The 115,023-nt window shown below is 55.7% G+C and carries 108 protein-coding genes (2 of these 108 only partly in view); 50 read left to right on the top strand and 58 right to left on the bottom strand.

The features are described 5' to 3' along the window. The 3 genes from GOX61_RS13875 to GOX61_RS13885 all read right to left on the bottom strand — a co-directional run. A protein-coding gene (locus GOX61_RS13875; protein ID WP_302478295.1) for a ferredoxin reductase family protein crosses the window boundary here: on the bottom strand, positions 1 to 618 show its start. It extends 717 nt beyond the left edge of the window; 618 of the gene's 1,335 nt are visible here — the first part of the coding sequence; it begins with the start codon at positions 616 to 618; its stop codon lies beyond the left edge, outside the window. Positions 619 to 646: 28 nt separating this feature from the next. Further along, entirely contained in the window at positions 647 to 844 is a 198-nt protein-coding gene (locus GOX61_RS13880) for a hypothetical protein (protein WP_170334584.1), read from the bottom strand. A 432-nt stretch (positions 845 to 1,276) separates the two neighbouring features. After that, the gene (locus GOX61_RS13885; protein ID WP_170334586.1) at positions 1,277 to 2,560 is read right to left on the bottom strand and encodes a cytochrome-c peroxidase; all 1,284 of its coding nucleotides are present in this window, start codon (positions 2,558 to 2,560) and stop codon (positions 1,277 to 1,279) included. Positions 2,561 to 2,563: 3 nt separating this feature from the next. Here GOX61_RS13885 and GOX61_RS13890 point away from each other — a divergent pair, with 3 nt between their 5' ends. After that, positions 2,564 to 3,034, top strand: coding sequence for a tetratricopeptide repeat protein (locus GOX61_RS13890; protein WP_170334588.1), 471 nt, complete (start codon positions 2,564 to 2,566; stop codon positions 3,032 to 3,034). Between the two features lie 32 nt (positions 3,035 to 3,066). On the opposite strand, the gene GOX61_RS13895 is transcribed toward GOX61_RS13890, so the two are convergent. The 6 genes from GOX61_RS13895 to GOX61_RS13920 are packed head-to-tail and all read right to left on the bottom strand — an operon-like array spanning position 3,067 to position 8,644. Further along, positions 3,067 to 4,128: a TRAP transporter substrate-binding protein gene (locus tag GOX61_RS13895; protein WP_170334590.1), complete on the bottom strand. Its 1,062-nt coding sequence runs from the start codon at positions 4,126 to 4,128 to the stop codon at positions 3,067 to 3,069. A gap of 25 nt (positions 4,129 to 4,153) precedes the next feature. After that, a complete protein-coding gene (locus tag GOX61_RS13900; RefSeq protein WP_155149384.1) occupies positions 4,154 to 5,443 on the bottom strand; it encodes a TRAP transporter large permease in 1,290 nt (429 codons plus the stop codon). Next, the gene (locus tag GOX61_RS13905) at positions 5,444 to 6,031 is read right to left on the bottom strand and encodes a TRAP transporter small permease (RefSeq protein WP_170334592.1); all 588 of its coding nucleotides are present in this window, start codon (positions 6,029 to 6,031) and stop codon (positions 5,444 to 5,446) included. It abuts the gene before it with no gap. Positions 6,032 to 6,084: 53 nt separating this feature from the next. Further along, the gene (locus GOX61_RS13910; RefSeq protein WP_170334594.1) at positions 6,085 to 6,600 is read right to left on the bottom strand and encodes a flavin reductase family protein; all 516 of its coding nucleotides are present in this window, start codon (positions 6,598 to 6,600) and stop codon (positions 6,085 to 6,087) included. Continuing rightward, on the bottom strand, positions 6,600 to 7,490 hold the full coding sequence (locus tag GOX61_RS13915; RefSeq protein WP_170334596.1) for an aldo/keto reductase: 891 nt from the start codon (positions 7,488 to 7,490) through the stop codon (positions 6,600 to 6,602). The genes GOX61_RS13910 and GOX61_RS13915 overlap by 1 nt, the downstream gene beginning before the upstream one ends. Next, a complete protein-coding gene (locus GOX61_RS13920; protein WP_170334598.1) occupies positions 7,490 to 8,644 on the bottom strand; it encodes an LLM class flavin-dependent oxidoreductase in 1,155 nt (384 codons plus the stop codon). Before GOX61_RS13920 ends, GOX61_RS13915 begins: the two co-directional genes overlap by 1 nt. Positions 8,645 to 8,750: 106 nt before the next feature. Between GOX61_RS13920 and GOX61_RS13925 the strand changes: the two genes are divergently transcribed. From GOX61_RS13925 to GOX61_RS22620, 3 genes are all read left to right on the top strand, one after another. Next, complete coding sequence (locus GOX61_RS13925; RefSeq protein WP_170334600.1) at positions 8,751 to 9,461, top strand: GntR family transcriptional regulator; 711 nt, start codon at positions 8,751 to 8,753, stop codon at positions 9,459 to 9,461. Positions 9,462 to 9,473: 12 nt separating this feature from the next. Then, positions 9,474 to 10,571, top strand: a complete 1,098-nt coding sequence (locus tag GOX61_RS13930) for a Gfo/Idh/MocA family protein (protein ID WP_170334601.1) — start codon at positions 9,474 to 9,476, stop codon at positions 10,569 to 10,571. A 464-nt stretch (positions 10,572 to 11,035) separates the two neighbouring features. Next, positions 11,036 to 12,184: an adenylate/guanylate cyclase domain-containing protein gene (locus GOX61_RS22620; RefSeq protein ID WP_170334603.1), complete on the top strand. Its 1,149-nt coding sequence runs from the start codon at positions 11,036 to 11,038 to the stop codon at positions 12,182 to 12,184. 203 nt (positions 12,185 to 12,387) lie between these two features. Here GOX61_RS22620 and GOX61_RS13940 read toward each other — a convergent pair whose 3' ends face one another. Continuing rightward, positions 12,388 to 13,899 carry an ABC-F family ATP-binding cassette domain-containing protein gene (locus GOX61_RS13940; RefSeq protein WP_170334605.1) on the bottom strand — a complete coding sequence of 504 codons (1,512 nt, stop codon included), beginning with the start codon at positions 13,897 to 13,899 and terminating at the stop codon, positions 12,388 to 12,390. Between the two features lie 362 nt (positions 13,900 to 14,261). Here GOX61_RS13940 and GOX61_RS13945 point away from each other — a divergent pair, with 362 nt between their 5' ends. Genes GOX61_RS13945 through GOX61_RS13975 form a run of 7 tightly spaced genes read left to right on the top strand, consistent with a single transcriptional unit; the run spans position 14,262 to position 20,770 of the window. Next, positions 14,262 to 14,999, top strand: coding sequence for a GntR family transcriptional regulator (locus tag GOX61_RS13945; RefSeq protein ID WP_170334607.1), 738 nt, complete (start codon positions 14,262 to 14,264; stop codon positions 14,997 to 14,999). Positions 15,000 to 15,019: 20 nt separating this feature from the next. Next, positions 15,020 to 16,042: an ADP-ribosylglycohydrolase family protein gene (locus tag GOX61_RS13950; protein ID WP_302478296.1), complete on the top strand. Its 1,023-nt coding sequence runs from the start codon at positions 15,020 to 15,022 to the stop codon at positions 16,040 to 16,042. Continuing rightward, complete coding sequence (locus tag GOX61_RS13955) at positions 16,039 to 16,971, top strand: PfkB family carbohydrate kinase (RefSeq protein ID WP_170334609.1); 933 nt, start codon at positions 16,039 to 16,041, stop codon at positions 16,969 to 16,971. Before GOX61_RS13950 ends, GOX61_RS13955 begins: the two co-directional genes overlap by 4 nt. A gap of 41 nt (positions 16,972 to 17,012) precedes the next feature. Next, positions 17,013 to 18,053, top strand: a complete 1,041-nt coding sequence (locus tag GOX61_RS13960; protein ID WP_170334617.1) for an ABC transporter substrate-binding protein — start codon at positions 17,013 to 17,015, stop codon at positions 18,051 to 18,053. A gap of 28 nt (positions 18,054 to 18,081) precedes the next feature. Then, positions 18,082 to 18,945, top strand: a complete 864-nt coding sequence (locus tag GOX61_RS13965) for an ABC transporter permease (RefSeq protein ID WP_170334619.1) — start codon at positions 18,082 to 18,084, stop codon at positions 18,943 to 18,945. Then, on the top strand, positions 18,942 to 19,727 hold the full coding sequence (locus GOX61_RS13970) for an ABC transporter permease (RefSeq protein ID WP_170334621.1): 786 nt from the start codon (positions 18,942 to 18,944) through the stop codon (positions 19,725 to 19,727). The genes GOX61_RS13965 and GOX61_RS13970 overlap by 4 nt, the downstream gene beginning before the upstream one ends. Continuing rightward, positions 19,727 to 20,770, top strand: a complete 1,044-nt coding sequence (locus GOX61_RS13975; RefSeq protein ID WP_170334623.1) for an ABC transporter ATP-binding protein — start codon at positions 19,727 to 19,729, stop codon at positions 20,768 to 20,770. The genes GOX61_RS13970 and GOX61_RS13975 overlap by 1 nt, the downstream gene beginning before the upstream one ends. Before the next feature lie 108 nt (positions 20,771 to 20,878). On the opposite strand, the gene GOX61_RS13980 is transcribed toward GOX61_RS13975, so the two are convergent. The 8 genes from GOX61_RS13980 to GOX61_RS14015 form a co-directional block, all read right to left on the bottom strand. After that, on the bottom strand, positions 20,879 to 21,817 hold the full coding sequence (locus tag GOX61_RS13980) for a 3-hydroxyacyl-CoA dehydrogenase NAD-binding domain-containing protein (RefSeq protein WP_170334625.1): 939 nt from the start codon (positions 21,815 to 21,817) through the stop codon (positions 20,879 to 20,881). Then, complete coding sequence (locus GOX61_RS13985; RefSeq protein ID WP_170334627.1) at positions 21,817 to 22,557, bottom strand: SDR family NAD(P)-dependent oxidoreductase; 741 nt, start codon at positions 22,555 to 22,557, stop codon at positions 21,817 to 21,819. Before GOX61_RS13985 ends, GOX61_RS13980 begins: the two co-directional genes overlap by 1 nt. Beyond that, a complete protein-coding gene (locus GOX61_RS13990; RefSeq protein ID WP_170334629.1) occupies positions 22,557 to 23,975 on the bottom strand; it encodes a gamma-aminobutyraldehyde dehydrogenase in 1,419 nt (472 codons plus the stop codon). Before GOX61_RS13990 ends, GOX61_RS13985 begins: the two co-directional genes overlap by 1 nt. Before the next feature lie 11 nt (positions 23,976 to 23,986). Further along, a complete protein-coding gene (locus GOX61_RS13995) occupies positions 23,987 to 24,922 on the bottom strand; it encodes a 3-keto-5-aminohexanoate cleavage protein (RefSeq protein WP_170334631.1) in 936 nt (311 codons plus the stop codon). Between the two features lie 10 nt (positions 24,923 to 24,932). After that, entirely contained in the window at positions 24,933 to 25,733 is an 801-nt protein-coding gene (locus GOX61_RS14000; RefSeq protein WP_170334633.1) for an SDR family NAD(P)-dependent oxidoreductase, read from the bottom strand. Further along, entirely contained in the window at positions 25,717 to 27,258 is a 1,542-nt protein-coding gene (gene betC / locus GOX61_RS14005) for a choline-sulfatase (protein ID WP_170334635.1), read from the bottom strand. Before betC ends, GOX61_RS14000 begins: the two co-directional genes overlap by 17 nt. Continuing rightward, a complete protein-coding gene (locus tag GOX61_RS14010; protein ID WP_170334645.1) occupies positions 27,255 to 28,394 on the bottom strand; it encodes an aromatic ring-hydroxylating oxygenase subunit alpha in 1,140 nt (379 codons plus the stop codon). Before GOX61_RS14010 ends, betC begins: the two co-directional genes overlap by 4 nt. A gap of 90 nt (positions 28,395 to 28,484) precedes the next feature. Beyond that, complete coding sequence (locus tag GOX61_RS14015; RefSeq protein WP_170334647.1) at positions 28,485 to 29,513, bottom strand: GlxA family transcriptional regulator; 1,029 nt, start codon at positions 29,511 to 29,513, stop codon at positions 28,485 to 28,487. Between the two features lie 841 nt (positions 29,514 to 30,354). On the opposite strand from GOX61_RS14015, the gene GOX61_RS14020 reads away from it, so the two are divergent. Further along, positions 30,355 to 31,410, top strand: a complete 1,056-nt coding sequence (locus GOX61_RS14020; RefSeq protein WP_170334649.1) for a tyrosine-type recombinase/integrase — start codon at positions 30,355 to 30,357, stop codon at positions 31,408 to 31,410. Between the two features lie 69 nt (positions 31,411 to 31,479). Here GOX61_RS14020 and GOX61_RS14025 read toward each other — a convergent pair whose 3' ends face one another. Both GOX61_RS14025 and GOX61_RS14030 read right to left on the bottom strand, forming a co-directional pair. Then, a complete protein-coding gene (locus GOX61_RS14025) occupies positions 31,480 to 32,586 on the bottom strand; it encodes a ParB/RepB/Spo0J family partition protein (protein WP_170334651.1) in 1,107 nt (368 codons plus the stop codon). Next, the gene (locus GOX61_RS14030) at positions 32,583 to 33,890 is read right to left on the bottom strand and encodes an AAA family ATPase (protein WP_155149432.1); all 1,308 of its coding nucleotides are present in this window, start codon (positions 33,888 to 33,890) and stop codon (positions 32,583 to 32,585) included. The genes GOX61_RS14025 and GOX61_RS14030 overlap by 4 nt, the downstream gene beginning before the upstream one ends. Before the next feature lie 467 nt (positions 33,891 to 34,357). Here GOX61_RS14030 and GOX61_RS14035 point away from each other — a divergent pair, with 467 nt between their 5' ends. Further along, positions 34,358 to 35,044 (top strand): DnaA N-terminal domain-containing protein, encoded by a 687-nt coding sequence (locus GOX61_RS14035; RefSeq protein ID WP_170334653.1) that lies wholly within the window; start codon positions 34,358 to 34,360, stop codon positions 35,042 to 35,044. A 66-nt stretch (positions 35,045 to 35,110) separates the two neighbouring features. On the opposite strand, the gene GOX61_RS14040 is transcribed toward GOX61_RS14035, so the two are convergent. Continuing rightward, positions 35,111 to 36,382, bottom strand: coding sequence for an MFS transporter (locus tag GOX61_RS14040; RefSeq protein WP_170334655.1), 1,272 nt, complete (start codon positions 36,380 to 36,382; stop codon positions 35,111 to 35,113). Between the two features lie 198 nt (positions 36,383 to 36,580). On the opposite strand from GOX61_RS14040, the gene cyoA reads away from it, so the two are divergent. Genes cyoA through GOX61_RS14065 form a run of 5 tightly spaced genes read left to right on the top strand, consistent with a single transcriptional unit; the run spans position 36,581 to position 41,404 of the window. Continuing rightward, positions 36,581 to 37,642 carry a ubiquinol oxidase subunit II gene (gene cyoA / locus GOX61_RS14045; protein WP_170334657.1) on the top strand — a complete coding sequence of 354 codons (1,062 nt, stop codon included), beginning with the start codon at positions 36,581 to 36,583 and terminating at the stop codon, positions 37,640 to 37,642. Between the two features lie 33 nt (positions 37,643 to 37,675). Then, positions 37,676 to 39,709, top strand: coding sequence for a cytochrome o ubiquinol oxidase subunit I (gene cyoB, locus GOX61_RS14050; RefSeq protein WP_170334659.1), 2,034 nt, complete (start codon positions 37,676 to 37,678; stop codon positions 39,707 to 39,709). Continuing rightward, complete coding sequence (cyoC, locus tag GOX61_RS14055) at positions 39,709 to 40,347, top strand: cytochrome o ubiquinol oxidase subunit III (protein WP_170334661.1); 639 nt, start codon at positions 39,709 to 39,711, stop codon at positions 40,345 to 40,347. Before cyoB ends, cyoC begins: the two co-directional genes overlap by 1 nt. Continuing rightward, on the top strand, positions 40,344 to 40,700 hold the full coding sequence (cyoD, locus tag GOX61_RS14060; RefSeq protein ID WP_155149445.1) for a cytochrome o ubiquinol oxidase subunit IV: 357 nt from the start codon (positions 40,344 to 40,346) through the stop codon (positions 40,698 to 40,700). Before cyoC ends, cyoD begins: the two co-directional genes overlap by 4 nt. Further along, a complete protein-coding gene (locus tag GOX61_RS14065) occupies positions 40,697 to 41,404 on the top strand; it encodes an SURF1 family protein (protein WP_170334663.1) in 708 nt (235 codons plus the stop codon). The genes cyoD and GOX61_RS14065 overlap by 4 nt, the downstream gene beginning before the upstream one ends. Positions 41,405 to 41,411: 7 nt before the next feature. Here GOX61_RS14065 and GOX61_RS14070 read toward each other — a convergent pair whose 3' ends face one another. From GOX61_RS14070 to GOX61_RS14095, 6 genes are all read right to left on the bottom strand, one after another. Further along, positions 41,412 to 42,407, bottom strand: a complete 996-nt coding sequence (locus GOX61_RS14070) for an ABC transporter ATP-binding protein (RefSeq protein WP_170334665.1) — start codon at positions 42,405 to 42,407, stop codon at positions 41,412 to 41,414. Position 42,408: 1 nt separating this feature from the next. Beyond that, on the bottom strand, positions 42,409 to 43,437 hold the full coding sequence (locus GOX61_RS14075; RefSeq protein WP_170334667.1) for a Gfo/Idh/MocA family protein: 1,029 nt from the start codon (positions 43,435 to 43,437) through the stop codon (positions 42,409 to 42,411). After that, positions 43,434 to 44,273, bottom strand: a complete 840-nt coding sequence (locus GOX61_RS14080; protein WP_155149451.1) for a carbohydrate ABC transporter permease — start codon at positions 44,271 to 44,273, stop codon at positions 43,434 to 43,436. Before GOX61_RS14080 ends, GOX61_RS14075 begins: the two co-directional genes overlap by 4 nt. A gap of 13 nt (positions 44,274 to 44,286) precedes the next feature. Then, positions 44,287 to 45,201, bottom strand: a complete 915-nt coding sequence (locus GOX61_RS14085) for a carbohydrate ABC transporter permease (RefSeq protein WP_155149453.1) — start codon at positions 45,199 to 45,201, stop codon at positions 44,287 to 44,289. Positions 45,202 to 45,266: 65 nt separating this feature from the next. Next, entirely contained in the window at positions 45,267 to 46,517 is a 1,251-nt protein-coding gene (locus GOX61_RS14090) for an ABC transporter substrate-binding protein (protein WP_155149455.1), read from the bottom strand. A gap of 30 nt (positions 46,518 to 46,547) precedes the next feature. After that, positions 46,548 to 47,441 carry an N-acetylmuramic acid 6-phosphate etherase gene (locus GOX61_RS14095; RefSeq protein ID WP_254436867.1) on the bottom strand — a complete coding sequence of 298 codons (894 nt, stop codon included), beginning with the start codon at positions 47,439 to 47,441 and terminating at the stop codon, positions 46,548 to 46,550. Positions 47,442 to 47,598: 157 nt separating this feature from the next. Between GOX61_RS14095 and GOX61_RS14100 the strand changes: the two genes are divergently transcribed. The 5 genes from GOX61_RS14100 (at position 47,599) to GOX61_RS14120 (ending at position 52,909) form a co-directional block, all read left to right on the top strand. After that, positions 47,599 to 48,486: a BadF/BadG/BcrA/BcrD ATPase family protein gene (locus GOX61_RS14100; protein ID WP_170334669.1), complete on the top strand. Its 888-nt coding sequence runs from the start codon at positions 47,599 to 47,601 to the stop codon at positions 48,484 to 48,486. Beyond that, entirely contained in the window at positions 48,486 to 49,250 is a 765-nt protein-coding gene (locus GOX61_RS14105; RefSeq protein WP_170334671.1) for a GntR family transcriptional regulator, read from the top strand. Before GOX61_RS14100 ends, GOX61_RS14105 begins: the two co-directional genes overlap by 1 nt. A gap of 8 nt (positions 49,251 to 49,258) precedes the next feature. Further along, on the top strand, positions 49,259 to 50,290 hold the full coding sequence (locus GOX61_RS14110; RefSeq protein ID WP_170334673.1) for an SIS domain-containing protein: 1,032 nt from the start codon (positions 49,259 to 49,261) through the stop codon (positions 50,288 to 50,290). Next, on the top strand, positions 50,287 to 51,444 hold the full coding sequence (gene nagA / locus GOX61_RS14115) for an N-acetylglucosamine-6-phosphate deacetylase (RefSeq protein WP_170334676.1): 1,158 nt from the start codon (positions 50,287 to 50,289) through the stop codon (positions 51,442 to 51,444). The genes GOX61_RS14110 and nagA overlap by 4 nt, the downstream gene beginning before the upstream one ends. A 139-nt stretch (positions 51,445 to 51,583) precedes the next feature. Further along, a complete protein-coding gene (locus tag GOX61_RS14120) occupies positions 51,584 to 52,909 on the top strand; it encodes an NAD(P)/FAD-dependent oxidoreductase (RefSeq protein ID WP_367646967.1) in 1,326 nt (441 codons plus the stop codon). A 62-nt stretch (positions 52,910 to 52,971) separates the two neighbouring features. Here GOX61_RS14120 and GOX61_RS14125 read toward each other — a convergent pair whose 3' ends face one another. The 7 genes from GOX61_RS14125 to GOX61_RS14155 form a co-directional block, all read right to left on the bottom strand. Beyond that, the gene (locus GOX61_RS14125; protein WP_170334680.1) at positions 52,972 to 53,265 is read right to left on the bottom strand and encodes a hypothetical protein; all 294 of its coding nucleotides are present in this window, start codon (positions 53,263 to 53,265) and stop codon (positions 52,972 to 52,974) included. Then, positions 53,255 to 53,515, bottom strand: coding sequence for a ribbon-helix-helix domain-containing protein (locus tag GOX61_RS14130; protein WP_170334682.1), 261 nt, complete (start codon positions 53,513 to 53,515; stop codon positions 53,255 to 53,257). Before GOX61_RS14130 ends, GOX61_RS14125 begins: the two co-directional genes overlap by 11 nt. 74 nt (positions 53,516 to 53,589) lie before the next feature. Next, positions 53,590 to 54,618 carry an endonuclease/exonuclease/phosphatase family protein gene (locus GOX61_RS14135; RefSeq protein WP_217353863.1) on the bottom strand — a complete coding sequence of 343 codons (1,029 nt, stop codon included), beginning with the start codon at positions 54,616 to 54,618 and terminating at the stop codon, positions 53,590 to 53,592. Continuing rightward, entirely contained in the window at positions 54,615 to 55,661 is a 1,047-nt protein-coding gene (locus GOX61_RS14140) for an ABC transporter ATP-binding protein (protein WP_170334684.1), read from the bottom strand. The genes GOX61_RS14135 and GOX61_RS14140 overlap by 4 nt, the downstream gene beginning before the upstream one ends. Positions 55,662 to 55,672: 11 nt before the next feature. Further along, the gene (locus tag GOX61_RS14145; RefSeq protein WP_170334686.1) at positions 55,673 to 56,566 is read right to left on the bottom strand and encodes an ABC transporter permease subunit; all 894 of its coding nucleotides are present in this window, start codon (positions 56,564 to 56,566) and stop codon (positions 55,673 to 55,675) included. Positions 56,567 to 56,577: 11 nt separating this feature from the next. After that, positions 56,578 to 57,459, bottom strand: coding sequence for an ABC transporter permease subunit (locus GOX61_RS14150; RefSeq protein ID WP_170334688.1), 882 nt, complete (start codon positions 57,457 to 57,459; stop codon positions 56,578 to 56,580). Positions 57,460 to 57,530: 71 nt separating this feature from the next. Continuing rightward, positions 57,531 to 58,826, bottom strand: a complete 1,296-nt coding sequence (locus GOX61_RS14155) for an extracellular solute-binding protein (protein ID WP_170334690.1) — start codon at positions 58,824 to 58,826, stop codon at positions 57,531 to 57,533. Between the two features lie 247 nt (positions 58,827 to 59,073). Between GOX61_RS14155 and GOX61_RS14160 the strand changes: the two genes are divergently transcribed. The 9 genes from GOX61_RS14160 (at position 59,074) to GOX61_RS14200 (ending at position 67,599) form a co-directional block, all read left to right on the top strand. Continuing rightward, complete coding sequence (locus tag GOX61_RS14160; RefSeq protein WP_170334692.1) at positions 59,074 to 60,078, top strand: LacI family DNA-binding transcriptional regulator; 1,005 nt, start codon at positions 59,074 to 59,076, stop codon at positions 60,076 to 60,078. A gap of 572 nt (positions 60,079 to 60,650) precedes the next feature. Continuing rightward, positions 60,651 to 61,211 carry a dTDP-4-dehydrorhamnose 3,5-epimerase gene (rfbC, locus tag GOX61_RS14165; protein ID WP_170334694.1) on the top strand — a complete coding sequence of 187 codons (561 nt, stop codon included), beginning with the start codon at positions 60,651 to 60,653 and terminating at the stop codon, positions 61,209 to 61,211. 2 nt (positions 61,212 to 61,213) lie between these two features. Next, the gene (rfbB, locus tag GOX61_RS14170) at positions 61,214 to 62,251 is read left to right on the top strand and encodes a dTDP-glucose 4,6-dehydratase (protein WP_170334697.1); all 1,038 of its coding nucleotides are present in this window, start codon (positions 61,214 to 61,216) and stop codon (positions 62,249 to 62,251) included. After that, a complete protein-coding gene (gene rfbD / locus GOX61_RS14175) occupies positions 62,251 to 63,120 on the top strand; it encodes a dTDP-4-dehydrorhamnose reductase (protein WP_170334699.1) in 870 nt (289 codons plus the stop codon). The genes rfbB and rfbD overlap by 1 nt, the downstream gene beginning before the upstream one ends. A gap of 40 nt (positions 63,121 to 63,160) precedes the next feature. Then, positions 63,161 to 64,039 (top strand): glucose-1-phosphate thymidylyltransferase RfbA, encoded by an 879-nt coding sequence (gene rfbA / locus GOX61_RS14180; RefSeq protein ID WP_170334701.1) that lies wholly within the window; start codon positions 63,161 to 63,163, stop codon positions 64,037 to 64,039. A 410-nt stretch (positions 64,040 to 64,449) separates the two neighbouring features. Continuing rightward, positions 64,450 to 65,025: a TetR/AcrR family transcriptional regulator gene (locus tag GOX61_RS14185; protein WP_170334703.1), complete on the top strand. Its 576-nt coding sequence runs from the start codon at positions 64,450 to 64,452 to the stop codon at positions 65,023 to 65,025. A gap of 52 nt (positions 65,026 to 65,077) precedes the next feature. After that, positions 65,078 to 66,238 (top strand): aromatic ring-hydroxylating oxygenase subunit alpha, encoded by a 1,161-nt coding sequence (locus GOX61_RS14190; RefSeq protein ID WP_170334705.1) that lies wholly within the window; start codon positions 65,078 to 65,080, stop codon positions 66,236 to 66,238. 81 nt (positions 66,239 to 66,319) lie between these two features. Then, positions 66,320 to 66,547 (top strand): hypothetical protein, encoded by a 228-nt coding sequence (locus GOX61_RS14195; RefSeq protein ID WP_155149491.1) that lies wholly within the window; start codon positions 66,320 to 66,322, stop codon positions 66,545 to 66,547. Then, a complete protein-coding gene (locus GOX61_RS14200; protein ID WP_170334707.1) occupies positions 66,544 to 67,599 on the top strand; it encodes a ferredoxin--NADP reductase in 1,056 nt (351 codons plus the stop codon). Before GOX61_RS14195 ends, GOX61_RS14200 begins: the two co-directional genes overlap by 4 nt. 8 nt (positions 67,600 to 67,607) lie before the next feature. Here GOX61_RS14200 and GOX61_RS14205 read toward each other — a convergent pair whose 3' ends face one another. The 8 genes from GOX61_RS14205 to GOX61_RS14240 are packed head-to-tail and all read right to left on the bottom strand — an operon-like array spanning position 67,608 to position 75,522. After that, on the bottom strand, positions 67,608 to 68,339 hold the full coding sequence (locus tag GOX61_RS14205; protein WP_302478297.1) for a metallophosphoesterase family protein: 732 nt from the start codon (positions 68,337 to 68,339) through the stop codon (positions 67,608 to 67,610). 30 nt (positions 68,340 to 68,369) lie between these two features. Next, positions 68,370 to 69,425: an aldolase/citrate lyase family protein gene (locus GOX61_RS14210; protein ID WP_170334709.1), complete on the bottom strand. Its 1,056-nt coding sequence runs from the start codon at positions 69,423 to 69,425 to the stop codon at positions 68,370 to 68,372. 13 nt (positions 69,426 to 69,438) lie between these two features. Continuing rightward, positions 69,439 to 70,239 carry a 2-oxo-hept-4-ene-1,7-dioate hydratase gene (hpaH, locus tag GOX61_RS14215; RefSeq protein WP_170334711.1) on the bottom strand — a complete coding sequence of 267 codons (801 nt, stop codon included), beginning with the start codon at positions 70,237 to 70,239 and terminating at the stop codon, positions 69,439 to 69,441. Further along, positions 70,236 to 71,090, bottom strand: coding sequence for a fumarylacetoacetate hydrolase family protein (locus GOX61_RS14220; protein WP_170334713.1), 855 nt, complete (start codon positions 71,088 to 71,090; stop codon positions 70,236 to 70,238). Before GOX61_RS14220 ends, hpaH begins: the two co-directional genes overlap by 4 nt. Further along, positions 71,090 to 72,562, bottom strand: coding sequence for an NAD-dependent succinate-semialdehyde dehydrogenase (locus GOX61_RS14225; protein WP_217353865.1), 1,473 nt, complete (start codon positions 72,560 to 72,562; stop codon positions 71,090 to 71,092). Before GOX61_RS14225 ends, GOX61_RS14220 begins: the two co-directional genes overlap by 1 nt. Positions 72,563 to 72,571: 9 nt before the next feature. After that, the gene (gene hpaD / locus GOX61_RS14230) at positions 72,572 to 73,555 is read right to left on the bottom strand and encodes a 3,4-dihydroxyphenylacetate 2,3-dioxygenase (protein ID WP_170334715.1); all 984 of its coding nucleotides are present in this window, start codon (positions 73,553 to 73,555) and stop codon (positions 72,572 to 72,574) included. Positions 73,556 to 73,608: 53 nt separating this feature from the next. Further along, positions 73,609 to 75,120, bottom strand: coding sequence for a 5-carboxymethyl-2-hydroxymuconate semialdehyde dehydrogenase (hpaE, locus tag GOX61_RS14235; RefSeq protein ID WP_170334717.1), 1,512 nt, complete (start codon positions 75,118 to 75,120; stop codon positions 73,609 to 73,611). A 3-nt stretch (positions 75,121 to 75,123) separates the two neighbouring features. Further along, the gene (locus GOX61_RS14240) at positions 75,124 to 75,522 is read right to left on the bottom strand and encodes a 5-carboxymethyl-2-hydroxymuconate Delta-isomerase (RefSeq protein WP_170334719.1); all 399 of its coding nucleotides are present in this window, start codon (positions 75,520 to 75,522) and stop codon (positions 75,124 to 75,126) included. 107 nt (positions 75,523 to 75,629) lie between these two features. Here GOX61_RS14240 and hpaR point away from each other — a divergent pair, with 107 nt between their 5' ends. Then, positions 75,630 to 76,070 (top strand): homoprotocatechuate degradation operon regulator HpaR, encoded by a 441-nt coding sequence (hpaR, locus tag GOX61_RS14245; RefSeq protein WP_170334721.1) that lies wholly within the window; start codon positions 75,630 to 75,632, stop codon positions 76,068 to 76,070. A 294-nt stretch (positions 76,071 to 76,364) separates the two neighbouring features. On the opposite strand, the gene GOX61_RS14250 is transcribed toward hpaR, so the two are convergent. Genes GOX61_RS14250 through GOX61_RS14275 form a run of 6 tightly spaced genes read right to left on the bottom strand, consistent with a single transcriptional unit; the run spans position 76,365 to position 81,066 of the window. Beyond that, complete coding sequence (locus tag GOX61_RS14250) at positions 76,365 to 77,186, bottom strand: TonB family protein (RefSeq protein WP_170334723.1); 822 nt, start codon at positions 77,184 to 77,186, stop codon at positions 76,365 to 76,367. Then, positions 77,183 to 77,578, bottom strand: a complete 396-nt coding sequence (locus GOX61_RS14255) for an ExbD/TolR family protein (RefSeq protein WP_155149509.1) — start codon at positions 77,576 to 77,578, stop codon at positions 77,183 to 77,185. Before GOX61_RS14255 ends, GOX61_RS14250 begins: the two co-directional genes overlap by 4 nt. Then, positions 77,575 to 77,946: an ExbD/TolR family protein gene (locus GOX61_RS14260; RefSeq protein ID WP_170334724.1), complete on the bottom strand. Its 372-nt coding sequence runs from the start codon at positions 77,944 to 77,946 to the stop codon at positions 77,575 to 77,577. The genes GOX61_RS14255 and GOX61_RS14260 overlap by 4 nt, the downstream gene beginning before the upstream one ends. Next, positions 77,936 to 78,604: a MotA/TolQ/ExbB proton channel family protein gene (locus tag GOX61_RS14265; RefSeq protein ID WP_170334726.1), complete on the bottom strand. Its 669-nt coding sequence runs from the start codon at positions 78,602 to 78,604 to the stop codon at positions 77,936 to 77,938. Before GOX61_RS14265 ends, GOX61_RS14260 begins: the two co-directional genes overlap by 11 nt. Before the next feature lie 3 nt (positions 78,605 to 78,607). Continuing rightward, on the bottom strand, positions 78,608 to 79,045 hold the full coding sequence (locus tag GOX61_RS14270) for a hypothetical protein (protein WP_254436868.1): 438 nt from the start codon (positions 79,043 to 79,045) through the stop codon (positions 78,608 to 78,610). Positions 79,046 to 79,068: 23 nt separating this feature from the next. Then, complete coding sequence (locus GOX61_RS14275) at positions 79,069 to 81,066, bottom strand: TonB-dependent receptor domain-containing protein (RefSeq protein WP_170334728.1); 1,998 nt, start codon at positions 81,064 to 81,066, stop codon at positions 79,069 to 79,071. A 324-nt stretch (positions 81,067 to 81,390) separates the two neighbouring features. Here GOX61_RS14275 and GOX61_RS14280 point away from each other — a divergent pair, with 324 nt between their 5' ends. The 5 genes from GOX61_RS14280 to GOX61_RS14300 all read left to right on the top strand — a co-directional run bounded on the left by GOX61_RS14280 (position 81,391) and on the right by GOX61_RS14300 (position 89,061). Beyond that, positions 81,391 to 82,821: an NfeD family protein gene (locus tag GOX61_RS14280; protein WP_170334730.1), complete on the top strand. Its 1,431-nt coding sequence runs from the start codon at positions 81,391 to 81,393 to the stop codon at positions 82,819 to 82,821. Beyond that, positions 82,821 to 83,588: a slipin family protein gene (locus GOX61_RS14285; protein ID WP_217353866.1), complete on the top strand. Its 768-nt coding sequence runs from the start codon at positions 82,821 to 82,823 to the stop codon at positions 83,586 to 83,588. The genes GOX61_RS14280 and GOX61_RS14285 overlap by 1 nt, the downstream gene beginning before the upstream one ends. 36 nt (positions 83,589 to 83,624) lie before the next feature. Next, positions 83,625 to 84,533 (top strand): complex I NDUFA9 subunit family protein, encoded by a 909-nt coding sequence (locus GOX61_RS14290; RefSeq protein WP_254436869.1) that lies wholly within the window; start codon positions 83,625 to 83,627, stop codon positions 84,531 to 84,533. Between the two features lie 243 nt (positions 84,534 to 84,776). Next, the gene (locus GOX61_RS14295; RefSeq protein WP_170334732.1) at positions 84,777 to 85,916 is read left to right on the top strand and encodes an efflux RND transporter periplasmic adaptor subunit; all 1,140 of its coding nucleotides are present in this window, start codon (positions 84,777 to 84,779) and stop codon (positions 85,914 to 85,916) included. 4 nt (positions 85,917 to 85,920) lie between these two features. Then, positions 85,921 to 89,061 (top strand): efflux RND transporter permease subunit, encoded by a 3,141-nt coding sequence (locus GOX61_RS14300; RefSeq protein WP_170334735.1) that lies wholly within the window; start codon positions 85,921 to 85,923, stop codon positions 89,059 to 89,061. Between the two features lie 230 nt (positions 89,062 to 89,291). On the opposite strand, the gene bfr is transcribed toward GOX61_RS14300, so the two are convergent. Together bfr and GOX61_RS14310 are read right to left on the bottom strand one after the other, a co-directional pair. Then, on the bottom strand, positions 89,292 to 89,777 hold the full coding sequence (gene bfr / locus GOX61_RS14305) for a bacterioferritin (RefSeq protein ID WP_155149524.1): 486 nt from the start codon (positions 89,775 to 89,777) through the stop codon (positions 89,292 to 89,294). A 287-nt stretch (positions 89,778 to 90,064) separates the two neighbouring features. Then, positions 90,065 to 90,565 (bottom strand): hypothetical protein, encoded by a 501-nt coding sequence (locus tag GOX61_RS14310; RefSeq protein WP_170334737.1) that lies wholly within the window; start codon positions 90,563 to 90,565, stop codon positions 90,065 to 90,067. Between the two features lie 204 nt (positions 90,566 to 90,769). Between GOX61_RS14310 and GOX61_RS14315 the strand changes: the two genes are divergently transcribed. Next, a complete protein-coding gene (locus GOX61_RS14315; protein WP_170334739.1) occupies positions 90,770 to 92,437 on the top strand; it encodes a dipeptide ABC transporter ATP-binding protein in 1,668 nt (555 codons plus the stop codon). A gap of 34 nt (positions 92,438 to 92,471) precedes the next feature. Here GOX61_RS14315 and GOX61_RS14320 read toward each other — a convergent pair whose 3' ends face one another. Then, positions 92,472 to 92,948, bottom strand: a complete 477-nt coding sequence (locus tag GOX61_RS14320; protein ID WP_170334741.1) for an Lrp/AsnC family transcriptional regulator — start codon at positions 92,946 to 92,948, stop codon at positions 92,472 to 92,474. Here GOX61_RS14320 and GOX61_RS14325 point away from each other — a divergent pair. Next, positions 92,937 to 94,058 (top strand): pyridoxal-phosphate dependent enzyme, encoded by a 1,122-nt coding sequence (locus GOX61_RS14325; protein WP_254436870.1) that lies wholly within the window; start codon positions 92,937 to 92,939, stop codon positions 94,056 to 94,058. The genes GOX61_RS14320 and GOX61_RS14325 overlap by 12 nt on opposite strands. Before the next feature lie 117 nt (positions 94,059 to 94,175). Here GOX61_RS14325 and GOX61_RS14330 read toward each other — a convergent pair whose 3' ends face one another. From GOX61_RS14330 to GOX61_RS14340, 3 genes are all read right to left on the bottom strand, one after another. Beyond that, a complete protein-coding gene (locus GOX61_RS14330) occupies positions 94,176 to 95,948 on the bottom strand; it encodes an adenylate/guanylate cyclase domain-containing protein (protein ID WP_367646968.1) in 1,773 nt (590 codons plus the stop codon). Positions 95,949 to 96,040: 92 nt separating this feature from the next. Continuing rightward, complete coding sequence (locus tag GOX61_RS14335; protein WP_209016347.1) at positions 96,041 to 96,685, bottom strand: GNAT family N-acetyltransferase; 645 nt, start codon at positions 96,683 to 96,685, stop codon at positions 96,041 to 96,043. 296 nt (positions 96,686 to 96,981) lie between these two features. Then, positions 96,982 to 97,950 (bottom strand): TetR/AcrR family transcriptional regulator, encoded by a 969-nt coding sequence (locus GOX61_RS14340; protein ID WP_170334747.1) that lies wholly within the window; start codon positions 97,948 to 97,950, stop codon positions 96,982 to 96,984. 180 nt (positions 97,951 to 98,130) lie between these two features. On the opposite strand from GOX61_RS14340, the gene GOX61_RS14345 reads away from it, so the two are divergent. The 8 genes from GOX61_RS14345 to GOX61_RS14380 are packed head-to-tail and all read left to right on the top strand — an operon-like array spanning position 98,131 to position 108,755. Continuing rightward, on the top strand, positions 98,131 to 99,264 hold the full coding sequence (locus GOX61_RS14345; protein ID WP_170334749.1) for an LLM class flavin-dependent oxidoreductase: 1,134 nt from the start codon (positions 98,131 to 98,133) through the stop codon (positions 99,262 to 99,264). Positions 99,265 to 99,273: 9 nt separating this feature from the next. Next, positions 99,274 to 99,921 (top strand): 3,4-dihydroxy-2-butanone-4-phosphate synthase, encoded by a 648-nt coding sequence (ribB, locus tag GOX61_RS14350; RefSeq protein ID WP_170334752.1) that lies wholly within the window; start codon positions 99,274 to 99,276, stop codon positions 99,919 to 99,921. A gap of 48 nt (positions 99,922 to 99,969) precedes the next feature. Next, positions 99,970 to 100,347 carry a nuclear transport factor 2 family protein gene (locus GOX61_RS14355; RefSeq protein WP_170334754.1) on the top strand — a complete coding sequence of 126 codons (378 nt, stop codon included), beginning with the start codon at positions 99,970 to 99,972 and terminating at the stop codon, positions 100,345 to 100,347. Between the two features lie 33 nt (positions 100,348 to 100,380). Further along, positions 100,381 to 101,769 (top strand): amidase family protein, encoded by a 1,389-nt coding sequence (locus tag GOX61_RS14360; protein ID WP_170334756.1) that lies wholly within the window; start codon positions 100,381 to 100,383, stop codon positions 101,767 to 101,769. 51 nt (positions 101,770 to 101,820) lie between these two features. After that, positions 101,821 to 103,467 (top strand): long-chain-fatty-acid--CoA ligase, encoded by a 1,647-nt coding sequence (locus GOX61_RS14365; RefSeq protein ID WP_217353867.1) that lies wholly within the window; start codon positions 101,821 to 101,823, stop codon positions 103,465 to 103,467. A 23-nt stretch (positions 103,468 to 103,490) separates the two neighbouring features. Next, on the top strand, positions 103,491 to 104,672 hold the full coding sequence (locus GOX61_RS14370; RefSeq protein WP_170334760.1) for an acetyl-CoA C-acyltransferase: 1,182 nt from the start codon (positions 103,491 to 103,493) through the stop codon (positions 104,670 to 104,672). Beyond that, complete coding sequence (locus GOX61_RS14375) at positions 104,673 to 106,973, top strand: 3-hydroxyacyl-CoA dehydrogenase/enoyl-CoA hydratase family protein (protein ID WP_170334762.1); 2,301 nt, start codon at positions 104,673 to 104,675, stop codon at positions 106,971 to 106,973. Between the two features lie 12 nt (positions 106,974 to 106,985). Beyond that, complete coding sequence (locus GOX61_RS14380; RefSeq protein WP_170334766.1) at positions 106,986 to 108,755, top strand: acyl-CoA dehydrogenase; 1,770 nt, start codon at positions 106,986 to 106,988, stop codon at positions 108,753 to 108,755. An 85-nt stretch (positions 108,756 to 108,840) separates the two neighbouring features. Here GOX61_RS14380 and GOX61_RS14385 read toward each other — a convergent pair whose 3' ends face one another. Genes GOX61_RS14385 through GOX61_RS14400 form a run of 4 tightly spaced genes read right to left on the bottom strand, consistent with a single transcriptional unit; the run spans position 108,841 to position 113,900 of the window. Further along, positions 108,841 to 109,989: an acetyl-CoA acetyltransferase gene (locus GOX61_RS14385; protein WP_170334768.1), complete on the bottom strand. Its 1,149-nt coding sequence runs from the start codon at positions 109,987 to 109,989 to the stop codon at positions 108,841 to 108,843. A 12-nt stretch (positions 109,990 to 110,001) separates the two neighbouring features. Next, complete coding sequence (locus tag GOX61_RS14390; protein WP_170334778.1) at positions 110,002 to 110,415, bottom strand: Zn-ribbon domain-containing OB-fold protein; 414 nt, start codon at positions 110,413 to 110,415, stop codon at positions 110,002 to 110,004. 15 nt (positions 110,416 to 110,430) lie between these two features. Next, positions 110,431 to 112,059 (bottom strand): acyl-CoA dehydrogenase family protein, encoded by a 1,629-nt coding sequence (locus GOX61_RS14395; protein WP_170334780.1) that lies wholly within the window; start codon positions 112,057 to 112,059, stop codon positions 110,431 to 110,433. After that, complete coding sequence (locus tag GOX61_RS14400) at positions 112,056 to 113,900, bottom strand: feruloyl-CoA synthase (protein ID WP_170334782.1); 1,845 nt, start codon at positions 113,898 to 113,900, stop codon at positions 112,056 to 112,058. The genes GOX61_RS14395 and GOX61_RS14400 overlap by 4 nt, the downstream gene beginning before the upstream one ends. 208 nt (positions 113,901 to 114,108) lie before the next feature. Between GOX61_RS14400 and GOX61_RS14405 the strand changes: the two genes are divergently transcribed. Continuing rightward, positions 114,109 to 114,870 (top strand): SDR family NAD(P)-dependent oxidoreductase, encoded by a 762-nt coding sequence (locus GOX61_RS14405; protein ID WP_170334784.1) that lies wholly within the window; start codon positions 114,109 to 114,111, stop codon positions 114,868 to 114,870. Continuing rightward, positions 114,821 to 115,023, top strand: the 5' end (the start) of a protein-coding gene (locus tag GOX61_RS14410) for a crotonase/enoyl-CoA hydratase family protein (RefSeq protein ID WP_254436871.1). The gene runs 628 nt beyond the window's last position; 203 of the gene's 831 nt are visible here — the first part of the coding sequence; the start codon lies at positions 114,821 to 114,823; its stop codon lies off the right edge, out of view. The genes GOX61_RS14405 and GOX61_RS14410 overlap by 50 nt, the downstream gene beginning before the upstream one ends.

Genomic DNA, 115,023 nt, shown 5'->3' on the forward strand with positions numbered 1-115,023 from the left:
AAACGTTACATCCACACCACCCTCAAAGGGAGTTGCGTTTTCGACGGTCACTAGTCGCGTCAACTCAAACTTGCGTAACAGGGTTTGGCCCCAGGCAAGCAAGCCAACAACCGAAACCACAGCCATCAACGTCCAGGGCGCAACACCCACCGCCAGAGGGCTTGCAACAAAGAACGTGTGATACGCTGCCAACAGAAAAACCGGCCCCATCAGCATATGGCTGGCTTTCCACAGGTGATAGGGGATCGCCCGCACTATCGCCGCGCACGTCAGCAGAAGCAAACCCATGGCAGCATACCAACCCACGCTTTCACCGCTTTCTGCCAATAATGGCACCACCCCGGAACCAAAGGTCTCTGCAGTCGCCCAATGCCCGAGCGCACCGGCCAGTGCAAAGAAACCCAGCCATCTATGTGCGCCGTACGATTTGTCCGGCCCACCCATAACGCGATCAACGACCCGCCACCGCGCCGCCAAAATCAGCGACAGGGCCATTGAACTCATCGATAATGCTCCGAGACTGGCAGGAAAAAAATTTGCGAATGGCACAAATGGGCCAACAAGAACAAAGTGCGCCAATACGAACGTAGCAGCAAGGATCAGAGTTTTTGGGGACATTGGGAATACCGCTTTGATTTTTGGATATTCAGTTTGAAGGTTGAAGCACTTTGAGGTTTGCGTCTTCGACCTGCTTGCCAATCGCCATCAAAGCCCCAACCGAAATCAGAAATAGCCCAAGTGCAAAGACCGACATCATCAGCCCGGAGAATACAACGAATGGAGCGAGGAACATCGCACTGAGAATGCTGAAAACTCTGGGGTAGAGGGCTGTTAGGAAACTCATATCTTGTCCTTTCGTCTATCTGAAAGGAAGTGACCTTTGAGCCTTAAATCCAACTCACCGCTGATATACAGTTTTGTAAGAATTGCTCTGCCTGAGCGGCTGGCCCGGTAAAGTTACTCCGATGCCGTTCAAAGTATGCTGACCATTTCCCCTTCTGTACAATCGGTATCGAGCAACATTAGGCGTGCAAACAGACCGACGAATTGTAGACGTTTGTGCACTTTGCTCTGTCGGTTGCTTTGGGTGCAAATCCGCCGTTCTCTGCAGTGCGCTTTGACTGATACTTCGAGCCTTGAGCGGATTTTCGTCGATGGTCTGAGCATTGCAACTGCAGCAAATCGCGAACGGCCCAACGCCGCCATTCGAATTTGTTTCACAATGCTGCTGGTGTAGATCAGTTTTGTCCAACAGCACTAGGGATGTGCGGGAGGGTTAAGGAACAAACCCCTTGGGCACACCAAATTTCGGTGAATTCACGCTGAACCCCGTCAAGGTGTGCATGAAAGAAATTAGGTTTTGAACTTCCGGCTCTGTAAGTTGGATCGGATCAATGTCGATCTTACTGATCTGACGTTCCATCTCGAAACGGTCTTCCCAAACCAAAAAATCAGCTTTCTCTAACCATGGAACGCTTGGCAACGCGGCCATTTGAGGTTTCCAATTCTCTAGGCTCGAATGAGGATCTAAGTGATGGCGAATGATGCTTTCCAAATCGGGAAAGGCACCATTGTGACCGTAAGGTGCGGTCAGGGCCACGTTGCGCAGCATAGGCGTGCGGAACCTATAGGCATCTTCCAAGCGATCGCTTTCACCCATGCGTCCGACATCACGGGCATACGGGTCCCATTGCCGGGTTCGACCCGGACCGAAAGGTGGCACGCCCAAGGCGTGAAACCGCTGATCCGTCATCAACGGGCCTGAATGGCAGGAGGAGCATTGAGCCTTTCCATAAAACAGGTCCATGCCGCTTTTTTGGGCAGCTGTCAGGGCTTCGGTGTTACCAGCCAGATATTGATCAAACGGACTATCCGTGCTGCGCCATTCGATTGCCATGAAGGCTGCCAGCGCGTTTGCGATCTGGGTAATGGTGATCTCTTCAGCAGTCTCAACTTCATCGAAGGCAGCAACCATCGCAGGACCGTAGTATGGGCTGGTACGGACGCGTTTCGCCAAAATCGGCCAACCTTTGTCGATGCGATCATGCACAGCCCCAGTCACTTGGTTTTCGGCAACGTTGCCTGCCATTTCGAACTGTGAAGTCAGTGGAAACAAAGCCTGAGCAGCCAGCAGAGAGTTCAGCCCGTCGGGCAACCATTCCTGTGCAGGGGAATTAAAGCCGTTGCCGTAAACATCTGAGATACTGAGGCGACCGTCATGAAAGACAGTATGGATTTCCTTTGCCCCAAGGTTCCACAAACCCGGAGAATTGCGGGGTATGCGTTTGCGGATTTTGTCAGGTCCGGTTCCCGGTGTGCGGTCAGGCCCCAGACCTTCCCCACCTTCTCCGATCCCCAGCGATAACCCATCCGACGTGCCTAAATCCGGATGGTGGCAATGTGCACAAGATATGTTCTGATTGCCCGACAGGATCGGGTCATAAAACAGTTGATGACCGATCGCCGCCTGTTCCATATCAAAGGACAGGAAATCGTCATCAGTCAGCGGTCGTGGCAACTCCTGTGCCATTGCCGTTCCGGCCCAGAGGAAAGCAGCCATCCCATGCGCCAGTTTGTTTTTGCCCTTTGTCTTCTTGCGACGCCAGCGCTGGCCGAGCTGGAACAGGCCCGTGACATGATGGAGGCCGGCGAGTTCGAAGCTGCGCGTGAGGAACTTTTGCCAGCAGCACGCTCGGGCAACGCCGAAGCTGAAGAACTGATCGGTGTGATGTATGGCCTTGGTCTGGGTGTTGAGCAGGATTATGAACGGGCCTTTGAATGGTACCTGCGTGCCTCGATGAAGGGGCATCCCGGGGCGCAATCCGGCGTCGGCTGGTATTATGAACTGGGCCTTGGCATGCCCGCGCCTGATTTGGTGCGGGCCTACATGTGGTATACGCTCAGCGCTATCGGTGGCGACCCCGACGCGGCGATCAGCCTTGAGGAAGTGATCAAGAAAATGTCGCCGGAGCAAATCGAAAAGGCGCATGTTCTGGTCAACGACTACAAAGGGTGGATGTACCCGTTTCGGTGAGGACCGGGCCATCAGGCCCGACCCACAATCGATTAGTTCAGGTCTGCATCGCGCGACGCGTTGATCTCGCCTTCGGCGATGGACACGGCCTCGGTTAGTGCAGCAAAGATTTCATCACCCCGGGCCACGTTGGACTGGAACCACTCGTAAACGGGTGTGGCCGCATCTTTGAAGGCGGCTTTCTGCTCGGGTGTCGGAACGTACAGGTCACCACCGCCCGCAACGAAATCTTCATAAGCCTGGATCGACTTACGCTTGGGCGAGGCAAAAGTGGCCTGCTGCAGGGCATAGAAACCGTCGACGACCACGCGGCGCAGATCCTCGGGCATCTCCTGGAACTTGGCGTTATTCATCCACCACAGCGCACCCATATAGGCGTGGCCGTCCAACGTGACGTATTGCAGGCCCGCATCCGGGAATTTCATGCCCATGATATCGGTGATGCCGTTCTTGGATCCTTCAACAACGCCGGTTTGGAAGCTTGTGAACAGCTCGGGCCACGGGATCGGGGTCGGTGACGCGCCAAGAGCCTTGACCAGTTCCTGCGGCAGGTCGGCGACCACGGTGCGGATCTTCAATCCTTCCATGTCGGCGGGTTCGGCAATGCGGCGTTGCGTGTTCGCGAAGTTGCGCCAGCCGCCCGTGTTGCCGATGGTCATTAGGCGGATCGCACCGCCGGAATCCTCCAACGCCATCTCGCGCATTGTGCGCGTGAAATCGCCAGACAAAACACGCTCGGCCACACGGTCATCGGCCATCAGGTAAGGCAGGTCGAGGACCTGAACGTACGGGAAGATACCCGAAGCACCACCAGAGGTAGAGATGTAGATGTCGATAGTGCCATCAGCCACACCTTGCAGGCATTCCGCGCCGTTCGAACACAGTTGCGTGCCGATGAACAACTCGACTTCGATCGCACCGTTCGAGGCCGCTTCGACGTAATTTTTGAAGACGATCAGACCGTCATAGTCTTCATCGTTTTCATTCGAATTGGCCGTAGCGCGCAAAGTGTAATCAGCCGCTGTCGCCGCAATGGCGGATGCAGCCAGCAGCGACGTCGCCACCGCTGCGGTTCTGAAGAAATCTCTGAGCATGCGTTTCCTCCCTGTGATACTCAGTTCAGTTTGCAAATCCCGTTATTCTCGGGATCGTCATGGATAGTTCGGGAATATAGGTGATCAAAAAGATCACGATGATTTCGACCGCCAGAAACGGCAGGATTGCCTTGGCAATGGTTTCGACCCGTTCGCGCGACACGGCGGCGGCCACGAACAGCACCAGCCCCATCGGCGGTGTGGCCAGACCGACGGTCAGATTGACGCTCATGATAATGGCGAAATGGATCGGGTCGACGCCGAGGCTCGTAAAGATAGGGCCCAGGATCGGGCCAAGAATGATGATCGCGGGGCCTGCATCCAGGAACATGCCGACGATGAACAGCAGCAGGTTGATCAGGAACAGCAGGATCAGCGGGTTCTCCGACAGGCTGAGGATCAGCGAGGCGAGTTGTTCCGGCGCGTGGCTGAGGCTGACCACAGTCTTGAACGCCATCGCTGCACCAACCAGCAACAGCACGACGGCCGAGGTCATACCCGCATTGCTGAGAACCTCGGGCACTTCCTTCAGACTCAGAGTGCGCAGAACAAAGAAGCCGATGATGAAGGCATACCCCACGGCAACGGCGGCGGCTTCGGTCGGGGTGAAGATGCCGCCCAGAATGCCGCCCAGAATGATGACCGGGGTCATTAGCGGAAAGAACGCCTTGAGGCTGGCCTGACGACGCTCGGGCCAGGTGTATTTGCGGCTGGCAACCGGGAAATCATAACGGTCGGCCATGACCTTGATCATCAGCATCAGGCCGACACCAACCATCACTCCGGGAACGATACCGGCAAGGAACAAAGCAGCGACGCTTTCGCCCATTACGTAGGCATAGATGATCATGATGCCCGAAGGCGGAATGATCGGCCCGATCACGGAACTCGCCGCTGTAATCGCCGCCGCGAATTTGCGGGTATAGCCCTGTTTCTCCATTGCCGGGATCAGCATCGACCCAAGCGCCGAAGTGTCCGCAACGGCAGACCCCGAAAGGCCCGCGAACAAAATTGAGCTCAGAACATTCACATGCGCAAGCCCACCGCGCAAATGCCCCATCAAAGCCTGTGAAAACTCGACCAGACGGATAGTAATGCCGCCGCGATTCATCAACTCTCCGGCCAGCATGAAGAAAGGGATCGCCATCAGTGGGAAACTGTCCATGCCATTGTAGACATTGCGATAGAGCAGCGTGATGTCATTCGTCTGACCATTGAGCCAAAGCAGAATGCCGGGCGCGGCCAGCAGAGCGAAAAAGACCGGCAGGCCGATCAGCAGGAAAACAAGGAAAGTGGGCAGGAACCAGATCAGCATTTATTCGGCCCCCACCGCGGCATCCGGGATTTCCGGCAACAGGTGACCACCGCCAATAAGCGTGATGAAGGACCGCAGTATGAGTTCGATATTCACCGAGATCAGCAATACGATCCCAACAAGCAGCGACGCCATCATCCAACTGCGCGGAATGCGGAACCATTCGTCAAAACTGAAAGATGTCGGCAGGTACAAAGCAGCAGTTGCGAACTTTCCACCAAAGCCAGTGACTTCGGACCAGCCGATTTTCACAGCAACCAACAAAACAGCCAACGAGATGACGAACAGGGACAAGTTTAGCAGCTGACCAATGGTGCGAGGCAGCAGACGCTCCAGCATATCTATGGCCACAAACCCGCCGCGCCGGAACGCGGTCGGCGCCATCAAACCGGTCATCCACAGCATGCAGAATCGCGCGGCCTCATCCGGCCAGGGCAAAGCGTTGCCAAGCACGTATCGGAAGAAAACCTGAATCAGGATTGCGATCACCATGAGCACAATCGCGACGACGCCGACCGCGCGGCCCAATCGCAGCACGGTTTCGTTTACGAATGCAATCGGTGCCAGCACCGACGTCAATCCGCCCATGCGGATCCTCCCATTGTCAGCCGCGAGTTGGCCCCGCAGTCGTCATATTGCGCTTAGTGATGCGCAAATTGGCCGAGCTTTCCGGCGTAAAAGGTCAGCGCGTCTCCATCCGCCATGCTGACCTTCAGAACTTTGCCCACCACGATCACGTGATCGCCTGCATCGTGATAGGCATGCTGCTTGCATTCGAACCGGGCAAGGCTGCCCGGCAGTAAAGGGGTGCCGTTTTCACAGCGGTCATGTTCGATCTTGCGCAGTGCATGAGCGTCCTTTGAGCAACCAAAACACAGCTCGGCCTGTTGGGCTGACAGAACATGCACGCTGAAATGGCGTGCCGTGTGGAAATAACGAAACCGGCGCGAATTGCGGTCACCGGCCCACATGACCAACGGCGGATCGAGCGACAGGGACGAGAAACTGTTGGCGGTGATGCAGATCGGCCCATCTTCGCTGTCGCAGGTCACGACGGTGACGCCGGTGGCAAAACGGCCAAAGGCATCGCGCAGGGTTCGAGTGTCGTCCTTGTGCGGCACGAATGTGTGGGTCATGTCGCGTGAGATTGCGTTCATCATGGCACCTCATGTCCCAGCGCCGCCTCATACAGGCGGTACCAGCTTTCACGGTCCAGTTTGACTTTGAGCGCATCCGAGGCGCGTATGATCCGGTTCAGATTGTTTGTTCCCAGAACCGGCAGAATGTTGGCCGGATGGGCAAGCAGAAAGGCAATTGCAACGGCGGCTCGATCGACGCCGAATTCCTCCGCAATCTCATCCGCAACGACACCGACCGGCGGATTTCCGGCCATCAGCAAACCGCCGCCCAGTGGGGACCACGCCATCAGCGGATGGCCATGTTGTTGGTGAAAGGCCAGATCGCCATTGGTGAAAGGGCTAATCTCACCCAGCGAAATCTCGATCTGGTTCGTAACCAGTTGCGTTTTCATGGCCGATTGCAGCAGGGACCAATCCCAAGGACGGAAATTGGACACGCCAACCGCGCCGACCTTGCCACTGGCGACGACCTCGTCCAATGCCGCACCCGTTTCATGGTGGTCCATGAACGGATCAGGGCGGTGGATCAGCAGCAGATCGATATGGTCGATCGCCATTCCGGTCAGAGAGGCATCGACCGACTTCAGGATATGCGCCCGTGACGTGTCGTAGTACTTAACCTTTGCATGCGAATACCGCCCGCAAGGCGCCACGATATCGCATTTGGTGACTATCTCCATCTTCTGGCGCAGTGCAGGATTTTCGCGCAGGGCAGCACCCAAAACGGCCTCGGCATTGTAATCGCCGTAGATATCGGCCTGATCGAAGGTGGTGATGCCCTGATCCAGACAGGCCTGGATCTTTGCCTCGACATGGGCTGCCGAGGTATCGCTGTCGTCGCCCAGGCGCCACATGCCATAAACAAGGCGGCTCATTTCCAGCGTGTCAGACAGTTTCACACGTTGCATCAGCGGCGAACTCCGTTGCCCAGCGGAGTGGCTGGGGTGGTTGCAGGCACGCGCCCATAAGCTTCGGGCAGCGAGCAGGTATTCAGATTGGGCATCACTCGGACGCCGAAATGTTTTGCTTCGTCCATGTGGGGGTAGCCCGAGAAGATGAAGGCACGGATGCCCATCTTCTGATATTCTTCGATCTTGGACATAACCTGATCGGTCGACCCGACCAGCGCGGCGCCACAGCCCGAGCGGGCACGTCCAACGCCTGTCCACAAACCAGGTTCGACATAGCCATACTCGTCTGCCAGATCGCGGTTCTTGGCCTGATGCGCAACGCCCAGAGAGGTCGAATCCAACGCACGCTCGCGGATCGCGCGACCATATTCATCATCGAGTTTAGAGACGATGTAATCAGCGTATTCCTGCGCCTCGGCTTCCGTGTCGCGAACAATCATGTGCACGCGCAAACCGTAATCCAGCGTCCGGTTGTAGTTCTCGGCCACCGAGTGAACGGCCTTCATCCGCTCAGCCAGTTGATCCTTGGTCTCCGGCCACATCAGGTAGACGTCGCAATGCTCGCCACACAGGTCCAAAGCGGACGGGGAATAGCCGCCAAAGTACAGCAGCGGGCCGCCGGTCTGATAAGGTTTTGCCGGATCAGTCGTCAGACCCGAAAAGTTGTAGACCTCACCAGCATGGTTGATCTCATCCTGTGTCCACGCCTGTTTCAGAATCTCGACCACTTCGCGCGAACGTTGATAGCGATAAGCGCTGTCGGCTTTTTCTCCGGGGAAGTCGGACGAGATGATATTGACGGTTAGCCTGCCCTTCAGCATGTGGTCCAGCGTAGCAATGGTGCGGGCCAGCATAATGGGTTGCATCTCGCCACAACGCACGGCGGCCAACAGATTGATCTTTTCAGTGATTGGCGCACATCCCGCCACAAAGCTCAGCGTGTCCTGACCAACCTGATACGAAGACGGGCACAGTATGTTGCGAAATCCTTGCGCCTCGGCCTCTCTCACGATGCCGGAACAATGCTCCCAGCTCGACCGCAGGTCACCATCAGGCACACCCAGAAACTGATAATCATCTGAACACAGCGCCGCAAACCAAGACACCTCAACCTCTTCAAGATCGGGCGATGTGATTGGGACGATGGTCATCTGAGTCGCTCTCCACGTCGGTTTCGCTTTTCCTCTTGCGTAGCAATCGCTTTGATGTAGATCAATAGTGTATCAATTTTTCCTGCGACCGAGTGAAGCGCCCCACATGAACGCATCCGACAGAAATCCGAACGCACTGCCGGTTTACATCCAGATCGCAGAACTGCTGATCCGCGATATCGCAGCGGGCCGCCTGATTGATGGTGAACGATTATCGCCTGAACGTGAGATGGCAGCGGAATTGAAAGTCTCAGTTGGGACGTTGCGAAAATCGCTCGCTGAGCTGGAAAAAAAAGGGATGCTGGAGCGCATTCAAGGTTCGGGCAACTATATTCGCGAGACCGGAACACAAGACAGCGTCTACGCGATGTTCAGGCTTGAGTTACCTGAAGGGGGCGGGCTGCCGCGCGCAGATATCCTTTCAGTTGATCATCTGAAGAAGCCGGCCGATCTGCCTGATTTCGGAGCCTCCGATGCGGGCTCAAGGGTGCGCCGGATGCGCTACCTGAATGATACAATTATTGCGGTCGAGGAAATCTGGCTCGACGAATCAGCGGGATTGATCGACCGGAGCCTGCTTTCCGACTCTCTCTACCGCTACTATCAGCGCCAACTGGGTTTTTGGATCGCAAGGGCCGAAGACAGGGTTTCAGTCCAACCATTACCGGATTGGACGCCGCCCAATTTCACTAAACAGGCAGGCGAAGCAGCCGGCTATATCGAACGTTTCAGCTGGTCGGAAAGCGCCGAACCCGTTGAGTTCTCGAAAACATGGTTCGATCCGGATCGGGCCAACTACGTCCAACGTCTAAAGTAAAAGGAAGCACGCATGACCCGGACCATCAATTACGGGCTGATTGGATGCGGCATGATGGGGCAAGAGCACCTTCACAATATCGACTTGCTGGAAGGTACTCGTGTAACGGCAATATTTGAACCTGATCCAGAGATGGCCGCTGCGGCAGCGAAGATTGCGCCAACCGCAATCATGGTAGGTTCGGTGCAGGAGCTTCTGACGGTTAAAGAACTCGATTGTATCGTCATTGCCAGCCCGAACCATCTGCATGTGGATCAGATCTGCGAAGTTGCTGACACGCGCCCGCTGCCGTTGTTGGTAGAGAAACCTCTGTTTACAGATTCAAGGGATTTGGATCGGCTGGAGCAGGTAAGACGCGATTACCCGTGCCCAATCTGGGTTGCGATGGAATACCGGTATATGCCTCCCATTGCAGCTCTGATCGAAAAGGCTGAGGCGACGGGTGGTATAAAGATGCTATCAATCCGCGAACATCGTTTTCCATTTCTTGAAAAGGTCGGGCACTGGAATCGATTCAACCGCAATACGGGCGGCACTTTTGTTGAAAAATGCTGCCACTTCTTCGATCTCATGCGCTTGATATTGAAATCTGACCCGGTGCGTATCACCGCGAGCGGGGGGCAGGCCGTCAACCATCTGGACGAGAGTTACGACGGCGAAACTCCGGATATTCTCGACCACGGCTATGTAATGGCCGAGTTTGCTTCTGGCGCGCGCGCGATGCTGGAGCTTTGCATGTTCGCAGAAGGATCTCGCTTTCAAGAAGAAATATCGGCTGTTGGGCCGGACGCCAAAATCGAAGCGCTTGTACCCGGACCCGGACGCTTCTGGCCGGATCATCTGGGAGACGCACCAACACCAAAGGTAATCGTTAGTCCACGCAATCCTAAAGGGCCTGTGGCAGTAGACGTTCCAGTGGAGCCCGGCCTGCTGGCAGCCGGGGATCACAACGGGTCAACCTATTATCAGCATGAGGGTTTTCTGGCTTTGCTTCGTGGCGAAAAAGCCAAGCCGGACGTGAGTTTAGAAGACGGTCTCTGGGCCGTTAGAATGGGGCAAGCTGCGCAACAGGCGATAGGTACCGGTGAAACGGTATATCTGAACGATTGATTGGAATTGGAGCCCGGGGCGTTCTTAAACCACGAATGTCCCGGACATTTTTTTGTCAGAGCTGATCTCATACGGAACTCGTGCTTAGACTGCTGAAGCGGTGGTCAACGTTTGAGTTCAGTCAGATTTTTGGGCAAAGTCGCCGGGAAATCTCACCCCGTCTGCTTAGTGCAATAAGTCTGCGGTCAGTGGTTTGGACTGAGCAAGATCGCTGCGGCAAACACGGGCGGCTGCTTTTTTGGCAGTATCGCGACAATACCGTTTCCGCACATGCAGCAGCAATTGTACTACTTGGAAGCGCAAAACAAACCTCAGTGATCGGGATGGCTTGGTCGCTACCATCGGCGCAGCGCAGTGGTAAGCGAGGGCCTGCCTTTTCAACATCGCACCCTTCGGGCCAGCATAGGTGCTTTCACTGCCAACGGTGTATAGATTGTCTAAACGCCACACATTGCGAGAGAACCGTGTCCGAGATTGATCACCTGAACCATTGGTTGATTTCCAAAGGTCGATTGCTTGGCGACGAGGTAAAAATCGTCAAAAGTTATTGCGAAGGCCTAGAGAAGCTTGGCGTACCGTTGAGCCGTGCACGGATTGCTCAGAATTACTCCAACCCACTGCTGAGCGCATGGGGGATCATCTGGACGCCCGAGGAAACCCACCGCTACACCGTGCCGACTACAGTTCTGTCGACCAGCGCTTGGCACGGCAGTCCTTTTGAATATGTCGTCACTCAGCGGCGTCCTCTGCGCAAACGTCTGATTGATCTCGATCTTGCGGCTGAACACCCTGTTTATTCCGAGCTTACCCAAGCCGGTGCCACAGACTTTCTGGCCATCCCTCTGGAGCATGGCAATGGATCGGTTCAGGGTACCAGTTTCACTTCGAATGCGGAAACTGGGTTTTCGGACCAGCACATCAGATACATTGAAGACACGCGCTACGCTCTTGCCGCAGCTTTGGAACCCATCGCAATGCGCCATTCTCAGATGAGTCTTCTTCAAACCTATCTGGGTCGTGGCCCAGCTGAAGAAGTCGGTCAGGGGCACATAAAGCGAGGCGAACATAAGACGGTTTCCGCAGCAATCCTGTTCGCGGACCTCCGTGGCTTTACCGAGAAAGCCTCAACCTGGTCCGAAACCGATTTGCTGAACATGATGGGTGAGTATTTCGAGATGGTTGTATCACCCATTCAGGATGCAGATGGCGATGTTCTCAAATTCATGGGGGATGGCATACTTGCCGTATTTAACTCTGACGACGTACAAGCCTCTTGCAGGTCTGCTGTTCAAGCGGCGCATCAAGCTTTGGTAAATCTGCGCGGTTTTAACGACAAAGCCTCAGAGCAAGGTCGGGAAGCCATAGAATTTGTAATCGGTATTGATTTTGGGCAGGTGACCTTCGGCAACATCGGCAGCCCGGACCGATTGGATTTCACCGTCGTCGGTCAGGCAGTAAACGTGGCCAGTCGCGTTCAGGAACTGTGCAAATCGCTGGATGAAAAGATACTGATAACAAAGAGCGTCGCAAAACACCTGGCGCATAACGTGAAGTCGGTCGGATACCATTCCGTCCGCGGTTTGCGTGATGAGATCGAGATATTCAAAGCCTGAGCAAGTCCTTCAAGCCGGGGGTTGCCGTTGGTCTGGTTTTGGCGTCTCGCTTACATAGCCGTCACATAGTGCAGAAACCGGGCATTCCTTGTGTGGTTCGCAGTGGGCGGTAAAGCGGACAAATGAGCTTTCGCTGCAAAGACATCAATGCCCGCTTCACGATGGTCAACCTTCAGAAATTTACTGGAGCACGGGATACACGATCAGCCCATCTCTTTCGTCAGAAACGGCTCTGGGCTGTCCGTTTCTTCCAGTCCCTTCCCAGTGATCAGCCAAAACCGATTGCCGACATTGCGCAAGAAACTGCGATCGTGACTAACAAGCAGACAGGATGCATGATGTGTGATCAATTCATCCTCAAGAGCCTCTTGTCCCTCGATATCAAGATGGTTCGTCGGTTCATCGAGTAAGTAGAAATTCGGATTTTTCAGCCGTAATATCAGCATCGCCAAACGCGCCTTTTGTCCGCCGGACAGCGCTCCGATCCGGGTATCTTGCATTTGTATCTTCACGCCCGCACCCGCCAGCACGCCGCGTGCGCGTTGGTCACCTATGTCAAACTGCCCCGCCACAGCCGTCATCGGCGTCTCGCTATCCGAAAGTTGGCTCAGATGTTGATCAGAATACGCTGGCACAACCGAGGGAGCACAACTGACCGCTCCTCCGCTTCCAGAAAGTGCATCTTGTACCATCTCAATCAATCGGGTTTTCCCCGTGCCATTCGCCCCCAAAAGTACGATGCGGTCTCCGGGCAAAATCCATTTCCGCCCGGTCTTGTACAGCAGCCGACCGTCCGGGGTTTCAACCCGTGCGTCATCCAAAATGACCAGAGCTTTGGCATGAGTTCCACTGTTGGCCAGTTTGATACCACCTGCGCTGTGTTCCCGGTGGGCGGGTTTGGCACTCGCCTCAATCTGCGCCGCCCGATCATTTAGCTGTTTGGTCTTCGTGACCAAAAGGTCAGACCCGGAATTAATGCCGATATTCTTGAGCTTTGCCGCCTGTTTGCGCAACTGCTGCGCCTTGTTCAAATCATTGGCAAACCGCCGTTGGTCAGCGGCGTCTGCTTCATCAAGCGCTGTGCGTGCTGCCGAAAACGGGAGCGGAAAAGCGTGTGATCGCTCCTTGCGCAAAAACAGTGTTCGGTTAGTCGTCGCATTGAGAAATGCTCGATCATGCGATGACACAACAATTGCTACATCGCGCCGCAACCCGGACAACCAGTTTTGGAGCAGTCCAATACGACGCAGATCCAAATGGTTGGTCGGCTCATCCAGCAATAGGATATCTGGTTCCTGAATCCAGGCAGCGGCCAACAGTGCAGTCCTTTGCCAACCACCGCTCAACTCATTGAGTGGGCTATGCTGTAACTCGTACGGAACACTCAGGTCATCAAGCACCACATCCACCCGCCAGCTTTCATATTCCGCCTGCTCGGCAGGAAGGGCGTCCAACACCCAATTGTAGAGCGTTTTGGCAAAGGCATGATCTGGAACGTATTGGGTCACATATCCAACTCGCAAACCGCGCGCTCGGATGATTTGTCCGGTCGTCGGTTCGTTTTGGCCGGTCATACATTCCAAAAGTGTTGTCTTGCCGCGGCCATTAGCGGCAACCAATCCAATGCGATCACCTTTGGAAATTGCCAGGTTCAGATTATCAAAAAGAAGATCACCACGGATTACGCTTAATGCGTTGATATTCATAACAGTCATCGGAGTCTCTGCTCATACTAGGAGGTGCCGCGATGCGGCTTTGGGCAGACCGATTGAAATGTTGTTTCTCGGACCCGCCCTGCAAACGTATTTACAGGGCGAAACGGGGACCATGCTGAAGTCGGCGGATGATACGCATGTTCAGCTTGTGCCCTCCCGTTGTAGATTGTGACTGTGTTCGCAGACCTTAGAAAACAATGTCCATCTCAGCAAGTGCCTCGCTGCGGAAAGCACACCCTAGTTACATTTTTGTAGGTCAGCAGCAGAGAACCTGCTGCTGCCATTCTCAGCGACAATTTCCAGCTGGCGAATGAACCCTAAACCGTTGTTGACAGGTTTTTGAATCTGAATAAGGTACATGTATGAACAAGCTTGAACAAGAATCAACAAGTAGCGATCTGATCGGAGCCTCCAAATCGGTCAGAATAGCACATCAGCTGGAAGAAGAGATCAGGTCTGGCGGGCTTGGAAACGGGACACCGTTAGCCAGCGAAAATGAGCTTGTCAGACGGTTTTCGGTCAGTCGAAATACCGTGCGCAAAAGCCTCGAAATCCTCTGCCGCAAAGGCTTGATCACGACCCGGAGAGGGATCGGATCGTTTGTGACCTTTGGTGGTCAAACTATCGACGACCGCACCGGATGGAGTGTCGCGCTGTCCTCGGGTGACACCGAGCTCGCGACCCGTGTCCTGCGTCTTGCACGCGGGGGAATGGATCTGAATGACGTGCCGGATCTGACCGAAACAGACTTCCTGATCGTCGATCGCTTGCGGTTTCGCGTGAAAACCGGTCAGGGCGTTTCGCTCGAACGAAGCCGGGTTGCCTGGCGCCCCGGGTTTTCCGAAATCCTGGAGAACGGCCTTGAAAATGGGTCATTGACGGAAACGCTGCGGCTTCGCGGGCTGAGCGTCGACGGGGGAAAAGAATGGGCCCGAGTGCTGCCTGCCCTCAGCGCGGCGGATGCGGCCGTGATGGGGCGTGAGAAGGGCGAGCCAATGCTGCGGCTTTGCCGTCTGACGCGTTCAGCCGACGGGGCAACCCTGGAATACGTCGAGAGCATTCTCGATCCGGACCTGTTCGGTCTGCAAATGGAGTTTTGACAGCGTTGACGGACAGAGGCTTGGCATATGATCGCGCGTGTGGTGCCCTCGCCGGTATAGCGGTCGGGGATGCATTGGGCATGCCATCCCAAACCCTGTCGCGACGGCAGATCGCACACCACTATGGTGATATCACCACCTATGTCGCGCCTTACCCGGATCATCCCGTTTCGCACGGCCTTCGGGCGGCACAGGTGACGGATGACACCGAGCAGGCGTTCTTGTTGGCGAAACGCCTTGTCGAAGACTGCAATGGCTTTGACGAAGTGCTTTGGGCACAGGACTTGCTGGATTGGGAACGCGATGTCAGGGCGCGGGGTTTGCGCGATTTGCTGGGGCCGTCCTCCAAAGCAGCGCTCGCCGCGATGCTGGCCGGGGAGTCAGCACTAGAAACCGGACGCAACGGTACAACGAACGGGGCCGCGATGCGGATCGCCCCGGTTGGAATTGCCACCAAATACCAACCATCCGACACATTTCTGGACCGCATCGAACTGGCCTGCCGGATGACGCACAACACAGGCGAGGCAATCGCCGCTGCCGCGGCAGTTGCAGCCGTTGTCAGCAGCGGCGTGGACGGGCTTGATTACGACGCTGCGATCACAGCCGCTTTAGATGCTGCCGAGAAGGGGCAGGAACGCGGTTACCGGTCAGGTGAAGCCGATATGCGCAAGCGGATATCTTACGCATTGAACCTTGCGGACACAGGTATCGCTGCTGACGAATTTGCGCAGTTAGTGGGAACGTCTGTCGCATCATATGAATCTGTCCCGGCGGCATTCGGTGTAGTGCGAATGGCCTCAGGTGATGTTTGGGAAGCCGCTCGGATCGCGGCCAACATAGGAGACGATACAGACACCATCGGTGCGATTGCCGGCGCGATGGCAGGTGCCTGCGCTGGCATCCAGAGTATTGACCCTAATGTGCTTGCCCCTGTCCGCTCGGCAAATGACCTCGCAATCGAAGCGACGGCTGAACAACTGCTGACCCTGCGCGGCGTTTCAGCAGATGCTCTACGCGACACGACGGAGGCAACGAGATGACCAATCGCCTCTTGCAGATGTCCGGTGTCGTTGCCGACCTTCTCTACGAAGTCGAAGCCGTGCCCGCGCCGGGGGAAGAAGCCATTGTCAAAGGGTTCTCCATCACGCCGGGCGGAGGTTTCAACGCGATGGTCGCCGCGAAGCGCGCTGGCATGATGGTGTTCTACGGCGGCTCAATCGGGTCCGGTCCGTTTGCCAAAATTGTTCGCGAAGGCCTCAACACTGAGAGTATTCCTTTTCTGCGGACACAGGATCTCAGCCGCGATCAGGGTTGCTGCACCGTGATGATCGACCCGCAAGGCGAGCGAACGTTCGTGGCCAGCGACGGTGCCGAGGGGCATGTAACTGACGAAGATCTGACTCAGATCAGCTTTCATGAGTTCGGCTGGACGCTGCTGTCGGGTTATGCCTTGCACTACGCCGGATCGCGTCAGTCGTTACACCAATGGCTGACCGATGACGACAAAATACGCAACCTAGTTTTCGACCCGTCGCCCATAGTCGCCTCACTAAATCGCGAGGCTCTTCAGGCAGCGATGACCCGAGCAACGTGGATCAGCGCGAATATGCGGGAAGCAGCGGTTTTGACAGGACACGCTGATCCGGCCGAAGCCGCCAAAACACTCGCTGAAACACGCCCCAACGGAGGAGGTGTCGTAGTGCGTCTGGGCGAAGACGGCTGCATTCTGGCCCGGTCGAGCGCCCTTGAACACATCGCGCCTTTCCGCGTTCAGGCCGTGGACACAAATGGGGCGGGTGACACTCATATCGGCAGTTTCATTGCCCGAATGTCACGCGGCGAAACACCAAAACAAGCTGCCGTTTACGCAAATGTCGCAGCAGCTTTGTCGACCACACAAAAAGGACCGGCGACAGCCCCAACCGAAGCGGTCGTCGAAAACGCCCTGAGCAAGAAAGAGGCTGGTTGATCGAGAACCGAAGCTAAAGACCATCCAACTGGGAGACGACAATGAACAAACACATCTTTCTGGCAACCTCAGTTGCCCTCACAACCATGGGCACGGTCGTACTGGCTGATGAAATTCGCGTTCTGAATTGGCAGGGCTATGGCACCGATCAGGACTGGGCCATCGCTGCGTTTACGGAAGCCACCGGTCACACCGTTGTTCATGAATACTTCAACTCGGAACAGGAGATGCTGACAAAGCTGCGGACCAATCCGGGTGCCTATGACGTGGTTCTGATCAATGCGGCCTTCACCCCTCAGGCGCAGGCCGAAGGGTTGATTGGGCCAGTCGATAGCTCGCTTGTTGCCAACTTTAGCGATGTCTCAGAGAACATGGCCACCAATCAGGACCTGAATGCAGGTGGTGCGCTACATGGTGTGCCCTGGACCTGGGGCCTGACCTCGTTTGCAGTGAACACCAATGAGTTCAGCGAAATGCCAACCTCGATCGAGGTGTTCTGGGATCCAGCACATGAAGGCAAAGTGTCGATCCGCGACGATGCGCTGGAGGCGGTTCAGTTCGCGGCAATCGCCACCGGTCAGAACATCAACGACATTCAGGATCTGGATGCCATTGAGGCCAAGTTGGCGGCGTTGATGCCACAGATCAAAACCTACTGGGGTTCGGAGAACGACTGGAACCAGTTCATGGCCGCCGGTGATCTGGACGTGGCGACATTCTGGTCTGGTTCTGCAAGCAGATCGATGGCCTCTGGTCTGCCGGTTCAGTTCGTCGTCCCTGATGAAGGCGCAATCGGTTGGCTTGACGGGCTGTCCATCCCTGAAACCTCAACCAAGAAAGAGGCAGCACACGCCTTTATCAACTGGATGATTGACCCGGAATTCTATGTGAAATGGGCCGAAAGCGGTGCCCCGGCCTCGGCAAATGCCAAGGCCGCTGCTGCTCTGCCTGATGACGCATTCAACAAGCGCGTTCTGGGCGATCCTGCCGTTGTAGCCCGTGTGCAGTTCCAGCGTCCGGTCTCCGATGAAAACCGCGAGAAGTACCTGGAACTATGGCAAGGCCTGAAGGCCGCGCAATAATCAGGCCAAAGCAAGGGAGAAAGCAGACATGTCAACGGTTCTTGCCCGTCAGGACAGGCTCAAGATCGCCTCGTTGCTTTCCCCCGCATATATCTGGCTGACAGTGGCAATTTTTCTGCCGCTGTCGGCGATGCTCTATTTCAGCTTTCTGTCGGATGTGCCGTTTGGAGATGCCGAATGGCGTTACACCACGGACAACTATCAGGCGTTCTTTCAAACCTCGACCTATGCAACGCTGCTGTGGAAATCCATAAAGCTCGGCCTGACGGTGACCGCGGTTTCGGTGCTTGTAGGTTTTCCCTGCGCTTATGTGTTGGCCAAGGTGATCAAGGGAAAATCGCGCGAGGCACTGTTTCTGCTGGTTATCCTACCCTTCTGGTCAAACTCACTGGTTCGTATCTTTTCATGGGCGATCGTGCTGCGCGGGAACGGAGTGCTCGATCTGGGCCTGAATGCAATTCTGCCTTTTGAGGTGGATGTGAACCTGATGTTCTCAACTCCGGCCATCGTGATCGGACTGGTTCATTCCTACCTGCCTTATGTGATCCTGACGTCGTATCTGGCGCTGCAGGCAATAGATGACAGCTTGATTGATGCCGCCCGCTCAATGGGTGCTAACAAGTTGACCATCCTGTGGCGCCTCATTCTCCCTCTTTCGCTGCCGGGCTTGTTGGCGGGCGCCGTGCTGATATTTGTGCCCGTAGTCGGGTCATTCATGGAACCCCGCATCCTAGGCGGACGCGTTGGCACATATTTTGGCACCGTCATCGAGGACCAATTCGTTGCTGTCTTCAACTGGCCATTGGGAGCCGCATTGTCCTTTATCCTGCTGGCAGTTGTGTTGCTGATCCTGGCAACCGCCAGCCCGGTTCTGCGGAGGGCTCAGGCATGAAGGGGACATATCTCGCCTGGGTCGGAAAAGCCTGGCTTGGGCTGATCCTGTTCTTTCTCTACGCGCCAATCATCGTCATGGCGTTCATGTCCTTCAACGCCTCGCAGTATTATCAGTTGCCTTTCGAGTTTTCGCTGACCTGGTATGAAAAACTGGGCCAGAATACCGAGATTCTAAACGCCGCGACCCGGTCGGTTCTTATCGCGCTGACGACAACGGTGATTGCCACAACACTGGGGACAGCCGCATCTCTGGCGCTTTTCAGGTTCGAGTTTCGCGGAAAGCGATTTCTGCAGGTCATGCTGTTCCCGCCGATCGCAATCCCCTGGCTCATTACCGGCACGGCAATGTTGATCTTTTTCTACGGCGTCGGATTGGGGCGTGGCACACCTTCTGTTCTGATTGGCCATGTCGCTCTCGCTCTGCCTTACGTAATCGTGGTGGTAAGCGCTCGGCTGGCGACCTTTGACGTGACCTTGGAAGAGGCTGCCCGATCCATGGGCGCAGACAGCTGGACCGTGACCAGACGCGTGACCCTGCCATGGATTGCGTCGGGTATCATCGCGGGTGCCCTGTTCGCCTTCGCGGTCAGCTTTGATCAGTTCGTCGTCTCGTATTTCCTGTCCGAACCCGGTGACAGTACTTTGCCGGTGCTGATCTACACGTCGATCCGCAAAGGTTTCACGCCGGAAATCAACGCAATCTCGACAATCATAATCGTCATCTCAATGGCCGTGATGCTGTTTGCAGCCCGGTTTTCAAATTTCGGAGGAGAGCGCTGATGGCCGAAGTCTCTGTTCAGAACGTCACTAAATCCTTTGGATCGCTCAAGGCGCTGAACGATGTCACCATGGATTTCCCGAACGGCGGTTTTTTTGCCCTGCTCGGCCCGTCCGGCAGTGGCAAGACAACGTTGCTTCGCACCATCGCGGGTTTCATCTTTGCGGATAGCGGCTCGATCTATATCGGCGACCAATCTGTCGAGAACATTCCGGTCGAAAAGCGCGATATCGGGATGATGTTTCAGAACTATGCCCTGTTTCCCAACATGACGGTGGCAGACAATGTAGGCTTTGGACTGCGCGTGCGTAAAGTAGGCGCCGCAGAAGAGCGCCGCCGTGTGGGTGAGGCGTTAGAGCTCGTTCAGCTTGGCCAGTTAGGCGACCGAAAACCGCACCAGCTTTCCGGCGGGCAGCGACAGCGCGTGGCATTGGCGCGGGCAATCGTGACCAATCCCAAAGTGCTGTTGCTGGACGAACCTCTGTCAGCGCTGGACAAGTCGTTGCGTGTGGACATGCAGATCGAACTAAAGCGCATCCAGCGCGAGATTGGGATTACTACGATCTTTGTAACCCACGATCAGGAGGAGGCTCTGACCTTGTCCGACAAGATCGGCATCCTCAGACAAGGCGCTATGATTCAAGCCGGCCCACCACGGGAGGTGTACAATAACCCCGTCGATATCTTCACAGCCGAGTTTCTGGGTGAAGCAAACATTCTGACCGCACAGGGCGGCACAGCGCTGAGCTCCGCCAGGGCGGATATCAAACTGCCAAGCGGGGCGACAGAACAGTCTACTCTCGCTGTCCGGCCCGAGAACATGAGCATTTCAACCTCGGAACCCGGCGGGGATGCGATTTCCAAGATCCCCGCAACACTGGTCCGGCGCATCTTTGCTGGTGCAATGGCGACCTGTGTTTTGGAAAACGGCGGAAACACATTCAAGGTGATCGCGCGCGATCAGGACATCCCGGACCTACCAGAAGGCGGCGAAATCTGGCTGAGCTGGAAACCGGAACACACAATGGTTGTTCCCAACCCATAGTGGATTTCTTTGGTCCCAAGCGGTTCAGTCACAAATTCCCTTGAGTGCACAGCAAGCAGAATAGGTGGCAGCCCTGCTATTTCTGGGCTGCATTTTGCTTTTCGATAGTCACTTTCCCTCTTTCACTTCTGTTAAAGCCGCCTGCATCTTCACAATTCTAGCATCGCGCAAAGCGGCAAGTTCTTCGACTGATGTGTCGTTGTGCGATGCCGCCAGACCCTGTGCTAGCAATTCTGCAACTTCAGGAGTGAGTTGGGGTGTTCCAAGATCATCCCACCAGCCATTGAACGTGTCGGCGAAATGATCACAAAAAGCAGGAAGACCGCCTGATCCAGCACCAAGGCTGAAGAGTGTCGTCGGCCCCATGGCGGCCCATCGTAACCCAGGTCCAGCGGACATGGCCTTGTCGACGTCTCCGACGCTGGCGACACCGGTTTGCACCAAGTGAATGGCCTCGCGCCAGACAGCCGCCTGCAATCGGTTGGCGACATGGCCGGGGACTTCCTTGTTAACACGGATAGTGACCTTACCGATGTCCTTGTAGAATGCCTCGGCCGTGGACACCGCATCTGCGTCAGTCAGGTCGTTGCCCATCACTTCGACCAGCGGGATCAGGTGCGGCGGGTTGAAAGGATGGCCAAGAATAAAGCGACCCGGGTTTTGCCAACCTGCCTGCATCTGGCCAAGCGTCAGGCCGGAAGCCGAGCTTGCGATGACAGCATGCGGCGCAATACCCGGTTCGATCTCAGCAAAAATTGCGTGCTTGATCGGCAAGCGTTCGGGGACGTTCTCCTGTACGAAGTCCGCGCCCTCAACCGCTTCGCGCGCCGAACGAACGAAGGTGACCTGATCGTGGGAACCTCGCGTTGTCAGACCCAGTTCATCCATGGATTTCCAGGCTTGGTCGATATAGGCGCGTACGCCGCTTTCCACACCATCGGCGGGATCGTAGACCGTTACAGACCGGCCCGAGGCCAGAAACAGGGCGGTCCAGCTGGCGCCAATAGTGCCCGCGCCCAGAACAGCAGTATGTGAGATTTCTACCATCAGAATAGCCCTGTATTGATAGGTGATGCAGCAGTCATTCCACCGTCAATCGTGAACAACTGCCCTGTGGCGAACCCTGCCTCATCCGACGCCAGCCATACAGCCATGGCGGCAATGTCGGCAGGCTGGCCAAACCGGCGTGTGGCATGCCGGGACAGCGCGTCCTTTCGGGCCGCGTGCGGGTCATCGGACAGATCAAATCCAGCGTCCAACATGCCTGTCTCGATCCAGCCGGGACAGATCGCATTGCAGCGAATTTTTGGGCCATGATCCACCGCGATCGAGCGTGTCAGTCCATGAACAAAGGCCTTTGACGCGTTATAGAGCGCCATGGATGGGTCCGCGACCTTGCCGGAAATCGACCCGATATTGATGATCGAACCGCCCTGCGGCATGACCGGAATAAACGCCCGGCACATGTTAAATACGCCCCGACAATTAGCCCCAATGACCAGATCCCAATCGGCGTCGGTACTTTCGACAACAGTTTTTTCAACCTGCACGCCAGCATTGTTGACCAGAATATCGACGACACCGGCAGCTTGAGCCAGTTCTTCGACCTGCTCCACGTCAGATACGTCCGCACCGTACCAGGTTACCGCATCCGGCAGGCCCTTAGGCCGGTTGCCGCGCCCGCATGTGCTAACGGTTGCGCCCTCGGCTAAAAAAGCCTCAACAATCCCGCGCCCGATGCCTTGGCGGCCACCGGTGACCAGTGCTCTTTTCCCAGCCAACCGCATCAGTGTGCCACCATGACGTGACGGATCGAAGTATAGGCATCGAGGGCATAGACACTCATGTCACAGCCGGTTCCGGACCCTTTCATCGCGGCCCATGGCATTTCCGGGGTCCCTACCCCATGGGTGTTGACCCATGTAAAACCGTAACGCAGTCGGCTGGTCATCTCCATTGCGCGACCGACATTTGCGGTCCAGACCGAAGAGGCCAGCCCATAACGGCCAGAATTGGCAATGCGCAAGGCATCTTCGGCGTCACTGAAACGAGAGACTGAGACGACGGGGCCGAAGACTTCATGAGTGGCCACCTCAGCATCGTTGTCGACATTGGCCAAAACGGTCGGCTGGTAGAAGTAACCCGCACCGTCGCCTGAAGCGCCGCCGGTTACGACCTCGCAACTGGTGCGGGCGCGGTCCACGAAGCCCGCCACGCGGTCACGCTGGCCGGCTGAGATCACCGGGCCCATTTCCGTGCCTTCAGCTTTTTGACTGCCGATCTTGATTTGGCTGACCTGAGCCGCAATTGCCGCGACCAGCTTGTCATAGGCACCGTCTTGTACCAGCACGCGGCAAGGCTGAGCACAGTCCTGACCGGCGTTGAAAAAACTGCCAAACCTGATCGTTTCGGCAACGGCTTCGATATCCGCATCGTCAAAGACGATCACCGGGGCCTTGCCGCCCAGTTCCAGATGCACATGGCGGATCTGATTACCTGCAGCCCGCATCGCCGCCATGCCGGTGGCCGGGCTGCCGGTTACGGTAATGGCCTCCATCGCGGGGCTGTTGATCAGTTGGTCTCCGATAGTCGGACCGGCGCCATGGATCACATTCAGAACACCTTTAGGCAGAATATCGTTCAAAAGCTCAGCGGCTCGTAACGTGGATAACGGCGTGAGTTCCGAGGGTTTCAGGACAACGGTGCAACCTGCGGCAATGGGCGCGGCCAGCTTCCAGGCGGCCATCATAAGCGGATAGTTCCAGGGTGCGATGGCCGCGACTGGCCCAACCGGATCGCGACGGATCATACTGGTATGGCCCGCCACATACTCACCTGCGGCAGAACCAGACATCGTCCGCGCTGCGCCAGCGAAGAACCGGAACGTGTCGATTGTCAGCGGCATCTCATCGTCACGAGCCGAAGGCCAGGGTTTGCCAGCGTTCAAACTTTCTAGCTCGGCCAGTTCATCCTGACTTTCTTCAAGGCAATCCGCGATAGCCAGCAAAAGCGCGGACCGTTCCGCCGGGGTGCTGCGCGAGAAGCTCTCAAAGGCTTCCTCGGACGAACGCACCGCGGCCTCGACCTGTTCTGGGCTGGCCTCATTCACCTGCGCAATCTCGGACCCGGTGGCCGGGTCCACGATGGTCAGCGCGGCACCGTCCCCGGCAACCAGTTCGCCATTGATCTGCATTTTTGTTTGCATGCTCTCCCCCTTCAGAAGGCAACCTGATCGCCACCTTTAAGCCCAAGGCGCGCACGCGCCTCGGCAGGGGTGGCGACAGTCAGGCCGAGATTTTCGACGATGTCGCGAATTTTCCGGACCTGCTGGGCGCTGGATACGGCCTTTTCGCCCGGCCCGATATACAGGCTGTCCTCCATCCCGACGCGGACATTACCACCCAGCAATGCGCTTTGGGTCGTAAAAGGCATCTGAAAGCGACCGGCGGCCAGAACCGACCATTCATACTCATCCCCGAACAGCTTGTTGGCGATAGTGTGCATATGCATCAGGTTATCGAGGTCGGCGCCAACACCGCCCAGAATACCAAACACCATCTGCACAAAAATCGGACCGTCGATCCAACCCTGATCGCGAATCCACGCGAGGTTGTAGAGGTGGCCGAGGTCATAGCATTCGAATTCAAATCGGGTGCCGTGGCCCTGCCCCAGTTCCTTTATGCAGTATTCGATATCCGCGAAGGTATTTCGGAAAATGAAATCGCGGGTCATGTCCAGAAAATCGGGCTCCCACGCGTGTTTCCAGTTCGAATACTTATCCTTCATCGGGAAAATGCCGAAATTCATCGATCCGATATTCATGCTTGCCATCTCGGGCGAAGCTTTTACGGCAGCGCGCAGGCGTTCTTCGCGGGTCATGCCCAGACCACCTCCGGTCGAGACATTCATGACCGCGTCCGTGGCCTGTTTGATCCGTGGCAGGAAGTCCATGAATAGGTCGGGATTTGGATCGGGCTTTCCGGTTTCCGGGTCGCGCGCATGAAGGTGGATAATCGAAGCGCCTGCCTCAGCTGCTTCGATTGATGCGGCTGCAATCTCGCTAGGCGTGATCGGCAGATGCTCGGACATGGTGGGCGTGTGAATCCCCCCGGTCGGAGCGCAGGTGATGATGACAGACTTCTGCTTTGGCATGGCGCGATCCTCAGAGCTTCATCTGCTGCACCTGGGCTGACAGCCCGCCATCCAGCACCCACAGTTGACCTGAGGCATAGCGTGCTTCGTCCGAGGCCAGCCAGTTAACCAGATTGGCAATGTCCTCGGGTGTGCCATAGGTTCGCATCGGGTGAACATCGCGCACCGCCTGTTGCAGCTGATCAATGGTTTTCCCGCCAGCGCCGGAACCATCACCGGTGAAGAAACTTTGCAGCATTGGCGTATCGATATAGCCCGGACAAATGGCGTTGACGCGAATGCCTTCAGGACCATGGTCACAAGCCATCGCGCGGGTCAACGCGTGGACGGCCCCTTTGGTGGCACAATAGGCTGCGAGACCCGGATCAGCGATGAAACCGTCATAGGAACCGAAGTTGATGATGCTGGCACTGGTCCCTGACTGGGCCGCTTTGCGCATCAGCGGCAGTGCGTACTTCGAAGTCAGAAACGTGCCAGTGCAGTTTACAGCAAAGCTGCGGTTCCATTCTTCCAGCGAGGTGTCCTCGATGGTTTTTTCAATCTCGATCCCTGCGGCGTTGACCAGAATATCCAGCTTACCAGTACCGGATTGGACCCGCTCCATTGCCGCGACTGCGTCGGTCTCTTGCGTGACGTCCAGTTTGACAAAGACGCTGCCATCCTCGTCATGTTCAGACAGCGAGCCCTGCGGGGTAAGATCGGCGGCATAGACATGAGCACCTTCGCGGAGGAAGCGCGCAACAATTGCACGCCCAATGCCACCGCGCCCGCCAGTCACCAAAGCGGTTTTGCCTTCAAGTTTTCCTGTCATCGGGGGTCCTCGGGTTTAAACGATAGTGTTCGGCCGCCACGGTCCAATCCATGTGGTTGCGCACATATTGCTGGCTGGCGTCAGACGGCGGGTTGTAGTCCCAATGCTCTCCGGCCCCTGCCTCCATCGCAGCATGCAGCGCGCGCCGGGATTTCTGAGTGGCGATAATATTGCGACGCAGTTCTTCACTGTCCCATCGCTCGGTCACTTCTGCAGCGAAAGCTGCGGCAGCATCGCGATAAGTGGACCCATTAGCTATGTTTTTCGTTTCCAGCGGGTCCTGAGCCAGATCATAAAGCTGAGGCGGGTCTGCATCACAATGAATGTACTTCAAAGGCCCGCGCCGGATCATGAAAACGGGATAGGGCGTCATCTCGGCACAGTATTCGCCGATCGCTTCGTCCACCGGGTCGGCTTCGCCACGCGCAAGGGGCATCAGGGAACGGCCATCCACCGGTTCGCCCAAAGTCGCTGCACTGCCACCAGCAATGTCGATGAAGGTTGGCAACAGGTCCAGAAGCGAGCACGCATTTCCGGCTACGCCATGGGAAACACCCGCGCCCGCCATAATCAGCGGTACACGGGCAGAGTGTTCGAAGAAGTTCATCTTGTACCACAACCCACGCTCACCCAGCATATCGCCATGATCTGCTGTCACGATGATGATGGTGTTGTCGCTTTCACCGATATCTTCGATGGCTTTGACAATTTCACCGACCTTGCTGTCAAAATAGCTGACATTCGCCAGATAGGCGCGGCGGGCGCGGCGCACCTCTTCCTCGGACAGGGGCACCACGCTGGCTTCGATCCCATCCATCACCCGGCGCGAAAACGGATCCTGCTCATCCAGCGCTGGCACAAATTCGGGCATGGGAATCTCATCGTCATCATAGAGGTCCCACCATTCGGGTTTGGCGACGTAGGGATCATGCGGATGGATAAAGCTGGCCACCATGCAAAAGGGTGTATCCTGCCCCGCCGCGCGTTCGCGTCCCCGGTCAATCAGCCAGCGACGCGCAGCAAAACCGACCTCGTCATCGTAATCGGTCTGGAACGTTGCGACAGCTACACCGCTTTCCTTGACCGTCTGCATGTTGTGATACCACTTATCGATGCGCTCGTCCGGAGCTTCCCAATCTGGGGTCCACGCAAAATCGGCAGGGTAGATATCGGTGGTGACGCGATCCTGAAACCCGTGTTTCTGGTCGGGGCCTACGAAGTGCATCTTGCCGGACAGGCAGGTGCGATATCCCAACGCCTTAAGATAATGCGCAAAGGTTGGGACAGAAGCGCGGAATTCACTTGCGTTGTCATAGGCGGCGATGCGGCTGATTAACTGGCCCGACATGAAAGCAAACCTAGACGGCGCGCAAAGCGGCGAATTGCAGTAAGCCGCATCAAATCGCATCCCCCGTGCCGCCAGCGCGTCGATATTCGGAGTCCTGGCGACCGGGTGGCCGTAGGCTCCGGTCCAATGTGGGGCCAGCTGATCTGCCATGATGACAACGATGTTGGGCCGCGTCATCTGACGGCTCCGGCATAGGCCTCCAGAACCAAACCATGAAAGTGGTGAACTGCGTGTTCGGATTTTCCCGATCCGGTCGGGTCATTGACAATGCGTCCTTGGGTGAAAGCGGGCGTGCTCATACCGCGCTGAACGCTTTCGACCAGGCTGATGTCCTCGACCTGCAGGACCTCATCCAGATACCGGATGGCATCCAGTTCGCCTTCATCGGGTTCGGGCGTTTCAAGGAAGAAGTCGTATGTCTCCAACGTCCGATCCGGTCCAACGGGAATGATGTTCAGGACAATCATGCTGGACCGTCCCGGATAACGCATGAGGCAGGTTGTCGGCCACAACCACCAGACCGCATGGGTGCGCACGGTCGCGTTGGAAACATCATAGGCGGTATTTGCCGACTTCCCCGCATCCGCCATGTGGCTGGAATAGATGCCGTGTGTGGTGACCTTGTAGGTATCCATATCCACCAGATCGCAGAAATCCTTGTGCGCGGTGGGGCAGTGATAGCACTCCAGAAAATTGTCGACGACATTCTTCCAGTTCGACTTGATGTCATAGGTCAGGCGGTGACCAAAGGTGAGTTGGTCAATGTCAGGTGCCCAATGGCGGATTTCAGTTTCCAGACTGCCTGACTGCTCTTTCAGCGATGCCGCGCTCGGATCCAGATTGACGTAAACAAAGCCAGCGAATTCTTCGACCTGAACTTGATCGAGACAGATCTCACCGGTGCTGAAATTCTCAAGATGTTCAGTTTCCGGCGCACGTACCAGCTGACCGTCCAACTTATAGACCCAAGCATGATACGGGCACATGATGCGGGTCGTACTGCCCTCCCCTTTCAGCAACTCATGTGCACGATGTTTGCAGGCGTTGTAAAACGCCCTCAGAGCACCCGCGCGGTCCCGAACCACCGCAATAGGTTGCCCAGCTATTTCGATGGTCACAAACGACCCGGATTCCCGCAGTTTCTCAACGTGGCAAACCCATTGCCAGGACTTGGCTATGATTTCACGCTGATCGGCAGCAAACCACTCTTGCTTTACATAAGCGTCGGCTTTCAGAGATTGCGAATTGCCCGCATCCGCCGAATAGCCCTCAGCGATGGTCGCGAACTGAGCCTGGGTCGGTAGGTCTGTCATTTAGGACACTCCTTTGCCTGCCGGTTTGCAAAGGTATGATCTGCCAAAAACCACAATGGTGCGGGCAGTCTAATCGCCACAAACTAAACTTTATTCGCCATCCCTTATACCCACAGCCGGACGGTACATCGGCCAGGCCCGAAACTCGAACGGTACCCTGCCCTCGATCCGATCCTGACTGGGAGGCAGACCAAAGCGTTGCTTGTAAGCCCGTGCAAAATGGACCTGGCTGGGAAATCCGCAGGCCTGCGCAACTTCGGAGATGGGCAGCTCTGTCTGTGTGACCAACCCCCTCGACCGGTCCAACCGGATATCCCGGTAATACAATTGCGGACTGGTCTTCACATACTCCTGGAACAGGCGGTTCAACTGACGCTGAGAAACCCCAGCAAGCCTGCACAGCTCGGGAATGGTAATCAGCGTTTCCAAGTGCTGTTCCATGATCGCGATCGCTTTCCGAACCTTGGGCGGCGCCGTGTTTCCCAGAGGTTCCAGTTGGCTGTCGGTCTGATGTGCGCCCAGCCCACGAAGATTGGGATAGAACAGATATTTTGCGCAATCGTTTGTCAGTGCATCGCCGACAATCCCGTGCAGCAGAAACAGTGCAAATTCGCCGGTTGCAGCCCCGCCGCAACAAGTACCGATATTGCCTTCGTGAAGGAACAAATCCTCACACACCTCAGTCTCTGGATATTTCTCACCGAAAGCATCTATATGCTCGTAATGGACGGTGGCACGTCGCCCCCGCAAGAGACCTGCTTCGGCCAGGATGAAGGCCGCGGTATCGATCCCTGCAACATAGCTGCCAGTCCGTGCGTATTTGCGTATCGCAGAAAGGAGGGGCTCACTGGTGAAAGCTTCGGGCGTCCAACTGCTGGACGCAACGACTATGTCTGGTCGTGATTGCTTAATGGAATCCAGCGGCCTGACTGCAACTTCCACCCCGTTGCTGGCTTGGCAAAGCGCGCCGGTTTCACACGCTATACTCCACTGAAAAAGCTGTTTTCCAGCTAGGTAGTTTGCAGCCCTGAATGGGTCCAAAAACGCCATCGTCGCCGCAAGATTGAAATGCGGCGTGACCAGAACCAGAATCTCGGTCAATTCGTTTTTCTTCAGCATGGCCACGACGCAGCGGTCTCTAAGAAACAAGGATGCAACTTTAGAAGATCATTCCCGGCATAGAAACGCCAGCCGTCACCGAGTGTGGATACTGCGGAAAGCTTGCCGCTCATTGCGAAACCGTCTTTGAACCCGATCTTGGACTTTTGGCTTTGTCTTGTATCGGTCAACATCAATCAGGTCAGACCCGGTATTTGAGCAGCTTACTGCGAAAACACCTTCCCAATTGAGGTCCGAGTTTAATCACCATGAACAAATCGTTTCGTGACTGACTATGATGCCGCGCCCCGCCAACAAGTATTCAAACTCGCACACCCCCGGTACGAAACGACGTTAGGCTCAAACGGCGTATAAAATCACTGATCGCAAAGAACAGTATCCATTCAAGTAGGCTTTCGAAACACGTTTGCTCATGACGAGCTGTCTTACCTACGGGTCATAGCGTCAACACCTTGTCGAAACCGACCCATCGCTTCATCAAACCAAAGGTCGACCAAAGCCGAGCTTCGACACTCAAACACCGCTTAAAAGCTAATTGGGCAGGCATTGACCCAGTTTGCGTGATGCCCAGAGATCGACTAACGCCCGAAATCTCCCTGCAGCAGCAGCCTATGCATTTGACAGGGTGACGGCTGTTCTTCGGCCTCCTTCAGCATCGTTCAGAAATTGCGACAGTTTCCAGTAGTTTTATTGGTTTACAATATGCCTGCCATCTTTATGCGCATTATTTGCATATTTTGTTTATTACATTAGAAATTTGACTCACTCAATATTAGATATGATAAGTACCAATTATCATGTATGATTGATTTCACCAGAAAATCGGCACAGAATGGCGGTCATGAAGCCTCCTGTCCAATATCTACCAGCCACTACCCCTGCCCTAACGCTCGTCGATCAGGAGGCGCTGAGTGACCTGTATGTCCGAGGAACCCCGGTAAACACTTTGCGGGCTTACGAACGTGATCTGGTCTACATCACAGCATGGAAATCTGCCCGGTTTGGTGCCGCACTGGCCTGGCCGGAATCCGAGGCCACAGCGCTCGCTTTTATTATCGATCACGCCCGCGATCTCAGCAGCGCATCTGAGGCGGACATCGCCCGACAAACCGCAGAGATGCTGATCGCGCAGGGACTGCGCAAGACGCTAACCTGCCCGGCCTCGTCCACGCTGGACCGGCGCATCGCGTCCTGGCTGGCGTTCCACCGGATGAAGAACCTGACCAGCCCTTTTGATGCGCCCCAGGTCAAACAGGCGCGCGCCAAGGCACGCCGGGCTACGGCCCGCCCCCCTGCCCCGAAATCTGCCCATCCTATCACGCGTGGCATTCTCGAGCGGCTTCTGGCCACCTGCCGCGGCAGCCGTCGGGATTGCCGTGACCGGGCTTTGCTAATGTTGGGCTGGGCCTCGGGTGGGCGACGACGTTCCGAGATTGCCGGATTGCGGTGCGAGGATGTCAGTCTGAAGGATTTCAACAAGGCTGGGCTGATCTGGCTTTCGCTGCTAGAAACCAAAACAACCCAGAAAGGTGAGACACCCCGGTTGGTGCTCAAGGGGCGTGCCGCACAGGCGCTGGTCCATTGGATCGAGTTTGGCGAAATTCGCGATGGGCCTCTGTTCCGCCCTGTCTCCAAAGCGGATCGCGTACTCAAGCGCCGCCTGTCACCAGATGCGATCTATCAGATTATCCGGCACCGACTGAAACTGGCGGGCCTGCCCGAAGACTATGCCTCACCGCACGGGCTGCGCTCCGGCTTCCTGACACAGGCGGCTCTAGACGGCGCGCCGATCCAGGCCGCAATGCGCCTCTCCCTGCATCGCTCGCTCGCACAGGCCCAGAAATACTACGATGACGTCGATATTGCCGAGAATCCGGCGACAGATCTGCTGGGATAGTTTGCAAACAAAATGGCGCCGGAACTCTCTCCGACGCCATTGCTGAAATTCAAGCCAGGTATCACTTTCTTACCCGTGGGTAAGATCATCCTCTTCCCAGAGATCCGCAATAAGTGTCGAGATGGCCTGTTCCAATCGGGCCCTGTCAACTCGTGTGAAATCGAGATCATACCGCAGATCAATACGCCCGCTCGATGCCGAACACTTTGCGATCCCTGCCCGTCCAGACACCTGAAACGTTGTCTTGGCTCGACGTGGTTTGCTGTTGTTCTTCGTAACATTCTTGGTTGGCTCGGCAGCTTCTGTGTTTAAAAAGCTGCGTAAAATGGCAACTTCACGGCTACTGTCCCGGTCAGGTTCACTCATCAACGCAGAGCTCACCTGCCCGATAAGGCCGGGATCTGTATCAAACTTGCGCTTGAGTTCCACACCTACATTGCGCGGAATGTCGTTGGGATGCATCAGCACTTTCTCCAGCAAGGCAAGAAGGCTGGCGAAAGCCCGAATATAGCTGCGCTTCGTGTAGCTCGCCGACTTGAACAGGATCGACACAGCCTTATCGACATCCACACAATCGTTGTTCGGATCATCTGCAAATGCCCGCGCGAGTGCACCCATTTCAGCGAAGGAGATATCCTTGCGGATCAGATTTTCATCCACCATACGGCGATAGCTGTCGTTCAGCTCTGACGCTTCGGCGATACCTGCAGGGATTTTGGCATAGGCTTCATCACCGGTTTCCTCGTACAGGGCGCGATATGCCGAGAGACGCCGCATTCCTTGAATCAGGTCAAATCGTCCATCGGGTCGACGTTCAACACGGATCGGGTTGGACAGGCCAATCTCCTGGATTGAAAGTTTGAGCTCATCCAGTTCGGGATCAGGGCCGGGTTTGCGATCACGTGTCAGCTTTTCAGTCATCACATCGGATAATGCAATTTGCTCAGTCACAAGACCTTCGGAACGTAAACGGACAAGCTCATGCGCCAATCGATCATTCTCGGACCGAATTGCATCTTCTGTAGATTGTTGGTCCCGCAACGCATCCGCATTTTCGGAAATCGCAGCGGCCATTGGACCGCGACGTTTTTCGAGCACTTTGTCAGGAACCTTGCCAACCGGTATATCCTCAACAGCCGGCATATCGATATCGAACATTCTGCGTTTACGGCTCATGCGTCATCCTCCAGCTTGTCCCAGGCCGACAACATTACGCCCCGGAATTCTTCATATACATTGTCAAAGGTCGATCGTGCGCGCCGCCAGGTCTCTCGCGTCATTTCGCGGTAGTCCATTTCATAGACCGAGCTCAGGAAGCGGCCTGACTGCTCAACTGCGCGGGTCATCTCGACAGGGTGCTCGGCAACGTGTTCGCCGAAAACCTTGCGGAACGCATCGAACATGGCAAGGTGCAGTGCGTTTCCGGGTTCATAACGTGTCAACAAGAAGCGCAGTTCACAGAATGTCTTGGGCAGACCAATCTTACCCGTGGGTAAGGTCTTGTCGAAACCATAGGCAAGGTCTTCGAGCGCCTCAGCCAATTGACCAATGAAAGACGTGGTCGAGTCATATTCCCAATATCCTGGGCCGGACGGCACATAGAGCATGTCAGCAGCGAAGACCGCATTCATCGACTGATACCCAATGGCCGGAGGACAATCGAACAGGATCAGGTCATAGGCATCGTCGGGAATCTGATCGAGATATCGGGACACCGCGGCAAAGAACGACCATTCCGGATTCAGATGCCGATACTGCGCAGAGGCAAATTCAACGAAGGCAGCGTTGGCGCAGGAGGGGATGACATCGATGGTCGACCATGAGCTTTGTTTGATAAAGTCTGCGATGCGCAGGTCACCAAGACCCATGTCGGTGATCGAGGGCGGCAACTCGCGGCGGGGCAGGGCGGTTCCGGATTCAGCGGCCGCCGGGCGGTTGTTCATCCGCTCGGTCTCGCGGATCAGGTCCCGCGCCATGATGCCCCAGACGGTGAAGTCCTCGGCCACATCCGTTAGACCCATGGAATGGCTCAGCGTCGCCTGGGGGTCGAAATCTACCACCAGCACGCGATACCCATCCAGAGCGGCGGCATGCGCTAGATGCAATGCGACAGTCGATTTGCCGGCGCCACCCTTGAAGTTCGCGACTGCCGCACGGATAGCCCGCTTTCCTACAGGACGTGGCGGCATCAGGGATCTGCGATTGACCTTGAGCCGTCGACGCAGCTCATTGACCTCCTCAAGGCTGAACCAACGTTGCCGGCCGTCTGGCTCCACCTCTCCTCCGGGCAGAGAAGGGTCAGCGGCCAGCTTGCCGCGAAAGGTTGACTGGTTCACCCGAAATATCAGCTCGGAAACTTCCCAGCTGGAAAACCGGCGCAGCGTCTTCTCCATCTCGGGGCTGAAAGTTTGCTGGCGAATCCAACCCTGCAACTTCAGGGATTGATTGCGCAATGCATTCAGGTCTTCGTGCGTGTACATGCCTCAGCTCTCTTTTATTGGACGTAAATTTTTGCCTATTCGCTTTTTACGCTTGGTTTGCGTTTTTGGCAAAAGAAATTATTATGAAATCCCAATCTTACCCGCGGGTAAGAAACTAAGGGGTTTTCGACGCCCGACCGATTCGGAGAGGAGACCTCCCTGCGTTCACCCATCGCTTGGCTTAGTGCACAAGATTTAGGGGGACAGATCGGAGAGCTCCGCCCGATTTGGGGGGACAAACCTCTCAAATAGGGGGACGCACAAGATGTCCCCCATCACCAATACTTCACCAATCTATTTATATTTTTAGATCGGAATGGGGCTCCGAATTACATCAATTTCAGAGAGCTCTTGACAGAATCGTCACATTGGACGCTAATCAGGACAACATTACGAAAAGCGTTGGGAAACGGCGCTAACGATGCGGACTAACCCGCACGAGGCAGATCGAGACGGTGAGGACCCGGATGCAGCTTTCAAAGCCGGTTGGCCGAAATGCGCCAGCCCTCAAGTATGATATTTTATCGGCTTTGGCTGTCCATGCCTTATCCGGTGACAAGCATCGTCAGCGCAGCATTCTGCGAATCATGAGCCTGATCACCACGCGATACAACTGGCGTAACAATGAGTTGTCGATTGGGCGGGAAGAAATTGCCCGCCTTTGGTCTGTCGATGAGCGCACGGTCAAAAGAGAAATGGCCAAGCTACGTGGTTTGGGCTGGATAGCGGTTAAGCGCCCGGCTGTTCGCGGACGCGTTGCCGTTTACGAGCTGGACCTCAAACAGATCATGCTGGATACGTCTACGGTTTGGCCTGTCATTGGCACAGACTTTGCGGAACGAATGGGACATGAGCCGGAGGTTGAACCATCGAACATAGTTCCATTCGCAGTTAAGTCACCCCTAGCTCAGACAGACGGTGACGAAGTCTGGAGCGCCGTTCAGGCGGCCCTGCATGGGCGCGACCCTGAACTCTGGTCAAGTTGGTTTCAGCACCTTACTGAGGTCGAGAGGGCAGGGGGCGTCGCAACCCTGATGGCGCCATCTCGTTTCATGGCAGACTACATCGCCCAGAAGTGGAGTGGTCGAATTCTGGCCGCCTACGGGCGCACAGATCCTTCGATCAGATCCATTCGGGTTGAAGCTGCCGAATAGCTAAGTTTGCCTCACGTCGCTCGCCGGGCAAGCATTCATCGCTTACCCGGTGAACATTTTCGTTGATCAAGCTGATCTGTCGTCTGAATCGCGTTTGTTCAGCAGGCTAAGCGCGCCAAATGTCACCAGCGCACCCGAAAGCAGATACAGTCCTGCAGCCCACAGGCCGAATACTGCAGTCAGCCCGATTCCCACCAGGGGCGCAAAGGCTGCTCCGAAAATCCAGGACAGGTTCGTCGCCATAGCGGAACCGGAATAGCGGTATTTCTTCGGAAAGCGCTTTGGCACAATGGCGCTTGCCTGACCGTATGACAGGCCCAGCACGAGGAAGCCGAACAGGATATAGGCGTACGGATAATGGGCCAATGTTCCGATCAACAGGCTGAGCAGGACGATCAGAACCGTGCTGATTTTGATCACTGTGCGCCGGTTGTACATGTCCGCCAGAATGCCCGATGCAATCACTGTCAGGATCGCCAGCGTACCGCCAATCAACTGCACGGTCAGAACCTCGGTGATCTCGAACCGCTCATAGATGGCTGCGAATGCAAGCGGGAACACCGTGACCATGTGGAACAGCGCATAGCTGGCCAGAGGCAGGAAGGCCGAAAGCAGGATGGTTCTGCCCTCGTTCTGAACCAGCTCTTTCAGAGGTGCAGATTCCGTGACTTCTGGCTCAACGCCCAGATCGGCATTCAGCAACCGGACGCGAGCATAGAGGGATACGACATTCACCGCCATTACTGCGAAGAATGCGAACCGCCAGCCCCACTTGATGAACTCTTCTTCTGTCAGAAAACCGTTGAGAACGAAGAATATCGAAGCGGCCACAACGAATCCGATAGGTCCGCCCAGTTGGGGTACCATGGCATAGAGGCCCTTGCGGTTTTTTGGCGCAGCGCTTTGTAGCTGCAGCGTCAATCCGTCCCAGGCGCCACCGAGTCCAAGACCCTGAAGAATGCGCAAAACAGCCAATAAAACAGGCGCGAGCCAGCCGATTTTCTCATATCCCGGCAGCAAACCGATGGCGACAGTGGACGTTCCCAGCAGCAAAAGCGCGAGTGACACCTTGCCGACCCGGCCTATTTTGTACTGCAAGGTTCGACCCAAAAGGCTTGCGACGGGGCGTGCGAGAAATGCGAGAGAAAAGATCGCAAATGACGCCAGCGTACCAGACAGCGGGTCGAGCATCGGAAAAAACAATTGGGGAAATACCAGGGCCGAAGCGATAGCATAGACAAAAAATCCAAAGAAATCAGTTACTCGCGCCATGACGACGGTGGTGATCACCTCGTCAATCGTAGCTGAGTAGCGTGGTGTGTTATCAACGCTGGTCATGATATACTCCTGTCTCGAATGTTCGGGATACCCATCGTTCCCGGAGCACCAAGCCAAAGGTAATTCTGTGGGTCATCATTTGTCGCATTGCACCACGACATAGAAAACAGCACAAGGGGCCTCGCAAGCAGAGGTACGTGAATGTCTCGCCAGCTTAGCAACTCTTCAGTCCAAAACCGATCCAAGAGACGCAAGAAAATGAAGCGCGCATTTCCCGCGGCAGCATTGTTGTCGCTAATCGCACTGGCAGGGTGCGACATGGTTGTCCTCGATCCTTCCGGCGATGTCGCCGTTCAGCAGGCGGACCTGATTTTGTACTCAACGGTCCTGATGCTGATCGTGATCGTTCCGGTCATGGCGTTGACCGTATTCTTCGCATGGAAGTACCGCGAGTCGAATAAGGATGCGACGTATGAGCCGGACTGGGATCATTCGACCAGTCTTGAGATCATCATCTGGTCCGTGCCCTTGGCGATCATCATCTGTCTTGCCGGGCTGACCTATGTCGCGACCCACAGGCTGGATCCATTTGAGCCGTTGAGGCGGATTTCAGCGGTTGAAGAGATCGACGAATCTGTCGAACCGATGGTGGTTCAGGTTTCGGCAATGGACTGGAAATGGCTGTTCATCTACCCGGAAGAGGGGATTGCCACTGTCAACGAAGTCGTTGCGATCGTGGACCGGCCGATCAAGTTCGAAATCACATCGACCACCGTTATGAATTCGTTCTTCGTGCCGGCGCTTGCAGGACAGATCTATGCCATGTCTGGTATGCAGACCGAGTTGAATGCGGTGATCAACGAAGCCGGCATTTATGACGGTTTCTCGGCCAATTACAGCGGCGAAGGTTTTTCGCAGATGCGCTTTAAGTTCCATGGCAAGGATCAGGCAGATTTTGATGCCTGGGTTGAACAGGTGCGCGCGCAGGGAACCGAGTTGGACCGGGAATCACTCGCTCAACTGAACCAGCCCAGCATTTCCCACCCTGTGACCTACTACAACACGGTCGAAGACGGATTGTGGGACAAGATCGTCAATCTGTGCATCGAGGATGATACGCTTTGCCTCAATGACATGATGATGGTGGATGCCTTGGGCGGTGGTGGCCTTGAGGGGCTTTGGAACCGTGAAATGTTCCGTGGCATCTGCTCGGCCGATGACCCCGGTGCGCTGATGGCGATGATCCGTCCCGAAATGCGCATCCGCGAAGACGAAATTATCACTGCGATGACGCTGGTTCCCCCGGCGGCCGCGAACTGACCTGAAACGAATAAGAACTGGAAAGATAACGCTATGTCGCTATCTCACGAAGTCGCTGACGGTATCGCCCTTGTTTCGGGTGTGGACCCATTCTGGGGCAAGCTGTCCTGGGGCGTGTTTCCCTTCTACGAGCCGATCGTGCTGGTCACGTTCATCGTTGTCATGCTCGGCGGTTTGGCCGTTGTCGGAGCGCTGACCTACTATCGCCTTTGGGGTTATCTCTGGAAGGAATGGTTTACCAGCATCGACCATAAGAAGATCGGGATCATGTACATGGTTCTGGGTCTGATCATGTTGCTGCGTGGCTTTGCGGATGCGCTGCTGATGCGGGGTCATCAGGCCATCGCCGCCAGTGGAGGCGAGGGTTATCTGAACGCGCACCACTACGACCAGATCTTCACCGCCCATGGCGTTATCATGATCTTTTTCGTGGCGATGCCCTTTGTAACCGGCTTCATGAACTACGTTATGCCGCTGCAGATCGGCGCGCGCGATGTGGCCTTTCCGTTCCTGAACAACCTCAGCCTTTGGCTGACCATCTCGGGTGCGGTCCTGATTATGCTGTCGCTGTTTGTGGGTGAGTTCTCGACTGCGGGCTGGCTGGCCTATGCGCCTTTCTCGGGGCTCGAATACAGTCCGAGCGTCGGCATGGACTATTACCTCTGGTCGCTGAACATTGCCGGGATCGGGACAACTCTGTCAGGCATCAACCTTGTGGTAACGATCATCAAGATGCGCGCGCCGGGTATGACACTGATGAAGATGCCGGTCTTTGTCTGGACGACCCTGTGTACCAACATTCTGATCGTTGTGACCTTCCCTGTTTTGGCCGCAACGTTGGCACTGCTGACGGCGGACCGCTATCTGGGTACCCATTTCTTTACCAATGATCTGGGCGGCAATCCGATGATGTATGTGAACCTCATCTGGATTTGGGGTCACCCCGAGGTCTACATCCTGATCCTGCCCATCTTTGGAATATTCTCGGAAATCGTACCGACCTTCACCGGCAAGCGGCTGTTCGGTTATACCTCGATGGTTTATGCGACCTGCGTGATCATGGTGCTCAGCTATATCGTATGGCTGCACCATTTCTTCACCATGGGGGCAGGGGCCAACGTGAACGCCTTCTTTGGTATTACAACTATGATCATCTCGATCCCGACCGGGGCCAAGATCTTCAACTGGTTGTTCACCATGTACAAAGGCCGCATCCGGTTCGAGACCCCGATGCTGTGGGTCATGGGCTTTATGCTGACCTTCGTGATTGGCGGTATGACCGGCGTTCTGCTGGCGGTGCCCCCAGCAGACTACGTACTGCATAACTCGCTGTTCCTGATCGCGCATTTCCACAATGTGATCATCGGCGGCGTAGTATTCGGTATCTTTGCTGGCATCATCTACTGGTGGCCCAAAGCGTTCGGATTCAAGCTGGAGCCATTCTGGGGCAAGGTCAGTTTCTGGTGCTGGCTGATCGGGTTCTATCTGGCCTTCATGCCGCTTTACGTGCTGGGCCTGATGGGTGTGACCCGCCGTATCAGTCAGTTCGAGACCACCTTCTATTCGGTCTATTTCGTGATCGCTCTGGTTGGCGCGTTGTTCGTTGCAGCAGGTATCGCGGCGTTCCTGGTGCAGATTTATGTCTCTATCCGCAATCGTGATGCGCTGCGCGATGTCACGGGCGATCCGTGGAATGGACGTACGCTGGAATGGTCGACCTCTTCACCACCGCCTTACTACAACTTCGCCTTCACGCCGCGTGTCTATGAGCTGGACGCCTTCACTCAGATGAAGCGCGAAGGGTTCGTGCGACCCACCGATGGGTTCGTTCCGATCCACATGCCGCGCTATACGGCCACAGGCGTTGTTATGGCCGGGTTCCTGACCGTCATGGGCTTTGCTTTGATCTGGCATATCTGGTGGCTGGCGGCTGTCAGTTTCGCTGCGACGCTGGTCTATGGCATCGGTCATACGTTCAACTACGACCGCGACTACTATGTCCCGGCAGATGAAGTGAAGGGTATCGAAGACCAGCGGACACAACTGCTGGCGGGGGCTGCGGAATAATGACGGATACAAGTACGGATCAGCCGAAAGAATTCTTCGTCATCGAAGATCCCCATCACGGGGACGATCACGAAGAGCATCACGAAAACGGAACCATGCTTGGGTTCTGGATCTATCTGATGAGCGATTGCCTGATCTTCGGCATTCTCTTCGCAACCTACGCTGTTCTGGGCCGCAACTATGCGGCCGGTCCGGCCCCTGTCGACCTGTTCGATATCGAGATGATTTTGGTCGCCACCTTTGCGCTGCTCTTCTCGTCGATCACGTACGGGTTCGCTGTTCTGAGGATGGAGATGGATGACCTGCGCGGCACTGTTCTTTGGCTGATCGTCACAGGACTTTTTGGCGCAGGGTTCCTGTATCTGGAAATCGAAGAGTTCAAGCACCTTTGGCACATCGGTGCGACCCCGATGGCAAGTGCCTTCCTGTCGTCGTTCTTCATTCTGGTGGGCACGCACGGTCTGCACGTTCTGGGTGGCAGTATCTGGTTGCTCGTGCTTCTGGCTCAGCTGGGCCAGCATGGACTGACCCATGAAAACAAGCGGCGGGTCATGTGCCTGTCCCTTTTCTGGCACTTCCTCGATCTGATCTGGATCGGTGTCTTTTCCTTGGTCTACCTGACGGGGGTCCTGCTATGAGCGATCACGCAAAAGGGGCCGGCGGCACCTTCAAATCCTATGTCATCGGCTTCCTGCTTTCCGTCGTACTGACTCTGATCCCGTTCTGGATCGTACTAGGTGATGTGATGGACAATACGGCCTGGGCTGTTGCGATCATCTTCACGCTGGGCGCGGCACAGATGCTGGTGCACATTCATTACTTTCTGCACGTTACCCTGAAGGCCGAGGAGGGGTGGCAGGCAATGTCGCTTGGCTTGACGGTGTTGCTGCTGGTCATTGTCCTCGCGGGGTCGATCTGGGTCATGTTCAATCTGGATGCCAACATGATGCCCGCACATGAACAGATCGAGCGGGTTCGCAACCTGCCATGAGCGATCAAAATACCGCCCGACGGCCCGGATGGGTGACCGTGCTGCTGTTGGGGCTGTCGGCGGTGTTGATTGTTGTCTTTGTTTTGCTGGGCAACTGGCAGATGCGGCGGCTGGCCTGGAAAGTAGAGCTAATCGAAGCTGTTGAAAGCCGGGCCTTTGGTGAACCGGCCGCGCTGCCTGATGTATTCGATCCAGACCAGCATGCCTATTTGCGTGCCTCTGTTGATGGTCAATTCCCGACGACTGGCGCGATATTGGTCAAGGCGGTTACCGAATTGGGGCCCGGATTCTGGGTCATGTCACCGATGACAACAGACAAGGGGGTGCTGTGGGTCAATCGTGGTTTTGTTTCGTCAGATCAGAAGCAACCCGAGAACTGGGTTGAAACGGATTCCCGCATAATCGGATTGTTGCGCCCGACTGAGCCCGAGGGCACGTTGTTGGAGCGCAATGATCCGGGATATGACCGTTGGGTTTCGCGCGATACGCTGGCAATGTCCAAGGCTCTGGGACTTGGCGATACGCTGCCCTATTTCATCGACGCAGAACATGCAGGTGCGCCCGAGGCATGGCCTCGCGGTGGTCTTACCATCGTCAAGTTCAGAAACACGCATCTGTCCTATGCGTTGACCTGGTACGCGATGGCGGTCCTTTTTGCCGCTGCTTTGGTCTACGTTATACGCTCGGGCCGGTCCGAGAAGTAGAGCAAACCTAGAGCCTCAGCCCGTCAGTGCCGAAGGTCAGCGTATTGCCTGCTTCAAAATTGATGCCAACTTCACTGCCCGGGGACACATCGTGCTGGCCAAACGCGCGCACGGTGAAGGGTTTATCCGTACCGATATTCACCAGAACGTTGGTGTCTGCGCCCAGGTTTTCGACATGCACAACAGTTCCTGACAGCGGCCCGGTTGCGCCGAGTTGAGCGTATTCAGGGCGTATCCCAACTACGGTATTGGTGCTGCCGCCAATCATGTCGCCCGGTACGAAATTCATGGCCGGAGAGCCGATGAACTCGGCCACAAAACGATTGGCGGGGTTGTTGTACAGCTCCATCGGGCTGCCGATCTGTTCGACTCTGCCATCCCGGAGAACCACGATCTTGTCCGCAAGCGTCATCGCCTCGGTCTGATCGTGGGTCACGTAGATCATGCTGGCACTGATCTGTCGGTGCAGATTGGCAATTTCGACCCGTGTGTTCAGGCGGAGCGCCGCATCCAGATTTGAGAGGGGTTCGTCGAAAAGGAACAGTTTCGGATTCCGCACGATCGCGCGACCGATTGCAACCCGCTGGCGCTGACCACCGGACAGTTCGGCTGGGCGGCGTTCCAGATACGGTTTCAGAGACAGCATCCTGCTGGCCTCGGTGATGCGACGGTCAATCTCACTCTTCGGATGTCTGGCCTGTTTGAGACCCAGCGCCATGTTGCCCCGGACCGTCAGGTGGGGGTAGAGCGCATATGACTGGAACACCATGGCAATGCCGCGCTTGGCAGGCGGTGTGTCATTGACCCGTTCCCCGTCGATTTCGACAGTGCCCGATGTCGCATCCTCCAATCCCGCGATTACGCGCAGGAGCGTAGATTTACCGCAGCCCGAAGGACCGACGAATACGACGAATTCGTTTTCCTCAACGGTCAGGTCGATGTTTTTCAGGACCTCCACCTGGCCGAAAGACTTGCACACATTGCTCAGAGTCAGTGCGGTCACGTTACGTCTCCTTCAGGTCGACCGGCTGGCCGGTTCTTATGCTTTGATCGGCTGCAAGGCAGATGCGCAGGGATTGCACCGCGTCGCTCATGTGGCGGGTCAGGTCGATATCATCGGCAATGGCTTTCAGCATGTAAGCCTGTTCCGCATCGCAGAGTTCCTGATGGCCGGGTTCGCCTTCCATTTCGATCAGGGTATCTCCGCCAGGTTTGTGCACCAGAATGCCACCCACTTTGGTATGGCCGTCCACGTCGTCTGAATCGCCCTTGTTGCCTTCGGTGATCGATACAGCACCGTTGGGTGAAACGATGTCTTTCACGAAAAACGCGGTTTCCGACATCATTGGCCCCCAGCCGGCCTCGTACCAACCAACGGAGCCATCCTCAAAGACCACCTGGAACTGGCCATAATTGTACATGTCGGGTGCGATCTCATCCGACAGCCGCAGACCCATTCCGTTGACGCGAACGGGCATGGCGTCGGTGATTTGACACATCACATCGACATAGTGGACACCGCAATCAACGATGGGAGAGGTGGTCTGCATCAGAGCCTTGTGCGTCTCCCAGGTCGGGCCGGTCGATTGTTGGTTCAGATTGAGGCGGAAAACATAGGGACCACCCAGATCACGGGCTTCGGAGATCAGCCGCATCCAGGACGGATGGTGACGCAGGATGTAGCCGATGACCAGTTTGCGATTGGTCTCAACCGCCTTGTCCACGACGCGACGGGCATCTTCAACTGTAGTTGCCAGCGGCTTTTCCACGAATACATGCGCCCCGGCCTCCATGGCTGCGCAGGCGAAATCGGCATGGCTGTCGGAGTAGGTGGCTATCACGGCCAGGTCCGGCTTGGTTTCGGCCAGTGCCGTATGGAAGTCTGTATAGACCGGGTATGACTGCAGGTCAGCGTGATCGACCGTACCGGATCGGTTCACCAGCCCAACGATTATAGCGTCAGCGTGATGGTGATGCGCCAGCGCATGGCTCAGCCCCATGTTGCCCAGACCTGCGATGAGAACCCGGATCATTTGACCGCCCCCGAAGTAATGCCGCGGATCAGTTGTCGCGAGAAGATGACATACAGAACCATCACCGGCAGGATTGCCATGCTGAGCGCGGACAGAACCGCGTTCCAGTCGGTGACGAACTGTCCGATGAAGACCTGGCTGCCCAGCGTCAGCGTTTTGGTTTCCTCAGCAGGGGCCAGGATCAGTGGGAACCACAGATCGTTCCAGATCGGGATCATGTTGAACACGGCCACGGTCGCCATCGCAGGACGCACCAGTGGCAGAACCAGCCGGAAGAAGATCGTATACTCGCTGAGCCCGTCAATGCGGCCGGCGTTTTTGAGATCATCGCTGACCTGGCGCATGAATTCGGAAAGGATGAAGACGGCCAGCGGCAGACCTTGTGCGGTATAGACGAGGATCAGCGCCATCAGCGTGTTTACCAGCCCCGTCGCCACCATCATGTCGAGGATCGCAACTGTACCGATGCGGATCGGGATCATAATTCCCAACGCCAGGTAGAGCCCCATCAGAGTGTTGCCTTTGAACCGGTATTCGCTGAGCGCGAATGCCGCCATCGCTCCGAACAGAAGGATGAAGAACAACGACGCTACGGTCACAATCATCGAGTTCTGGAAATACAGGAAGAAATCACCCTGTTTCATCACCGTCTGATAACCGATCATCGAGAATGTTTCGGCATCCGGCAGGGCCAGCGGTTCACGAAAGATCGCCTTTCGGGATTTGAAGCTGTTGATCACGATCACAAAGACCGGGAATAGCGCGATCAGCGTGTACAGGATCAGCGCGCCATGCATGGCAGCGATGTTGAAGGGGTTTCTGCGGGCTTTGTTCATGATCCCATCCCCCTCAGAACTGATACCGGCGGATACGGGTCTGTATCAGGAACAGGTAGATGCAGACTCCGGTCAGGATGATCGCGAACATGCCCGTTGCAATTGCCGATCCCATATGCGGATCACCCAGTTGCAGCTGGAAGCCGAAGAAGGTGCGGTACATGAAAGTGCCCAGAATATCGGTTGAGAAATCTGGCCCCGCAAGCGCGCCCTGTGCAGCATAGATCAGGTCGAATGCGTTGAAGTTACCGACAAAGGTCAGGATCGAGATGATGCCGATCGATGGCAGGATCAGCGGGAGTTTGATTTTCCAGAAGGCGGCCATTCCGGTGATGCCCTCGACCTCGGCGGCCTCAAGAATTTCTTCGGGGATCGACAGTAGCGCGGCATAGATCAGCATCATTGGTATCCCGATGAATTGCCAGACCGAGACCAGCGCGAGTGTTGTCAGAGCGTACTCCTCTTTCCCCAGCCAAGGGGCGTAGAGGGACTTGAGGCCAACCGCAGCCAGCATATCCGGCGCGATGCCCCAGATCGGGGACAGGATCAGCTTCCATGCAAATCCGACGATTACAAAGGACAGGATTGTCGGGATGAAGATGGCTGAACGGTAGAAAGCGGCAAAACGCAATCGTGGATGGCTGAGCATCGCGGCCAATGCAATTCCGATTGGATTTTGCACCAGCATATGGATGAAGAAGAACCAGAAGTTGTTACCCAATGCGTTCCAGAAGGATTCAGACCACAGTGGGTCGCCAAACAGGGTACGGAAATTGTCGAGGCCAACAAACACGCGGGTCTGGTCAACTTCGGTGTAAAGCGCCAACCGCAGCGTATTGAACAGTGGAAAGACCATGACGGCCGAGTAAACCAGCACAGCAGGTGCCAGAAAAACCACGATGTGCCATTTGATCCGGCTATTGCCCATGTCATGCCTCGAGAGTTCAGGTTGGCTCCGGCCTGACAGCCGGAGCCATTGGTGTCGTGAGTGGTTTACTGATGCGGGGCGTACCAGGTGGCCAGGCCATCCTGCAGTCGCTTACCGGCGTCTTCGGGAGATTCCTCGCCCTTGATCACCTGAGCAGAGGCGTTCCAGGTTTCGTTTTCAAGGTTTGGTGTTCCGCGCGACAGGATCTGATAGGTCGAGCGGATGGTCGACCCACAATCTCCGCGCCAGCTGACGAACTCCTGCGCCAGCGGATCTTCCATGGGGACATCAAAGCTGGACAGCGAGAAGAAACCGGGCAGGGCGTTCGCATAGATCGTTGCGAACTCTTCCGAGCCGACCCAATCAAGGAAGGTCCGGGCCGCTTCGGCATTCGGAGACGCGGCATTCAGGCCAATCGCGATATCAGTGTGATCGGAGATATAGCAATCATCACCTGCTGCCGGTACGGGCGGTTTGAACGCACCCATTTCGAAATCGGCCAGATTGTTAAAGCCGCTGATTTCCCAGCTGCCTGCCGGATAGATGGCGGCGCGCCCAAGCGTGAACAGGTTCTGGCTGTCGGGATAGGTCTGTGCTTCGTACCCGTCACCCAGATAATCACCCCATTTTGCCAGTTGGCGATAAGGGGCAACCCACTGCTCGTCCGTCAGTTTTTGCGATCCATCGATCAGGCCCAGACGACCTTCTTCGCCTTTCCAGTAGTTGGGGCCGATATTGTTGTAGCCCATGGTGGCGGCTTCCCACTGGTCATTCGTACCCATGGCCATTGGAATGTAGTTTCCGTCTTCCTTGATCTTTTCGAGGACAGCAAAGAACTCTTCTTCGGTTTCCGGCACGGACAGGCCAAGCTCTTCGAAGGCATCTTTGTTGTAGATGAAGCCATGAATTACTGAGGCCATCGGAACGCAGAACGAGGCCGAGCCGTCATCGGTCTGCCAGGCGGATTTTGCTACATCCGAGAAATTGGCCATTCCGCTCAGATCAGACAGATCCGCCAGATGTCCGGCCTCGTACAGACCCAGCGAAGTATCAAACGGGCGGCAGGTAATCAGGTCACCGGCGGAACCGGCATCCAGTTTGGCATTCAGCGCGGCGTTGTATTCCGCTGGCGCGGAAGGTGTGAATTTGATCTTGATGTCAGGGTTTTGTGCCTCAAAGGCCGGAATGATCTTTTCCTGCCAAAGGGCAAGATCGTCATTGCGCCAGCTTTCGATTGTCAGAACCGTTTCTGCCTGCGCGGCACCAGCCAGAGCTGAGGACGCAAGCAGAATTGCGCTTAGTGATGTTCTTTTCATTGTCTTCTCTCCCTAATGTTTTGTTCTGGTTTAAATTTGTGCAAGCGCCGGGCGCAGATGTCCGCCTGCGCTATCAAGCAATCGCTTTGCCTGTGTCAGATCAGTTGCCCCTGCGGCCAGCAGAACGGCCTGTTTCAGGTTGCCCGAGGCCTGATCCAGCGCCTCGCTTGCAGCGCGATCCGAGGCTCCGGTAATGTTCTGAACAATGCCTTCAGCGCGCTGACGCAGTTTGCGATTGTCTGCGATGACATTGACCATCATGCCGTCATGGACATGCCCCAGTCGAATACCCATCAGGGTAGACATCATGTTCAACGCCACCTTCTGCGCCGTAGCAGCACCCATCCGGGTTGACCCTGCAATCATTTCTGGCGGTGTATCCAAAAAGATGGCGCAGTCGGCATGTTCGAACAGCAGGGCATCTTTGTTGTTGGCAATGCAGATGATCCGGGCGCCCGCCGCACGGGCATGCTGAACGAAGCCCACGGGATAGGGGGTGGAGCCACTTGCTGAAATGGCGATGACCGAGTCCCCGGGTTTGATCTTGGCTGTTGCGGCCCTGGCTGTTTCTGCATCGTCTTCGGTATGACCGGGCATTTCAGCGCCGGTCGGCACTCCACCAGCCATGCAGATGGCGATCGATTCAGGGGACAGCCCATATGTGCCCGGCAGCTCGGCGCCATCCGCCAGCCCCATCAGGCCCGAAGAACCCGCAGCGACATAATAGATGCGACCGTTGTTTCTGATTGTTTCCGCAAGGATCGCTGCACCCGAGGATAGATCTTCAATGCAGTTGTCCAGACCGTTTAGGGCAGCCTTCTGCGCGTCGAGCAGGCGTACGAGAATATCGGGGTCCGGACGCAGGTCCAGCCCTTCAGCTTCGTCTCGCAGCATTTCGGTTTGCGGCAGCATTTGCGGCGACATGTGATTCCCCTTTGGTGGAGTAATTAATACCTATATAATACCTTTTGTCCACCTCTTGCTTGAAAATAACGTAATTACCAAGAAAAATCACCAAAATAGCAAGATAAATGTGGCAAAGGTCTTTTTTTCATACAATAGGTATTGTAAAGGTATCTATATGGATGAGTCCTTCCCATATCTCATTGCAATTGATGGCGGCGGCACGCGCTGCCGTTTTGCCATGACTTCGCCTGCGGGGCGGATTGAGGTAATGCTTGGTAGCGCCAATGTTTTCTCGGATCGTGAAGCAGCCGTGCAGACGTTGGTGGATGGTCTGGGTGCATTGATCGAGCGGGCTGGGCTTCCGCATTCCGCGCTGCCGGACATTCCGGTTTATGCCGGGCTGGCCGGCGTCACTGATGCGACAGTGGCTTCAGAAGTTGCTGACCGGCTGCCATCGCGGATTGTTGAGGTTGAAGATGACCGCAGATCAGCTGTCGTGGGTGCGCTGGGGACAATGAATGGGTCATTGCTTGGCGTTGGGACCGGTTCATTTTTGGCGCGTCAATGTAATGGTGAGATCAGATTCATCGGTGGCTATGGGCCGTTGATCGGAGACGAGGCATCGGGAAACTGGTTGGGCCTGCAACTTGTTCGGCGCGTCTTGCTGGCAATGGACGCAATTGCGCCGCACAGCCCGCTGACCCGAGGCATCAGCAAAAGGTTCAGTGATGATCCGGCGGAAATCGTCAAGTTCTCAGGGGTTGCGCGCCCCGCTGAATTTGCCGAGTTCGCACCCATGATCATTTCAGCGGCGAAGGATGCAGATCAGGTCGCGGTGGAGATCATGCAAAGCGGTGCGGATTATCTGGTGGCTGGGTTGCACGCACTGGGGTGCGCCAAAGACGAACCCATCTGCGCAGTAGGTGGCGTGGCGCCACATTATGCAGATTATCTGCCGTCAGAAATGCGCGAGGCCTTAGCAAAACCCAAAGGGACCGCAGTCGATGGAGCCCTGTTACTGGCGGGTCGGTTGGCCGAGCGAGCGAAAGTGGAGGCAGAGTGATGGCAGATACCATCGAGAACTTCCTCAAATCCGACGACTGGATGCAAGACGCCACCGGTCCAAGATATGTGCGCCTGCGCAAGCGGATCGAAGAAAGCATCGAAACGGGTCTGCTGGGCGAGAGTGCACCTTTGCCTGCAGAACGGGAAATTGCCAATCTGACCGGCCTGTCGCGCGTTACGGTTCGCCGTGCGATGCAGGATCTGGTGGACAGAGGCATTATCATTCAGCGTCAGGGATCGGGGAGCTTTGTTGCCGACGGCACACCGAAGGTTGAGCAATCCCTTTCCCGGCTGACGTCGTTTACCGAAGACATGACCCGGCGCGGGCTGGATTCCTCCAGCGAATGGCTGGAGCGGGGTGTGCACACTCCTTCTCCTGAAGAGGTGATGGCGCTTGCTCTGTCTTCGGGCGAAGCGGTTGCGCGGATCTCCCGCCTGCGCCGCGCCAACGACCGACCGATGGCGATCGAACGCGCCTCATTACCGATCGATATTTTGCCAAAACCTCAACTGGTTGAATCTTCGCTCTATGAAGTTCTGGAGCGCGATGGAAATCGTCCGGTTCGCGCATTGCAGAGGATTTCAGCCATCAATCTCGAAGACGACGACGCCGCCCTTTTGGGTGTTGAACCGGGAGCGGCTGGATTGCGCATTGTACGCACCTCATACCTGTCGAACCGCCGGGTCGTTGAGTTTACCCGATCCATATATCGCGGCGATGCCTATGACTTTGTGGCGGAACTGCGCTTGGCCAATAGCTAGGAAACAGCATGCAGCAACAGATCACCCGAATGCGTCGGGAAATCGATGAGATACCTCAGGCCGTTGAGCGGCTGTTGGTTCAGGGTCAGAGCGATATCGCGGCCGTCGCCAATGTTGCGCGAGAGCTTGATCCAACCTTCATTGTGACGGTTGCGCGAGGTTCTTCTGATCACGTGTGTACCTACCTTAAATACGCTTCCGAAATTGTGCTGGGGGTTCCGGTCGCGTCAGTCGGGCCATCCATTGCATCGATCTATGATTCCGTTCTGAAGTTGCAGCACGGCTTGTGCCTGTCAGTCTCACAATCCGGAAAAAGCCCGGATATCCTGGCCATGGCACGTAATGCCGGACGCGATGGGGCGTTAACTGTCGCGCTGACAAATGATGCAACCTCTCCATTGGCAGAGGCCAGTGCGCACCCGATTGATATTCACGCAGGACCTGAGTTGAGCGTTGCTGCAACCAAGACCTTTGTGACATCTGCTGTTGCCGGCCTATGGTTGCTGGCAGAGTGGAGCAGGGACGACAAGCTGCTCGCGGCCATTCGGGCACTGCCAAAGCAGTTGGAAGCGGCAGCCAGGATTGACTGGCCCGAAGTCAGAGAGGCAATCGGAGCGCATCCATCGTTGTTTACTCTGGGACGCGGGCAGGCTCTGGCCGTGTCACATGAGGCGGCTTTGAAGTTCAAGGAAACCTGTCAGTTGCATGCAGAAAGCTATTCTTCTGCCGAGGTGCTGCACGGACCGGTTTCCATCGTTCAGGAGGGGTTTCCGGTTCTGAGCTTTGCGGCAGCAGATGCCGCTGAAAATGCTCTGGCCGAAGTGGCGGATGCGATCAGCGCCAAAGGTGCGCGGGTGTTTGCGACAACTGACAAGGTGAAACGGGCGCTCAGAGTGGATCATGTGCGGACGGATCATGCACTTGCCGACCCGCTGAGCCTTATCGTGTCATTCTATTCCATGGTAGAGGCGTTTGCAGCATCCCGGGGTATTGATCCAGATACCCCGCGCCATTTGAACAAGGTGACTGAAACCGTATGAGCCAGCAGCCGAGTGCCGTAGTCGGTGCAGACATACTGACGCCTGAAGGTATCGTGCGGGATCATGCTTTGCTGCATGACGCTGGCCGCATCGAGTCCATTGTGCCGAAAGCTGATCTTAGGGCTGGTGTCGAAGTTATCGAGCTCGACGGAGGTGTGCTGATCCCGGGTTTCGTTGACCTTCAGGTCAACGGCGGCGGTGGATTGATGTTCAACAATGCGCCGGATGTTGAGACGCTGCGCCGTATGGCTGAGGCGCATGCGCGGATCGGTGCCACTTCGATCCTGCCGACACTAATCACCGATACGCCCGAGATTACGGAACAGGCAATTGCGGCTGCCATCGAAGCTATAGAAAATGGGGTGCCAGGTGTCATTGGCCTCCACCTCGAAGGTCCGCATCTGTCCAGATCGCGAAAAGGGGCACATGAAGCCAATCTGATCCGGCCAATGGAGCAAACGGATCTAGAACGGCTGCTTGCAGCTGCACAGAAGCTGCCGGTTCTGAAGGTGACTATTGCACCCGAGAGCGTCTCAGATGACCAGATCAGAACCTTGTCAGAGGCTGGGATCGTGGTGTCGTTGGGCCACACTGATGCGAGTTATGAGGATTGTCGTGCCGCAGCTGAGGCTGGCGCGCGTTGCGTGACGCATCTGTTCAACGCGCAAAGTCAGATGGGCAATCGTGAGCCGGGCACTGTTGGGGCGGCACTTGCTTTGGGTGAATTGTCCGCTGGTCTGATCGCTGACAAGATTCATGTTCATCCGGCCTCAATGCGCAATGCCATCCGCGCAAAGAATGGACCGGGTCGCGTGTTTCTGGTCAGTGACGCCATGGCGACGGCGGGTTCAGACATCGCCAGCTTCATGCTCAATAGCAGGGAAATATTGCGCAGCGAAAACCGGCTGACCCTCGCTGATGGTACGTTGGCCGGGGCGCATCTCGAGTTGTTGGATGCGGTGAAGAACGTTGCCCAACTAACCGATGCCTCATTTGAGACAGCTGTTGAAATGGCCAGTCGTATCCCTGCAGATTTGGTTCGGCAGGAGCATTTGGGTCGTCTCTCTCCGGGTGCTGAAGCGAACATTTTGCATATTGGTGCTGATCAGAATCTGCAGAGTGTGTGGCAGAATGGAAGTCAATTGCTGAGCTGATCTGACATTATCCAAGCGTTGGTCAGACATTCTGTAGCAGAATTTTCCACGTGGTTTCAGCTATGACGCTGCCGAGTATAAAGGTAGTGATCTTCGGGTTGTGTAAATCGGAAAAGGCGGACCTTTGACTCAGTACAGTGTGAAACGTTTGCCTCGGCAGATTGGTGCCTCAGGGTGGAATGCCATTCTGCCGTCACAGACGTTTTTCCCAAAGCTTGAGCATAACATCTCTGCCGATATCACGATTATAGGTGGTGGGTTTGCTGGCCTTACCGCTGCCCGGCGTCTGCACCAGCTTGATCCAACGCTGAGGGTTGTTGTTCTCGAGGCTGGTCGGTTTGCTGAAGGATCAGCCGGGCGGAACTCGGGGTTCATGATTGATCTGCCTCATGATCTGAGTTCGGATAACTACGCGGGATCAACGCTTGAGGACGACAAGCACACCATCGCATTGAACCGGCAGGCCATCGCTTTTGCGACGCAGGTTGCTGATGAATGCGCGTTGACGGATGAGATGTTTGATCCCTGTGGAAAGATCAATGCTGCAGCGACGCGGGCAGGGGACAGGCACAACCGCGAATTTGCAGCCTATCTTGACCGGCTGGGTGAGTCGCATACGCTTTATGACCATCGTGAGATGCAGGAGATCACAGGCAGCACGCACTATCGATCAGGACTGTTTGCGCCCGGTACCGTGATGATTCAGCCTGCCGCCTACATCAGGGCCTTGTCAGTGCAGTTGGCGCAGAAGGTTGAGTTGTTTGAAAACTCTCCGGTTACGGGTTTTCAAAGGGAAGGTCCGGGCTGGTTGGTTGAAACGCCAAATGCCCGTGTTTCAACAGGTCGGATTATTCTGACCAACAATGGTCATCTGGAAAGTTTCGGTTTCTATCAACGACGTTTGATGCACATCTGCCTTTATGCCTCGCTGACCCAATCGCTGACGTTTGAACAGATCAACAGGTTGGGTGGTCAGCCACGTTGGGCCGCCACGCCTGCAGATCCGATGGGAACATCAGTACGCCGTGTTTCCGGCAGCTATGGTGACCGAATTTTGATCCGTAGCTGTTCGAGTTTTCATCCGACGCAGGAAACGACCAATATGCGTTTGCGCAATGCCGGCTGGGTCCATGATCGCAAGTTCAGCGAGAGGTTTCCTCAGCTCGCGGATGTCAGGATGGAGCACCGCTGGGCCGGAATGCTGTGTCTGAGCCGAAATGGATCAGCGGCTTTCGGAGAGCTGGACTCAGGTGTGTTTTCCGCGTGCTGTCAGAACGGTTTGGGCATTGCCCGCGGCACGCTGCAAGGGATCGGGGTCGCGGAACTAATTTTGCAGGACGGATCACAGATCGCGGATCATTTCCTTGCTCAGCCGATGCCGCCCCGATTGCCGCCGGAGCCGTTCGGATCGCTTGCGGCAAACAGCTATCTGATCTGGAAGGAGTGGCGGTCGGGAAAGGAGTGATTGCTGCTCCAATTGGTCCAGAAATCTGACGACGGTTTGGAAACCGGATGTGATGGTTTCAGCTACCGAGACCAATCCTGCCCGGGAAAGTAGATGCGGATAATCCGCATTTCGCCTTGGGCAAATTCAGCAAGAATTGTCGCCTGACGCTTGTAGCCGAAAGTCCGAATTTGCGATTGCACCGGATGCGCGGTTCCAATGAGCGCACCCCCTTCGGCAATTTTTTCAAGCCAGTTAAAAAGTGCATCTACCCAGGCTGTGGCAAATGCCTGACCACGCTCACTCATCAGATAACGCGCGCGACGTTTGATATCGGTGTTGGCCCTTGCTGTGAAAACAAGTTTGTTAGGTGTCACTGATCAGAGCGCCCAGAATATCCCGTTTCGCTGCATCTGCGCTCAACAGTCTTTCACCATTCCTCTGACTTTCCAGATATTCGGCGATGTCATGATCGATCTGGCGGGCATCCGGGACCATCCCACGCGACAAGAATTCGCGCAAAGCGGTGCGCACAACCTCAGAAACAGACGCATAGTCGCCCGTGGCAATGCACGCATCAATTTCTGCAGCGTGGTGATCCGTAAGTGAGATACTGACGTTTTTCATATCTCATATAATAGTATTAAATCATATCGGCGCCAAGCCCTGCCTGTGATCTGATCTTTCAGATCTTTGTTCTGTCAGGATTTATTAGGCGCTTGGTGATCCGCAACCGTAACCTTGCTCCAGACGCAATCGTGGTCTGACAGAGGTTTTCCGTTCTGGTCGAGCGAAGACAGAGCGCCCTTATCCACACAAGTCAGATCACGGCCTGCGATCCAGTCGAGCTTCATGACCCGGTCCGGGTGCGGGGTGATCAGACTGGGCCGGGTTGTCGGCCCATCGGCGGTAAAACCCCAATTGTAACCGCGCTGTTCAGCCAGTTCGAACAATGTCTCATGCCGCCAGTCAAAATCGGGCGGCAGGTGATTGCCGGTGTTCAGATCGCCGCCAATCAGGATTGGCATATCTGGTGCAAACTGGTCGAGAGCATTCAACAGGGTCAAGAACTGTTCATGGCGGTGCGCAGCTGCAGCATTGCTTTCCAGATGGGTGGAAACGAAACACACGGGTCCATTGGCTGTCGGAATGACGGCTGCGATAGCCATGCGACCCCCGACCCGGGGTTGATCGGGGTCGGCAGCGCCTGCATCTGCAGCATACCAGTGTCCATGATCATCGAGGCGGATCAACGCTGTGCGCTCGAAAGGCGCAGAGGACAGGATTGCATTGCCGTGCCATCCAAGCACATTGAAATTGTCGGAACAGAATGCACGTTCTGTCGGTCCGCCCAAATCCAGTTCATGGAATTCGACGCCAAAGGCGTAGGCCATATCCAAAGCGGAAGCCATGGCTTCGGTCGTGTGCCGTTGACCTGTTCTTGCCATGCCGTGATCGACCTCGGAGAGCAAAACTACATCCGGGGCGATGTTGCTGAGGTGAGCGGCTGTTTCTTCCGGGAACAGGCAACGTTCGACATTCCAGGCCGCCACAGTGAAATTGCCGGGCAGTTGCTTGGATGATGCCTCGCCCCCCGTTTGCAAAGCACTCATGGCCGGCAGATCGGACAGCAGTGCACGATGTGCCTCAGCCGTTCGAGGTGATGTCAAAATCCGTTCGTGCTGTTCCGGTGTGATCGCCGGCAGCGCGCTTACCGTGGTTGTGATCAAAGAACTTTTCCCGATTCAACATCAAACAGACGCAGGGCGTCGGGTTTCAGACGGACCCGGGTCTCACCGATTTCAGCCGCATGGTCCTTGCCTATGAGGACGGTGAAGGACTGACCGCCCAGATCACCATGCAACAGCCGGTGGGCTCCGAGCTCCTCAAGGATGTCGACCCGGAAAGGAACCGCACCTTGCTCGTCAAGCACCACGTCCTCGGGGCGAATGCCCAGTGTAACCGGACCTGTGTTGGAGGCCGAGGCAGGCATCAGCCCTTCGTACCCGTTGATTTTTACCTGACCCTGTTCCACTTGCGCGTCGATCAGGTTCATGGGTGGCGCACCCATGAACGAGGCAACAAAGGTCGAGGCCGGGTTGTGATAGATCTCGGATGGCGTGCCGATTTGCTCGATCCGCCCAGCGTTCAGAACGATGATGCGGTCGGCCATAGTCATCGCTTCGACCTGATCATGGGTGACGTAGACGGCCGTGGTTCCAAGGCGGCGTTGCAGAGCCTTGATCTCGATCCGCATCTGGTTGCGCAGCTTGGCATCGAGGTTGGACAAGGGTTCATCGAACAGGAACAGGGACGGGTCGCGGACCACTGCCCGACCCATGGCGACGCGCTGACGCTGGCCGCCCGACAATTGCGCCGGTTTGCGGTCCAGATATTCGGTCAGGTTCAGCATCTTCGCCGCGTCCTGTACCTTAGCGTCGATCTCGCTTGTCGATGTGCCGCGGTTCTTCAGCCCGTATCCTATGTTCTTGCGGACCGTCATATGCGGATACAAAGCGTAGTTCTGGAACACCATTGCAATGTCCCGATCTGCGGGGTCCACATCATTGACCACCCGGTCGCCGATTTTCAGCGTCCCTTCGGTAATATCCTCCAAGCCCGCGATCATGCGCAGCAAGGTGGACTTGCCGCAGCCCGACGGGCCGACCAGAACGACGAACTCGCCATCCTGAATGGTGAAGCTGGTAGTCTCAACCGCCTGAAAGCCGTTGGGATAGACCTTGCGGATGCCCTCTAATGAAACCTGAGCCATGCGCGTATTCCTTATTTATCGGATTCTGTGAGGCCCTTGACGAACCAGTTTTGGAAGAAGACGACGATCGCCACCGGAGGGATCATCGCAACGATGGCCAACGCCAAAGCCTGCCCGTGTTCGGGGATTTGACTGTCGGTGTAGGACAGAACGATCTGCTTGATGCCGCGGACCAGCGTGAAGAAGCTTTCATCCGTGGTGATCAGCGTCGGCCACAGATACTGGTTCCAGCCAAAGACGAACATGATGATGAAGATTGCCGCGATCATGGTCCGGCTGAGGGGCACGAGGATGTCGATAAAGAACTTCCACGGACCCGCGCCGTCGATCCGGGCGGCCTCGGCCAGTTCTTCGGGGACGGACATGAAGAATTGCCGGAAAAAGAACGTACCGGTTGCCGACGCGATCAGAGGGACGATCAATCCGGTGTAAGTGTTCGTCAGGCCCAGCTTCTGGATTGCTTCGTAAGAGGGCAGGATGCGCACCTCAAGCGGCAGCAGCAGAGTGGTGAAGATCACCCAGAAGGCCAGTGTCGCAAAGCGGAGGCGGAAGTAGACGATGGCATAGGCGGCCATCATCGAAATCACGATTTTGCCTACTGCAAAGCCGATGCCCAGAATGAACGAGTTCATCAGCATAAGTGTGCCATCGACCGTCTGGGTAAAGCCGCCCTTTTCGAACATGGCGGCGTTGAAGTTCTTGCCCAGATCGTCACCCAATGTCAGTTGCAGGCCCTCGCGGTGAATGGTGACCGCATCGTGGCTGGCCGTGGTCAGGGCCAGAAGGGGCGGTAGCATCATCAACAAAGCGCCAAGGATCAGAATGGTGTGATCTCCGATCGCCTCCCATTTGATCCGGCGAGGGCGATGAACAGTGACAGGTGTTTCAAGGGTTGTGTCAGCCATTGTGAGCCCTCTCAAGTGTAGTGAATCCGGCGTTCAACCAGCCGGAACTGAAAGACAGTCAGGATCAGAACAAGCACCATCAGAACCACGGATTGTGCCGATGATCCGCCAAGGTCATTGCCTCGGAATCCGTCGAGATAGACCTTGTAGACCAGCGTCATCGGGTTGTTGCCCGGTTCACCCTTCATCAGCGCGTCAATGATGCCGAACGTGTCGAACAGCGCGTAAGTGATGTTGATGATCAGCAGGAAGAACGCAGTTGGCGCCAGCAGAGGGAAGGTCACCTCCCAGAAACGCCCGGTGGCCGATCGGTTGTCGATCATGGCAGCCTCGCGCACTGAACGCGGAATGGATTGCAGGCCAGACAGGAAAAAGATGAAGTTGACCGGGATTTGCTTCCAGACGGCGACGATGATCATTGCCGTTGCAGTGGCATTGTAGTCCACGCCCAGTTTGAAATCCCAGCCGAACATCTGAAAAAACTTGGTCATGGGGCCTGTGCTTTGGTCAAAGAACAAGATGCCCAGAAACCCTGCGACAGGTGGCGCAATCGCATAAACCCACATCAGCAGCGTGCGATAGGTCTTGGCGCCCCGGATTACCTTGTCGGCTTTTACCGCCAGCAACAGGGCGATGGCCAGCGAGAAGAACGTGACCAGTACCGAGTAGATGATCGTAAACCCAGCGACGCGTTTGTACTGATCGTTGCCCAAGAGGGAGGTGTAGTTTTCGGCGCCGACAAAGGTCGATCCGAACCCGAACGGGTCCTGGAGAAAGAAAGAGGATTGCAGTGCCCAGCCAGCGGGCCAGTAAAAGAAGATGGCGATGATCATCAACTGAGGCAGCAGCAGCGCCACAGGAAGCCAGATATTTTCGAAGCCCGCGCGTTTCATGAGTGGTCCATTGCGAAAAAGAGAGATGGCCACGCCGTGACAGCGTGACCATCCTGGGGGTGATCCAGAGTTTAGCTCTGGGTCTTGGAGAAGCGGGCCAACAGTACGTTGGCTTCGGCTTCGATGGTCTTGAACGCGGTTTCCACATCAGTTTCACCGGTCAGGATACGACCATATTCGCGGTTCATGATGTCCCTGATCTGGACATAGAAGCCCATGCGGTAACCCTTGGTGTTGTCACCGGCTTTGGCCTGCAGCTGGTTTACACCTACTTCGGCGGCTGGGAAGCGGTCGTAGTGGCCGTCTTTCTTGGCCGCTTCGTATGCGGCTTCGGTGATCGGAACGTAACCGGTTTCCTGATGCCAGAAATACTGAGTCTCAGGCGAGGTCAGGAAACGGAAGAATTCGGCGGCTGCTTTGTTTTCTTCATCCGACTTGCCCGACATGGCGAAAAGGGCAGCACCACCAATGAAGGTCTGGGTTGGCTCGGTTGTGACAGCTTCCCAATAAGGCAGCTCGGTCGCGCTGAACTCAAATGGCAGGTCTTTCTGCAGCAGTCCGCCAAAGGAACCGGACGAGCCCAGCCACATGGCAACTTTGCCTTCTTCGAACGGCTTGGCGTTGTCACCCCAGCCGGTGCCATACCATTCGAACAGACCGTTTTCTTTCCATTCGGTCACGGCAGTGAAGTGCGCTTTGATCGCGTCGTTGTTCACCAGGATCTGGGTGTCGTTGCCGTCATAGCCGTTGTTGTTCGTCGCAAACGGCAGGTCGTGGCGCGACATGAAGTTCTCGGTGAAGATCCACGGCAGGTGCGACTGGCTGAGTGCGATGTAGCCCGCATCTTTCAGGGCAGGTGCTGTGGTGGACTGGAACTCTTCCCATGTCTTTGGCGGTGTGACGCCTGCTTTTTCTAGCGCGTCAACATTATAGTACATGATGGGCGTCGACGAGTTGAACGGCATGCCGATCATCTTGCCGTCGCTGTCGGCATAGAAGTAGCGAACGCCGGCGATATAGTCGTTGATGTCGAACTCAACGCCGTTGCTGGCCAGCAGGTCCTGAACCGGAATGGTTGCACCCTTTGCGCCGATCACGGTGGCAGCACCGGCGTCAAATACCTGCATGATGTTGGGCTGCTCGCCCGCGCGGAAGGCGGCGATGCCAGCAGTCAACGTCTCTTCATAGCTGCCTTTGTATACGGGGGTGATCCTGTATTCGTCCTGCGAGGCGTTGAAATCCTCGGCGATCTTGTTGACGGTCTCTCCCAGCTGGCCGCCCATTGCATGCCACCAGGTGATTTCGGTTTCGGCGAAGGCGGTGCCTGCCATCAAGGCAAAGGCGGCGGCGGTGGTGCTGAACTTCATGTTAAGCATCTCGGTACTCCGGTTTTCGCGCCCAATACAGGGCGTCGGTGAGGATGCAGAACATCCCCAGAATGTAAGGGAAAAGACCCCGTTGCAGCAGTGTTTGCAGAAATGCGGCAGCCGCATCTCTGGTCGAATGCGCACCAGATGTGCACACGCGTTCACATAGCCGGTTAGCGTGACAGTCTTGTGAAGCTTTTGTTTGAGAATCTTGACAAATTCACCGTGCCTCGATGAGACGTTGAATATGAACGAAGACAGCCCAAAACACCGTCGCGTGACGGCACAAACAGTGGCCGACATGGTTGGCGTATCGCGATCCGCGGTTTCTCGTGCCTTTACGCCAGGCGCTTATGTCGATGCGCAGAAACGAAAGCGGATACATGCTGTCGCGGCAGAGCTTGGATATCAGCCCAATGCACTGGCTGCAGGGTTGCAGGGTGGTCGGTCGCGACTGGTTGCCATATTCGTAGGCAATATGCGCAGCGCTTATGACACTGCTTTCGTCAGCCGGCTCGTGGGAAAGCTCAACGGAATGAAGCGCTGGCCCATTCTCATTGATGGCAGCGACAATAACTCCAGATCTGCGATCGAAGATGTATTGCGGTATCCGCTGGACGCCCTGATTGTCAGAGGTGGCAGCATGTCTGCCGAGATGGTTGGGCAATGCACCAAGCTGGGTATTCCGATGATATCCTCAGGCCGCCCCATCGATGCGCCCGGTGTCGATAACGTTTGTTGCCGGAATGCCGAAGGCACGATGATGATGACGCGAATGTTGCTGGAAAATGGGCGTCGGCGATTTGGGTTTATCGCAGGTCCTCAGGACTTTTATTCTTCGGGTGAGCGGCGGAATGGAGTTGTGAGTGCTCTGGAAGAAGCTGGTCTGGAACTGGAGGCTGAGGTGCAGGGAGACTACACCGTTGAAGGTGGTTACCAATCGGCATCGGAAATTCTAAAGAGAGCGCCTAGAATTGACGCATTGATTTGCGCCAATGATGCGACGGCTTTTGGGGCGTTGTCCGCAACACAAGACAACGGTCTTGATATCCCCGGCGATATTTCAGTGGTCGGGTTTGACGATGTGTCGATGGCAAGCTGGCCGCAAATGTGCCTGACCACGGTTCGCAATCCCATTAACGCATCAGTCGATGAAACCATTGCCTTGCTTGAGCACCGCCTGACCAATCCGGGCAGAGCATCGCAGACTGTGTTTGTTGATCCGGAAATCGTACTTCGGAAGACCCACTAAGCACTGATCCGCAGCGCAGAATGTCAGCTTGGAACGAGGCGACAGTACAGCTAGGAGTTGATTGGTGACAGTCTGCAATCGGCAGACTTCAGCTTGTCTCAGATGGCAATGGGTGTCGCATCTCACTTCCATACGCCAGAGGTGCCATCTCTGCCGGTAGGTTCGCTGCACTGTGCCCATGTCTTTGCTGACAAAGGGCATTTTCTCGCTGATGCAGATGAGGGAACTTGCTTTTCTTCGACGTTATGCAGGTGTTGTTTCGCCGCAATCACTCGATGGGATCATTTGACAATCACGGTTGCGCATCTTCTAACATGTGTTGTAACAGCCGACCAACTTTGCGTCTTGGATGCCGGAGGTATAGCCACTGCCGAGGTCACCCACAGACTCGCGGCCAGAGTGGAGATTGACTAAAAGTGATATCAAAGTGATACAGCTGGGCGCGCATCATGGACGTTGTAACAGGCGTCAGTCATCCGGATAAAGAACGATAGTCGAAGCCTTCTTTCTTGCAGGTATAAGAGGGTTTTTACGAGCAAATTTAATGTATTGCACCCGAAGTGGAGGGTCCTGTGAAAGTTACACAAACCGAGTTGCCCGGAGTTCTGTTGTTAGAACCCGCCCGTTTTGGCGATGAGCGCGGCTTTTTCTCAGAAAGCTGGAACCGCAAGACGCTACTCGCTGAAGGAATCGACATCGATTTTGTGCAGGATAACCATTCACTTTCAGCGACAGTGAATACTGTGCGGGGGCTGCATTTTCAGTCACCTCCACATGCGCAGGCCAAACTGGTCCGCTGCGGTCGTGGCCGGTTGTTCGACGTTGCTGTCGATGTCCGTAAGGGGAGCCCGACCTATGGCAAGTGGATCGGGGTTGAACTCAGCAGTGAAAACGGCAGGCAGTTGCTGATACCCGAAGGTTTCCTGCACGGTTTTGTCACGCGCGAACCTGATACCGAAATCGTCTATAAATGCACAGATTATTATGCGCCGGAATGTGACGGGTCCGTTCGTTTTGACGATCCTGATATCGGGATCGACTGGGGTCTGACGGCTGATGCTGTTCTGTCTCAAAAGGACAAGGATGCGACTTTGCTGAAAGACTTTGACAGCCCATTTGAATACGAGGAATGAACATGAAGCTACTGATCACCGGCGGCGCAGGTTTCATCGGTTCAGCTGTTGTGCGTTTGGCCATCAGCAGGGGCCATGAGGTTATCAATCTTGATGCACTGACTTATGCCGGGCGCCTCGAGAATGTAGCGCCAGTAGCGGACAGCCCGCTTTATTATTTTGAACAGGCCGACATCAGAAACCGGGCTGATTTGGATCGGGTTTTTGCAAAGCACAACCCTGATGCTGTGATGCACCTCGCCGCTGAAAGTCATGTTGACCGTTCTATTGATGGTCCGGGCGATTTCATCGAAACCAATGTGACCGGCACCTATAACATGCTCGAGGCTGCGCGCAGCTATTGGGTGGGGCAGGGGCGCCGAGACGATTTCCGCTTCCATCATATCTCGACGGATGAGGTCTATGGCTCGCTTGGTGAAGATGGAATGTTCACCGAAGAAACCCCGTATGATCCGCGCAGCCCATATTCGGCATCAAAAGCATCATCCGATCATCTGGTTCGCGCCTGGCATGAGACTTACGGTCTGCCAGTGGTTCTGACCAACTGCTCCAACAACTACGGTCCTTACCATTTCCCCGAAAAGCTGGTGCCGAAAGTGATCCTCAATGCCATTTCCGGCAAAGAGATACCGGTTTACGGTCAGGGGTTGAACGTTCGTGACTGGCTTTATGTCGAAGACCACGCCGACGCGCTGTTGTGCGTTCTGGAAAAAGGCAAGCTTGGTCGTAGCTACAATATCGGTGGTGAAAACGAACGATCCAACATCGAGCTGATAGAAACGATCTGTCGGCTGCTGGATCAAAAGCGCCCGGGTTCTGAACCTTATGAGAAGCTGATCACCTTTGTGACCGATCGCCCGGGTCACGATGCCCGTTATGCGATTGATCCCGATCGTATTCGCACCGAGCTAGGCTGGCGCCCATCGGTTACTGTCGAGGAAGGTCTTGAGCGTACCATCGATTGGTATCTGGCAAACGAGGACTGGTGGCGCCCGCTCCTGGATCGCGAAGGCGTTGGCACAAGGTTGGGGCACGGCTGATGGCTGCTCCGCTCCTCGTATTCGGCAAAACCGGACAGGTTGCCCATGAACTGACTTCGTTGGCGCCCGACGCTGTATTCCTACCCAGATCTGCTGTCGATCTGTCAGACCCCGAGGCTTGTGAAGCGGCAATCCGCCAACACACGCCGCGCGCAGTGATAAACGCGGCTGCCTATACTGCCGTGGACAAGGCCGAAGAAGAAGACGCACTCGCTCATGTCATCAATGGCGAGGCACCTGTCGCCATGGCGCGTGCAGCCGCCGCGCTTGGTTGTCCGCTGGTACATATTTCTACCGATTATGTCTTTGACGGACAGGGTGAGACCCCGTGGTTTCCGACCGACCCAGTGGACCCGCAGAATGCGTATGGCCGGTCCAAATTGGCAGGGGAGAAAGGTATCGCCGCTTCGGGCGCTACATATGCCATTTTGCGTACGTCCTGGGTGTTCTCGGGACATGGCAACAATTTCCTCAAAACCATGTTGCGGCTTTCGGAGACGCGCGATGCGTTGTCGATTGTGGATGACCAGATCGGTGGACCAACGCCAGCTCGCGCCATTGCCCGGGCCTGCCTGGCGATTGCCGAGCAGCTATGTGAAGATTCCGGCAAGAGCGGGATCTACCATTTCTCCGGCGCACCCGATGTCAGCTGGAAGGATTTCGCCAGCGAGATTTTCAGCATTGCCGGTCGCACCGTTGATGTCACCGGGATTCCGACGGCGGATTATCCGACGCCTGCCACCCGCCCGATGAATTCGCGCATGGACTGCAGTACGACTGAGGCCGTGTTTGGCGTGCCACGCCCGGATTGGCGCGATGCAACACAGACCATTGTTGGACAACTGCGGCAGAAGGGTGAGATTTCATGAGCGCCTTCTCAAAAATCCGATTAGCCTCAAGGAGCGAAACGTGACAGATCGCAAAGGTATTATTCTGGCCGGTGGTTCCGGAACACGGCTGTATCCGATCACGATGGGCATCTCAAAGCAGCTTTTGCCGCTCTATGACAAGCCCATGATCTATTATCCGATTTCGGTGCTGATGCTGGCTGGCATTCGCGAGATTGCGTTAATCACCACGCCTCAGGATCAGGAACAGTTCAAGCGGACGCTGGGGGATGGCAGTCAGTGGGGCGTTTCTCTGACATATATCGTACAGCCATCGCCTGATGGTCTGGCGCAGGCGTATCTGCTGGCAGAGGATTTTCTGGATGGTGCGCCCTCGGCTCTGGTACTGGGCGACAACGTCTTTTTTGGTCACGGATTGCCGGATATTCTGGCAGAGGCTGACGGCCAGCAAGACGGTGGCACGGTGTTTGGCTATCACGTGACCGATCCCGAGCGGTATGGTGTCGTCAGCTTTGACGAGAACGGCTCGGCCGTGGAGATCATTGAAAAGCCGGAAGTGCCCCCATCGAACTATGCGGTGACAGGACTGTATTTCCTGGATGGCGATGCGCCAAAGCTTGCGCGCGAAGTGAAGCCGTCCGAGCGGGGCGAGCTTGAGATCACCACTTTGCTCGAGATGTATCTGGAGGCTGGTAAGTTGACCGTTAAGCGGATGGGGCGTGGTTATGCCTGGCTCGATACGGGCACTCATGCCAGTTTGCTGGATGCCAGCAATTTCGTTCGCACACTTGAGCAGCGACAGGGTTTGCAGACCGGCTGTCTCGAGGAAATCGCCTTCAGTCAGGGATGGATCAGCGCGGATGACATCGCAAAACGCGCTGAGATGTTCAAAAAGAATGCATATGGCCGGTATCTGGCCAATCTGAATGAGCCAAACTAGTCCGTTCCGTCAGGACGGATCTGGTTGCTAAGTACTCAAAAGGCCCGCATTTCTTGCGGGCCTTTTTGATAAACCGCAAGGACTGCAGATCTGGTTTGTCGTGATGGGTTCTGTCCTGGTTGCACCTTCTGAAGGCAGCTGCGGATCCAGTCACATCGTATCTTTATTTGTTGCTTCTGCTGACGTGGTCCGTTCTGACTGCAGAACTCAGGTTCTTGTAGTCATTGGAGTTGTTTGTTTTCTGAGAACTTGGTGACCTATTGAACTTTGGTGATGGCTGTGCGGCATGAACACGTGCCTGAATTCAGGTTCTTCTGAAACAATACTGATTATCGTCAACGTTGACAATTTACTGTGACCAACTATGTATAACTCTGACAAATGATGGAATTTCGATGCCGCGACCAAGTTTGAAAACACAACGTTCCGAGGAAATTCTGAACGCGTATATGACGTGTGTTGCACGTTTTGGGCTTGAAGGTGCCACGCAAGAAAGAATTGCGGAAGAGGCTGGAGTAAAGCGCCCTTTGCTGCGTCACTATCTGGGCAATCGAGATCAAATGATTGAGGCGCTTAATGAGCATGTGGTCGGGACATTCAATGCACTGACGGGAGAGCTGGATCAGGTATTGCAGTACATTGAAACCAGCGATCAGTTGGTCGAAGTCCTGTTCGCCAGCGATGGTGCTATCGATCCACGACTGATGACCGTTTGGCAATCTTTGACAGCATCCGTTGGGGATTACCCCTCCCTTGCTCAACCACTACTGGAGACCATGGTGCGGTTTTTGGCAGTGCTGGAAGAGACATTGAAACGAACATGCCCCGATGCAGATGCCGAGCGCGTTCGCGCTGTGGCGCAGGGTGTATCTTCGATTTTTGTATCATTTGACTCTCTGTCACCCCTGAAACCACCAGAGGCATGGCGTGACGAGCTGAAAAGCGCGGCCCTTTTGCTGACAAGCAGTCTAGAACCCCAAAGATAGAGCTTTGGCATATCAAAACACATGTCATCGATCTTGGCTGAGGAGCCATTAAATGACCCGAATGTACCACCGTCTGCCGGTTGAGGCATACACCTCAAAGGATTGGTTTGATGAAGAACAACGCCTGATTTTCTCGCGGACATGGCGCTTTGCCGGGCTGGCCGAGGACGTTCCTGAGCCCGGGCATTATATCTCGGTGCAGGCGGGCCTGAACAATATCTTTATCGTGATGGGGCGGGATCGTCGTTTGCGCGCGTTTCACAACATTTGCCGCCATCGCGGCACTCAGTTGATCCGCGCGGTGGGCAAGACACAAAAGGCTCTGACCTGCCCCTATCACGACTGGACATATGACCTGGAAGGCAACCTGATTTCGGTGCCAGATGAGGCCAGAGAGTTCCCGAACGGTGTTGACAAGAAGTGTTTTGGTCTGAAACCGGCGAGTGTCGATATCTGGCGGGGAATGCTGTTCGTACATCCGGACCCGGATCCGCCATCTCTGGCAGAATGGTTTGGCGCGGTTGACCCGTATCTCGGACCTCACAAACCGGAAGAATTAGTTGAATATCCAGATTCAGCCAGCTCGTATGAGATCAGGGCGAACTGGAAGATCGTCGTCGAGAACTATATTGATGTCTATCACCTGAGCCATCTGCATTCGAATACGTTGTATATGTATGATCACGCCAAGGCCGAGTATGGCTGGGAAGGTCCGCATTATCATTTCTGGGAACCTCCCGCGCCGGACTATGCGGAAGATCTTGAAAACAACCTGCCGTTTCCGCGCGTCATCCCCAAACCGCACTCGGGGGCGTGGGTGCCAATGCTGTTCCCCGGAATCGGAATAGGGGCAAGTGAGGAAAGCTGGAATCTGTTCATCATCACCCCACTGGCACCCGATCTGACGCGCATCCAGAACCGGAGCAAGTTGGCTAACGTCTCGGGCTGGGAATTCCAGAAGCAACAATGGAGCAGCTGGGGGTTCTGGAAGGGCTTTGGCGGACCCAAATACGAAGGCGATGACACCATTGATGAAAACGATCCGATGGCGTCGGGTGATTTCACCGCCGAGGATGTCTATGCCTGTGAACAGCAGCAGAAATCCCTGTATAGCCCGTATCTGGAAATCGGGCCTTCCGCCGTTGGCGAAAGTCCGATTACGAACCATCAGCAGGCAATTCTGGATTTCATGAAGGCGCAAGAGGCGTCTTGAGGTAACTGAAACACTGCGAGTTCATCGGGCTGATTGATCAACTGGCTTTGTTGCCGGTCTTGAACTTTAGATGGGATAGCCATGATACTGTTTTTTCTTTCTAACCTGATCTTTCTGGCCAGCTTTGTCTGGTTGATGCTGAGCGGTGCCGGCCTTGTCATGTGGGCGGGGTGGGTTGTCGCCTGGTTTGCTGTCGACTACGCGGTCATGTGGATTACCGGATATGAACCGCCCAACTGGATCTGGGGCGCAATTCTCGCGGTGCTGGGCGGCCTTTGGGTGATGTTAGGTGCAGGATACGTTGCATGACAGCCGCATTCTTCAAACTGACTGTAAGTGACATTCGTGAGGAAATTGGCGGTGACGCTACAAGCGTAATCCTGACCGTTCCGGAAGAGGCGTACGATCAGTTTCAGTGGCAGGCGGGGCAACATCTGCCGTTGCGGTTCATGATCGACGGGCAGGAGCATCGCCGCTGTTACACGATCTCGAACCCGCCGGGTGAAAATTTGCGTATTACCGTCAAACGAACCAAAGGTGGTGTGGTTTCAAACTATGTGGCTGATCGGCTGGCAGTTGGCGATATCGTTGAATCTCAGAGGCCGCATGGACGGTTTGTTCTTGAACCGGGACCGTTGAAACGACGCACGCATTATTTCTTTGGTGCAGGCAGTGGTATCACCCCACTATATGCGATGATCAATGCAGTACTGACTGATGAACCTTATTCGGTTGCGTATCTGATTTATGGCAACAAATCCCACAAGAGCATCATCTTTCACGAAGAACTTGATGCACTGGCGGCAGAATACCCTGAACGTTTCACTGTTCGGCACATTCTGTCCTCGCCTTCGATGTGGACCTGGTTTTCACCATGGCGCTCTGGTCGGGTAGATGCCGAGGCGATCGAGGCTGCGATCGATGAGACACCGCCAGTCGCGCAGAACGTACAATATTGGATCTGCGGACCAGGGGAGATGAACAAGGCAACCCGAGCTGCATTGTTGGCGATGGACGTGCCTGACAACCGTATTCACTTGGAAAGCTTTGGTGGCGCAGGCGCCATTGACACAACGGTCAAAGGTATCGCTGCAACAGCTTCGATTACTTTGGACCGTCAGGAGCATACGGTTCAGGTTGCTGCGGATCAAACCGTGCTCGAAGCTGCCCTCGCTGCGGGTTTGCGTCCAGACTATAGCTGTCAGTCGGGCGTTTGCGGAAGTTGCAAGGCGAGGTTGAAAAAGGGCAAGGTCCATATGCGTGCGCAGATGGCCTTGGATGACGAAGAGATCGCGCGCGGCGAAATCCTGACCTGTCAGAGCGTTGCTGAATCGGATGCGCTGACAATCGAGTACCCCTAAGTTTCGGGCTAGCGGGTGAGTGGTTTTCGGCCGTCCTGATCCAGAACCCAACACCGGTTGCCTTCGAACACGGCGGCGGTAAGCGCATTCCCGTATCCCGCACCCGTATCCAGATTGATCCGGTTGCCATGATGTTCGGGCATGGCAACATGGGTATGACCATGGACGACGACTTGGGGGTGTGGCTCGCGGTAGGTCAGAAACTCGTCGCGGATCCAGATCAGGTCGTCGGGATCCTGTTGATCCAGTGCGATACCGGGTCGAATACCGGCATGCACAAACAGAACCCCATCTTCCTGATGAAAGGTCTTCAGCCCTGCCAGAAACTCCAAATGCGCTTTTGGTACAGCGTTTCGGGCTTGGGAATGAACCTGATAGATCCGGTCGCCTTCAGCAACGTCCACCCCATAGGATTTCAGCGTTTCGATTCCTCCGATCCGGGGATGAAGCCAGTGATATCCGACCAATAAACGGGCATCGTTGCGAGGATATTTTTCCATGAACATGGAACACATCTGATCGTGATTGCCGCGCAGGAAGATCCAGTTTCGACCGTCTGCTTGTCCGCGCAGCAACAAGTCTATTACCTCACGGCTTTGTGGTCCGCGATCCGTGTAGTCGCCCAGAAAGACAATCCTGGCATCCGCTCCGCCGTCCTGTTCAATCCGTACCAATGCCTCCTGCAGCATCTCTAGCTGGCCATGGATATCTCCGATGGCGTAAACGGGATTGGGTGCCAATCAATCGTTCCTTTCTGGCCTAATCTTGCGCTAATCAGCCCATTTGATTTTGAAGTCTTCGCGGAAGGCAAATCGTATCAGATGGCTCTCAATCACGTCTTTCCATTTTGTGATGTCACCCCGATGGCCGGTTTCAGCCTGAATATTCAGATGGGTGTCGTCGGCAGTCATTGAGACCCGATAGCCATCGGCGAACGACACGCTGCCCTGATGCGCATCAAACGACGCTTCGGCCTTATGGGACCAGTGCTTGCACAATTGCTGCAGATATTTGCTGGCCGAACCGGTCTGGGCGAAACCAGACGCAGTTTGGTTCGGCAATAGGGCAAGCGCGTCATCCGCCGCCTTGCGTATTGCATTGGCAAACAAGGTCACATCAATGCTGGTGGCCACAAATGTTGCACCCAGATTCAGACATTTACGCTGCAAAACTGGATCGAGCGTCAGAATACCGGCAGCTTTACCCGACGCAACGATCCGGCGTATCGCGTCCAAAACGGCCTTTGTTACGTCCGGATGACCGGCCTCACCAATATGTCCTATATCCGCTGCGAGATCTGATGGCCCGATGAAAACTCCGTCAACTTCGGTCGCCAGAATGTCGTCCAATGCGTCCAGACCAGCGCGGTTTTCAACCTGGACCAGCAGGCAGATCTGTTCGTCGGCCGTATTCAGATAGTCCGGGATCGCAGCAAAGTTTGATGCGCGTGCAAGTGCTGACCCGACACCCCGTACGCCATGTGGCGGATATTGCACGGCCCGAACCAGGTCTCGGGCCTGTTCGCCGCTTTCGACCATCGGCACCAGAATGTTCTGAACACCTGCATCCAGATACTGTTTGATCATCCAGGTCTCACCGACCGGCAGACGTGCGACTGGCACACTGCCCGAACCTTCGATCACACGCACCTGGTCAAGGATCGAGCGTAGATCGTTGGGTGCGTGTTCTCCATCGACCAACAACCAGTCAAACCCTGCGGTCGATGCGATTTCAGCAGCATAGGCATTGGCCATCCCGATCCAGCATCCAAGTTGAGGCTGACCTGCTTTCAGAGCGGCTTTGAACATATTCTTTGGCGCGGGCATGTGTGGCGCTCCTTCAGGCGAAGTTGATATCGACCGATCCGAACGGTCCGAAATCCGCGTGAATCTCGGTGCCTGACGGGCATTCTACGGGGCGAATGAAGCTGCCAGATAGTATGACCTGACCGGGTTCGATGCTTTGGCCGTATTGCGCCATGCGTCGTGCCAGCCAGACAACGCTTTCAACCGGATCGTTGAGTACACCTGCACCCAAACCGGTCTCTTCAATCTCACCATTTCGGAACGTCAGCGCCCCGACCCAGCGCAAATCAAACGTATCGATGGCGTGTTGTTCGGTTCCCAAAACGATGCCCGCGTTGGCAGCATTGTCACTGATCGTGTCAAAGACGGTTCGGGATTTACCTGTTGCAGGGTCTACCCGCTGAATGCGTGTGTCGAGGATTTCGATTGAGGGTGCAACATAGTCTGTTGCGGCAACTATATCGTCGCGCGAAACGTTTTCCCCACCGACGGCTGACTTCATGACAAAGGCGATTTCCGCCTCGATCCGGGGCTGAATGAACCGGCCTGCTGGCACCGTATCACCGTTGTCGAACGCCATGTTATCGAACAGTATGCCACTGTCGGGGATGTCGATGTTCAGCGCGTATTGCATTGCCTTCGAGGTAAGCCCGATCTTCCATCCGATCACTTTGCGCCCTTCGGCCAGTTTCTGGCGATAGATGGCGTTCTGCACCTTATAAGCGTCGTCCATTCCCATCTCGGGGTGGCGCAGCGTGAGCAAACCGATCTGCTCACCCGTGCGTTCGGCTTCCAGCAGATCTGCTGCGGCACGGACGTGATCTTCGGGTGTCATACCTGTTCATCCTCAACGGTGTTTCGCAATGTACCGATCCCATCGACTGAGATTTCAACGACATCACCCGGGGCAAGGTATTTGGGTGGGTCAAACCGCGCGCCGGCACCTGTGGGCGTGCCGGTGACGATGATGTCGCCAGGTTGCAGCGTCATGAAGGTCGAGATGTACTCGATCTCGCGCCGGATCGGGAACATCATGCGGTTCAACGTGTCGTCCTGACGTAATTCACCATTTACACGGGTTTGAATGCGGGCGTCATCTAGCTGCGCCGCATCGGTGAAGGGCACCAGCCACGGGCCAATTGCGCCCGAGTTGTCCCAATTCTTGCCTTGTGTGACGTTGAACTTGGCGTGCCGCACCCAGTCACGGATCGTACCCTCGTTGCACAATGTCAGCGCAGCGATGTGGTCATAGGCATCTACCTGCGAAATCCGCCGCCCAGCTTTGCCGATTACGATGGCCACTTCGCCCTCATAGTCCAGAGTGTGGTTCTCAGGCGGGCGGATCATAGGGCGGTTATGGCCGGTGAAGCCGCTGGCAAAGCGTGGAAACAGCGACATGTATTTTGGCTGTTCACTACCATCTTTGTATTCGGCATTTCGGTCCGGAAAGTTCACCCCGACGCAAAGGATACGGCGGGCATCGGACATTACCATTTCATAGGTGAAATCCGTGTGGGTAACCGGCTTTCCTTCTGCTACTTTAGCCAGCTGGTCGAACTGACCTGCGGCGATCACTTCATAGAGACTGCTGTGACCCGGGAAGGCGTCATTCAACGCAATTGCCCCCTCGTCGGTGATTGCACCGAAGTAGGTTTCGCTGTTGGCGGTGTAGGTGGCAAAGCGCATCAGACCTCCTCGGCGGCATCGATCCCGCCCATGCATAGGTATTTGAGTTCCATGAAGTCATCCAGACCATGGCGCGATCCCTCGCGGCCCAGTCCGGACATTTTAGCGCCGCCAAAGGGTGCTTCGGCGGTTGAGATCAATCCGGTGTTGATGCCAACCATGCCATACTCAAGCGCTTCAGAGACGCGCCAGGCGCGGGCCATGTCACGCGAATAGAAATACGAGGCCAAACCAAACTCGGTATCATTAGCTGCCGCGACGACCTCGGCTTCGGTGTCGAACCTGAATAGTGGCGCGACCGGGCCAAACGTTTCCTCACTGGCCACAGCCATATCCGGCGTTACGCCGGTCAGAATGGTGGGTTCAAAGAATGTGCCGCCAAGAGCATGCTGTTTGCCACCAAGCGTGATCTGAGCGCCCTTTGATGTAGCGTTGGAAATATGTTCGGTCACCTTGTCTACGGCGGCTTGGTCGATCAACGGACCAAAGATGATACCTTCGTCAAACCCGTTTCCGGTGGGCAGGGTCGCGACCTTGGCGGCGAGCTTTTCAGCAAAGGCGTCATAAACCCCGGACTGCACGTAAATTCGATTGGCACAGACACAGGTCTGGCCGTTGTTGCGGAATTTGGCGATTACAGCACCTTCGACGGCAGCATCCAGATCTGCATCGTCGAACACGATGAACGGTGCGTTGCCGCCCAGTTCCAAACCCAGTTTCTTGATCGTGGGCGCGCATTGCGCATAGAGCATCGCACCGATCTCGGTCGACCCGGTAAAGGTCAGTTTTTGCACGATCTTGTTCGACGTCATCTCGCCGCCGATGTCGCGGGCTGAGCCTGTGATGACCGAGAACAAACCGGTGGGCAGGCCCGCCCGTCCAGCCAATACTGCCAGTGCAATTGCCGAGAATGGAGTCTGGCTGGCGGGTTTCAGCACCATTGAACAGCCCGCTGCAAAGGCTGGCCCTGCCTTGCGCGTGATCATAGCGTTGGGGAAGTTCCATGGTGTGATTGCAGCAACAACACCGATGGGTTGTTTAATCGTGATGATCCGCTTGTCCGGCGCATGGCCGGGCGTCACGTCACCATAGGCGCGCCTGGCTTCTTCGGCGAACCATTCAATGAAGGAGGCGCCATAGGCAATCTCACCTTTCGCTTCAGCCAGCGGTTTGCCCTGTTCAGCAGTCAGGATCGCGCCCAGATCGTCCTGATGCGCCATCATCAGCTCAAACCAGCGACGCAGGATCTGGCTACGGTCTTTGGCCGTCCGCTTTGCCCAGTTTTTTTGCGCGATTTGAGCCGCTTTGATGGCTGCGCGTGTCTCTTTAGCCTCCAGATTAGGAACATATCCAATGACATCGCCTGTGGCCGGGTTGGTCACGGCCAAGCCGTTTTTGGCATCGGCCTCAATCCAGTCATCGCCGACAAGGGCTGCCTGACGCAGCAGCCCGGGATCTTTCAGGTCCAGCATTCCAGTACCCTACGGCGCAATGATGGGTGAGGCGGCAAGATCAGCCTCTTTCACGTCAACACCGACAAAGGGTGTGCCGTGCTCGAACCAGCTGCGCGGGGCAGGGGCTCCCCAGAGGGTTTGGCGCTGTGGATCTTTCAGGTCCCATTTGATCGGCTCCAGATCAGGATCGACTGTCTGGTAATCCGAGCAATAGATTTCGATGCGGTGACCATCGGGGTCGAGGATGTACAGGAAGAATGCGTTCGAAATACCATGTCGCCCTGGTCCGCGCTCGATATTGTCGACGTAGCCGGTCGTGGACATCAGATCGAGCAGATCAATGATATTGAGCGGCGTCGGTACCCAGAACGCCACGTGATGCATGCGCGGGCCCGTTCCGTTGGTGAATGCCATGTCGTGAACGCCACCTTTGCGATGCATCCATGCGGCCCAAAGTCGTTTGCTGTCTTCATCCTCGGTGTATTCGGTTACGCGGAACCCGAAATCGCTGTAGAAAGCGACGCTGTCGTCGACATTGGTCGAGAAACAGTTGAAGTGATCGATCCGCAGCGGCTTTACCCCACGATAGAGAGCGTATTTCTGATGGATCGGCTCCAACCGGTCCATCTTGTGATAGAACTCCAGCGGGATTCCCATATTGTCCGAGGTCAGGAGTGTCCGCCCCTGATAAGGACGCTCAACCCATTCGGTCTGACGGCCCTTGGCTTTGAAGTATGCTTCGGCCCGGTCCAAGTCCGCTTCATCGAAGGTTTTGAACCCCATGACTTCGACGGTGCCCGGTTGATCTGATTTCTGCAGGATCACACAATGATGACCACGCTCTTCCATGGCGCGCAGATATACATGGGTGTCGTTCTCGTCTGAAACCTGCAGGCCCAGAACTTCGGAATAGAACTTACGCGATGCGGCCAGATCACTGACATTCAGGCAGACATGGCTCAGGCGGATCGTGTTGAAATCAGGATAAAGATTGGGGGCGGGAACGGGCATTGAAGCCTCCTGGAGTTGGTGTGGTTTCGCGCGTCTTGGATCGGGGCCTGCCGTTAGAGCTTGCCCAATTGCATGATCTTGTGCTGGCCAGTGGCAAAGCCGATGTGCTTTTGCTCCATGTAGAATTCAAAGCTCCAGTCACCGCCGTCGCGGCCGATGCCCGATGCTTTGACCCCGCCGAATGGTGTGGGCAGGTGGCGTACATTCTCCGAGTTCACCCAGATCATTCCGGCCTCGAGCTTGTCGGTAAACCGCAGCGCGCGCGTCAGATCATTGGTCCAGACATAGCCGGTCAAACCATAGGGCGTGTCGTTGGCAATCCGCAGGGCTTCATCTTCGGTTGTGAACGGGATCGAAGTCAGGACAGGACCAAAGATCTCTTCCCGTGCAATGCGCATATTGTTGCTTGCATTGGTGAACAGGGTGGGGCGTACGAAATAGCCTTCGTCGCCTACCTTGACGCCTCCAGCTGCTACGGTGGCACCATCTTCTTTGGCGATGTCGAAATAGCTGGTGACCTTGTCGTAATGTTCCTGAGTGACTAGCGGGCCGATTTCGGTCGCCGGATCCAGCGGGTGACCGACCTTGATATTGTTCACCCGCTCGATCAGTTTCGCCTCGAACTCTTCCTTGATCGTGTCCTGGATCAACAGGCGTGAAGATGATGTGCAGCGTTCACCGTTGATCGAATAGATCATGAAAATTACGGCATCCAGCGCCCGCTCCAGATCAGCGTCGTCGAAGACGATGACCGGGTTTTTGCCGCCCAGTTCAAGATGGTTCCGTTTGTGAGTATCGGCACCCTGTTTTACGATCAGGCTGCCGGTGCGGCTTTCGCCCACAAAAGCGATCGCTTTCAGCAGCGGGTGTTCGCACAGAGCTTTGCCTGCATCGGGGCCATACCCGTTCACGGTATTCAGCACACCTTTGGGCAGCCCGGCCTCTTCCGCGATCTCAACCAGCAGCCTTGCCGTCAGCGGCGAGTCTTCGGCCGGCTTGTGGACCACTGTACAGCCAGCGGCCAGCGCGGGTGCAATCTTCCATGTGGACAGCATAAACGGCGTGTTCCAAGGGGTAATCACACCCACCGGCCCGATTGGTAAGCGGCTGGTGACATTCATCAGGGTCGGGGATTTCAGATGCTGCCCATCCCGCGCCTGAACAACCTGATCGGCGAAGTAGCGAAAGTTCTCTGCGCCGCGCAGGGCCGCTTTGGACATGAAACGGATGGTCTGGCCGGTGTCCCAGCATTCGCACAAGGCAATTTCTTCGGCGCGTGCCTCGATCGCATCAGCGACATTCAGCAGGATTTTGCGGCGTTCGGTGGCGGACATGTCGCGCCATTCCGGAAAGGCATCAGCGGCGGCTTTGGCGGCGACATCGATGTCCTGTGCGGTGCCATGTGCCACATCGCAGATCACTGACTTGTCGATCGGTGATGTAGATTGGAACACACCTGCTGTGCCGTCCTGATCTTTGCCAGCGATACGGTTCTTGATCCCGCCTTGCCTGAAGCGCGCCAGATAGCCGGTCAGTTTTTCGATATTGGTGTCCAGTGCGCTCATGCGTCAGGTCTCCTGAGTGCTTGGTCCCAAATGGTCACGGATCGTGCCGGTTTTGGGTGAAAGGTCGGGGTTGATGTCGCGCATTTCGAGCGATAGCGCGATGGAGTATTGCGAGAAGGCCGGTGCCAGATATGTCTTCACGGCTTCGAATATCTGTTGGGCAGCATCCTGTTTGAATTCGTCAGGGCGCCCGGCGCGCAACCGGATCGAGATATCAATAAAGCCATGATCAGGGTTACCATCGGCGATGGAGTAGTGATCGACCCTTGTTGCGCGCACGCGGATGCCGGGCATGGGAAAGGTATCAATCTCGGTTGCGGTTGACCGTATGCATTCACACAGGCCAGCCATGTCGATCCGATCCTCGAGATTGCCGGAATATTCGACGTGGAAGTGGGGCATGTGGTCTCCTCTAATTAGTAAACATGTTTAGTAAATGATACCGACACTGTCAAGAACTTGCTTTGTTAATCTTTGCAATTCCCGGATCAGGTCTCTAGAACGCGGATATGACTGTACAAAGCCATACCACCAGCACCTCGCGTGCTTTGCCCATCGCCTTGCTGCGCGCGCGCGAAACCGTCATGGCGCCAATTCGCGACATGTTGCAAGGCATCCAGCTGACCGAGCAAAAGTGGAGAATCCTTCGCGTTCTCGATGAGATGGGAGAAGTGGAGCAGAGCACGATCTCGAAAGAGGCCTGTCTGCTGCTGCCCAGCCTTACCCGTATTCTTCGGACGATGGAGGCTGATGGTCACGTCACCCGTCGTCGGGACAGTCAGGACAAGCGGCGCACCATGGTGACGATCACCGATAGCGGTCGCCTCATACTCGAAGAAAACCTTGCGACCTCGCTGGCAATTTACAGCAGCATCGAACAGCAGATGGGGCAGGAGAAGCTTGATCAGCTACTGGACCTGCTTGAGGAGCTGCAGGCGGTCAGGGTCTGATCCCCAAAGGCGATCGGCTTGCGCACCTGGGTATCGATTGAGGACTGCTCGGCTGATCGGAATACCGCGTTGCCTCAGGATGAGGGCTTCAGTGAATTCTGAAAGTAAAGCGGCCCACCCTTGTGCCGAAGGAAGCCGTAGCCGTTGACAAACACAACGTCGATATCGCCCGGCTTTGCTGTACAAGCCAAGCGTAGCAGAACCTTATCGAACTCTATTGCAAATCGGGGCAGGGAGGCAGGACACTCTGCCTGCCGATGGATAAGCACCAGCACCGTGAGAAGCAGACCTTCACTATTTCCCGACGATTTTGATGGTGAAATTCCGTCTGGCAGAGGGCGGTGGTGGAGGAAAAGGAGCTGCGGCTTTTACCTGTGCAAGTGCGACCTGATCCAGTCGCTTTGATCCCGAGCTGCGGCTTATCGAGGCCGACATCAAGGAGCCGTTATCGGCAATGCGAAATGATACCAGTGCAGCGCCCCGGATGTTGACGCTTTTTCGGCGCGCGCGCATGATGGCACGCTTGACCAGTCCGGCATAATTGCTCGCCTCGGCATTGCCTTGCTTTGCGGAATTGACCTTGGCTTTTTGCGCATTTGCAGCGCCCTTGCTTGTCTCGCCAGCCTCACTGCCTTTTTTGGCATTGTTCTTAGAATTCCCCTGCTGCGCCGCGACCTGACTTTTCGCCTCTGGTTCGGGTTCTGGTTTTTTGACTTTGCTTTGCTCTGGCGCTGCCTTTGGTTTGGCCTGCTCGATTGGTTTCATGGCCTGTTGTTGCGTGGCCGGTTTTTGAACGGCAACGACAGGTGTGGCTGAGGCGGCTGCCGGTGCCGGACTGGCTGCAGCAGCGATCTCTGATTCCATCACCTGCTTGGAAGGGTCTATAGGTTTTGATTGTTCGGGTGTTTCAGCGGTATGTTGTTTGGTGACATCAGCTGCCGCTGCAGTTCCCGCTGTGTAATCTTCAAAAGAGGAACCCAACGCAGCAACCTCAACAGATCCACCGCCTTCGATCTGTATCTCTTCCTTTGCTGAGAAATCGTGCAACGCAACGCTGTGGGTGGCGAGGGCCAGCAGGATGGCGATGATGGCTGCAGTACGGGAACTCGGGATCATTGCAACGCTCTTTCAGTGACGACGAAGATCTTTTTGGCCCCAAGGCCGCGCAATTCTGTGCTGACCTTCACCAGCTCGGTTGCTGGCAAGGCCCGATCCGGGACGACCCGAACGCTATCCAGCGGCAATTCCAGCGCTGCACGATCCACATATGCGCCAACCGAGGTCAGTTCGGCACCACGATATTCGAGAACGCCGTCAGCTCGGATCACCAATGCATCCGGCGGTTCGCGCCCTTCCAGATCCCGTGTCTCTGCAAGCTGCACAGAGTTGCTGAGCGGCGGCGCGATACTGCCCGCGATCATGAAAAAGACCAGCATCAGAAAGACGACATTGATAAGTGCAATTGTCGGCTCTTTGGCCTGATCAGATTTTGGATCAAGACTGATCATCCCAGCACCCGCGTCTGTAGCATCTTCATGGGGTGCAGTACCGTCAGCAGGTCAATAAGTTGCTGCGAGCTTGCTTCTTTTTCGAGACTGATCAGCACCGACTGCTGCTTGTCACTTTGCAAAGCTGCCCCAAGCTGGTCGAGGGGCAGGGGTTTGCCATCAAGTGTGATGCGCTCGGCCTCGAGTTTCAGAAAACGGATGGTGCTTTCCTGTGTGCTGCCACCAGCCCCTGCCGAAGTCAGTTCGATCTCGCCAAATTTTGAAAAGGTCGAACTGAGCATGAAGAACAGCAGAAGCAGAAAAATGACATCGATCAGCGATGTCAGTGACAGGCGCTTGCGCCGTTTTTTCCGGGTATCAAGCGCCATGAGCCAGTTTCGTGGTCGCGAGGGTGGCGCCCAGTGGTTCCTCTGCCGCGTGACCGGGTGCAAAGATCGTCCGCAGAGCCCGGTTCGCAAAAATGCGTTCGCGTCGCATACGAGCCTCGAACCAGGTCAGGATCAAAGAGGTGGGCATTGCCACCGCCAGACCTGCGGCGGTTGTCATAAGGGCTACCCAGATACCGCCAGCCAATAGCGAAGGGTCCACCGCGCTTCCGGCGCCCTGAAGTTCCTGAAAGGCTTCAATCATTCCAAGTACGGTTCCAAACAGCCCCAGAAGAGGTGCGAGTTGTGACACCATATCCAGAACATTCAATCCGCGTTCCAGCCGGGCAAAGCGTTCTTCGGCCTCGGCATCGACGCGGTCCGAGAGTGTCTGATTTCCGCCTGACAGTGCCATCCGGACCACAGGCTCCAGATAGCTGCGGCTTTTGCGTAAATGGGCCAGCGCTGCGTCGCGGTCATGTCTGTCCCAGGCTTCAATCGCAAGAGAGAGTTCCAGATGGCGTCCAACGCCTGCAACTTTATATTGCCACAGCTTATACAGGACCAATGACAGCGTGGCGATTGATGCGGCGATCAGAATGGCGACAACCGGGCCGCCAAGTTCGAGTATTTCCAGGAGGGTATTGTGAAGATCTGACATTGGTTAACCGATCATCTCTGTTTCAAGCCGGCTTTTGAGACGCAGACCATCCATACAGGCATCTGTCGAATTGCCGTTACTCTCGCAGGTCGCTGCGCCGTTGATCAGAATTCCTCCGATCTGGTCGCACTTTCTGTCGTTAAACTGAAACTGTCTTACCCTCGGACGTCCGGTGGGTAGTTCCGCGAAGTCGAGCAGAGTCAGCAACGAAACCTCTCCCTCTTTGCCGAACAGGACGACCTCATAAACAGCTGAGGAAATATCATCCGGATTGCTGTTCTCGATCAGAAAATTCAGCAGGCAGCCGTCGTCTTTGGCTTCCGCCGAACTCAGTTCGATCATAACACCGGGGGGTTCCTGAGCTGCGGCAAATCCTGCCCCTGTGATCAGGGGCAGGATTGTCGGGACCGCTCGGACAATGTTGCGAAAATGGGTTTTCATCATTGTCGGTCCTTTCGATTGGATCAGAAGGTTTTCGCCAGTGTCAGCTTGAAGTTGCGACCTGGTGCATTTCGGGTCGACAGATAAGGCAGGTAGTTCTTGTCCAGGATATTCTCGATCCCGACACGAAATTCGAAGCCCGCAAGAGCGCCTTCCTGAGGCAGGTACGTGGCGCGCAATGCGTTCACGCCGTAACCTGCGGCCAGAGTCCGACCGTTGGTCTGGACGGCCTTGGCTCCCAGAATTTCCCAGCTCACATCCAGAGTTTCACCAAATCGCTTACCAAGTGTGAGACGTGCGGTATCAGCAGGTTCATTGCTCCAGCGAGACTCGGCCCCGGTGCTGCTTGTTTGGGTGGCATCCGTTACGTTCGCGTTGAAGTCGACGTAGAATCCAGTCGCATGCGCATAAGACGCTTCGATTTCGACACCCTGGCTGTTGATCTTGTCAATATTTCGGTAAGATGTGATGTCCCGCAGGTTTGTGTTGTAAAGGTTGACCTTTGCGCGCAATACGTCACCTGACGAGAATACATCGCCGCGGTTGTACGAGAAGCCGGCTTCCCAAGTCGTCGATTTCTCGGATTGCGTCATGAAGAGAGGCGTACCCAGATCGTCGATAATCGGCAGGTTCTCTGTGTAGGCGCCGCTGGCAAAGACCGCAAAGCCGCTCTCGAACTCGTACCGGGCTGACAGTCCGCCCATGAGTGCATTATTATTGTATTCCGCGTTTTCCGGCGGTCTTTGATCCGCATCGCCCTTAAGGGATTGCGTTTCATACCGAATGGCCGGTGTGATCGTCCAGTTTTCTCCGATCTGCATGTCGTCTACGGCGAAAACAGCAAAGCGGCGATCTGTTCCGCCGGGTGCAGCGGTTGCATCAAGACGTTTGCGGTTGATGTATTCAACACCCACACGCAGATCGTGATCGACGATGCCCGTTTGGAAATAGGCTGTATTCTTAACCGTCAGCTTGGTCGTTTCATATCGGTGGTCGGCATTTCGAAGGGCTGCAGTGAACCGCGATCCACCGACCGCAGTGCTGTCGATTTTCTGATCCGAATAGCTCAGGTTAACATCCAGATCGATCAGATCGTTATCAGCGGGTCTGTATTGGTACCGCAGGATGCCAACAGCCGTTTCGATGTCTCTGTCGACATTCCCGAAAGCACCGGCAGTTGTTCCGAAGGAATCGTACGGAACATCTCTTTCTTCAGACTTTGAGTTGTTCCAAGACGCAGTAAGAGAGTGCTCGAGGTTGTCACCGAATGAGTATTTGGCCTTCGCAAGGTATGACGGCAGCTCAAATGCACTGTTTCCGATGGTCTCACCACCGCCATCTTTCTGATCGCTCTGTTCTCGGTGAGTGTAGTTCAGCAAGAACTCATACTGCTCGGTCGGTTGCCATGCCAGAATGGATGAGGACAGGAAGCCATCGCCATTTGATGCTCCGCCAAAGGTTTGTCGGAAGCGGAAGCCAGGTTGACCTCCGGTGAAGTCAGAGGCGTCTTTGGTTTCCAGCAGAATTGCACCGCCAACAACGCCGGATCCGTACTCGAAAGAACCTACGGTGCCGCGTAGAACGGATACGCTTTTATAAAGCTCCGGATCGGTGAACAGCTGGTTGCCGATGCGATAGAGTTCTTCGGCACCGGTGGTCGCGCCATCGACCTGAATCAGAACTTTCTGGTCGGTTCCGAATGTACCATTCGCACCGAAGCCGCGGATATTTATACCGGACCCCTGAGGCGTTGAGCCATTCACAAGCGTTACACCAGGAACCGAGTCGATCAGCTCTGCGACAGTGTTAGCCTGCCGGTCATTGATTTCTTCCTGATCAATATTGGTGACCGGGATTGCAGTTTCAGTCTGGATTTCTCGTTTACTTTCACTCAGCTCCAGGGTGCCGAGGAAGCCATCTTCCTGTTCTTGTCCCTGTTCCTGCGCCAAAGCCCCCGCTGCGATTATGCTCAGGCAAGAGGCTGTGCCCAAAAGCCTCATCATTCGAAATTGTGCACGCATTTCTGTCCCTTCGATACACACTTGGACCGGAAGGGCTTGCACTAAGCTGGCGGTGGTCTGTTTTGGTCTTGTTTTCTGAATCACTGTTCAGTGACGTGGGACCGTTAATAAAGCTTACTAAAATAGTCAACAAACAATCTTTATATCAATATTGACTACGCAACGTCCGGCAGCGGCCTGTGAGGTCACAATGGATGCAGCGGAAGTATAGCCTTGCGATCAATCTTGTGACCGTGGCCACGCGCTCGAACAAGCAGTGCAAAAATCTGTCGGTGATTTGAGCCCATGGCGGATCGCTCTACCTTATGTTCTGGAGAAGCAGAGATGGAGCTTGCGAAGCAACAGCTACGATTCCTCTGTCTTATTATTCTGGCCTTTCTGTCAGCAGACCGTTTAGATGGTCAGGTTGATACGGCAGAGGTAACTGAGAACCGCGTGTTGCACACGGTGATCGAAGGACCAATTGGTCCGGCAACCGTGCATCATGTTGCCCGCGTTCTTGAGGGCTCGAGGAACCAACCAACGTCTGCTGTCGTATTTCAGCTCAACACCCCGGGAGGGCTGGCTGACGCAACGCGCGAGATCATTTCCGCGATACTGCTTTCACCAGTTCCGGTAATTACCTATGTCGCGCCTCCGGGTGCCCATGCCGCCAGCGCAGGTACCTATATCCTCTATGCCAGCCATGTTGCAGCAATGGCACCGGGAACCAATCTGGGTGCGGCCACACCAGTTGCAATTGGTGGTCTTCCTGGTGGCTTGCCTGGGCAACCCCCCGATGCTGCGGACGAGAAGAGTGACGAGACTGAAGAGGGTACCTCTGACGATCCGCTGGTCCCAAAGGATATCATGTCGGCCAAGGCCACAAACGATGCGGCGGCCCTGATCCGCAGTCTGGCTGAAATGCACGATCGCAACGCGGACTGGGCCGAAAGTGCGGTGCGGCAAGCAGAGAGTCTGTCTGCAGCACAGGCACTGGAACTGAATGTCATCGACCTGATGGCTTCGGATTTACATGGGCTGTTGCGGGATGCGGATGGGCGCAGCGTGGTGATGGGTGAAACCCGAGAAACGCTGAAGGTCTCAGGTCTGCCCGTGGAACGGATCGAGATGGGGACAGTCACACGCATACTCAGCATCCTTTCAAACCCGAACGTGGCATTGGTGCTGATGATGTTGGGTGTTTATGGCCTGATATTCGAGTTCTGGAACCCTGGGGCTGTTGTTCCCGGAGTGGTTGGTGCGATCTGCCTGACGCTAGGGCTCTATGCGCTCAATCAACTGCCTCTTGATTACGCCGGGCTGGCACTTATCGGCCTTGGTATCGCATTCATGGTGGCCGAAGCTTTCTCGCCCAGCTTCGGGGTGCTGGGGCTGGGTGGGATCATCGCTTTCTCTCTGGGAGCAGCGATGCTTGTGGACACGGAAGTCGAGGCCTACCGTGTCTCGTGGTGGCTGATCGGTGTCATGGCGATGGTCAGCGCATCGATCCTGGCTGTACTTCTTGGATATACGATTCAGACCTACCGTCGTGCGCCGGTTACGGGCGCAAACCGGATGATCGGGGCGCCAGCGCGCGTATTGGATTGGTCCGATGGGGTCGGGTTTGTTTGGGTCGAGGGCGAGCGCTGGAAGGCCGACGGAAATGCCGACTTGCGGCCTGGTCAAGAGGTGCGCGTTTTGGGGGTCGACGGGCTAACGCTGCGTGTCGGCCCGGCGATGGACAGGCAATCTGAAACTGGTGGAGGGGTTTGATGATGCAAGCATTCCAGTTTGAATGGATCGCCTATCTCATCGCGTTGGTGCTGGTCTTCCTGTTCCTGCAGGCAGCAATCTACATCTTTCGGGAGTATGAGCGCGGGGTGTTGTTCACTCTGGGGCGGTTCACACGGGTTTCGGGACCGGGCTTTGTTCTGATCATTCCGGTGGTACAGCAGCTTGTGCGCACCGATCTGCGTATGTTCGTGGAAGATGTGCCCAGTCAGGACGTGATCAGCCGTGATAATGTCTCGGTCAAGGTTAACGCGGTGATTTACTTTCGTATCGTCGATCCGCAGCGGGCAATCATCAACGTGGCTGATTTTCGGGCCGCCGTCAGCCAATTGGCACAAACTACCTTGCGGTCGGTTCTAGGCAAGCACGAACTGGACGAGATGCTGGCTGAGCGGGACAAGCTAAATGCTGACATCCAGGAGATCTTGGATCGCCAGACGGACGCTTGGGGCATCAAGGTAGCGAATGTCGAAATCAAGCACGTGGATATCGACGAGAGCATGGTGCGTGCCATTGCCAAACAGGCCGAGGCTGAACGTTTGCGCCGGGCACGGGTCATCAATGCGCTAGGTGAGTTTCAGGCGGCGTCGAAACTGGTCGAAGCGGGCAAACTTCTGGCGACCCAGCCAAACTCCATGCAACTGCGCTATTTCAACGCTCTAAACGATATCGCCGCAGATGGTACAACGACGGTCGTGTTTCCTTTGCCCATTGATCTGTTGCCCAAATCCTCAAAGTCGGACGATTGAAGCAAGCGGTGAAGCGCAGCATCACAGGAGGCGGCCATGGCCACGATGAAGACCGGAGAAACAGCGGTCGTTCTTGGCGGCACTGGATTTCTCGGACGCAGGGTTGTCCGGGAATTGAAGGACGCGGGGTTCATCGTCAGCGTTGCGACGCGATTTCCAGAAAATGCTGGTCAACTGGGCATTGGTGACGAGAGCGCTGTTGGTGTGGTGCGGTGTGATTTGAAGGAACCAGAGACGTTGCGGCGTGTCTTCAATAGCGCTGCCGTCGTCGTCAATTGTATCGGATTTTATAGCGAAACCCGCTCGGAAACTTTTCAGGATATCCATGTGATCGGTGCGCGCTCCGTCGCCGAGGCTGCGATCTCGGTTGGTGTCAGATCCCTGATTCATGTCTCCGGGATCGGAGCTGATCGCAATTCTCGATCCGCCTATGTGCGTGCGCGGGCGGAAGGAGAAAAAGTGGTTCTCTGCGCCTGTCCGGATGCTACGATACTGCGCCCAAGTGTTTTGTTTAGCCAAAGCGGTGCTTTTTTTGGCGACCTCGTCGCGATCGTACAACGCATGCCGATTTTTCCGTTGTTTGGGGATGGGAGTGTTCAGTTGCAGCCGGTCTGGGTCGGTGATGTTGCGAGGGCCGCGGTTCGTGTCTCCGGATTCTCTGATGCTCGCGGGCGCATTTACGAATTGGGTGGGCCTGATGTCCTCAACTACAAGGATATAGTCCAAAGACTGGCGCGGCGCGGCGGCAAAAAGAGGTTGCTAGTACCTGTGCCCTACGAACTCTGGTGGCTGCTTGCGGAGACTATGGCGGTCTTGCCTCAGCCGCCTATTACGACCGCTCAGGTGGCGCTTATGCGGCAGGATAACGTTGTTGGGGACAATGTCGCGACCTTTTCCGATCTTGAAATCCATCCACAATCTGCTGTTGCTCTGGGTTTGATCTGAGCCAACTGCCGTTTTAGACCGGTACGAACCAGTGGAGCTGGGCACTATCGTGACGCTGATGAGGATCTGTCGCCAAGTTGTTGATCCGGCACTTTCTATTGCGTCACGCTATATCTTGGTCAATTGTGCTCCCTGCTTCGATCTTTTTCGTGACTTCGCTCGCAGATCTGTTGCAGTCTCATTCTTTGGGTGGGCTGCCACGTTGCGGCGGGGCTATGCAAAATAAATTACCAAGGGTTTGCAATGTATTTCACAAAATCAGGCTTCGTATCGGGTTCGACACTATGTTTGTTGGCATTCATCCTGTCGTCCGCCCCGGTTGAGGCGCAGACGGAGACCCCTCCCAAGCCAAGCGTGGTGGTCGCAGAAGCATCGATGACGGCGGTCACATACAGCGATACCTATCTTGGTCGCATAGAGGCGATTGACTCGGTCGATATCATCGCTCGCGTTGATGGGTTCATTGAAAACATCAATTTCAAAGACGGTGCAAAGGTCGCATCAGGAGATGTCCTGATTGAGATTGAAGAAGATTCTTATCAGGCCGATATCACTCAAATTCAGGGCCAGATTGAATCCGCGAAGGCGCAGAAAACTCTGGCCGATATTGAACTGGACCGGCAGCAAAAACTGTTTGCCAAAGGGGATACGCCGGAAAATGTCGTCCAAAAGGCACAAGCTGAGCAGGGTCAGGCAGATGGCTTGATCACGCAGCTGCAGGGCAGCTTGCAGGATGCTCAGATTCAGCTTTCTTACACCAAAATCGCAGCGCCTTTTGACGGGCGTATCGGTCTGACAGACCTTAGCAAGGGTGCTTATGTGGGTCCGCAAAGCGGCACGCTTCTGACGCTGACCAGCATTGATCCGATTTATGTTTCCTTTCCGGTAGCCAATGCGCAACTGCTTGATTTCCAGAAAAAGGGTAAAAACCTGCAGGGTGGTAAGGTCACGCTTCAGCTCACTCTGGCGAATGGCGAGGTATATGAGAGTACGGGTAAGGTGGATGTCATCGATACCACGGTTCAGGAAAGCACGGATACCGTTCTTGTCCGTGGGATTTTCCCCAATCCTGACGGGACGTTGCTGAATGATCAGCTTGCCAGGGTCAACGTGATAGACAATCCGGATAAAAAGTCCCTGACAATACCCGCTGATGCGCTGCAAAGCGATCAGAGTGGCTATTTTGTCCTGACAGTCGGAAGCGACGGGAAGGTTGCAAAAACACCGATCAAGACCGGTGAGGTTACCGGAACAAAGGCCGTGGTCACTGATGGGCTGAAGGAGGGCGACAAGGTGATCACCCAAGGCGCGCAGAAGGTGCGCGTGGGTATGGAAGTCACGGCAGAGCCGGCAGATACCACCCAGCAACCAGCCAAGGAATAAGCGAATGATCTCTCGTCTTTTCATTCGCAGACCGCGCTTTGCGATCGTCATTTCCGTATTGTTCACGTTGGCTGGTCTGATCTCGCTGACGCAATTGCCGGTGCAGCAACTGCCCGACATTGTTCCACCCACGGTACAAGTGACAGCCTATTACCCCGGGGCCAGCGCCGAGGTTGTCGAATCCACCGTCGCCCAGCCCATTGAGGAACAGATTATCGGCGTCAGCGACATGCTGTACATGAAGTCCACCAGCGGTGGAAATGGCAGCTACAGCTTACAGGTCACGTTCGAACCTGGAACGGATCCGGATATCAATGCGGTCAACGTTCAGAACCGGGTATCGCTTGCAACGGCCTCACTTCCTGATGAGGTGGTGCGAGCGGGGGTTGTTACGCAAAAGCAATCAACTTCGCTTTTGCAGGCGATTGCGGTCACGTCGGACAATCCTGAACACGACACGCTGTACCTGTCGAATTTTGCAACCATCAACCTGCTCGACAGTATCAAACGGTCGCCGGGTGTCGGGGATGCCACGATCTTTGGCGCGCAGAACTATTCCATGCGGATATGGCTGGATGTGGACACCATGACCGGTCTGAATGTTGCGGTGTCTGACGTTGTTTCTGCGTTGAATTCTCAGAACGTTCAGGCGGCTGTGGGTCGTGTCGGCGCTCAGCCGATGTCGGAAGACCCTACGTTTCAGCTGAACATTCAGACGCAAGGGCGTCTGAGCACAGTCGAAGAATTCGAGAACATTGTTGTCCGTGCTCAACCCGATGGGTCGTTCATATACATCCGCGACATCGGGCGGGTTGATCTGGGCGCGCAGTCGCAGGATTCATTTGCTCAGTTTGACGGCAGTCCGACTGCAATGATCGGGGTCTATCTGGCTCCGGGGGCCAATGCGCTGAACACGGCTGAAGAAGTGCGCAATGCAATCGAGCAGCTGGAACCATCCTTCCCTGATGGGGTTAAATGGCAAATTCCCTATAACTCGGTCTACTTTGTCGAGGCCAGTATCGATGAGGTTGTCAAAACCCTGATCGAGGCTTTTGCGTTGGTCGTGCTCGTGGTGTTTCTGTTCTTGGGCAGCCTGCGGATGGCCTTGATACCTTTGATTGCGGTTCCGGTTTCGCTGATTGGCGCGCTGGCATTCATGATGGCGCTTGGTTTTTCGATCAACACCGTGACACTTTTAGCGTTGGTTCTGGCGATCGGCATCGTTGTGGATGATGCGATTGTTGTTCTCGAAAATGTCGAAAAAGTCATGTCAGAGCGACCCGATCTTTCGGTCCCCGAAGCCACCGCCGAGGCGATGGAGCAGATCACCGCCCCTATTCTGGCTATCACGTTTGTTCTTTTGTCGGTCTTCGTTCCGGTTGCCTTCATACCGGGGATTACGGGGGCCATGTTCCGTCAGTTTGCCGTGGCTGTGTCATTTTCGATGCTGATATCGGCCCTGAATGCGCTAACGCTTAGCCCGGCTTTGTGTGCGATCCTTCTCAAACGTCATGAGGGACCCAAAAAGGGCCCGCTGGCCTGGGTATCCCGCAGGATTGACAATGCCCGGGACGGGTATGCTGTCGTCGCGGGTATGTTTGCGCGGCGCGCCATTCTTGGCCTGGTCTTTCTTGGGGCCGCCATGTTTGGCGCAGGCACATTGTTCAAGATAGCACCATCCGGGTTCCTGCCGACCGAAGATCAGGGTGCGTACTTTGTGGAAATCCAGTTGCCTCAGGGTGCATCGGTAAATCGCACGGCCAAGGTCATGGATGAGGCTTATGAAATCCTGTTGAAGGCTCCGGGCGTTCAGGATGTGATGACCGTCACGGGCTACAGCATTATTGATGGGCTTACGGAATCAAATGCCGGTTTCATGATTGCCATCATGAAACCTTTCGAAGAACGCACGGACCCTTCCCTGTCCGTGGATGCATCGATTGCCTATACGGGCCAACACCTCGCGGCGATGAAATCGGCCATCGGAATTCCCTTTAACCTTCCGCCGATTTCAGGGTTGGGAACCGGTTCAGGGTTCGAATTCCAACTCTTGGATCTGCAAGGTGGCAGCCCGCTGGAACTGGGTGCTGCCGCAAAGGGATTGATCACGGATGCCAATAGCGATCCGCGGCTTTCGGGCGTGTATACGACGTTTTCGGCTAATACGCCCAAGCTGAATTTGAATCTGGATCGAGAGAAGCTGCAGACCTTGGGTGTTGATGTCAGCACATTGTTTCAGGCGATGCAGGTGACAATGGGTGGGTACTACGTCAATGACATGAACCTGTTCGGGCGGACCTGGCAGGTTAATCTTGAAGCGGAGGAAGAGTTCCGAGGCACCATCGGAGATGTCAGTCGGATTCACGTACGCAACAATCAGGGTGAGATGGTTCCAGTGCGTTCTGTTGCTACGACGGAACTGACGACCGGACCTGAGAAACTGGTGCGCTACAACAACTATCGGTCTGTGACGATATCCGGCAATCCGGCACCGGGTGTGTCATCGGGCCAATCTATCGCTGCCATGGAGCAAGTGGCCGCCAAATCCTTGCCCAATGGCTATAGCTATGACTGGACGGGAACTGCACAACAGGAAATCGCCGCGGCCGGAAAGACCCCAATCGTATTGGGCCTTGCTGTGCTCTTTGCTTACTTGTTTCTGGTCGCTTTGTATGAAAGCTGGACAATCCCACTGATCGTATTGCTCTCGGTCTCGTTCGCAGCTTGCGGCGCTATGGCGGCCTTGCTGATCGCGGGTCTGGCCAACAACCTCTATGCCCAGATCGGGCTTGTTGTTCTGATCGCCTTGGCCGCCAAGAACGCCATTCTGATTGTGGAATTTGCAATGGACAGGCGCGCGAAGGGTATGAGCATCGTGGACGCAGCGATTGACGGGGGGCGATCTCGTTTCCGCGCCGTGATGATGACCAGTTTTGCCTTCATCGCAGGGCTTTTCCCTCTGGTCATCGCGACCGGAGCATCAATGCTTGCGCGCAAGGGCGTTGGGACACCGGTCTTTGGTGGCATGATCGCGGCTTCATTTGTCGGCGTGTTCTTTATTCCGGCCCTCTATGTGCTGGCGCAATGGTTCCGCGAGAAGGTTCATGGGCCGGGTGAGGTTCAGGAAACAGAGGAAATCAATTAAGCTAAGAGCCAGATTGGGGCGGATCGCCGGGAGCAGTTACCGAGCGATCCGCCCTCACGTGCCTTAGTTGACGCCATTCCGTTCTATTTAGCAGTTAGCAGCATACGGGTTCGTTGATGATCCATGGCGATCTTGCTGCGTGGAGTTTTGATAGCTGTGTTGCCATGTTGGACGACTAATATTGACGCATAAGAACGCTGGGTCCGAACCGCTGTTCACAGACGTTCAGTTTAGTCGGCATCCTCCATCTTGGTGGCATTGAGTTGCGCAAAGTGTTCGGCACCGACCCGGTCGTGCAACTCCAGTTGCGTTTCCAGAAAATCGATATGACCTTCTTCGTCTGACATCAGACTTTCAAACAAACTCATTGAGACATAGTCGCCGGCATCCTTGCAGACATCGCGTGCCTCTTTGTAGAGCTTGCGCGCACTTTGTTCGGCAGCGAGGTCGCATTCCAGAGTTTCACGTGGGTTTTGTCCGATACGCAAAGGGTCAAGTTTCTGCAGGTTCGGATGGCCTTCCAGAAAGATGATCCTCTCGATCAATTTGTCTGCGTGCTCCATCTCTTCAATGGATTCCTCGCGGCTTTTCTTAGCCATGCTGCCGAGGCCCCAGTCATCCTGCAGCCGATAGTGGAGCCAATACTGGCTGACGGCCGTCAACTCGTGACGCAGTGCTTTGTTGAGATATTCCAATACCTTCTTGTCGCCCTTCATAGTGCTTCTCCCTGGCTGACTTTAGTGGCTTGAGGTAGAGTCTATGGTTTGAATGGTATCATCATTTGCAACACTCTCAAAAAGTCAGCAATTTCCTGATGTGTTCAAAGGCTTACCCCTTTTTCTGACGATTCTCGTATGTTTTCAGCCAGTTGGCATGAAGCAGGCAGAGGCCTTAAATTGTGCGCAACTTGCCGAAACTACGGGCGCTGGGGACATGGAAACACGTGCGTTTCGTTGACGCGCTTACGCCGTCTGAACGTAGGGGCTACTGCCCGGGATCAGGATCAGTTGTATCGTGGCTTTGAGACATCGCCGGTTATGATTGCGATGCGCTCAAGTGATGCCAAGAGCTTTGTGTTGTGGCCGCCTTCGCACAAGAGCATGCAATTGGTTTCTGCAACCCCCCGGATTCCGCGGCGGATGCTCTGCAGAGCCAATATCAGATAGCGTTCTTCATCTGTTATACCCTGTGCGCAGTTCACGCAGTGCGGGTTTGTATAACTAAACGCCCGAATCCGGCTTTGACGCATATCATTCAAGGCAATCAGCACTGCGTTTGCGATAGTTGCACCAAAAGGGACGGGAAACACCTGTTCCGCGTGACGGAATGCGTCGATCCATGCTTCGCTCTGCGGTTCGGAAAACGCCAGAAAGAAGTAGCGTGAAACGTGCAGCACATGTTCTTCAAATTCATCGAAACCGCAGCTTGAAACCGTTTGCTGCTTAGCCATCCTCGAAGCTTTGTTACGCTGAGGTCCGCGCGATGGTTGTGAAATCGGCTCCATGTGCGCTTCCTTGCCAAACCATGAAAAAGTCGCCTGGCAGGGAAACCGAGGAAAAGCTGGGCGCGTCTTTCCTGACTATAATAGTAGGAATATGTCAAGGGGAATGGATCATGAGGCTTGTGTAAAGCCGAAATTACTGCTTGGCTGTGAACGACAAGGCCAGGTTTTCCCAGCTAGCAGAAAAATACAAACAGGGAAGCTGCCATGTCTGACGCCAGCCGTTCCAACGATCCGATCCTGGAAATCAAAAACCTGTCGATTGAATTGCCGAAGGGTGCTGACCGAAAATACGCGGTCGAGGATGTGACGCTGACGCTGAAACGCGGTGAGATTACCTGTATCGTCGGTGAAAGCGGATCGGGCAAGTCGGTGATGACCAGTGCCATCATGAACGATGTGCCGCCTCGTCTGCGTGTGAGTGCTGGTGAGGTTCTGTTCGACGGGCGCAACGTGCTGCATTTCAGTCAGTCCGAGCTGAATGAAATCCGCGGCGCACGAATCTCAATGATCTATCAGGAACCCATGGCAGCGCTGAACCCGTCGATCAAAATCGGCGCGCAGGTAGATGAAGTTTTCAAGCTGCACAGGCCCGAGATTTCCAGAGTGCAGCGCAGAGCAGAGACGCTGAAACTGCTTGAGCAGATGAAGCTGCCCTCACCGCCCCGGATCTACGATAGCTACCCCCACCAGGTCTCGGGCGGACAATGTCAGCGGATCGTCATCGCCATGGCATTGGCGTGCAAGCCAGACATTTTGATTGCCGATGAACCGACCACGGCGCTGGATGTCACGACGCAAAAGGAAATCCTGAACCTGATCAATGATCTGAAAGAGGTTTACGATAACGCGACCGTCTTTATCACGCATGATTTTGGTGTGGTGGCAGATGTAGCCGACCGCGTTGCTGTCATGTGCTGGGGCAAGATTATCGAACAGGGGACCACACAAGAAATCCTGATGCACCCCAAAGAGGATTACACAAGGCTTCTGGTTGATGCGATGCCACTGCTGGAGACTGTTCGATCTCCTGATCTGACGAGAAACGACCCCGCTATTGTTGAAGTGAAGTCACTGCACAAGCTTTATGGTACTGGATCCAAGCAGGTCCATGCGCTCAACGATGCCAGCTTTGCTTTGCGGCGCGGCGAAACACTGGGGGTTGTGGGTGAAAGCGGGTCGGGAAAATCCACGCTCGCCAAGGCTCTGATCCGACTGATCGAACCGACTGAAGGGGCGGTCATAGTCAACGAACACGATTTTCTCGCCTTGCAGGACCAGTCACTGCAACAGGCGCGACGCGAAATACAGATGATTTTCCAGGATCCGTACGGGTCGCTTAATCCCACGCAAACTGTTGGGAACATTATCACGCGCGGCCCGACTCTGCAGGGCATGAGCCAGCGGGAGGCCAAAGCCAAAGCGATGGAGTTGCTGGACCTCGTCGGTTTGAAGCCCGAAGCGTATTATCGCACCCCGCGCAATTTCTCGGGTGGTCAGCGTCAGCGCATTGGCATTGCCCGCGCGCTGTCGATGAACCCGGATGTTGTGATTGCTGATGAATCTGTCTCAGCGCTGGACCTGTCGATTCAAAAACAGGTACTGCGCCTGATGAACGATCTGCAAAAAAAGTATCAGATGGCCATCATTTTCATCACCCATGATCTGAGGGTCGCTGCGCAAATTTCTGACTATATCACTGTGATGGAGAAGGGCGTGATGGTCGAGTTTGGCACTGCAGATGAGGTATTTAACGCGCCCAAACATGAATATACCAAGAAGCTGCTTGATGCAGCGCCTGGTCGCGATTGGCACCCCCCACGCCTGAGCGTTGAAGAGGCAACGCAGATCGCGCAGAGTATCGAAAGAGTGTGACCCTTTCCGAGTTGAGTATATTGTTTTTGCGAAGTTAGGGATCGTTGAGGTCGGCGGTTGGGATCGGCAGTTCCAGACCTATTTTCTTACGCCCCATCACGACGGAGGTTCGAAAGCGTCGGACATTTGAATTGTTGAAGAAAAGACGTTTTGTCAGCGCTTCAAAATCTTCCATGTCGATTGCTGTGCAGATCAGGCAGAAATCGGCCTCACCCGTTACATAGTAGCATTGCTGAACCATCGGCTCGGTCTGAATGCATCGGGTGAACGCATCGATTTGATCTTGGCGTTCGCGTTCAAGTTCGACCATCACTACAAATGTCATATGAACGCCGATCTTTTTGGGATCGATCACAGCAACTTCTTTCGTGATCATGCCCCTGTCGCGCAAAGATCGCAGCCGTCGCTGCACCGAGGCTACAGACAATCCGGCTTCGGCTGCCATCGCTTCCAGCCCACGCCTCGAGTCGGTCTGCATCAAATCCAAAAGCTGTGCGTCATGCTTGTCCATCGAGAGGCTCCGGTATTTGGCGAATTGTCGAGAAAAATTCTCGCAAAATACGTCAATGGTGATCAGTTAGTATCAGAACTATTCGATACCGTCGTGTTCATGGAACAGAGAATCACATTAGACCCCGAAAAACCGCGTGCTCTTTGGCGGAAGAACTCCGTTTACGGGCCGACCCCGTTGGACAGTATTGATTACGATGGCAGAACACTTTTGGTCAAAGATGAGACCGCACGCATGGGGCTTGGCGCGTTCAAGGCGCTGGGTGGGATCTATGCCGTGGCGCAGATGATTGCGGACAAGGCGGGTATCTCGGTCGCGCCCGAGGGCTATAGCAGTGACGATTTTCTTCGAACCGCTGAAGCGATGACTTTCGTATGTGCCAGCGCAGGGAATCACGGGATGGCGGTCGCAGCAGGTGCCGCGATGTTTGGTGCCAAAGCGCGCATTCACCTCGCGGAGACAGTACCCGAGGCCTTTGCAACTCGGCTGCGCGAAAAAGGTGCCGAGGTTGTCAGATCAGGCGAAGATTATGAAGCCAGCATCGCCGCCGCCATCGCCGATGCTGAGTCCAGTGGTGCCGTCCATTTGGCTGACGGTTCGTGGACCGGATATACCGAACCGCCCCGTCTGGTGATGGAGGGCTATACCGTTATGGCTGAGGAGATGCGCGAAACCTTTGAGGCAACAGGCAGTTGGCCCAGCCATGTGTATCTGCAGGCTGGGGTTGGTGGGCTGGCTGCGGCAGTCGCTTACATGATCCGCTCATCATGGGCTGTACAACCACGTATTCTTGTCGTTGAACCCGATGCCGCGCCGTGTCTGCGTGAAAGTGCGCGGGCAGGCCAGTTGGTGACGGTATCAGGGCCGACTTCGAATATGGGCCGTCTGGACTGTAAGACGCCATCGATGCTTGCGTACGAGATTTTGCGTGATGCAGCAGATGAATGGTTGATTGTCACAGATGCCGAGGCCGAAGAGGCCGTGGGCAAAGCAAGGGAGATGGGATACTCTACAACGCCTTCCGGTGCAGCAGGTTTAACCGCGTGTCTGGCTGGTGACGCCCCTCATCCTTTGGTGATCTTGTCAGAGCGTGGATTGGGTGACGACTGATTTGACGCCATTTGTCTGCGACGGACGCAAAAGCGACCATTGCAGTTCTGAAATCTTGAACCACTGCCCCGGTTAACGGCGAAAGCGTGTTCGGTCAGTAAGCACCTCGGTGGCGCCTTACTGGAAACCAGCCTTCTTGAGGCCTTCGACAAAGTGCTGGGTGTCCTCAGGGCGCCGATCCGGCTGCACGTTCTCCCAACGCTTGAGCGAAAAATTCGGATGCGCCTTGCGGTGCCTGTCGGCAATATCCCGGGCCGCGTCCAACTTGCCCATATGTGCGAAACTGGCCGCCAGAAGGCGCTGCCCCTCGGTCGGGTTGTTCATCTTGCTTACATGCTGAACAGTCTGAGAGTATTCCTGAAGATTGAAATATGCCCCGGCAAGATGCCACAAATATTGATCCGGAAAGTAGGGATTGAGCCGCATGGCTCGCTGCAGATATTCAATTGCCGTTTCATTTTGCCCCGAATGTGCCATCGCATCAGCATAGTCTGAGTGCATGTCGGCGTCATTGGGGTTGAGAGACAATGCCCGCTTGTAAGATTCGATCGCTGCGTCGTGTTCTTTGCGATAGAGATGCACGTAGCCCAGCTCGCCAAAGCCTCTGGCATCCGTGGGGTCCAACTCTACCGCGCGCTGCGCATAAACCAGTGCCTTGTCGAGCGCGGTGTCGGGGTCAGGTGTCCAGGAGTAGCGCCAGTCGATGTTCAGGGTTCTTGACAAAGCGGCTGCGGCGCGCGCGTATCTGTCGTCGCGCTCCAAGGCGGATTCGTAACAGCTCTGAGCCATCCGGTTGTCGTTGCGCGTATATCTGAAAATATAGTGCTGCCCCTTGAGGACCTCTCCGTAAGCTGCGAGGTTACTAGGCGTGGCTTGGACCATCCTCTTGCGCTCATGGGATTCAATCATCACGGCGGTGGAGGCAACAATGCATTCGGTCACTTCATCCAGAATGTCGAAAACGTCGTCGATCTTGCGGTCAAAACGCTCACCCCAAATTGTCCTTTCGGACATCGCATCGATCAGTTCGGCAGTGATACGGATGCGACTGTCCGATCTGCGAACGCTGCCTCGCGCGATGTAACGCACGTTTAGCCGGCGCGCTGCCTCTTTCGGTGACATAGATTGGGTTTTGAAGAAGAATGATGAGTTGCGGGCGATAACGAACAAGTTCCGGAATTTGGACAGGTTCATAATGATGTCATCGGTCAGCCCATCTGCGATCCAACTGTCTGCCTCGTCATTACCGGCGCTGGTGAAGGGCAGGATCGCTACGGAAGGGATGTCCGGACGATCCATCAATTCTACTGGTGAATCAGGGCGCAAGGTTGCGGCCATGGTCGCCCCCTCGGCCTCGCTGCGCACGCAATAGGTCGAAATTGGCGACAATATGTTCTTGAGCTGTTTCGGTCCGAGGAACTCATAGCCATATCGCAGCCGATTGCAGACCTGTTCATATACCGCTGCACTGACATAGACACGCTCGGGTTCTGCGATCTCCTGCAGCCTTGCTGCGATGTTGACGTTGTCACCATGGATACCGCGTTCGTCGATCAGAATTTCACCAAGGTGAATGCCAGCGCGGAATTTGATCTTGTCATTTTCCGTGCGCGTCCTGTTGTGCTGTGCAGCAATTCTGTGCAGTTCGATCGCAAATTTGACGGCGCTCGTGGCCGTTTCAAACAGGGCAAGAATGCCATCGCCCCGAATTTCTATGACATTGCCCTGATAGTGCGTACAGGTGGCTTCGAGCTGTGACAGGAGGGACTTCAATGAACTGTAGGTGTCCAGTTCATTTTGACTCATGAGCCTTGAGTAACCGACGACATCGGCAAACAATACGGCGCCAAGTCGTTGTCTGATCAATGGTCCAGAATTGGTGTCGTTCACGGTCGGTACTCGATTAGCACTTTGCTTCGATCATATAGGCTACGGTATGGCTGCACGCTGTTCCCCCAAGATGGACTGCAAGTTTCAGTCGTTTATTCGCGCTCGGCACATTGCGGCGGCCAGGACCAGGCCGCTGACGCGTCCGGCCCAATGGTGATTATTGTTTCCGAACCCAATTCATGCGTCAATTCCTGACGCTTAACCCTCCATTCCTCCTGCAGAATACCAACAGCCACCATGTCGTGAAACTGTCCGTTTGCAAACCAGGCTTCTCGCATTTTGCCTTCGACCTGACATCCTACCCGGCTGACCAGATCGCGGCTGTTGTGGTTATCAGCACGATAGTACGATGTTACGCGATTCAAGCCCAATTGTCTGAAAGCAAAATCCAGAACCAGACACAGTGCTCTGATCCCGACGCCGCATCGCCGGATTGATTTATCGATGAACAGCGCGACGACAGCATCTCGGTTGATCTGCGATATTGCCTCTAGTCCTATCGCCCCAAGCGCTTCGCCACTGTCGGATTCGATCATGAACCAGCATGTACTATGGTCGATAGGTGTCCCAACAATATTACTCCAGTGCTCCTCCATCTGGCACTGGTTGAGCGGGATGCGAGATTTTCTGTCAAAACGAGCGAGATCTTCCACATCCTGAAACCAGTATGTGATGATCTCCAGATCCGATTTCGTCAATGGGCGCAGTCTGAATGCGCTGGTCGGGGGTTTGGACACAGAAATGACTACCCTCAAAACTCGATTTACAATTAACTATTCGTGCAACAATAACACAAAAAATTCTTGAATACGAAACTGGTAATCTAAAATCGGCTCGATCGCAATCCAGCTCTGATGCAGTGCTTTCTCAGAACACATTAGGTAATGTATCAATCCTGTTTTTTGTTGAATCAGGATGTCAACAAATCTTCAAAAATAGAACGTATTGAGCAATCATGAATGGGCGCATGGGCAGGTTTTGCAACGAAAAGTTGACGCCCGCTTTGATTTGAACGCTTCACCTGGTGCGAAGTTTAATGGTCGCTCTTGCCGCTAGGCGACAATACGCCGTCGAGGATAAGCATTTTCAGGCTATCGCGTATTTCTTGTTCGGGGAACTTGCCGATGCTCCAGTGCCGCAATGACCATACCGTACACAGAAAGTACAGATAGTTGGCCATGAGTTCCGTGTTCATAGGGCGGAAAATCTGCTGCTCAACGCCCTGATCCAGAATTGTTTGCCAACGCCCCATGAATTTGCGCTCCATGTCGAATACGCGGGCCCGGTTTTCGGCCGACATTGAACGAGTCTCCGAATAAACCAGATTAATGTAGCGACGGTTTTCACCGATGTAATCGATATAGCGATCCACGGCTCTAATCAGGTTCTGGTCTGCGGGGCCCTTAAACAACTCGCCTGTGTCGAAAAAGTCGATAATACCCTGCATGCACATGGTCGTAATCAGATGCAGGATTTCGTCCTTGTCCTTGATGTATTTGTACATCAGGGGAACCGACAGTCCGGATTCCTTTGCGATCTCGCGCATGGATGCGTTTCCGAAACCGTGTTTTGCAATTACTTTGCAGGCGCCTTCAAAGATCTGACGGCGCCGCTCTTCGGCTGTATCAGACAGCGGCCGTGCAGGTTTTTCTGGCGGTACTGTGATGGGAGCTGTGCCTACAGCAGTCTCTACGGAAAAGGTACAGATCACCTCCATGATGACAGAAGAACTGCCAAGGTTCTGGTCGGTTTGAACAATAGAAACGCGAAACGAGTTCAGTGGCGAATCGTCGGGTGAAATTCGGGCTGCCTGCGCCTCGATCTGACCCTGACCAGCTGCAGCCAAATTGGTCGCTGATGCATTGATCATTGTTGATCGCGTCGTGTTTCCTAGGCTCTTTAATTCATCGCGTGCAGCATCGATCGCCAGAGTCAGGCATACGGTATCCAATTGGGATTTCTCAAGAAATTCCTCTACTTGCGATGCGGAATACAAAAACACGCGGCCTGCCTCCTTTGGATCTGACCCGTGGTCAACATCTTGAAATCCCTACCAGATGTCCAGTTAGAAAAATCTGCAATACGCACAAGACGCTGGGGAAGGTGATTCAAGACTTGACGCAAAGAGATGCTGTGTGTGACAGTTAGTGAACGTTCAATAAAACTCCGGGAGAACACCCGCATGAAGTTCAAGATTCTCGCCATTCCTTTCGCGCGTCAGCACGGCGAAGATGTTCAGCTTGCCGGTCGCGACCCCGCGCGATTCAACAAGATGATGATCACGTTGCGGGATCAGATGGTTCTGGCCGAGGAGCTTGGCTACGAAGGTTTCTGTCTGACCGAACACCACATGCAGGTCGAAGGGGTGGAATGCACCACCAACCCGCTGTTCTGGAACATGTACATCGCCCAGCACACCAAGGATTTTAAGGTGGGTCAGCTGGGGATGAACCTGACCGCGATGAACCCGATCAAGACGGCTGAGGACATAGCCTTGCTGGATCACATGACTGGAGGTCGCGTCTTTGCAGGCTTTTCGCGTGGGAACACACCGCGCTGGACCGCAACCATGGGTCAACATTTGGATATCACCTCGGCCGAGTCCGACAAATCCGAGGCCGACCAGCGCAATCGCCGCGCCCTGTATGAGAACTGGCGTCTGATCAAGTCGCTGTGGACCGATGATCTGACCGAGCATCAGGGCGAGTTCTGGAATTTTCCGTCCAATGTGAAATGGGAGTTTAACCCGACCAAGCTGTGGGGCGGTGACAGTCCTGTCGATGAGAACAAAATCCTGCGCAAGTCGGGGATCGTTCCTCGCCCGTTGCAAAAGCCGCACCCCAAAGTCTATGCGCCGTTCTCGTATTCGATGGAAACCGCAAAATTCTGGGCTTCGGAAGGCGCAAAGATGGTGTCCTTTGTGACCGCCGACAAAGAAGAGTTCATGCCGGTGATTCTTGAGAACTGCCTGCAGGCAGCGCATGAAAAGGGTCTCAAAGACACGACCAATAACGATGTTCTGGCTTTGGGCGCACATCTGATGATGGGCAAGACCCCCGCCAAGACCAAACAGTATCGCGAGATGTTCGATAAGCTGTGGTTTTCGGCCTACGACGCGCCGCCATACCATGTGCCGCTTGGTCGTGTCTGGGATGGCTCGCGTCAACAGGTTCTGGATCAGGTCGGTGAGCTAGCCGAACGTTACCAGATCGATGAGTTCTTTGTCTGGCACCACGTGAACTACTTTGGTGACGAGATCGAACAGGAAGCACTGATCGAATTCGCCGAAGGCGTCATCAAGCCGCTGAACGGGTAAGGAAATATCATGTTCGACCTGCATGAAGTTTATCGGCTGTCGCCTATCGAAGACATTATCGCGGACTGCGCTCTGGGACGCATGGTTATCCTCGTCGATGATGAGAGGCGTGAAAACGAGGGCGATCTGGTAATCCCTGCCGCCTGCGCGGACGCGGCGGCCGTAAACTTCATGGCGCGTTTTGGTCGGGGTTTGATCTGCATGGCGATCAGCCCCGAACGGGCCGAGCAGTTCAGCCTTGGGCCGATGGCAGCGTCGAACACGGACCCCCACCATACGGCGTTCACCATTTCAGTGGACGCCAAACAGGGCACCTCCACCGGCATTTCCGCCAGCGACCGCGCGCGAACAATTGCGTTGCTGGCCTCGGATGATGGCTCGGCTGCCGATCTGGTTTCGCCCGGGCACATGTTCCCGCTGGTGGCAAAGTCTGGTGGTGTCCTTGAACGCGAAGGTCATACCGAAGCCGCGGTCGATCTGGCCCGGCTGTCGGGGCAGGGCGATGCCGGCGTGATCTGTGAGATAATGAAGGATGACGGTGAAATGGCGCGTTTGCCCGATCTTCTGGAATTCGGTGCTCGCCATGTTCTCAAGGTGGGTACGATCGAAGACCTCAGGCGATATCGTCAGGGGTTGCCCGCCAGCAAGGCAGCCTGACGGCAATTCCTAACTGCGTCTCAACACACTCACGACCGAGGACATCCCATGACCGCATTCGCTGAAATCGAAGCCCTGATGCAGGCTTACATCGAAAACCTGCATGATGGGGACATCAGTAAGATTGACCAGATGTTCCTGCCGGAATGTGACCTGTGTTGCGCCAACGAAGATGGCAGCTACATCCACATGACGCTGGATAAGTACAAAGAGGTCATTGGTGGGCGTGAAAGCCCGAAATCCAAGGGCTATCCGGTCTACGGCTACACAATCTCGATCGACCAGTCCGGCCCGAATACCGCCATGGTTAAAATCGACTGTGCCGTACAACCTCGATATTTCATCGACTACCTGTCACTGGTTTGTACGGGTGAAGGCTGGAAAATTGCGGCCAAGGTTTACTATGTCCAGCGCACCGAAGGCTGACCCCACAATCTGATCGAGCCAGAATTTTCGCACATGACGGCCCCTTATTCTCAACTTTCGGCGCGTGCCATGGTGCAGGCCTATGCCAGACTGGAGCTGTCTCCGGTCGAAGTGACGCAGGCCGCTTTGGACCGGATCGCTCAGGTTAATCTAAAGATCAATGCAATATACCATCTGGAGGCAGAGCCCGCGTTAGATGCGGCGCGCGCCTCTGAACAACGCTGGTATGATAACGAACCGCAAGGTCCGTTGGACGGTGTTCCAACAACGATCAAGGATGCATTGGATTGTATTGGCATGCCTGCTTATCGCGGGTCAGCCGCCGGATCCGAGACGATCAGCACCACCGACCATCCGACAGTCGCGCGGATGCGCGAGGCCGGATCAGTCATCCTCGGCAAGAACACTATGTGCGACTACGGTATCCTTGCCGGGGGCGTCAGTTCGAAACACGGGGTCACCCGTAACCCCTGGAACCTGTCACGCACGACCGGCGCGTCATCCTCTGGCGCATCGGCCAGTGTTGCCGCGGGGATCGAGCCCGTTTCAATTGGCACAGATATTGTGGGTTCAATCCGTCTGCCTGCCTCTTATTGCGGATTGGCGGGCTTCAAACCCAGTCAGGGGCGTGTGCCATATTACACGTGTAACAGCCCGGCCCTGACAGCCGGTCCTATGGCGCGTAACTTTGGCGATGTTGCGCTTCACATGAATGTCTTGACGGGCGAGGACACACGCGATTTCACTGCGTTGGAACGCGATGGCATCAACTATGTTTCCCGGTTGTCCCGTTCAGATTTCAAGACAAAATCAGTTCTGGTCGTTCCCGAACTCGGTCTGGGTGAACCGGTAGCTGATGATGTGCGCGTAGCCGTCCTGAAGGTTGCACAAGTGTTGCGTGATTTAGGGGCAGAGGTCACCTATTGCGAAACCGCACCTTTCAGCCGTGTCGACCGGGAACCGGCCGAAGCGTTCTATAAGATCCGCACTTTGTCAGAGTTGATGCGCCAGCCTGAGGCTGAACAGGCCAAAACACCCTACATTCGTGACTGGTCCAATGATGCCCGTAGTCTGACTGCGGTTCAGCATCAACGTAACTTCGATCATACGCAAACCTTGCGCGAGCGCGCTCTGGCAATGATGGGAGTGCATGACTTTGTACTGCTTCCGTCGACGCCGGACACCGCGTTTGCGGCCGAACTGCCCGGATCGGATCCTGAAAGGCCCTTTGAAAGCTGGGCCAATACCTTCCTGTTCAATCTGACCGAACAGCCGGCTGCGAGTATCCCGGCCGGGCTGGATCACAGCCACTTGCCGATTGGCGTTCAGCTTGTCGGGCGCAGATATGATGATCTGGGCGTTTTGCAGGTTGCCTGGAGGATCGAGCAGGAAATCGGCGAGATGCCCCAAGCCCCGCTCTAAAAACAGCAAACAATACTTCCAACAGTTATGCGCGAGTTTCAGGAGGTTGAAGTGACCGAAAAGAGCACAATCCCCGGCCAAATCATGACCATGCCGCTGACCGTGACCAGCATATTTTGTCATGCGATGCGTGCACATCCCGAAGCAGAGATTGTCTGGCGCAATTCGGACATGTCGATTGATCGCTATACCTATGCCGATATGGGGCGACGTACTCAGCAACTGGCCCACGCCTTGACTGGGCTGGGTGTGGGACCCGGTGACAGGGTGGCGACACTAGCCTGGAACAACAACCAGCATCTGGAACTCTACTATGCCTTGGCTTGCATCGGGGCCATCTGCCACACGATCAACCCTCGCCTGCACCCGGATCAGATTGCATTCATCATCAACGATGCGCAGGATACCCGTCTGTTCTTCGATACAACATTTGCGTCGCTGGTCGATGCTGTGTCGGGACGTTGCCCATCTTTGCAGGGCTGGTATAGCCTGACCGGACCTGATCGGGTACCGGAGATGAATACCGAGGTCATCGACTACGAAACGCTGATCTCAGGTCAGTCAGAAACGTACGCCTGGCCGGAACTTGACGAAAATGCAGCGATGGCGCTGTGCTATACCTCTGGCACCACCGGTAACCCTAAGGGGGTTCTCTATTCTCATCGCGGAACCGTGCTGCATGCCATGGGCGTGTCGGGTGGCGACTGGTTAGCGTTCAGCTCCAAGGATACGTCGTTGCCGGTTGTGCCGATGTTTCATGCCTGTGCCTGGGGTATTCCTTATGCCGCCCTGATGAACGGCACCAAGCTGGTTATGCCAGGTCCGGGCATGGATCCGGCACCGTTGCAAGAGCTAATGGATGGCGAAGAGGTCACCATGATTTCAGGCGTACCTACTGTCTGGCTGGGTCTGTTCGAATATCTCGATCAACGCGGCGAAAAGCTGAAGACAGTAAAACGCGCAATGATGGGCGGGTCGGCGGCGCCGCGGTCACTGATCGAACAGATCGAACTGGGCCATGGTATCGATGTTGTCCACGGCTGGGGTATGACCGAGTTGAGCCCTGTCGGGACATTGTCTGTTCCTAAATGGGGCGAAGACAAGCTGCCGGATGACGACCGTATTGAGCTCAAGACCAAACAGGGCCGGGCGCTCTATGGGATCCAACTGCGTATCATGAACGATGATGGGCAGACACTGCCGCATGATGGGGTTGCCTCAGGCATGTTACAAGTGCGGGGGCATTGGGTTGCCGGCAGCTATTGGGGCGGGGCCGGAGCCGACGCCTTTACCGCAGACGGCTGGTTTTCGACGGGCGACGTCGCTGCGATCGATCCAAAGGGATATCTGCGCCTGACCGATCGCACCAAGGATGTCATTAAGTCGGGCGGCGAATGGATTTCCTCGATTGATCTGGAAAACATCGCCATGAGCCATCCGGACATTCTTGAGGCCGCCTGTATTGCCGCGAAACATCGCAAATGGGACGAGCGCCCGATGATTGTGGCCGTCAGGCGCGAAGGGTCAGATGTCAGTCGCGCCGACGTTCTTGCGCTCTACGATGGCCAAATCGCCAAGTGGTGGACGCCTGATGACGTGGTGTTTCAGGCCGAGCTACCGCACACCGCAACCGGTAAGGTTTCGAAACTGCATCTGCGTGAGCAATACGCAGACCACAAGCTGCCAACCGACAACTAATTCTGTTTCTGAGGATCACTCCCATGCGTTCTGCCGTTATCGTCTCGACCGCCCGTACAGCTATTGGCAAAGCCTTTCGCGGTGCCTTCAATGACACACACCCCGCTGTTTTTGGAGGCCATGCCGTTGCCGAGGCGGTCAAGCGGGCTAGGGTCGATCCGTCCGAGATTGAGGACGTGATCATCGGTAACGCTGTGCCCGAAGGCGCAAATGGTGGCAATCTGGGCCGTCAGATCGCTATGCGTGCGGGCCTGCCGTTGACGGCGTCGGGACAGACGATCAATCGGTTCTGTTCTTCGGGGCTTGAAGCGCTGACCCGGGCCTGTTCGCGGGTCATGGTCGATGGCTGTGACGTGGTTGTCGGCGGCGGTGCGGAAAGCATCTCGTTGGTGATGGGGCGCGACAACACTTATCGGCTGAAGGAAGAGTGGATCGAGAACAACATCCGGGGTTTCTATGATCCAATGATCAAGACCGCAGATACCGTGGCCGAACGCTACGGTATCAGCCGCGAGGCACAGGACGCATTCGCCCTGCAATCGCAACAGCGTACCGCTGCTGCACAAGAGGCTGGCAGGTTCGACGATGAGATCGTTTCGATCACGGTCACTAAGATGAATAAGGACAAGGAAACCGGTGAAGTCACCCAAGAAGAGGTCACGCTGACCCGCGACGAGTGCAACCGACCCTCGACCACGCTGGAAAGCCTGCAGGGTCTGGCCCCGGTAATGGGTGAGAACAAGTGGATCACCGCTGGTAATGCCTCGCAACTGTCGGATGGTGGGTCGGCGCAGGTCGTGATGGAAGAGAAGCTGGCCGAAAAGCGCGGGCTTGAGCCTCTGGGACGCTATGTGGGCTATGTGGTTGCCGGTTGCGAACCCGACGAGATGGGCATTGGTCCAGTCTTTGCGGTGCCGCAGCTGCTGGAGCGCAATGGGCTGAAGATGGACGATATCGGCCTGTGGGAACTGAACGAAGCGTTCGCCAGCCAAGCGCTGTATTGTCAGCAGAAACTGGGTATTCCCGACGAGATCCTGAACGTCGATGGCGGTGCGATCTCGGTGGGTCACCCTTATGGAATGTCAGGCACCCGTATGGTTGGCCACGCGCTGATCGAGGGCAAGCAGCGCGGAGCGAAATACGTTGTGGCCACCATGTGCATCGGCGGTGGTATGGGCGCGGCCGGCCTGTTCGAGGTTCTGTAAATGGGCGCGATCAACAAGGTTGCCGTCATCGGTTCTGGCGTGATGGGAGCAGGCATTGCCGCTCATTTCGCCAACGCCGGGGCGCAGGTGCTTTTGCTGGACATCGTGCAAGATGGAACTGCGGATCGCTCGGCGCTCGCTAAGGATGCGATTGCGCGTATGACCAAGGGCCGCGCGCCTCAACTGGCCGATCCTGCTTATGCCATGCGGCTGACTGGCGGGAACCTCGAAGACGATCTGGCTTTGCTGTCTGATTGCGATTGGGTGGTTGAGGTTGTGTTGGAGGATCTTGGCGTCAAGCGAGACCTCTATACCAAGCTCGCTCCGCATATGCGGGATGATGCGATCCTGAGCTCGAACACTTCGACAATCCCGCTGGCGGACCTGATGGCCGAAATGGACGAAGGTCTGTGCAAACGTTTTGTCATTACACATTTCTTCAACCCGCCGCGATATTTGCGGCTGCTCGAACTTGTCACCGGACCGAAAACCGATCCGGATATGGTCGAACGCGTCCGTGCCCACGGTGACGAGCGTCTGGGCAAGACCATGGTGCTGTGCAACGATCGGCCCGGCTTTATTGCCAACCGTCTGGGCGGCCTTTGGATGAACGTCGCTGTGCGCGAGGCCGTTGCTCGTGGCATCACGGTCGAAGAGGCCGACGCCGTTCTGTCGCGCCCCTTTGGTGTTCCGGGAACCGGCATTTTTGGTCTGTTCGATCTTGTAGGCATCGACCTGATGGGCAAGTCGCGCCTGTCGATGCGGTCGCTGCTTGAGGCTGACGACCCGCAACAGATCCACACCGAGGGTGTCGATACATTCGACCGGATGGCCGCAAAAGGCTATGTCGGGCGCAAGGGTGATGGATCGGGTTTCTATCGCCGGTCCAAGGACGAAGCGGACAAAACTATTGCCGAAGCCATCGACCTTGAGACACTGGTTTACCGTTCGTGTGTCAAGACGGCGGAACTGGCAAAGACCTTTGGAACAGATTTCATCGATCAAAAGGGCGACAGGCTGGCTGATTATGCCTGGGCGGTGATGAGCGCGACTCTGTCCTATGCGGCCTACTGCGTGCCCGAAATCACCGATAGCCCGGCGGCCGTAGATGCGGGCATGGAGCTGGGATACAACTGGCGCATGGGCCCGTTCCGCCTGATGGATAAGATCGGCGTGGCCAAGATCGCTGCCCGTCTTGTTGAAGAAGGTCAGGATGTACCGCCTTTGCTGGCCTTGGCGGCGGAACGCGGCGGTTTCTATTCGGGGCGGGGTCGTGATTGTAAGGTGCTGCTGCCCTCGGGTGAGCAGGCGGATACACCGCGCGGACTCGGAGTGATCTTTGCCTCGGACTTCACGGATGATCCGGTTTTCACCTCCGAGGCCGTTGCCCTGCGCGACATGGGCGATGGAGTTGCGTTGCTGTCCATCACTTCACCCAACGCCGCCTTGGATGATCTGGTGATGCAGGGGATTTCCGATGCACTGGATGTCGTGGAACGCGATTTCCGCGCGATGGTTATCGGCTCCGACGGCAGTCACTTCTCGGTCGGCGCCAACTTGAAGAAGGCGCTGGACCGCGCAGACGCTGGCGAATTGGATCTGGTCGCTGGGCAATTGGCAATCGGTCAGGCCACCTTACGCAAGATGAAATACGCGCCGTTTCCGGTGGTCTCGGCTGCCTGTGGTCTGGCCTTGGGCGGCGGGTGTGAGATCCTGATGCATTCGGACCGAGTCATGGCGACGCTGGAAAGCAATATCGGTCTGGTCGAGGCCAATGTGGGCCTGTTGCCCGCATGGGGCGGAACAACGGCCCTGTTGCTGCGCAAGACAGCGGAATTGGGCGATCCGGTTAAAGGGGCCGAAGCAGCATTTGATGTCATCTCGACGGCGCTGAAGGTGGGATCTGCTCCTATGGCGCAACATGCTGGCTATCTGCGTAGAGGCGATGGTGTGGTGATGAACCGGGACCGTTTGCTGGCGGACGCGAAATCGGCCGCCTTGGAACTGGCCAATGGCTATGCCGCTCCGGTCAAGGCCGAAATCGCCTTGGACGCTGCTGCGATCAACGCTGCGCTGGAACCGAAGCTGGCCGTGCTGGCCGAGGCCATGCCGGACGCGCCTTACACGGTCGAGATCGCTCGTGAAACGGCGCAAGTCTTGGCCGGTGGCGACGGCGGTGTGCTTGACGAAGTGGCGCTGCACAAGCTGGAAGCCGAGGGCATGATGCGTCTGATCCGCCAGGACAAGACGATCGAGCGGATGCGCCACACTATGACCACTGGTAAACCGCTGAAAAATTAAGGGAAACGCAGAATGGATTATCAACTTCCCCAACGGGATATCGCGTTTCTGCTGGATGAGGTGCTGGACCTCGACAGAACTCTGGCGCTGCCGGGCTACGAGCATTGTGACAAGGACACGTTCTTTGCCGTTGTTGATGCGATCAATGGTTTCGTGCGCGATAATCTCGCCACCTGCAACGAGGCGGGCGACAGCCCCGGCGCTCGGCTGGTAAATGGTCAGGTCTATGCTGCCCCCGGGTTTGGCGATGCCTACAAGGTGTTCTGCGAAGGCGGCTGGAATGCGCTGGCGCTGGAGGAAGAGTATGGCGGCCAGCAACTGCCCTTTGTTTTGCACGCAGCGCTGCGCGAAGGCATGGCCGGAACCAATCTGGCGTTTGCCCTGATCCACGAGCTGAACTTCGGCGTGGTCGAGGCGCTGATGGCTTATGGCTCGGACGAGCAAAAGGCCATCTATTGCCCGCATCTGACACGCGGCAACTGGGCCGGAACCATGAACCTGACCGAGCCGCATTGTGGCACGGATCTGGGGCTTATCCGAACCAAGGCCGTTCGCAACGATGACGGTTCCTATGCCATCACGGGCAACAAGATGTTCATCACGTGGGGCGATCATGACATGTCAGAAAACGTCGCCCACCTGATCCTAGCACGGGTCGAGGGGGCGCAACCCGGTCCGCGTGGTCTATCGTTGTTTCTTGCGCCGAAATACATGCTGGATGGGGACAACAACACGACGGACGAGCGCAACGCGATCACCATTGCGGGGATTGAGAATAAGATGGGCATCCATGGATCGCCCACTTGCGCCATTTCGTTCGAAGGGGCCAAAGCCTGGATTGTTGGCGAAGAGGGCAAAGGGCTGGCCGCAATGTTCGTTATGATGAACGCTGCGCGTCTGTCGGTAGGTTTGCAGGGTCTTGGTGTGGCAGAAGCAGCGTTACAGTCTGCCAACGCTTATGCGCACGAACGTCTGCAGGGCCGGGCACATGATGAGCAACTGAACCCGACCGGCGTTGCCGATCCCCTGATCGCCCATGCCGATGTGCGTCGCCGTTTGTTAATCGCCCAGGGTGAGATGGATTCGGCTCGTGTGCTGGCCTACTACTGCGCAAGCCTGTTGGATGAGGCTCATCGCGCCACGGTGCCTGAGCAACGCAAAGCCGCCGATGCCCGGTTGTCGCTGTTGACACCAGTGATCAAATCCTACCTCTCGGACATGGGATCGCGCCTGGCAAGCGAGGCCGTCCAAATGCATGGCGGGCACGGATACATCAAGGATTACGGTGTCGAGCAATTGATGCGGGATGTACGTATCACCGCGATTTATGAAGGCACAAATGCGATTCAGGCCCGTGATCTGGTGATGCGCAAGGTGCGCGGCGATCAGGGGGCAATATTCAAAAGTCTGGTGGCAGACATGCTGGAGGAGGCGAGCAGTCTGCCTGCAGAGCTATCCGATACGCAGCGGAGTCTGCGAGGCGCGGCCGAGCGGTTGGATCGTTCAACTGATTGGGTGTTGGATGCGTCGCAGGGTGAGGTCTTGTCCGGTGCCTGCGACTATCTGGAAATCGTAGCGCTTAGCCTGTCGGCTTGGATGTCGGCCCGGATCGCCCGCGCGGCAAGTGCCGCTATCGGCAGCCAGTCATCGGACTATTATGCAGATCGTCTGGATGCCGCACAGGCATTCATGACGCGTGCGCTGCCGCGCGCTGTAAGCCACGAACTGATCATGCAAACGGGTGAGCCCGGCGTTATCAGCCGGGCAGATCGCTGTCTCTGACCCTCCTTCTCCCCAGACAGCGACGCGACAGGGCGCTCTGAATTCAGAGCGCCCTTTTTTGCAATTGTCGCGATAGAGTTTCGGATCAGAGAGCAGCTTCGCTGCCCAAAACGGTGGTGAACTCGTTCGAGAACGTGCCGCCGTTACCATGTGCAATGGCAATGTTGACGTCATTGATCTGTCGATCACCGCCATCCCCGCGGATCTGGGTGGCGGCTTCGATCAGGCAGAAAAGGCCGTACATGCCGGGATGCACGCAGCTGAGTCCGCCGCCGTTGGTGTTGACAGGCAGGCTGCCGCCGGGCGCGATATTGCCATCTGCGACAAATGCCCCGGCCTCACCCTTTTTGACAAAACCCATGTCTTCTAGGAACAGCAGCGTGTTGATGGTGAAAGCGTCGTACAGCTCGACCACGTCCACGTCCTTGGTCGTGATGCCAGCCATTTCAAAGGCGCGTTTTGAGCTGTCCGTTGCACAGGTGGTAGTGAGCGTTGTCGCCTGGCTGATTTCGCGGTGAGAAATCGCGTTGCCGCCGCCAAGGAAGTAGGCAGGTTTTTCCTGATAGTCTGTGGCACGCTCTGCCGAAGTCACGATGATCGCGGCCCCGCCATCTGACATCAAGCAGCAGTCCAGAACTGCAAGCGGATCCGCAACCATGGCAGAAGCCAGATACTCATCCATGGTCAGGTCCGTGCGCATTGTGGCATCCGGGTTCAGCTGTGCCCATTTGCGGGCCGAGATCGCCACATGACCAAGATGCTCCTTCGGAACATTGAATTCATGCATATAGCGCTGCGCGGTGAAGGCATAACCCGGGACCGGGACCATAGGCTCATAGGCGCGTTCCCATTGCGGGGTCTCAATCAGGCCGTTCAGGTCCCGTGCGGATTTGGCGTTCGAGCCGTAGCAGATCAGAACATTCTTACACAGGCCTGCCTGAATCGCCATCGTTGCTTCAAGCAGATAGGACATGAAGGATGATCCCCCCACCATGTCCGAATTCGCCCAAGTCGGATGGATGCCCAGATACTCGGCAATCGAAAGCGTCGGGAAGAAGTGATAGAACGTGCCGCCACAGATCCCGTCGATCTCGGACAGATCCATTCCTGCATCAGTCAGTGCGTTTTGTGTGGCCTTGGCGATCAGTTCCATGGGTGATGTATCTGGTGTTTTGCCCAGACCCCAATAGCCTTTGCCGACGATGGCGGATTTCCCGCGAAGAGCATGTGCCATGATGTGGTCTCCTTATTCCGCGGGTCTGAAGAAAACAGCCGGTTCGCCGGATTTTGCGTTGGGTCCGAAGTCAGGGGTCATAACGACGGCCTGGACCTTCATCCCGATTTCGACTGCTTCGTTGTCGACGTCGATAATACGACTGAACATCCGGGGTCCTTCATCCAGATCGATCAGTACATTGTTGATATCGCCACCAAATTTCGCGGGCCGCCGGATGATCGTCGAGGCGTAGACCGTTCCGCGGCCCGATGCTTCGACCCATTCCAGATCGTCCGCACCGGTTGTTGGTGACAGAGCGCGAGGATAGAAAACATACTCTCCTGTCTTGGTAGAGCGCTGAATCAGGAATTTTCCGGCCGCCAAACCGGCACGAAAAGTCGCGTCTGCCTGTGGCCTGGCTTCGGGAAGGGCAAAGTCAGTCATATGTCTTCCTTGGTTTCACGCAGCGAAAATAGCCGCATCGTGAGTGGGTTGGGGATTGAGAATACGTTGTTGCAGCAAGGCGGCCTCGGGCAGGATGCGTGTACGCACGTGGCCTGCCGCTGCGCCCAGCAGATCCGGCTCGGGAGCTTGTGCAGCAACGGCTTCCATGTCGGCCCAGACACGTCCAAAATAGACGAGACCGGTCAAACGCGTGTAGTCGGCGACCGACGGCCCGATATCAGAACGGGTCTGCATTTCCCTGGTGGCCGCACTCCATGCCTCGATTGCATCGGCCAGTTCCATCGAGGTTGGACCATCCGAGACAAGTTCGGCAAAGGCCTGAGCAGCGGCGCCTTCTTTCGCACGGATTGCGCGGCGGGCAATCCCGGTGGCCAGCACACCATTGGTGCCTTCGTAGATTGCCATGATCCGCGCATCGCGCATGATCTGCTCGACCCGGTATTCCTTGCAGAAACCGTAGCCGCCGTGGATTTGAACTGCCTGACTGGCGGCCATGTTGACCGCGTCGGTAGCAAACGCCTTGCATGTCGGGGTCAGGATATCCAGCAGTCCCTGATCGGTCCCCAGATCCATATCTACAAATGTCCGATAAACCATTGCGCGGCAGCCCATTGCTTGGGCGTAGATGTCCAAAAGCATCCGCTGCACATCACCGTGTTCTGTAATCAGGGCCGTGCCTTCGGTTGCGGTTCCCTGTCGCCGTGCCGCTGCATGAGTGCGCGCGCGCTGAAAGGCGACATCCATCTGACCGACCGCTTGCAGCGACACATCCAGGCGTTCGGCATTCATCATGGTGAACATCGCGGCAAGGCCCTTGCCTTCTTCACCTAACAGCTCGGCTTGAGCCCCATCAAAAGCCATCTGACAGGTGGGCGAAGCATGCATGCCCATCTTTTCCTCGATGCGCACGGTCTGAACTGTGTTGCGGGTGCCGTTCGGCAGAACGGCCGGACAAGCAAACAGGCTTAGTCCCTGCACTCCCGGCGCTGAATCCGGCGTGCGGGCCAGTACCAGGTGCAGCACGTTATCGGTGTAATCGTGATCGCCACCTGAAATGAAAAACTTGGTGCCGCTGAGTGCGTAGCCATCGGCGGTGGGTGTTGCGATTGTTTTGATCCGCCCAAGATCCGAGCCCGCATCAGGTTCAGTCAGGCACATCGAGGCCATCCATTCACCCGATACAAGCGGAGGCAACAGACGTGCCTTTTGGTCATCGCTACCGGATGTTTTCAACGTGCGGATGCAGCCCTGCGCGAGGCTCAGTACCATCTCGTAAGAAATGCAGGCCCCGGCCAGCATGTCCGCCTGCACGGCCCCGAGAATATGCGGCAGATCCTGGCCGCCGAATTCTTCGGGCGCGCAAAGCCCCGGCCATCCGGCCTTGGCGTAGCGCTTATAGGCCGAGATCATCTGCGGGGGCATTCTTACGCGACCGTTTTGCAGGCGAGCGCCGGTATCTTCACCGATCAGGTCCAGCGGTGCGATCTCGGCATTGACGAACTTTCCAAGGGCCGGGATCACCGCGTCGGCCAGGTCGTCGCTCCAATCCGGCAAGCGGTCGGGTTGGCCAATATATTTCAGTACAAAGGCGATGTCAGCCTCGGATGCAGTGTAATCGATCATGTCTTTCCCCGGCCTGTGATGATGACGGCGTCTGAGCCTTCATAAAGTTCGGTTACCGCATCGGCGCGCAGCTCCAGCGCAAGACGCTGGTTGATATAGCCCTTGTCCGTGATTTCGTTTTTTTCCACTGATGGTGCATCGCGCTCGATCCGCACCCGTCTAACGCGTGTCGCACTGCCGGTTTGACCGGCATTGTATGCTGCCAGTCGCTCGCTGATGAAGGCACGTACAGCTGGATCGTCTGCATATCCTGCCTGAGTATTGTCATGCCCGGTCAGCGTTTTGCATTCATCCGTGTTCAGGAACAGCAGAGCGCCAATCTCGGTCCGGTCATGGCCGGTAATGACCGCGTCAGATGCTATTGGACTCAGTGCTTGCAGCAGAGCCACGCGTAAATTTCCAACAGCAACCCATGTGCCGGTCATCAGCTTGAAATTCTCGGAAATGCGCCCATCGAACACGATGCCCTTTGATGGATCCTTAGGATCCTCCAACCGCCCGGCATCGCCGGTCAGGAAATACCCTTCTTCGTCGAAGGCTTCGGCGGTCTTTTCGGGATTATTCAGATAACCGGTCGTCACGTGCGGACCGCGGACTCGCATTTCCAGCTTGCCACCATTGGGCAGGAACTTGAGTTTTGATCCCGGGCCGGGCACCCCGATCACACCCGCTTTGTCGATTGGGAAGTGAACGCAGGTTGCCATCATTGCCTCTGTCAGGCCCCAGGCGCTGACAAAGGGTACTTTCTCGCCCCGCTCTTGGATCCCCAGCTGTTCCAGCCCCTTCCAAAGGTGATCTGGCAGGCAGGCACCGGAGAAAAAGATCAGATCAAGTCGTTTGAAGAACGCGTGGCGAAACTCCTCATCTTCGCGCAGGACCGGCAGCAGCATGTCAAAGCCGCGCGGGACGTTGAAGAACAAGGTTGGCGACACCTCGCGTACATTGCGAATGGTTTTTTCGATCTCGCCCGGGACGGATTTGCCGTCGTCCACATAGAAACTGCCGCCATTGCGCAGGATCATGTTAAAATTGAAATTGCCACCAAAGGTGTGGTTCCAGGGCAACCAGTCCACGACTACGGGGGGTGCGGATTCCAGAAAAGGCCAGATTTGAACAACCGCCTCTTGCGTAGCCAGCATCATGCGCTGAGTCACGATGACGCCCTTCGGCAGGCCGGTCGAGCCAGAGGTGAACAGGATTTTCCCCGTTGTGTCGAGACTAACCAATGCGTGTGCATCGGAAACTGCGCCGCTGACATCGGCCTTAAGTGCGCCATCGAAGGTCAGGTCCCCGTTGTCGGACAGACAAGCGACATCCGATGTAGACAGCATCGCAAAGGCATTTGCAAACGCCTGGGCATCATCAGCATAGGCCATGCCGGGTTTTGTTGTATCCACGATGTGGCGCAGTTTGGCGAGCGATTCATCAAACAGTGAATAGGGCACCGAAACGGGCACGACCGGTATTCCGACATGCATCGCTGCCAACATAAGAACGCCATGCCGAACCGAGTTTCCGGACAGGATCAGCAACGGTCGATCTGGTCCAAGCCCTTGTTGCAGCAAAAAGGCGGCAAGCGAATCTACCTGTGCTTTTGCCTGTGCATATGTAACGCCCTGCCACTTACCGTCTGGCCCGCGTTCCATCAGAAGCGGTCGGTTTGGCGCTTGTTTCGCCCACTGATCCAGATAGCTGGACAGGCTTTGCTCCGTGAACTCAAGCCCGTGCGGGCTGCGGAGCACAAACGCACCGTCGCCCAGATCTTCGCGCAGCACTTCGGCTGGTGCGAATTTGGCAGCCGGGACCTTAAGTTCATCGTCCTTTGGGGCAGTGTTGCTCATGTCCTGTCTTCCTGATTCCGCCGAGGGAACGGGTAAAGTGCATCGATATTTCGAAATTCACGTTAACCAATAATTTGTTAGTATGCAAATATATTATTGATCGTTCACTAAAGCTCGAATACATGGGAATAACGCACCGAAATACAGTGCAAGAATCCAAGCAGCTTTCGTCAGATCGCAGTGCCCTGGCCGCAAATGGAGACAAGATATGAAAATCGAAAACGCATCTGTAATCGTCACTGGAGGCGCGTCAGGCTTAGGGTTTGCCACCGCTGAATATCTGGCGGCGCGCGGCGGCCGGGTGGCTTTGTTCGACCTTCCGGGGGGCAAACTTGATGCTTCGGCGGCCCAGCTCGGAGCAACTGCCGCCGCATGTGATGTGACCATCGAAGCAGAGGTTGCCGAAGCACTGCAAACGGCCATTGCGGCGAATGGCCTTCCGCGGATCGTGGTGAACTGCGCCGGGGTGACACATGGTGAGCGGATTGTTGGTCGTAACGGTCCGGCATCGCTTGAGGGGTTTGCACGCACCATACAGATCAATCTGATCGGAACGTTCAATGTCATGCGGCTGTCTGCAGAGCAGATTATGCAAAACGATCCGCTTGAGGACCAGGAGCGGGGGATCATTATCAACACAGCCTCAGCTGCAGCGTTCGAAGGTCAGATCGGGCAAGCGGCCTATGCGGCCTCAAAGGGTGGGGTTGCGAGTCTGACTTTGCCGGCGGCCCGAGAGTTTGCACGTTCGGGGGTGCGTGTCATGGCTATCGCGCCCGGCATTTTCTCAACCCCGATGATGGATCTGTTGCCTCAGGAGATACAAGATAGCCTGGGCGCCAAGGTTCCGTTCCCGACACGTCTGGGACAGCCATCCGAGTTCGCCTGTCTGGCGGGGCATATGATCGAAAATACGATGCTGAATGGCGAATGTGTCCGTCTGGATGGGGCAATCCGTCTTGAACCCAAGTGAGGCTGTTGGAATGGAATACACGCATATCAAACCCGAAACTGATGGGAATGTCGGCATCCTGACCCTGGACCGGCCTGCGAAGTTCAATGCGATCAATCACGGGCTGTTGTTTGAGATCGAGCACTACTTTGATACATTGCCTGACGAAATTGG

It is taken from the genome of Ruegeria arenilitoris (assembly GCF_013030265.1).
Classification (GTDB): Bacteria; Pseudomonadota; Alphaproteobacteria; order Rhodobacterales; family Rhodobacteraceae; genus Ruegeria; species Ruegeria arenilitoris_E.

Coding starts and splice junctions, on each gene's coding strand:
- GOX61_RS13880 (WP_170334584.1), bottom strand. CDS start 844: ATGAGTTTCCTAACAGCCCTCTACCCCAGAGTTTTCAGCATTCTCAGT.
- GOX61_RS13885 (WP_170334586.1), bottom strand. CDS start 2,560: ATGGCTGCTTTCCTCTGGGCCGGAACGGCAATGGCACAGGAGTTGCCA.
- GOX61_RS13890 (WP_170334588.1), top strand. CDS start 2,564: ATGCGCCAGTTTGTTTTTGCCCTTTGTCTTCTTGCGACGCCAGCGCTG.
- GOX61_RS13895 (WP_170334590.1), bottom strand. CDS start 4,128: ATGCTCAGAGATTTCTTCAGAACCGCAGCGGTGGCGACGTCGCTGCTG.
- GOX61_RS13900 (WP_155149384.1), bottom strand. CDS start 5,443: ATGCTGATCTGGTTCCTGCCCACTTTCCTTGTTTTCCTGCTGATCGGC.
- GOX61_RS13905 (WP_170334592.1), bottom strand. CDS start 6,031: ATGGGCGGATTGACGTCGGTGCTGGCACCGATTGCATTCGTAAACGAA.
- GOX61_RS13910 (WP_170334594.1), bottom strand. CDS start 6,600: ATGAACGCAATCTCACGCGACATGACCCACACATTCGTGCCGCACAAG.
- GOX61_RS13915 (WP_170334596.1), bottom strand. CDS start 7,490: ATGCAACGTGTGAAACTGTCTGACACGCTGGAAATGAGCCGCCTTGTT.
- GOX61_RS13920 (WP_170334598.1), bottom strand. CDS start 8,644: ATGACCATCGTCCCAATCACATCGCCCGATCTTGAAGAGGTTGAGGTG.
- GOX61_RS13925 (WP_170334600.1), top strand. CDS start 8,751: ATGAACGCATCCGACAGAAATCCGAACGCACTGCCGGTTTACATCCAG.
- GOX61_RS13930 (WP_170334601.1), top strand. CDS start 9,474: ATGACCCGGACCATCAATTACGGGCTGATTGGATGCGGCATGATGGGG.
- GOX61_RS13940 (WP_170334605.1), bottom strand. CDS start 13,899: ATGACTGTTATGAATATCAACGCATTAAGCGTAATCCGTGGTGATCTT.
- GOX61_RS13945 (WP_170334607.1), top strand. CDS start 14,262: ATGAACAAGCTTGAACAAGAATCAACAAGTAGCGATCTGATCGGAGCC.
- GOX61_RS13955 (WP_170334609.1), top strand. CDS start 16,039: ATGACCAATCGCCTCTTGCAGATGTCCGGTGTCGTTGCCGACCTTCTC.
- GOX61_RS13960 (WP_170334617.1), top strand. CDS start 17,013: ATGAACAAACACATCTTTCTGGCAACCTCAGTTGCCCTCACAACCATG.
- GOX61_RS13965 (WP_170334619.1), top strand. CDS start 18,082: ATGTCAACGGTTCTTGCCCGTCAGGACAGGCTCAAGATCGCCTCGTTG.
- GOX61_RS13970 (WP_170334621.1), top strand. CDS start 18,942: ATGAAGGGGACATATCTCGCCTGGGTCGGAAAAGCCTGGCTTGGGCTG.
- GOX61_RS13975 (WP_170334623.1), top strand. CDS start 19,727: ATGGCCGAAGTCTCTGTTCAGAACGTCACTAAATCCTTTGGATCGCTC.
- GOX61_RS13980 (WP_170334625.1), bottom strand. CDS start 21,817: ATGGTAGAAATCTCACATACTGCTGTTCTGGGCGCGGGCACTATTGGC.
- GOX61_RS13985 (WP_170334627.1), bottom strand. CDS start 22,557: ATGCGGTTGGCTGGGAAAAGAGCACTGGTCACCGGTGGCCGCCAAGGC.
- GOX61_RS13990 (WP_170334629.1), bottom strand. CDS start 23,975: ATGCAAACAAAAATGCAGATCAATGGCGAACTGGTTGCCGGGGACGGT.
- GOX61_RS13995 (WP_170334631.1), bottom strand. CDS start 24,922: ATGCCAAAGCAGAAGTCTGTCATCATCACCTGCGCTCCGACCGGGGGG.
- GOX61_RS14000 (WP_170334633.1), bottom strand. CDS start 25,733: ATGACAGGAAAACTTGAAGGCAAAACCGCTTTGGTGACTGGCGGGCGC.
- betC (WP_170334635.1), bottom strand. CDS start 27,258: ATGACGCGGCCCAACATCGTTGTCATCATGGCAGATCAGCTGGCCCCA.
- GOX61_RS14010 (WP_170334645.1), bottom strand. CDS start 28,394: ATGACAGACCTACCGACCCAGGCTCAGTTCGCGACCATCGCTGAGGGC.
- GOX61_RS14015 (WP_170334647.1), bottom strand. CDS start 29,513: ATGCTGAAGAAAAACGAATTGACCGAGATTCTGGTTCTGGTCACGCCG.
- GOX61_RS14020 (WP_170334649.1), top strand. CDS start 30,355: ATGAAGCCTCCTGTCCAATATCTACCAGCCACTACCCCTGCCCTAACG.
- GOX61_RS14025 (WP_170334651.1), bottom strand. CDS start 32,586: ATGAGCCGTAAACGCAGAATGTTCGATATCGATATGCCGGCTGTTGAG.
- GOX61_RS14030 (WP_155149432.1), bottom strand. CDS start 33,890: ATGTACACGCACGAAGACCTGAATGCATTGCGCAATCAATCCCTGAAG.
- GOX61_RS14035 (WP_170334653.1), top strand. CDS start 34,358: ATGCAGCTTTCAAAGCCGGTTGGCCGAAATGCGCCAGCCCTCAAGTAT.
- GOX61_RS14040 (WP_170334655.1), bottom strand. CDS start 36,382: ATGACCAGCGTTGATAACACACCACGCTACTCAGCTACGATTGACGAG.
- cyoA (WP_170334657.1), top strand. CDS start 36,581: ATGAAGCGCGCATTTCCCGCGGCAGCATTGTTGTCGCTAATCGCACTG.
- cyoB (WP_170334659.1), top strand. CDS start 37,676: ATGTCGCTATCTCACGAAGTCGCTGACGGTATCGCCCTTGTTTCGGGT.
- cyoC (WP_170334661.1), top strand. CDS start 39,709: ATGACGGATACAAGTACGGATCAGCCGAAAGAATTCTTCGTCATCGAA.
- cyoD (WP_155149445.1), top strand. CDS start 40,344: ATGAGCGATCACGCAAAAGGGGCCGGCGGCACCTTCAAATCCTATGTC.
- GOX61_RS14065 (WP_170334663.1), top strand. CDS start 40,697: ATGAGCGATCAAAATACCGCCCGACGGCCCGGATGGGTGACCGTGCTG.
- GOX61_RS14075 (WP_170334667.1), bottom strand. CDS start 43,437: ATGATCCGGGTTCTCATCGCAGGTCTGGGCAACATGGGGCTGAGCCAT.
- GOX61_RS14080 (WP_155149451.1), bottom strand. CDS start 44,273: ATGAACAAAGCCCGCAGAAACCCCTTCAACATCGCTGCCATGCATGGC.
- GOX61_RS14085 (WP_155149453.1), bottom strand. CDS start 45,201: ATGGGCAATAGCCGGATCAAATGGCACATCGTGGTTTTTCTGGCACCT.
- GOX61_RS14090 (WP_155149455.1), bottom strand. CDS start 46,517: ATGAAAAGAACATCACTAAGCGCAATTCTGCTTGCGTCCTCAGCTCTG.
- GOX61_RS14095 (WP_254436867.1), bottom strand. CDS start 47,441: ATGTCGCCGCAAATGCTGCCGCAAACCGAAATGCTGCGAGACGAAGCT.
- GOX61_RS14100 (WP_170334669.1), top strand. CDS start 47,599: ATGGATGAGTCCTTCCCATATCTCATTGCAATTGATGGCGGCGGCACG.
- GOX61_RS14105 (WP_170334671.1), top strand. CDS start 48,486: ATGGCAGATACCATCGAGAACTTCCTCAAATCCGACGACTGGATGCAA.
- GOX61_RS14110 (WP_170334673.1), top strand. CDS start 49,259: ATGCAGCAACAGATCACCCGAATGCGTCGGGAAATCGATGAGATACCT.
- nagA (WP_170334676.1), top strand. CDS start 50,287: ATGAGCCAGCAGCCGAGTGCCGTAGTCGGTGCAGACATACTGACGCCT.
- GOX61_RS14130 (WP_170334682.1), bottom strand. CDS start 53,515: ATGAAAAACGTCAGTATCTCACTTACGGATCACCACGCTGCAGAAATT.
- GOX61_RS14140 (WP_170334684.1), bottom strand. CDS start 55,661: ATGGCTCAGGTTTCATTAGAGGGCATCCGCAAGGTCTATCCCAACGGC.
- GOX61_RS14145 (WP_170334686.1), bottom strand. CDS start 56,566: ATGGCTGACACAACCCTTGAAACACCTGTCACTGTTCATCGCCCTCGC.
- GOX61_RS14150 (WP_170334688.1), bottom strand. CDS start 57,459: ATGAAACGCGCGGGCTTCGAAAATATCTGGCTTCCTGTGGCGCTGCTG.
- GOX61_RS14155 (WP_170334690.1), bottom strand. CDS start 58,826: ATGAAGTTCAGCACCACCGCCGCCGCCTTTGCCTTGATGGCAGGCACC.
- GOX61_RS14160 (WP_170334692.1), top strand. CDS start 59,074: ATGAACGAAGACAGCCCAAAACACCGTCGCGTGACGGCACAAACAGTG.
- rfbB (WP_170334697.1), top strand. CDS start 61,214: ATGAAGCTACTGATCACCGGCGGCGCAGGTTTCATCGGTTCAGCTGTT.
- rfbD (WP_170334699.1), top strand. CDS start 62,251: ATGGCTGCTCCGCTCCTCGTATTCGGCAAAACCGGACAGGTTGCCCAT.
- GOX61_RS14190 (WP_170334705.1), top strand. CDS start 65,078: ATGACCCGAATGTACCACCGTCTGCCGGTTGAGGCATACACCTCAAAG.
- GOX61_RS14195 (WP_155149491.1), top strand. CDS start 66,320: ATGATACTGTTTTTTCTTTCTAACCTGATCTTTCTGGCCAGCTTTGTC.
- GOX61_RS14200 (WP_170334707.1), top strand. CDS start 66,544: ATGACAGCCGCATTCTTCAAACTGACTGTAAGTGACATTCGTGAGGAA.
- GOX61_RS14210 (WP_170334709.1), bottom strand. CDS start 69,425: ATGCCCGCGCCAAAGAATATGTTCAAAGCCGCTCTGAAAGCAGGTCAG.
- hpaH (WP_170334711.1), bottom strand. CDS start 70,239: ATGACACCCGAAGATCACGTCCGTGCCGCAGCAGATCTGCTGGAAGCC.
- GOX61_RS14220 (WP_170334713.1), bottom strand. CDS start 71,090: ATGCGCTTTGCCACCTACACCGCCAACAGCGAAACCTACTTCGGTGCA.
- GOX61_RS14225 (WP_217353865.1), bottom strand. CDS start 72,562: ATGCTGGACCTGAAAGATCCCGGGCTGCTGCGTCAGGCAGCCCTTGTC.
- hpaD (WP_170334715.1), bottom strand. CDS start 73,555: ATGCCCGTTCCCGCCCCCAATCTTTATCCTGATTTCAACACGATCCGC.
- hpaE (WP_170334717.1), bottom strand. CDS start 75,120: ATGAGCGCACTGGACACCAATATCGAAAAACTGACCGGCTATCTGGCG.
- GOX61_RS14240 (WP_170334719.1), bottom strand. CDS start 75,522: ATGCCCCACTTCCACGTCGAATATTCCGGCAATCTCGAGGATCGGATC.
- hpaR (WP_170334721.1), top strand. CDS start 75,630: ATGACTGTACAAAGCCATACCACCAGCACCTCGCGTGCTTTGCCCATC.
- GOX61_RS14250 (WP_170334723.1), bottom strand. CDS start 77,186: ATGATCCCGAGTTCCCGTACTGCAGCCATCATCGCCATCCTGCTGGCC.
- GOX61_RS14255 (WP_155149509.1), bottom strand. CDS start 77,578: ATGATCAGTCTTGATCCAAAATCTGATCAGGCCAAAGAGCCGACAATT.
- GOX61_RS14260 (WP_170334724.1), bottom strand. CDS start 77,946: ATGGCGCTTGATACCCGGAAAAAACGGCGCAAGCGCCTGTCACTGACA.
- GOX61_RS14265 (WP_170334726.1), bottom strand. CDS start 78,604: ATGTCAGATCTTCACAATACCCTCCTGGAAATACTCGAACTTGGCGGC.
- GOX61_RS14270 (WP_254436868.1), bottom strand. CDS start 79,045: ATGAAAACCCATTTTCGCAACATTGTCCGAGCGGTCCCGACAATCCTG.
- GOX61_RS14275 (WP_170334728.1), bottom strand. CDS start 81,066: ATGCGTGCACAATTTCGAATGATGAGGCTTTTGGGCACAGCCTCTTGC.
- GOX61_RS14280 (WP_170334730.1), top strand. CDS start 81,391: ATGGAGCTTGCGAAGCAACAGCTACGATTCCTCTGTCTTATTATTCTG.
- GOX61_RS14285 (WP_217353866.1), top strand. CDS start 82,821: ATGATGCAAGCATTCCAGTTTGAATGGATCGCCTATCTCATCGCGTTG.
- GOX61_RS14290 (WP_254436869.1), top strand. CDS start 83,625: ATGGCCACGATGAAGACCGGAGAAACAGCGGTCGTTCTTGGCGGCACT.
- GOX61_RS14295 (WP_170334732.1), top strand. CDS start 84,777: ATGTATTTCACAAAATCAGGCTTCGTATCGGGTTCGACACTATGTTTG.
- GOX61_RS14300 (WP_170334735.1), top strand. CDS start 85,921: ATGATCTCTCGTCTTTTCATTCGCAGACCGCGCTTTGCGATCGTCATT.
- bfr (WP_155149524.1), bottom strand. CDS start 89,777: ATGAAGGGCGACAAGAAGGTATTGGAATATCTCAACAAAGCACTGCGT.
- GOX61_RS14310 (WP_170334737.1), bottom strand. CDS start 90,565: ATGGAGCCGATTTCACAACCATCGCGCGGACCTCAGCGTAACAAAGCT.
- GOX61_RS14315 (WP_170334739.1), top strand. CDS start 90,770: ATGTCTGACGCCAGCCGTTCCAACGATCCGATCCTGGAAATCAAAAAC.
- GOX61_RS14325 (WP_254436870.1), top strand. CDS start 92,937: ATGCTTGTCCATCGAGAGGCTCCGGTATTTGGCGAATTGTCGAGAAAA.
- GOX61_RS14320 (WP_170334741.1), bottom strand. CDS start 92,948: ATGGACAAGCATGACGCACAGCTTTTGGATTTGATGCAGACCGACTCG.
- GOX61_RS14345 (WP_170334749.1), top strand. CDS start 98,131: ATGAAGTTCAAGATTCTCGCCATTCCTTTCGCGCGTCAGCACGGCGAA.
- ribB (WP_170334752.1), top strand. CDS start 99,274: ATGTTCGACCTGCATGAAGTTTATCGGCTGTCGCCTATCGAAGACATT.
- GOX61_RS14355 (WP_170334754.1), top strand. CDS start 99,970: ATGACCGCATTCGCTGAAATCGAAGCCCTGATGCAGGCTTACATCGAA.
- GOX61_RS14360 (WP_170334756.1), top strand. CDS start 100,381: ATGACGGCCCCTTATTCTCAACTTTCGGCGCGTGCCATGGTGCAGGCC.
- GOX61_RS14370 (WP_170334760.1), top strand. CDS start 103,491: ATGCGTTCTGCCGTTATCGTCTCGACCGCCCGTACAGCTATTGGCAAA.
- GOX61_RS14375 (WP_170334762.1), top strand. CDS start 104,673: ATGGGCGCGATCAACAAGGTTGCCGTCATCGGTTCTGGCGTGATGGGA.
- GOX61_RS14380 (WP_170334766.1), top strand. CDS start 106,986: ATGGATTATCAACTTCCCCAACGGGATATCGCGTTTCTGCTGGATGAG.
- GOX61_RS14385 (WP_170334768.1), bottom strand. CDS start 109,989: ATGGCACATGCTCTTCGCGGGAAATCCGCCATCGTCGGCAAAGGCTAT.
- GOX61_RS14390 (WP_170334778.1), bottom strand. CDS start 110,415: ATGACTGACTTTGCCCTTCCCGAAGCCAGGCCACAGGCAGACGCGACT.
- GOX61_RS14395 (WP_170334780.1), bottom strand. CDS start 112,059: ATGATCGATTACACTGCATCCGAGGCTGACATCGCCTTTGTACTGAAA.
- GOX61_RS14400 (WP_170334782.1), bottom strand. CDS start 113,900: ATGAGCAACACTGCCCCAAAGGACGATGAACTTAAGGTCCCGGCTGCC.
- GOX61_RS14405 (WP_170334784.1), top strand. CDS start 114,109: ATGAAAATCGAAAACGCATCTGTAATCGTCACTGGAGGCGCGTCAGGC.